104 protein-coding genes and 1 riboswitch (1 of these 105 only partly in view) are annotated in these 114,549 nt (G+C 62.0%); of the genes, 50 read left to right on the forward strand and 54 right to left on the reverse strand.

Going from position 1 to position 114,549, the window contains the following annotated elements:
* The 11 genes from QMO82_RS31230 to ligD all read left to right on the forward strand — a co-directional run bounded on the left by QMO82_RS31230 (window position 1) and on the right by ligD (window position 11,720).
* Window positions 1-1,185 (forward strand): hypothetical protein, encoded by a 1,185-nt coding sequence (locus tag QMO82_RS31230; RefSeq protein ID WP_183608973.1) that lies wholly within the window; start codon window positions 1-3, stop codon window positions 1,183-1,185.
* Between the two features lie 20 nt (window positions 1,186-1,205).
* Window positions 1,206-1,748 carry a hypothetical protein gene (locus QMO82_RS31235; protein ID WP_246718349.1) on the forward strand — a complete coding sequence of 181 codons (543 nt, stop codon included), beginning with the start codon at window positions 1,206-1,208 and terminating at the stop codon, window positions 1,746-1,748.
* Between the two features lie 244 nt (window positions 1,749-1,992).
* The gene (locus QMO82_RS31240) at window positions 1,993-2,700 is read left to right on the forward strand and encodes a 3-oxoacid CoA-transferase subunit A (RefSeq protein WP_183608974.1); all 708 of its coding nucleotides are present in this window, start codon (window positions 1,993-1,995) and stop codon (window positions 2,698-2,700) included.
* Window positions 2,697-3,386: a 3-oxoacid CoA-transferase subunit B gene (locus QMO82_RS31245; RefSeq protein ID WP_183608975.1), complete on the forward strand. Its 690-nt coding sequence runs from the start codon at window positions 2,697-2,699 to the stop codon at window positions 3,384-3,386. Before QMO82_RS31240 ends, QMO82_RS31245 begins: the two co-directional genes overlap by 4 nt.
* A 9-nt stretch (window positions 3,387-3,395) precedes the next feature.
* Window positions 3,396-4,601, forward strand: a complete 1,206-nt coding sequence (gene pcaF / locus QMO82_RS31250; RefSeq protein WP_183608976.1) for a 3-oxoadipyl-CoA thiolase — start codon at window positions 3,396-3,398, stop codon at window positions 4,599-4,601.
* An 87-nt stretch (window positions 4,602-4,688) separates the two neighbouring features.
* Window positions 4,689-5,171 carry a GNAT family N-acetyltransferase gene (locus QMO82_RS31255; RefSeq protein WP_183608977.1) on the forward strand — a complete coding sequence of 161 codons (483 nt, stop codon included), beginning with the start codon at window positions 4,689-4,691 and terminating at the stop codon, window positions 5,169-5,171.
* A gap of 132 nt (window positions 5,172-5,303) precedes the next feature.
* Window positions 5,304-6,518, forward strand: a complete 1,215-nt coding sequence (locus QMO82_RS31260) for an MFS transporter (RefSeq protein ID WP_183608978.1) — start codon at window positions 5,304-5,306, stop codon at window positions 6,516-6,518.
* Window positions 6,519-6,775: 257 nt separating this feature from the next.
* Window positions 6,776-7,570, forward strand: coding sequence for an SDR family NAD(P)-dependent oxidoreductase (locus tag QMO82_RS31265; protein ID WP_183608979.1), 795 nt, complete (start codon window positions 6,776-6,778; stop codon window positions 7,568-7,570).
* A gap of 95 nt (window positions 7,571-7,665) precedes the next feature.
* Entirely contained in the window at window positions 7,666-9,822 is a 2,157-nt protein-coding gene (glgX, locus tag QMO82_RS31270) for a glycogen debranching protein GlgX (protein WP_183608980.1), read from the forward strand.
* 15 nt (window positions 9,823-9,837) lie between these two features.
* Entirely contained in the window at window positions 9,838-10,845 is a 1,008-nt protein-coding gene (locus tag QMO82_RS31275) for a DNA topoisomerase IB (RefSeq protein WP_183608981.1), read from the forward strand.
* Window positions 10,842-11,720, forward strand: coding sequence for a non-homologous end-joining DNA ligase (gene ligD / locus QMO82_RS31280; protein ID WP_183608982.1), 879 nt, complete (start codon window positions 10,842-10,844; stop codon window positions 11,718-11,720). Before QMO82_RS31275 ends, ligD begins: the two co-directional genes overlap by 4 nt.
* Before the next feature lies 1 nt (window position 11,721).
* Here the strand turns inward: ligD and QMO82_RS31285 are convergent, their stop codons facing one another.
* The 6 genes from QMO82_RS31285 to QMO82_RS31310 form a co-directional block, all read right to left on the reverse strand.
* On the reverse strand, window positions 11,722-12,447 hold the full coding sequence (locus QMO82_RS31285; RefSeq protein WP_183608983.1) for a glutathione S-transferase: 726 nt from the start codon (window positions 12,445-12,447) through the stop codon (window positions 11,722-11,724).
* Between the two features lie 5 nt (window positions 12,448-12,452).
* Window positions 12,453-12,734 (reverse strand): DUF3175 domain-containing protein, encoded by a 282-nt coding sequence (locus QMO82_RS31290; protein ID WP_183608984.1) that lies wholly within the window; start codon window positions 12,732-12,734, stop codon window positions 12,453-12,455.
* Between the two features lie 297 nt (window positions 12,735-13,031).
* On the reverse strand, window positions 13,032-13,205 hold the full coding sequence (locus tag QMO82_RS31295) for a hypothetical protein (RefSeq protein WP_183608985.1): 174 nt from the start codon (window positions 13,203-13,205) through the stop codon (window positions 13,032-13,034).
* A 9-nt stretch (window positions 13,206-13,214) separates the two neighbouring features.
* Window positions 13,215-13,397: a hypothetical protein gene (locus tag QMO82_RS31300; RefSeq protein WP_183608986.1), complete on the reverse strand. Its 183-nt coding sequence runs from the start codon at window positions 13,395-13,397 to the stop codon at window positions 13,215-13,217.
* A gap of 137 nt (window positions 13,398-13,534) precedes the next feature.
* On the reverse strand, window positions 13,535-13,789 hold the full coding sequence (locus QMO82_RS31305) for a DUF2934 domain-containing protein (RefSeq protein WP_097616413.1): 255 nt from the start codon (window positions 13,787-13,789) through the stop codon (window positions 13,535-13,537).
* A 142-nt stretch (window positions 13,790-13,931) separates the two neighbouring features.
* Window positions 13,932-14,573, reverse strand: coding sequence for a UdgX family uracil-DNA binding protein (locus tag QMO82_RS31310; protein WP_183608987.1), 642 nt, complete (start codon window positions 14,571-14,573; stop codon window positions 13,932-13,934).
* 164 nt (window positions 14,574-14,737) lie between these two features.
* On the opposite strand from QMO82_RS31310, the gene QMO82_RS31315 reads away from it, so the two are divergent.
* Both QMO82_RS31315 and QMO82_RS31320 read left to right on the forward strand, forming a co-directional pair.
* A complete protein-coding gene (locus tag QMO82_RS31315) occupies window positions 14,738-16,201 on the forward strand; it encodes a phosphatidylserine/phosphatidylglycerophosphate/cardiolipin synthase family protein (RefSeq protein ID WP_183609076.1) in 1,464 nt (487 codons plus the stop codon).
* 94 nt (window positions 16,202-16,295) lie between these two features.
* Window positions 16,296-17,111 carry an endonuclease/exonuclease/phosphatase family protein gene (locus QMO82_RS31320; protein WP_183609077.1) on the forward strand — a complete coding sequence of 272 codons (816 nt, stop codon included), beginning with the start codon at window positions 16,296-16,298 and terminating at the stop codon, window positions 17,109-17,111.
* A 55-nt stretch (window positions 17,112-17,166) separates the two neighbouring features.
* Here the strand turns inward: QMO82_RS31320 and QMO82_RS31325 are convergent, their stop codons facing one another.
* Window positions 17,167-17,742, reverse strand: a complete 576-nt coding sequence (locus QMO82_RS31325) for a hypothetical protein (RefSeq protein ID WP_183608988.1) — start codon at window positions 17,740-17,742, stop codon at window positions 17,167-17,169.
* A gap of 53 nt (window positions 17,743-17,795) precedes the next feature.
* On the opposite strand from QMO82_RS31325, the gene QMO82_RS31330 reads away from it, so the two are divergent.
* Window positions 17,796-18,047, forward strand: coding sequence for a hypothetical protein (locus QMO82_RS31330; protein WP_183608989.1), 252 nt, complete (start codon window positions 17,796-17,798; stop codon window positions 18,045-18,047).
* A gap of 8 nt (window positions 18,048-18,055) precedes the next feature.
* Window positions 18,056-18,943 (forward strand): LysR substrate-binding domain-containing protein, encoded by an 888-nt coding sequence (locus QMO82_RS31335; RefSeq protein ID WP_183608990.1) that lies wholly within the window; start codon window positions 18,056-18,058, stop codon window positions 18,941-18,943.
* Window positions 18,944-19,248: 305 nt separating this feature from the next.
* Here QMO82_RS31335 and QMO82_RS31340 read toward each other — a convergent pair whose 3' ends face one another.
* Window positions 19,249-19,950, reverse strand: a complete 702-nt coding sequence (locus QMO82_RS31340) for a PDZ domain-containing protein (protein WP_183608991.1) — start codon at window positions 19,948-19,950, stop codon at window positions 19,249-19,251.
* 328 nt (window positions 19,951-20,278) lie between these two features.
* Between QMO82_RS31340 and QMO82_RS31345 the strand changes: the two genes are divergently transcribed.
* From QMO82_RS31345 to pepT, 7 genes are all read left to right on the forward strand, one after another.
* A complete protein-coding gene (locus QMO82_RS31345; protein WP_183608992.1) occupies window positions 20,279-21,001 on the forward strand; it encodes a FadR/GntR family transcriptional regulator in 723 nt (240 codons plus the stop codon).
* The gene (locus tag QMO82_RS31350; protein ID WP_183608993.1) at window positions 20,998-22,170 is read left to right on the forward strand and encodes a PLP-dependent transferase; all 1,173 of its coding nucleotides are present in this window, start codon (window positions 20,998-21,000) and stop codon (window positions 22,168-22,170) included. The genes QMO82_RS31345 and QMO82_RS31350 overlap by 4 nt, the downstream gene beginning before the upstream one ends.
* A gap of 35 nt (window positions 22,171-22,205) precedes the next feature.
* Window positions 22,206-23,465 carry a sugar ABC transporter substrate-binding protein gene (locus tag QMO82_RS31355; RefSeq protein ID WP_071091323.1) on the forward strand — a complete coding sequence of 420 codons (1,260 nt, stop codon included), beginning with the start codon at window positions 22,206-22,208 and terminating at the stop codon, window positions 23,463-23,465.
* A 202-nt stretch (window positions 23,466-23,667) separates the two neighbouring features.
* Window positions 23,668-24,603, forward strand: coding sequence for a carbohydrate ABC transporter permease (locus QMO82_RS31360; protein WP_183608994.1), 936 nt, complete (start codon window positions 23,668-23,670; stop codon window positions 24,601-24,603).
* A 4-nt stretch (window positions 24,604-24,607) separates the two neighbouring features.
* Window positions 24,608-25,438: a carbohydrate ABC transporter permease gene (locus tag QMO82_RS31365; protein ID WP_097616404.1), complete on the forward strand. Its 831-nt coding sequence runs from the start codon at window positions 24,608-24,610 to the stop codon at window positions 25,436-25,438.
* A 6-nt stretch (window positions 25,439-25,444) separates the two neighbouring features.
* Window positions 25,445-26,503, forward strand: coding sequence for an ABC transporter ATP-binding protein (locus tag QMO82_RS31370; RefSeq protein ID WP_183608995.1), 1,059 nt, complete (start codon window positions 25,445-25,447; stop codon window positions 26,501-26,503).
* A 94-nt stretch (window positions 26,504-26,597) separates the two neighbouring features.
* A complete protein-coding gene (gene pepT / locus QMO82_RS31375) occupies window positions 26,598-27,830 on the forward strand; it encodes a peptidase T (protein WP_183608996.1) in 1,233 nt (410 codons plus the stop codon).
* A gap of 33 nt (window positions 27,831-27,863) precedes the next feature.
* Here the strand turns inward: pepT and QMO82_RS31380 are convergent, their stop codons facing one another.
* The 5 genes from QMO82_RS31380 to QMO82_RS31400 all read right to left on the reverse strand — a co-directional run bounded on the left by QMO82_RS31380 (window position 27,864) and on the right by QMO82_RS31400 (window position 32,769).
* Entirely contained in the window at window positions 27,864-28,739 is an 876-nt protein-coding gene (locus QMO82_RS31380) for a cell wall hydrolase (RefSeq protein WP_183608997.1), read from the reverse strand.
* A 225-nt stretch (window positions 28,740-28,964) separates the two neighbouring features.
* Entirely contained in the window at window positions 28,965-30,005 is a 1,041-nt protein-coding gene (locus tag QMO82_RS31385) for a sulfate/molybdate ABC transporter ATP-binding protein (RefSeq protein WP_183608998.1), read from the reverse strand.
* A 10-nt stretch (window positions 30,006-30,015) separates the two neighbouring features.
* Entirely contained in the window at window positions 30,016-30,888 is an 873-nt protein-coding gene (cysW, locus tag QMO82_RS31390) for a sulfate ABC transporter permease subunit CysW (RefSeq protein ID WP_183608999.1), read from the reverse strand.
* Window positions 30,878-31,735: a sulfate ABC transporter permease subunit CysT gene (gene cysT / locus QMO82_RS31395; RefSeq protein WP_116409194.1), complete on the reverse strand. Its 858-nt coding sequence runs from the start codon at window positions 31,733-31,735 to the stop codon at window positions 30,878-30,880. The genes cysW and cysT overlap by 11 nt, the downstream gene beginning before the upstream one ends.
* Before the next feature lie 8 nt (window positions 31,736-31,743).
* Window positions 31,744-32,769 carry a sulfate ABC transporter substrate-binding protein gene (locus tag QMO82_RS31400; RefSeq protein WP_183609000.1) on the reverse strand — a complete coding sequence of 342 codons (1,026 nt, stop codon included), beginning with the start codon at window positions 32,767-32,769 and terminating at the stop codon, window positions 31,744-31,746.
* Window positions 32,770-33,132: 363 nt separating this feature from the next.
* Here QMO82_RS31400 and QMO82_RS31405 point away from each other — a divergent pair, with 363 nt between their 5' ends.
* Entirely contained in the window at window positions 33,133-34,149 is a 1,017-nt protein-coding gene (locus QMO82_RS31405) for a porin (protein WP_183609001.1), read from the forward strand.
* Between the two features lie 69 nt (window positions 34,150-34,218).
* Here QMO82_RS31405 and QMO82_RS31410 read toward each other — a convergent pair whose 3' ends face one another.
* The 8 genes from QMO82_RS31410 to QMO82_RS31445 form a co-directional block, all read right to left on the reverse strand.
* Complete coding sequence (locus QMO82_RS31410) at window positions 34,219-34,674, reverse strand: PTS sugar transporter subunit IIA (protein WP_183609002.1); 456 nt, start codon at window positions 34,672-34,674, stop codon at window positions 34,219-34,221.
* 56 nt (window positions 34,675-34,730) lie between these two features.
* The gene (locus tag QMO82_RS31415) at window positions 34,731-35,423 is read right to left on the reverse strand and encodes a response regulator transcription factor (RefSeq protein ID WP_183609003.1); all 693 of its coding nucleotides are present in this window, start codon (window positions 35,421-35,423) and stop codon (window positions 34,731-34,733) included.
* Window positions 35,420-38,128, reverse strand: coding sequence for a sensor histidine kinase KdpD (locus tag QMO82_RS31420; protein WP_183609004.1), 2,709 nt, complete (start codon window positions 38,126-38,128; stop codon window positions 35,420-35,422). Before QMO82_RS31420 ends, QMO82_RS31415 begins: the two co-directional genes overlap by 4 nt.
* A 294-nt stretch (window positions 38,129-38,422) precedes the next feature.
* Window positions 38,423-38,992 carry a potassium-transporting ATPase subunit KdpC gene (kdpC, locus tag QMO82_RS31425; RefSeq protein WP_183609005.1) on the reverse strand — a complete coding sequence of 190 codons (570 nt, stop codon included), beginning with the start codon at window positions 38,990-38,992 and terminating at the stop codon, window positions 38,423-38,425.
* A gap of 21 nt (window positions 38,993-39,013) precedes the next feature.
* Entirely contained in the window at window positions 39,014-41,074 is a 2,061-nt protein-coding gene (gene kdpB / locus QMO82_RS31430; RefSeq protein ID WP_183609006.1) for a potassium-transporting ATPase subunit KdpB, read from the reverse strand.
* Window positions 41,075-41,276: 202 nt separating this feature from the next.
* On the reverse strand, window positions 41,277-42,980 hold the full coding sequence (kdpA, locus tag QMO82_RS31435) for a potassium-transporting ATPase subunit KdpA (protein WP_183609007.1): 1,704 nt from the start codon (window positions 42,978-42,980) through the stop codon (window positions 41,277-41,279).
* A 65-nt stretch (window positions 42,981-43,045) separates the two neighbouring features.
* Window positions 43,046-43,135 (reverse strand): K(+)-transporting ATPase subunit F, encoded by a 90-nt coding sequence (locus QMO82_RS31440; protein WP_183609008.1) that lies wholly within the window; start codon window positions 43,133-43,135, stop codon window positions 43,046-43,048.
* A gap of 311 nt (window positions 43,136-43,446) precedes the next feature.
* On the reverse strand, window positions 43,447-43,824 hold the full coding sequence (locus QMO82_RS31445) for a copper resistance protein CopC (protein ID WP_183609078.1): 378 nt from the start codon (window positions 43,822-43,824) through the stop codon (window positions 43,447-43,449).
* A 498-nt stretch (window positions 43,825-44,322) separates the two neighbouring features.
* Here QMO82_RS31445 and QMO82_RS31450 point away from each other — a divergent pair, with 498 nt between their 5' ends.
* Window positions 44,323-45,366, forward strand: a complete 1,044-nt coding sequence (locus tag QMO82_RS31450; RefSeq protein ID WP_183609009.1) for an NAD(P)-dependent alcohol dehydrogenase — start codon at window positions 44,323-44,325, stop codon at window positions 45,364-45,366.
* Window positions 45,367-45,378: 12 nt separating this feature from the next.
* On the opposite strand, the gene QMO82_RS31455 is transcribed toward QMO82_RS31450, so the two are convergent.
* The 4 genes from QMO82_RS31455 to QMO82_RS31470 all read right to left on the reverse strand — a co-directional run bounded on the left by QMO82_RS31455 (window position 45,379) and on the right by QMO82_RS31470 (window position 49,078).
* Window positions 45,379-45,951: a DedA family protein gene (locus tag QMO82_RS31455; protein ID WP_183609010.1), complete on the reverse strand. Its 573-nt coding sequence runs from the start codon at window positions 45,949-45,951 to the stop codon at window positions 45,379-45,381.
* 28 nt (window positions 45,952-45,979) lie between these two features.
* Window positions 45,980-47,341, reverse strand: coding sequence for an FAD-containing oxidoreductase (locus QMO82_RS31460; RefSeq protein ID WP_183609011.1), 1,362 nt, complete (start codon window positions 47,339-47,341; stop codon window positions 45,980-45,982).
* Complete coding sequence (locus QMO82_RS31465; RefSeq protein WP_183609012.1) at window positions 47,338-47,799, reverse strand: DUF4126 domain-containing protein; 462 nt, start codon at window positions 47,797-47,799, stop codon at window positions 47,338-47,340. Before QMO82_RS31465 ends, QMO82_RS31460 begins: the two co-directional genes overlap by 4 nt.
* 91 nt (window positions 47,800-47,890) lie before the next feature.
* Window positions 47,891-49,078 carry an acyl-CoA dehydrogenase gene (locus tag QMO82_RS31470; RefSeq protein WP_183609013.1) on the reverse strand — a complete coding sequence of 396 codons (1,188 nt, stop codon included), beginning with the start codon at window positions 49,076-49,078 and terminating at the stop codon, window positions 47,891-47,893.
* 175 nt (window positions 49,079-49,253) lie between these two features.
* Between QMO82_RS31470 and QMO82_RS31475 the strand changes: the two genes are divergently transcribed.
* Window positions 49,254-49,592 (forward strand): cupin domain-containing protein, encoded by a 339-nt coding sequence (locus QMO82_RS31475; RefSeq protein WP_097616871.1) that lies wholly within the window; start codon window positions 49,254-49,256, stop codon window positions 49,590-49,592.
* Here the strand turns inward: QMO82_RS31475 and QMO82_RS31480 are convergent, their stop codons facing one another.
* A complete protein-coding gene (locus QMO82_RS31480) occupies window positions 49,593-50,546 on the reverse strand; it encodes a LysR family transcriptional regulator (protein ID WP_183609014.1) in 954 nt (317 codons plus the stop codon). It lies immediately after the preceding gene.
* Between the two features lie 175 nt (window positions 50,547-50,721).
* Between QMO82_RS31480 and QMO82_RS31485 the strand changes: the two genes are divergently transcribed.
* From QMO82_RS31485 to mmsB, 7 genes are all read left to right on the forward strand, one after another.
* Window positions 50,722-51,927, forward strand: coding sequence for an ABC transporter substrate-binding protein (locus tag QMO82_RS31485; RefSeq protein ID WP_183609015.1), 1,206 nt, complete (start codon window positions 50,722-50,724; stop codon window positions 51,925-51,927).
* Window positions 51,928-51,932: 5 nt separating this feature from the next.
* Complete coding sequence (locus tag QMO82_RS31490; RefSeq protein ID WP_183609016.1) at window positions 51,933-52,715, forward strand: ABC transporter ATP-binding protein; 783 nt, start codon at window positions 51,933-51,935, stop codon at window positions 52,713-52,715.
* Window positions 52,715-53,416 carry an ABC transporter ATP-binding protein gene (locus QMO82_RS31495; protein WP_183609017.1) on the forward strand — a complete coding sequence of 234 codons (702 nt, stop codon included), beginning with the start codon at window positions 52,715-52,717 and terminating at the stop codon, window positions 53,414-53,416. The genes QMO82_RS31490 and QMO82_RS31495 overlap by 1 nt, the downstream gene beginning before the upstream one ends.
* Before the next feature lie 4 nt (window positions 53,417-53,420).
* The gene (locus QMO82_RS31500; RefSeq protein WP_183609018.1) at window positions 53,421-54,308 is read left to right on the forward strand and encodes a branched-chain amino acid ABC transporter permease; all 888 of its coding nucleotides are present in this window, start codon (window positions 53,421-53,423) and stop codon (window positions 54,306-54,308) included.
* Between the two features lies 1 nt (window position 54,309).
* Window positions 54,310-55,299 (forward strand): branched-chain amino acid ABC transporter permease, encoded by a 990-nt coding sequence (locus tag QMO82_RS31505; protein WP_130810125.1) that lies wholly within the window; start codon window positions 54,310-54,312, stop codon window positions 55,297-55,299.
* Between the two features lie 126 nt (window positions 55,300-55,425).
* Complete coding sequence (locus tag QMO82_RS31510; protein ID WP_183609019.1) at window positions 55,426-57,021, forward strand: GMC family oxidoreductase; 1,596 nt, start codon at window positions 55,426-55,428, stop codon at window positions 57,019-57,021.
* 9 nt (window positions 57,022-57,030) lie between these two features.
* Window positions 57,031-57,912, forward strand: a complete 882-nt coding sequence (mmsB, locus tag QMO82_RS31515) for a 3-hydroxyisobutyrate dehydrogenase (RefSeq protein WP_183609020.1) — start codon at window positions 57,031-57,033, stop codon at window positions 57,910-57,912.
* Window positions 57,913-57,920: 8 nt separating this feature from the next.
* Here the strand turns inward: mmsB and QMO82_RS31520 are convergent, their stop codons facing one another.
* The 9 genes from QMO82_RS31520 to QMO82_RS31560 all read right to left on the reverse strand — a co-directional run bounded on the left by QMO82_RS31520 (window position 57,921) and on the right by QMO82_RS31560 (window position 66,939).
* Entirely contained in the window at window positions 57,921-58,700 is a 780-nt protein-coding gene (locus tag QMO82_RS31520; RefSeq protein ID WP_183609021.1) for an ABC transporter ATP-binding protein, read from the reverse strand.
* Between the two features lie 146 nt (window positions 58,701-58,846).
* A complete protein-coding gene (locus QMO82_RS31525) occupies window positions 58,847-59,605 on the reverse strand; it encodes a fumarylacetoacetate hydrolase family protein (RefSeq protein WP_183609022.1) in 759 nt (252 codons plus the stop codon).
* Between the two features lie 79 nt (window positions 59,606-59,684).
* Window positions 59,685-61,064, reverse strand: a complete 1,380-nt coding sequence (locus QMO82_RS31530; protein WP_183609023.1) for an FGGY-family carbohydrate kinase — start codon at window positions 61,062-61,064, stop codon at window positions 59,685-59,687.
* On the reverse strand, window positions 61,061-61,381 hold the full coding sequence (gene rhaM / locus QMO82_RS31535) for an L-rhamnose mutarotase (RefSeq protein ID WP_183609024.1): 321 nt from the start codon (window positions 61,379-61,381) through the stop codon (window positions 61,061-61,063). The genes QMO82_RS31530 and rhaM overlap by 4 nt, the downstream gene beginning before the upstream one ends.
* On the reverse strand, window positions 61,378-62,385 hold the full coding sequence (locus QMO82_RS31540) for an ABC transporter permease (protein WP_183609025.1): 1,008 nt from the start codon (window positions 62,383-62,385) through the stop codon (window positions 61,378-61,380). The genes rhaM and QMO82_RS31540 overlap by 4 nt, the downstream gene beginning before the upstream one ends.
* On the reverse strand, window positions 62,382-63,383 hold the full coding sequence (locus tag QMO82_RS31545; RefSeq protein ID WP_183609026.1) for an ABC transporter permease: 1,002 nt from the start codon (window positions 63,381-63,383) through the stop codon (window positions 62,382-62,384). The genes QMO82_RS31540 and QMO82_RS31545 overlap by 4 nt, the downstream gene beginning before the upstream one ends.
* Window positions 63,384-63,393: 10 nt before the next feature.
* Window positions 63,394-64,890 (reverse strand): sugar ABC transporter ATP-binding protein, encoded by a 1,497-nt coding sequence (locus tag QMO82_RS31550; protein ID WP_246718351.1) that lies wholly within the window; start codon window positions 64,888-64,890, stop codon window positions 63,394-63,396.
* A 196-nt stretch (window positions 64,891-65,086) separates the two neighbouring features.
* Entirely contained in the window at window positions 65,087-66,082 is a 996-nt protein-coding gene (rhaS, locus tag QMO82_RS31555; RefSeq protein ID WP_183609028.1) for a rhamnose ABC transporter substrate-binding protein, read from the reverse strand.
* A gap of 47 nt (window positions 66,083-66,129) precedes the next feature.
* The gene (locus tag QMO82_RS31560) at window positions 66,130-66,939 is read right to left on the reverse strand and encodes a DeoR/GlpR family DNA-binding transcription regulator (protein WP_283196661.1); all 810 of its coding nucleotides are present in this window, start codon (window positions 66,937-66,939) and stop codon (window positions 66,130-66,132) included.
* Window positions 66,940-67,136: 197 nt separating this feature from the next.
* Here QMO82_RS31560 and QMO82_RS31565 point away from each other — a divergent pair, with 197 nt between their 5' ends.
* Window positions 67,137-69,233: a bifunctional rhamnulose-1-phosphate aldolase/short-chain dehydrogenase gene (locus tag QMO82_RS31565; protein ID WP_183609030.1), complete on the forward strand. Its 2,097-nt coding sequence runs from the start codon at window positions 67,137-67,139 to the stop codon at window positions 69,231-69,233.
* A gap of 217 nt (window positions 69,234-69,450) precedes the next feature.
* Window positions 69,451-70,743, forward strand: a complete 1,293-nt coding sequence (rhaI, locus tag QMO82_RS31570; RefSeq protein ID WP_183609031.1) for an L-rhamnose catabolism isomerase — start codon at window positions 69,451-69,453, stop codon at window positions 70,741-70,743.
* A gap of 64 nt (window positions 70,744-70,807) precedes the next feature.
* Here the strand turns inward: rhaI and QMO82_RS31575 are convergent, their stop codons facing one another.
* The gene (locus tag QMO82_RS31575) at window positions 70,808-71,266 is read right to left on the reverse strand and encodes a carboxymuconolactone decarboxylase family protein (RefSeq protein WP_183609032.1); all 459 of its coding nucleotides are present in this window, start codon (window positions 71,264-71,266) and stop codon (window positions 70,808-70,810) included.
* 110 nt (window positions 71,267-71,376) lie between these two features.
* Here QMO82_RS31575 and QMO82_RS31580 point away from each other — a divergent pair, with 110 nt between their 5' ends.
* Complete coding sequence (locus QMO82_RS31580) at window positions 71,377-72,246, forward strand: sigma-70 family RNA polymerase sigma factor (protein WP_183609033.1); 870 nt, start codon at window positions 71,377-71,379, stop codon at window positions 72,244-72,246.
* Window positions 72,247-72,513: 267 nt separating this feature from the next.
* On the forward strand, window positions 72,514-73,722 hold the full coding sequence (locus tag QMO82_RS31585; protein WP_183609034.1) for an amidohydrolase/deacetylase family metallohydrolase: 1,209 nt from the start codon (window positions 72,514-72,516) through the stop codon (window positions 73,720-73,722).
* Window positions 73,723-73,744: 22 nt separating this feature from the next.
* On the opposite strand, the gene QMO82_RS31590 is transcribed toward QMO82_RS31585, so the two are convergent.
* A complete protein-coding gene (locus QMO82_RS31590; RefSeq protein WP_183609035.1) occupies window positions 73,745-74,578 on the reverse strand; it encodes an IclR family transcriptional regulator in 834 nt (277 codons plus the stop codon).
* Between the two features lie 210 nt (window positions 74,579-74,788).
* Between QMO82_RS31590 and QMO82_RS31595 the strand changes: the two genes are divergently transcribed.
* A complete protein-coding gene (locus QMO82_RS31595) occupies window positions 74,789-75,646 on the forward strand; it encodes an SDR family oxidoreductase (RefSeq protein ID WP_183609036.1) in 858 nt (285 codons plus the stop codon).
* A 79-nt stretch (window positions 75,647-75,725) separates the two neighbouring features.
* Here QMO82_RS31595 and QMO82_RS31600 read toward each other — a convergent pair whose 3' ends face one another.
* Complete coding sequence (locus QMO82_RS31600; protein ID WP_183609037.1) at window positions 75,726-75,941, reverse strand: hypothetical protein; 216 nt, start codon at window positions 75,939-75,941, stop codon at window positions 75,726-75,728.
* 126 nt (window positions 75,942-76,067) lie between these two features.
* On the opposite strand from QMO82_RS31600, the gene QMO82_RS31605 reads away from it, so the two are divergent.
* Window positions 76,068-76,691 carry a TetR/AcrR family transcriptional regulator gene (locus QMO82_RS31605; protein ID WP_183609038.1) on the forward strand — a complete coding sequence of 208 codons (624 nt, stop codon included), beginning with the start codon at window positions 76,068-76,070 and terminating at the stop codon, window positions 76,689-76,691.
* A 71-nt stretch (window positions 76,692-76,762) separates the two neighbouring features.
* Window positions 76,763-76,951 carry a hypothetical protein gene (locus tag QMO82_RS31610; RefSeq protein ID WP_097616358.1) on the forward strand — a complete coding sequence of 63 codons (189 nt, stop codon included), beginning with the start codon at window positions 76,763-76,765 and terminating at the stop codon, window positions 76,949-76,951.
* A gap of 95 nt (window positions 76,952-77,046) precedes the next feature.
* On the opposite strand, the gene QMO82_RS31615 is transcribed toward QMO82_RS31610, so the two are convergent.
* Together QMO82_RS31615 and QMO82_RS31620 are read right to left on the reverse strand one after the other, a co-directional pair.
* Window positions 77,047-77,481, reverse strand: a complete 435-nt coding sequence (locus tag QMO82_RS31615; RefSeq protein ID WP_183609039.1) for a DUF1810 domain-containing protein — start codon at window positions 77,479-77,481, stop codon at window positions 77,047-77,049.
* Window positions 77,482-77,559: 78 nt separating this feature from the next.
* Entirely contained in the window at window positions 77,560-77,838 is a 279-nt protein-coding gene (locus QMO82_RS31620) for a hypothetical protein (RefSeq protein ID WP_183609079.1), read from the reverse strand.
* A 275-nt stretch (window positions 77,839-78,113) separates the two neighbouring features.
* Between QMO82_RS31620 and QMO82_RS31625 the strand changes: the two genes are divergently transcribed.
* Window positions 78,114-79,484 (forward strand): amidase, encoded by a 1,371-nt coding sequence (locus QMO82_RS31625; protein WP_183609040.1) that lies wholly within the window; start codon window positions 78,114-78,116, stop codon window positions 79,482-79,484.
* Window positions 79,485-79,549: 65 nt separating this feature from the next.
* Window positions 79,550-80,410 (forward strand): sugar phosphate isomerase/epimerase, encoded by an 861-nt coding sequence (locus QMO82_RS31630; protein ID WP_183609041.1) that lies wholly within the window; start codon window positions 79,550-79,552, stop codon window positions 80,408-80,410.
* 16 nt (window positions 80,411-80,426) lie between these two features.
* On the opposite strand, the gene betC is transcribed toward QMO82_RS31630, so the two are convergent.
* Window positions 80,427-81,941, reverse strand: a complete 1,515-nt coding sequence (betC, locus tag QMO82_RS31635) for a choline-sulfatase (RefSeq protein WP_183609042.1) — start codon at window positions 81,939-81,941, stop codon at window positions 80,427-80,429.
* Between the two features lie 95 nt (window positions 81,942-82,036).
* On the opposite strand from betC, the gene QMO82_RS31640 reads away from it, so the two are divergent.
* On the forward strand, window positions 82,037-82,942 hold the full coding sequence (locus QMO82_RS31640) for a LysR family transcriptional regulator (protein WP_183609043.1): 906 nt from the start codon (window positions 82,037-82,039) through the stop codon (window positions 82,940-82,942).
* A 127-nt stretch (window positions 82,943-83,069) separates the two neighbouring features.
* On the opposite strand, the gene QMO82_RS31645 is transcribed toward QMO82_RS31640, so the two are convergent.
* Window positions 83,070-84,002, reverse strand: coding sequence for a hypothetical protein (locus tag QMO82_RS31645; RefSeq protein WP_183609044.1), 933 nt, complete (start codon window positions 84,000-84,002; stop codon window positions 83,070-83,072).
* A 584-nt stretch (window positions 84,003-84,586) separates the two neighbouring features.
* Here QMO82_RS31645 and QMO82_RS31650 point away from each other — a divergent pair.
* The gene (locus tag QMO82_RS31650) at window positions 84,587-84,790 is read left to right on the forward strand and encodes a hypothetical protein (RefSeq protein ID WP_246718352.1); all 204 of its coding nucleotides are present in this window, start codon (window positions 84,587-84,589) and stop codon (window positions 84,788-84,790) included.
* Between the two features lie 45 nt (window positions 84,791-84,835).
* Complete coding sequence (locus QMO82_RS31655; protein WP_183609045.1) at window positions 84,836-85,630, forward strand: HpcH/HpaI aldolase/citrate lyase family protein; 795 nt, start codon at window positions 84,836-84,838, stop codon at window positions 85,628-85,630.
* Window positions 85,631-85,635: 5 nt separating this feature from the next.
* Here the strand turns inward: QMO82_RS31655 and QMO82_RS31660 are convergent, their stop codons facing one another.
* The 11 genes from QMO82_RS31660 to thiM all read right to left on the reverse strand — a co-directional run bounded on the left by QMO82_RS31660 (window position 85,636) and on the right by thiM (window position 95,663).
* On the reverse strand, window positions 85,636-86,316 hold the full coding sequence (locus QMO82_RS31660; protein ID WP_183609046.1) for a spermidine synthase: 681 nt from the start codon (window positions 86,314-86,316) through the stop codon (window positions 85,636-85,638).
* Window positions 86,317-86,386: 70 nt separating this feature from the next.
* Window positions 86,387-87,286, reverse strand: coding sequence for an ABC transporter ATP-binding protein (locus tag QMO82_RS31665; protein WP_183609047.1), 900 nt, complete (start codon window positions 87,284-87,286; stop codon window positions 86,387-86,389).
* Window positions 87,283-88,086: an ABC transporter ATP-binding protein gene (locus tag QMO82_RS31670; protein ID WP_183609048.1), complete on the reverse strand. Its 804-nt coding sequence runs from the start codon at window positions 88,084-88,086 to the stop codon at window positions 87,283-87,285. Before QMO82_RS31670 ends, QMO82_RS31665 begins: the two co-directional genes overlap by 4 nt.
* Window positions 88,083-88,961: an ABC transporter permease gene (locus QMO82_RS31675; RefSeq protein ID WP_183609049.1), complete on the reverse strand. Its 879-nt coding sequence runs from the start codon at window positions 88,959-88,961 to the stop codon at window positions 88,083-88,085. Before QMO82_RS31675 ends, QMO82_RS31670 begins: the two co-directional genes overlap by 4 nt.
* A 1-nt stretch (window position 88,962) precedes the next feature.
* Window positions 88,963-89,940: an ABC transporter permease gene (locus QMO82_RS31680; protein WP_128403952.1), complete on the reverse strand. Its 978-nt coding sequence runs from the start codon at window positions 89,938-89,940 to the stop codon at window positions 88,963-88,965.
* A 55-nt stretch (window positions 89,941-89,995) separates the two neighbouring features.
* The gene (locus QMO82_RS31685; RefSeq protein WP_183609050.1) at window positions 89,996-91,642 is read right to left on the reverse strand and encodes an ABC transporter substrate-binding protein; all 1,647 of its coding nucleotides are present in this window, start codon (window positions 91,640-91,642) and stop codon (window positions 89,996-89,998) included.
* Between the two features lie 41 nt (window positions 91,643-91,683).
* Window positions 91,684-92,706: a glycoside hydrolase family 3 protein gene (locus tag QMO82_RS31690; protein ID WP_183609051.1), complete on the reverse strand. Its 1,023-nt coding sequence runs from the start codon at window positions 92,704-92,706 to the stop codon at window positions 91,684-91,686.
* Window positions 92,707-92,730: 24 nt separating this feature from the next.
* Window positions 92,731-93,210: a GNAT family N-acetyltransferase gene (locus tag QMO82_RS31695; RefSeq protein WP_183609052.1), complete on the reverse strand. Its 480-nt coding sequence runs from the start codon at window positions 93,208-93,210 to the stop codon at window positions 92,731-92,733.
* A 211-nt stretch (window positions 93,211-93,421) separates the two neighbouring features.
* Complete coding sequence (gene thiD / locus QMO82_RS31700) at window positions 93,422-94,231, reverse strand: bifunctional hydroxymethylpyrimidine kinase/phosphomethylpyrimidine kinase (protein WP_183609053.1); 810 nt, start codon at window positions 94,229-94,231, stop codon at window positions 93,422-93,424.
* Window positions 94,228-94,863, reverse strand: a complete 636-nt coding sequence (thiE, locus tag QMO82_RS31705; RefSeq protein WP_183609054.1) for a thiamine phosphate synthase — start codon at window positions 94,861-94,863, stop codon at window positions 94,228-94,230. Before thiE ends, thiD begins: the two co-directional genes overlap by 4 nt.
* Complete coding sequence (gene thiM / locus QMO82_RS31710; RefSeq protein WP_183609055.1) at window positions 94,860-95,663, reverse strand: hydroxyethylthiazole kinase; 804 nt, start codon at window positions 95,661-95,663, stop codon at window positions 94,860-94,862. Before thiM ends, thiE begins: the two co-directional genes overlap by 4 nt.
* Before the next feature lie 50 nt (window positions 95,664-95,713).
* Window positions 95,714-95,810: riboswitch (TPP riboswitch) on the reverse strand.
* A 519-nt stretch (window positions 95,811-96,329) separates the two neighbouring features.
* Here thiM and QMO82_RS31715 point away from each other — a divergent pair.
* The 3 genes from QMO82_RS31715 to QMO82_RS31725 all read left to right on the forward strand — a co-directional run bounded on the left by QMO82_RS31715 (window position 96,330) and on the right by QMO82_RS31725 (window position 110,178).
* Window positions 96,330-98,477, forward strand: coding sequence for a type I secretion system permease/ATPase (locus tag QMO82_RS31715; RefSeq protein WP_183609056.1), 2,148 nt, complete (start codon window positions 96,330-96,332; stop codon window positions 98,475-98,477).
* Window positions 98,474-99,931: an HlyD family type I secretion periplasmic adaptor subunit gene (locus QMO82_RS31720; RefSeq protein WP_183609080.1), complete on the forward strand. Its 1,458-nt coding sequence runs from the start codon at window positions 98,474-98,476 to the stop codon at window positions 99,929-99,931. The genes QMO82_RS31715 and QMO82_RS31720 overlap by 4 nt, the downstream gene beginning before the upstream one ends.
* A gap of 461 nt (window positions 99,932-100,392) precedes the next feature.
* A complete protein-coding gene (locus tag QMO82_RS31725) occupies window positions 100,393-110,178 on the forward strand; it encodes a M10 family metallopeptidase C-terminal domain-containing protein (RefSeq protein WP_283196662.1) in 9,786 nt (3,261 codons plus the stop codon).
* A 127-nt stretch (window positions 110,179-110,305) separates the two neighbouring features.
* Here QMO82_RS31725 and QMO82_RS31730 read toward each other — a convergent pair whose 3' ends face one another.
* Window positions 110,306-110,890, reverse strand: coding sequence for a DUF1349 domain-containing protein (locus tag QMO82_RS31730; protein ID WP_183610475.1), 585 nt, complete (start codon window positions 110,888-110,890; stop codon window positions 110,306-110,308).
* A gap of 227 nt (window positions 110,891-111,117) precedes the next feature.
* Here QMO82_RS31730 and QMO82_RS31735 point away from each other — a divergent pair, with 227 nt between their 5' ends.
* From QMO82_RS31735 to QMO82_RS31745, 3 genes are all read left to right on the forward strand, one after another.
* The gene (locus QMO82_RS31735; protein ID WP_183610474.1) at window positions 111,118-112,644 is read left to right on the forward strand and encodes an ABC transporter substrate-binding protein; all 1,527 of its coding nucleotides are present in this window, start codon (window positions 111,118-111,120) and stop codon (window positions 112,642-112,644) included.
* Between the two features lie 225 nt (window positions 112,645-112,869).
* On the forward strand, window positions 112,870-113,811 hold the full coding sequence (locus QMO82_RS31740; RefSeq protein WP_183610473.1) for an ABC transporter permease: 942 nt from the start codon (window positions 112,870-112,872) through the stop codon (window positions 113,809-113,811).
* Window positions 113,811-114,549 carry the 5' portion of an ABC transporter permease gene (locus QMO82_RS31745; protein WP_097616861.1) on the forward strand. 131 nt of this gene lie beyond the right edge of the window, so the window shows 739 of its 870 coding nt (coding positions 1-739); it begins with the start codon at window positions 113,811-113,813; its stop codon lies off the right edge, out of view. Before QMO82_RS31740 ends, QMO82_RS31745 begins: the two co-directional genes overlap by 1 nt.

Below are 114,549 nucleotides of genomic sequence, written 5' to 3' on the forward strand. Positions count from 1 at the left end.
ATGGAATTGTCTCCTGACATATCACTTAAGAAGTCCGAGCCGGGTCTTGGGACTCGATTCTGGATATTTCCTCAACCGCCATTTATCCTTGGATATGAGCAGCCGGATCGCGTCTTGCTGTCGATATTGCCTGACGAGATCAGTGATGGTCCTAGCGACATGTCGATGTATGTCGCGGATCCACTGTTCGACAAGGAGCCTTATCGTTTTGGTGGCTTGCCTCCGTACCGTGGTCCCCAACGACGGTCCGTCCAGTCGGGCCCGGATCGCCACTTTGATAGCCTCGACCCGAGATCACGCGATTATCTGGGCGCCCATGCCTATGCTTGCATTCATTTCGTTCTTGATGTCTGGCGCAATTATCTCGCACGACCAATGCATTGGTTCTTCTCTGATTTCTATCCGCGGCTCGAAATCGTTCCCCTTGTTCGGTGGAACAACGCGCAAGCGGGCTTTGGTTTCATCGAACTCGGTTACTCGGAAGTGGATGATGAGCAATCGCCCTATGCGCTAAACTTCGACACGATCGCGCATGAGATCGGCCATCTCATCACGCTCTCGCAGATGGGGCTTCCCGGCTCTCTTTCCCGTGACGCGGATTTTTTTCCTTTCTCCGAGGCCATCTCCGACAGCGTATCCCTGATCTCGTTCCTGCATTTCGATTCCGCCATCGAACGGCTGCTGCGCAGGACGAAGGGAAACCTCCTTCTCTACAACGAGCTCAACCGCTTTGCCGAGACAAGCCCGGAGACGCAGATCCGCCTTGCGACCAACTTCCGGCGCATGTCGGAAGTCACAAGCGAGGTTCATGACCGATCCTTGCCCTTTCTCGGTGCGATCTTCGATACGATCGTCGAACTCTACCACCGGGAGCTAGTCGCCAGCGGTTGCGCCGATCGCCGTCTTCTCTCCGTCAATCTTCGCGATCTGACGCAGGACGAGTTCGACTGGTTCCGGCAATCGACGGCGGCGGCGTTTCGGGACCGGCCGCTCTTCTTCAAGCTGGCTTTGACTAAGGCGAGGGATTCAGTGGGGGCGGCGATCGGCGCAGCACTTCACAGGCTGGATCCAGACACGATGCGCCTTGCGGACGCTGCGCTGGCAATCATCTCGGCGGCGGATTTATCGGCTGCCGCACAATTAGAGGAAAACTTTGCATGGCGTGAAATCCTCGGCTCGAGGTGAGCCAGAAAAGGAGAGGGGAAATGAGTTGCTGCTCTGAAAATCCGTTCATTGGAACAGGTAAAGTGCCATTCAATCCCAGTGAGGTCCGTCTCTATGGGCGAAATGAATTCTGTCCGCCCGGCAAAGAGGCTCATCCGCCTCAAGCGGCTCAAGCAAAACCACTTCGGGATGGCGAGTTTGAAGCGGGTTCGGACAAAATCAAGCTGAAAGTGGGCAATTGCTACATTCTGATCGATCCTGGCAAGGTCGAGATGGTCAGCATCGGCGTGATCTATGGCTATGCCTATGAGGGCCATTGCTACAAGCTGCCGAAGCCGCGGATCATGTATCTCCCGGTCAAGGCCACGCAGATACCCCACGACGACTGCGGGTGCGATTGCGGCTACTCGCCGGCGCTCGGCTATTCCGTCTGGTCATTGGACAAGCTCGAACGGGTGATCGCGCTGGACGTTCGCTCCGACGATATCAAGACGCTAATCCTTGATGAAAACCTGCCTGGCAACCGTTCGCCGCTGGCCTACGCGCAGACGCAATCGCTGGCGCCGCAGCGGCTTCGCGATTGAATCCATGGCAATGTCCGCGGATTGAGGCCGGAGGAGCCTCAATCCCCTGCGGACCTGGCTGGGTTAACACAGCATCACCTGCCACCTTGACCGGCTTCTTGAGGCGTGTATATTGTTGTGCGATATATGAACAAATATCAAATATCGCACAAATTTCTTGCCGTCGCGCCACCTGCGCCTTATGCCTGACGCTGGAGGGCGGGATCAGCAGTCTCCCGCCCATATGGCCAAGGAGAGATCCCGCATGGACAAGACAGTCGGGAGCACGGCGGCGGCCGTCTCTGAGATCGGTGACGGCGCGACCGTCATGATCGGTGGTTTCGGTGGCTCGGGTGCGCCGATCGAGCTCATTCATGCCTTGATCGACAAAGGCTCCAGGGGCCTGACGGTGATCAACAACAATGCCGGCAACGGCCGCATCGGCATCGCCGCAATGATCGACGCCGGCATGGTGCGGAAAATGATCTGCTCGTTCCCGCGGTCCTCGGATCCGCGCGCCTTCACCGATAAATATCTGGCCGGCGAAATCGAGCTCGAGCTGGTGCCGCAGGGAACGCTTGCCGAGCGCATCCGAGCCGGCGGAGCGGGCATTCCGGCCTTTTACACGCCGACCGGCTATGGCACGGAACTCGCCGAGGGCAAGGTCATCGCCGAATTCGACGGCCGCCATTATGTGCAGGAGCGCTGGCTGAAGGCGGATTTTGCGATCGTGAAGGCTGCAATCGGCGATATCCAGGGCAATCTCACCTACAACAAGGCCGGCCGCAACTTCAATCCGCTGATGTGCATGGCGGCGGCCAAGACCATCGTCCAGGTCTCGTCGATCGTGCCGACCGGGGGTATCGATCCCGAGCATGTGGTCACCCCCGGCATCTTTGTCGACCGCCTCGTCGAGATCGCCAATCCCCAGCAGGAAGAAGAGCTCATTCGAGCCGGAGTGGCCTACGTATGACCATCGACACTCGTGAAGACATCAAGCTTTCCAATGCGCAGATCGCCTGGCGCGCCGCGCAGGACATTGCCGACGGCGCCTATGTCAACCTCGGCATCGGCTTTCCCGAAATGGTCGCCCGCTATCAGCCGCCCGGCCGTCAGGCGATCTTCCACACGGAAAACGGCATCCTGAATTTCGGCGAGCCGCCGGCGGCCGGCGAGGAGGACTGGGATCTGATCAATGCCGGCAAGAAGGCGGTGACGCTGAAGCCAGGCGCGGCCTTCTTCCATCATGCCGATAGCTTCGCCATGGTGCGCGGCGGCCATCTCGACGTCGCGATCCTCGGTGCCTATCAGGTGGCTCAGAGCGGTGACCTCGCCAATTGGCGGGTGGGCAGCAAGGGCGTGCCGGCCGTCGGCGGCGCCATGGATCTCGTGCACGGCGCCAAGCAGGTCTGCGTCATTACCGAGCACGTCACCAAGACTGGCGAGCCGAAGCTCGTGGAGAAATGTGCCTTCCCGCTCACCGGCGTCGCCTGCATTACCCGCGTCTATACGAGCCATGCGGTCATCGACATCGTGAAGGGACGGTTCGTCCTGCGCGAGAAGCTTGCCGCGATGTCCGAGGAGGAATTGCAGGCGATGACAGGCGCGCCGCTACACGTCGAGGGGCCGGTTGCCGACCTCGTCGTCCCGAAACTCTGAGGAAAAGCCATGACCGAAGCCTTTATCTGCGACTACGTAAGAACGCCGATCGGTCGCTTTGCAGGGTCGCTGTCCCAGGTGCGTGCCGACGATCTCGGTGCAATCCCGCTGAAAGCGTTGATGCAACGCAACGGCGCCGTCGATTGGGAAGCGGTCGACGACGTGATCTTCGGCTGCGCCAATCAGGCTGGTGAGGACAACCGCAATGTGGCGCGCATGTCGACCCTGCTTGCCGGCCTGCCGGTCTCCGTGCCGGGCACGACGATCAACCGGCTCTGCGGCTCCGGCATGGATGCGGTGATCGCAGCCGCGCGTGCCATTCGCGCCGGCGAGGCCGAGCTGATGATCGCGGGCGGCGTCGAGAGTATGTCACGCGCGCCCTTCGTCATGCCAAAGGCTGAGACGGCCTTTTCTCGCGCTGCCGAAATCCACGACACGACGATTGGTTGGCGCTTCGTCAACCCGTTGATGAAGAAGCAGTACGGCGTCGATTCCATGCCGGAGACCGGCGAGAACGTCGCCGAGGATTACAAGGTCAGCCGCGAGGATCAGGATGCATTCGCGGTGCGGAGCCAGGCGAAGGCCGCTGCCGCGCAGGCGAGCGGGCGGCTGGCCAAGGAAATCACCCCGGTGATCATCCCGCAGCGCAAGGGCGATCCTGTCGTCGTGGAAAAAGACGAGCATCCGCGGGCGACGACGATCGAGACGCTGGCGAAACTCGCCACGCCTTTCAAGAAGGAGGGCGGCACGGTGACCGCAGGCAATGCCTCCGGCGTCAATGACGGGGCGGCGGCGCTGATTGTCGCGTCCGAAGCTGCGGCGCGCAAATATGGCCTGACGCCGATCGCCCGCATTCTCGGCGGTGCCGCCGCCGCCGTTCCGCCAAGGGTGATGGGGGTTGGGCCGATCCCGGCCTCGCGCAAGCTGATGGCAAGGCTCGGCATGACCGTGGAACAGTTCGACGTGATCGAACTCAACGAGGCCTTCGCCAGCCAGGGACTGGCGGTGTTGCGTGCGCTCGGCATTGCCGACGACGATGCGCGGGTAAACCGCAATGGCGGCGCGATCGCGCTCGGCCATCCGCTCGGCATGTCGGGCGCCCGCATCACCGGCACGGCGGCGTTGGAACTGCTGGAGATCGGCGGAAAATACTCGCTGTCGACCATGTGCATCGGCGTCGGGCAGGGGATCGCGGTCGCGCTCGAAAGGGTCTGAGGCTGCTTGAAAATTGCTATGCTTCTGGCGTACGCCGGGAGTTCTCGGCCGGTTGCGCGCCAGGCCCGGCTTCTGTAGAAATCGGCTATGCTGATCCGACCTGCAGACGAGAATGATCGAAGCGCCATCTGGAGGATCATCGGTCCGACGATCCGCGCCGGCGAAACCTATGCGCTCGATCGCGATCTCTCCGAAGCGGATGCGCTGGCCTACTGGATGGGGCCGGACCGCGAGACCTTCGTCGCCGAAGAGGATGGCGCGATCCTCGGCACATATTACATCAAGGCCAACCAGGCAGGCGGCGGCCGGCATGTCTGCAACTGCGGTTACATGACCGATGCTGCCGCCAGCGGCCGGGGCGTCGCTCGCTTGATGCACGAGCATTCCCTTGACCATGCCCGCTTGCGGGGCTTTCGCGCCATGCAGTTCAATTTCGTCGTCAGCAGCAATGAACGCGCGGTGGCGCTGTGGCAATCTCTCGGCTTCGATATCGTCGGCCGCCTTCCCGGCGTCTTCCTTCATCCGACGCAAGGTTATGTCGACGCGTTGGTGATGTTTCGCACTCTCTAAGTTTGACGAAAAAAGATGTGAATGCGCTGTCGAAATCGCGACGGCTCACACGTCTTGAGATCGCAGGCGCGAAATGCGGTAGGCTCGCCGCATGCGTCGCGATAACTCTGTCGGCATGGAGGTTATGAAGCCATGAGTGTTTCCTATCGTTGGGTCATCGTCGCTGCGGGCGCTTTGATGACATGCGTTGCGCTCGGCGCGATGTTCTCGCTGGCAATTTTCCAGGAGCCGATTGCAACGGCGACCGGCTGGTCGCATGTCGGTATCGCGAGCGCGATGACGCTGAACTTCATTGTCATGGGTTTCGGTGGCTTCTTCTGGGGCGCGGCAAGCGATCGCTTCGGCCCGCGCGTCGTCGTGCTGATAGGGTCCGTGCTGCTCGGCCTGGCACTGGTCCTGGCGAGCCGCGCCGAAACGCTGCTGCAGTTCCAGCTGACCTACGGCATCCTCGTGGGGCTCGCCGCCAGCACGTTTTTCGCGCCGATGATCGCGGCGACGACCGCCTGGTTTGACGAAAACCGCGGGCTTGCGGTGTCGCTCGTCTCTGCCGGCATGGGCGTTGCGCCGATGACCATCTCACCTTTCGCGCGCTGGCTGATCTCGGCCTATGAATGGCGGCCGGCCATGCTGATCATTGGCGTTGCGGCCTGGGTGTTGCTGGTGCCGGCCGCTCTACTGGTCAGGCGCCCGCCTGCCGAGACCGCCGATAGCGGAACCGAGTTCGCAGCCGACGGTGCCAGGCCGCAGCTGTCGAAAGTCTTCCGATCCCCGCAATTCATCGTGCTCGGCCTGACCTTCTTTGCCTGCTGCGCGGCGCATTCCGGGCCGATCTTTCACATGGTCAACTATGCGACGATCTGCGGCGTCGCACCGATGGCCGCCGTCAGCATCTACAGCGTCGAGGGCCTGGCTGGCCTCGGCGGCCGGCTGCTCTATGGCAGCCTTGCCGACAGGATCGGGGTGAAGCCGGTGCTGGTCGCCGGCCTGCTGGTGCAGGCGGCAGCGCTTGCGACCTATCTCTTCGTCAGCCGGCTCGGCGAATTCTATGCGCTCGCCATCGTCTTCGGCAGTGCCTATGGCGGTGTGATGCCGCTCTATGCCGTGCTGGCGCGGGAATATTTCGGGCCGCGCATCATCGGCACGGTGTTCGGTGCGGCGACGATGCTCTCCAGCCTCGGCATGGCCTTCGGCCCGCTCGTCGGCGGCTGGATATTCGACACTTTCGCCAATTATTCCTGGCTGTTCATCGGCTCCGCAATGGTCGGGCTGGGGGCTGCGGCGATCGCGCTCGCCTTTCCGCCTCTCACTCGCCAGAAGCCGCAGCCGGCCTTCGGCGTGGCGTCGTAGTGAGATCTGGCCGACGAGATCGGCGAGAACAGTCCCTCATCCGCCTGTCGCGACCGACCGGGGTCGAGACGAGTGGCTCGACCCTGGTAAGGTTAGGGTGAGGGGCCGCCATCCGCACGAACCAGACAGCTACGGCATCCCCCCGAAGACGCCAATCTCCCGCTTTCGTGCATTGCCCGTCATCGATTTCGGCTGATAGACTTCCCCAATCCGTTTTATCACCTATGTCCTTGGTTTTTCGGGAGGCAATCGTCGCCATGGTCGAACTCGCGCAATCGCTCGCATCCATCAAGCTGCCGGATCTCGCCGGCAAGGCGGTGCTGATCACCGGCGCCTCGACCGGCATCGGTGCGGCTCTCGCCCGCGCCTTCGCGGCTCAAAAAGCCAAGGTCGGCGTGCATTACAATGCTAGCCGCGAACCGGCGGAGAAGCTTGCAGACGAGATTCGGGCTGCCGGCGGCACCGTGCATCTGATCCAGGGCGACGTCTCGAGGGAAGGCGAGACCGAGCGTGTCGTCGAGGAGACGGCGAAAACCTTCGGCCATCTCGACGGGCTGATCAACAATGCCGGCGGCATGCTGGGGCGCAAGCCGACCTCGGAATATACCGACGCGCATTATGCCGCGGTCATGGACCTCAACGCCCGCTCGGTGCTGGCGGCAACGCGTGCGGCGCATCCCTGGCTGAAGAAGCAGGGCGGCTTCATCATCAACACCACCTCGATTGCCGCCCGCAATGGTGGCGGCAATGGTGCGATCCTCTATGCGGCGTCGAAGGGTTTCGTCTCGACGATCACGCGCGGCCATGCCAAGGAATTCGTCGCCGACAGGATTCGCGTCAATGCGGTGGCGCCGGGCGTTATCGCGACACCCTTCCACGAGCGTTATACCAATGACGAGCAAATGGAGTTGCAGCGCAAATCGATCCCGATGGGCTTCGTCGGCACATCAGAGGATTGCGTCGGCGCCTATCTCTTCCTCGCCTCGCCGACGCTGTCGGGTTACATCACCGGCCAGATTATCGAGGTCAACGGCGGACAGTTGATGCCTTAGTTTCCGCCTCCCGCGGAGATCTTCCCTTGCAAAGCAAGGGAACTTTCGTGCCGCCGTTACGTTTCCCGCATGGTCTTTTTATCGAGCGGGGCATTATGAGCTATTCATTTTCAGAACTCGACTTCCTCAAGCCTGAGCTCGGGGCGGAATATACGGGGTCGGGCACCCATTTCGCGGTATTCTCAGCGCATGCAGAACAGATTGAGCTCTGCCTCTTCTCGCCGGACGGCAAGAAGGAGGTCGCGCGGTTGCCGCTGCCGAAACGCGAGGGCGATATCTGGTCCGGCTATATCGCCGGCGTCACCCCGGGGACGGTCTACGGCTATCGCGCCCATGGTCCATACGATCCGAAAGCCGGTCATCGCTTCAATCCGAACAAGCTCTTGCTCGACCCCTATGCCAAGCAGGTGACGGGCGAGCTGAAATGGAACGACGCGCTGTTCGGCTACCAGATCGGCAAGGACGATCTTTCCTTCGACGAACGTGATAGCGCCCCCTTCATGGTCAAGGGCGTGGTGCAGGATCCGGATTTCGACTGGGCGGGTGAAGAAGCAATCCGCCGTCCCTGGCCCGACACGATCATCTACGAGGCGCATGTGCGCGGCCTGACGATGATGCACCCGAAGGTGCCCGACCGGCTGCGCGGCACCTTTCTCGGCATGTGCAGCGATCCGATCATCGATCACCTCGTCAAGCTCGGCATCTCGGCGATCGAGCTCTTGCCGATCCAGTATTTCCTCGACGATCGTTATCTCCTGGAAAACAACCTCAGCAATTACTGGGGTTACCAGACGCTCGGCTTCTTCGCGCCGCAATCGCGCTACATGTCCGGCGACAAGATCACCGAGATCAAGACCATGGTGAAGAAGTTCCATGCCGCCGGCATCGAAGTCATCATGGATGTCGTCTATAATCACACTGCCGAAGGCAGCGAGAAAGGCCCGACGCTCTCCTTCCGCGGGCTCGACAATGCCAGCTATTATACCCTCTCGCCCGACGATCCTCGCCACACCTTCGATACAACCGGCACCGGCAATACGCTGAATGCCGCCAATCCCATGGTGATGCGCATGGTGCTCGACAGCCTGCGCTATTGGGTCGGCGTCATGCATATCGACGGCTTCCGTTTCGACCTTGCCAGCACGCTCGGTCGCCAGGATATGGAATTCGACCGGCAGGGCCTGTTCTTCGGCGCCATCCGCCAGGATCCGATCCTTGCCGGTGTCAAGCTGATCGCCGAGCCCTGGGACGTGGGCGATGGCGGCTATCAGGTTGGCGGCTTTCCGCATCCCTTCCGTGAGTGGAACGACAAGTTTCGTGACGACGTCCGCCGCTTTTGGAAGGGCGACGACGGCATGGTGTCGGAGATCTCGCAGCGCATCACCGGCTCGGCGGTACAGTTCAACCACTCCGATCGCGGCGCGACATCATCGATCAATCTACTGTCGGCCCATGATGGCTTTACGCTGATGGACACGGTTTCCTTCAACGACAAGCACAATGACGCGAACGGCGAGGATAACAGGGACGGACATTCGGACAATCATTCGGACAATATGGGTGCCGAAGGAGTGACTGACAACGAGGACATCAACAGCCTTCGGGCACGCAGGCGCCGCAACATGATGGCGACGCTGATGCTCTCCCAGGGCGTTCCGATGATCCTTGCCGGCGATGAGGTAGGCAATAGTCAGGGCGGCAATAACAACGCCTATTGCCAGGACAACGAGATCGGCTGGACGGATTGGGCGGGGCTCGACGATCCCTTCCTTGATTTCTGCCGCCAGGCAGTCGCCTTCCGCAAGGCTCATCCGGTCCTCAGGCAGGAGCGGTTCCTGACAGGCGAGACCGCCGAGGACGGCCGCATCGAGATCGCCTGGTACAAGCCTGACGGCAATTTCATGGACGATGGGGCCTGGAACGACGACGGATTGCAGGTGCTTGGGGTCTATGTCTCGAGGAGCGTGAACGCACCGGACACCGAGACGATGGACGACCTCTTCCTCATCTTCAATGCCGGCGGCGACTGCGAGGTTCACCTGCCTGTGGTGAATGGGCTGAAACAGTGGTCGAGGGTTCTCGACACGGGGACGGAGACGGATGCCTTCGAGGTGCACGAGCCGGAGAATCCGGTCATCGTCTATGCTCAGAGCGTGGCGGTCTTCGCACCGAAGGGACAGACCGAGCCGCCGAAGGACGCGACCAAGGCCGAGCGCCGGCGGTGGTTCCAGTTCGGCCGCCGCAATAAGTAGCAGGTCCTCAACAGCATGAATGCCGAAGCCATCACCGAACTTGGCCTTATCTATGTCAGCGATACCGAACCAGGCATCCGCAGGCGAAGGAAAGGCAAGGGTTTCAGCTATGTCATGCCGGATGGCCGGACGCTTGTCGATGAATTGCAGCGGGCCCGCATCGGCGCGCTCGGTCTGCCGCCGGCCTATGAGAATGTCTGGATCTGCCTCTACGACAACGGCCATCTGCAGGCGACAGGCTTCGATGCGCGCGGGCGCAAGCAGTACCGCTACCACAAGGAATGGCAATCCTTCCGTAGTGCCGGGAAATTCCATCAGCTGATCGAGTTCGGCCGGGCGCTGCCTAAGATACGCCGCACCGTGCTGCGCCACCTCGACACCGGTGCGGAGGATGTCAACGGCGTGCTGGCGGCGTTGACGACGCTGCTCGATGAGGCGCATTTGCGCGTCGGCAACCAGGCCTATGTCCGGGAGAACGGCACCTATGGCGCAACGACGCTGCTGAAGCGCCACCTGAAGATCGTCGACGGACAGATCGAGTTGAAATTCCGCGCCAAGGGCGGCAAGCGCGTCCAGCGCAGTCTCAAACATCCCAGGCTGCAGAAGATCCTGGAGGAAATAGCCGATCTGCCCGGCCGCCAGCTTTTCGTCTGGAAGGATGACAGCGGAGCGCTGAAGCCGATCGATTCCGGCCGGCTGAACGCCTATCTGGCCGAGATATCGGGGATTCCCATTTCGGCGAAGACCTTCCGCACCTGGGCCGGATCGCTGGCGGCCTTCGGGGCGGCGCGCGAGGCGATTGTCGGCGGCGGCCGGCCGACAGTCAAACAGATGTCGGAAGCCGCGGCCGAGGCGCTGCACAACACACCGGCAATCTCGCGCTCGAGCTATATCCATCCGGCAATCATCGCGCTCGCCGGCAACGATCATCCGCTGATCGAGAGCGGCAACGAGCCGCTGCGGGGCTTGCGGGCCGAGGAAAACAGGCTACTTGATTTCCTCACACGCGAGATCGAAGAATGAGCCCCAGACATCCGCCGGCATCTGACGTATCGCTGACCCATCCCGACCGGCTTTACTGGCCGGATGAGGGCGTGACCAAGCAGGCGCTCGCGGATTATTATGCCGCGGTCTGGCCGTTCATGGCGCCTTATGTCGTCAACCGGCCTTTGGCGCTGCTGCGCCTGCCGGACGGGATAAAAAGCCACCAGCGGTTTTTTCAGAAACACGCCTGGAAGGGCATGAATCTGCATATCGAGGAGATCGCCGACCCCGAGGATGCTGCCGGCGAAAAGCTGCTGCGCATTGTCGATTTCAACGGGCTCGTGGCGCTGGTGCAATCGGCCGCGCTTGAAATTCATCCCTGGGGCACGACGACGGATCATTGGGAAAGGCCCGATATGATCACCATGGACCTCGATCCCGGCGAGGACGTTGCCTGGAGCGCGGTGATCGCGGCCGCATTTGACGTGAAGGCGCGGCTGGAAGCCCGTGGCCTTGCTGCCTTCGTCAAGACCTCGGGCGGCAAGGGGCTGCATGTGGTGACGCCGCTTGCGCCGAAGGCCGGCTGGGCCGAGGTGAAGGATTTCGCCCACTCGCTTGCCGAAAGCATGGCGGCCGACGCGCCGGACAAATATCTGGCGACTGCGACGAAGGCCAAACGCGGGGGGCATATCTATATCGATTATCTCCGCAACGGCCGCGGCAATACGGCGGTCGCGGCCTATTCGACGCGGGCGCGACCAGGGGCACCGGTTTCGATGCCGCTCGATTGGTCAGATTTGAACGACCTGAGCGGCCCGGCCGCTTTCACGCTCGGCAATGTGCCGCAGCGGCTGCAGGCCCGGTCGAAGGACCCCTGGCGCGATTTCTTCGATGCGGCCGCGCCGCTGGAATGACCTATCCCGCGCTGTCGAGCTCCGGGTAATGCCGGAAAATCCCTTCCTCGTTGAAGGCGAGGCGGCGAGGGGAGGCGAGATAGCGGGCGATATTCGGACGCTTCGCCACCGTATCATGTAGGGCCAGCAGGCGGGGATAGTCCGCCTTGCGGTTGGCCATGGCTTTCGGGAAGGCATAGGCCAGACCCTCGACCACCTGGAAGATCGACAGGTCGACATAGGTGAGCGCCTCGCCGACCATGTGGCCCGGGCCTTTCGGGTTCTGCCGCAGCACACGCTCGAAATAGCCGAGGAATTTCGGAATGCGTTCGCGGATGAAGGCGGCTGAGCGGGCTTTTGCTTCCGGCTTCTGGTCCTCGTAATAGAGCGACGTGTCGATCGGGTGATGCGTATCGTGCACTTCGGCGACGAAATCGGTGATCGTGAGCTGCAGGCCGTTGACGACATGGCGAAGGCCTTCGTCCTCAGGGGCAAGGCCGAGCTTCGGGCCGAGATAAAACAGGATGTTGGCGACATGCGGGATGATGAGGTCGCCATCCTTCAGGAAGGGCGGTGCGAAGGGAATATGCGCTTCGCTCTCGCTCTCCATGATCTCGAACATCGCCCCGGTACCGCGCCCGGGTTCACGGGTGATGTCGATATAGTCGGCGCCGGCTTCCTCCAGCGCCAACCGCATGAATTCACCGCGGCCTTGAATGCCGTCCCAATAATAAAGCTCGTATGGCATGGCTCTCAATCCTTCGGTTGACGACCGAGGTCTTTTCGCAGTTCGCCCTTGGCTTTTTCAAGGGTGCCGCGCTGCTTTTTCGTCGGCTGGTCGCCGGCGCGGTTGATGTAGAAGGTCAGCATCGACATGGCCGCGCGGAAGGGGCTCGACTTGCGGCGATCGCTCTCTTCGGCGGCCGAGCGGGCAATCTTCTTCGGATCGTCCGATTTGAACGCACCTTTCTTCAGGTCCATCGCATCGCTGTGTTCGGTGACGTCCTGCGACCATTTCTTCTTCGATTTGGCCATGTCAAAAACCTTTGCTGGATGCGGCCGGCGGCACGCCACCGCCTGTCGATCCTTCGTTGAGGGTCGGTTTGCAAAAGCATTGAACCGGTGCGGAGCTCAAAAGTTCCAGCCACGGTCAATGGCCTGCGAGGCCTGGATGCCGAACAAAGCCAGTTTTCAGGTTTCCGACGCGAATGCCTGCACAAGGCTGGATCTGGGTCGTCTTGAGGGTGACCCTTTCAAACCGGCAGGGGCGGTCGAGACATCCATAACCGGTGGGCATTCAGCGGTTTAAGCCGCCTACGGCTGTTGGGGCTGCTATTTCCGATAGGATTTTTGCGATGCAGCGAAGGCTCGGCCGATGTCGAAGGAGGGCGGCTGCACCGGCGCGGCGGGATCGCGGAAAACCAGCCCGACGAGGTTATCGATGACAAGGATGAACCCGAGCGCGAGACCAAGATAGAGCAGTGCGGCGATGACGAGGAGCGACATCTCCATCCCTCACACAATCGCGGTCGACGTGCTGCCGCCGACTGCGACAAGCGGGACGGAGAGGATAGCGGTATGGCCGTCGTTCATGGCAACTTCCCCGGTTTCGCCATAAACAGCCAGCGAAAGTTCTTGTTCCCGGTTATCGGGCGAGGGCTCAATTTTCTTAAGAAGCCTCAAAGCTTGCTGCGTCATCCGGCCTCTGTTCACCCCCGTGGAAGCCCACCTCTCAAATTCCATAAAGCACAACTAATTCAGGCATATGACAAACAGCATCAAAGGGCGCCGCGACGACGCCCTTTGTTTGATCGGCCTGCTCGGTATTTCGGTATTCAGGGCGCCGTCTTGCGGCTCGCAGTCCGTTTCGGCGCCGCTTTGACGACGCCGTTCGTCTTGCTGCCGGCGACGCTGCGCTTCGCCTTGGGCTTGATTTCCTTGCCGTCGGACGAGGCCGCAGAACCTTCGAGCGTCTCGCGCTCGTGTCGTGCCTGTTCCCAATGAATGGATTCTCGCCCTGTCGGATAACCCTCTTCTTCCCAGAGGGCGTATGCACGTTTTTTGATCCACTCGTCCCGAGTTTCTGTCATCGCTGATCTCCAGTCACATGATGCCGTCGTTCGAACGCGATACTGTCGGGATGGTTCCAGAGGAGGGGAACTCTTTCAAGCGAAATCGCCCTGCAACCGCAAATATTTCGCGTTGCAGCATGCCAGGGTTGAGAATTGGCAATCATCGGGGCTGAAACTCCGCCGCCTTGTGCAGATCTGACACGAAATCAAGGCGTAGCCGATGCTGCTGGGCCTCGTCGCGAATGCGCAAGAGATAGGAGGGGTGTATAGTGACCAGGACGGGCGGACGGTTTGCCGGATAGAGGATATGGCCGCGCTCCGGCGTCAGCTTCACTTTCGGCCCGAGCAGCGCATAGAGCGCGCTGGCGCCGAGGGTAACGACGAGTTTCGGCTTGATGATATTGAGTTCCGCGCCGAGCCACCAGGCGCAACGCCTGATCTCGCCGGCATCGGGTTTGGCATGCAGCCGCCGTTTGCCGCGCGGCGTGAACTTGAAGTGCTTGACGGCATTGGTGACATAGCAGCGCCGGCGGTCGAGCCCGGCCTCATCAAGGCAGCGATCGAGCAGCCGGCCGGCCGGGCCGACGAAGGGTCTGCCGGTCAGATCTTCCTGGTCGCCCGGCTGCTCGCCGACGAGGACGATCTCGGCCTTCCCGAGGCCTTCGCCGAAGACGATCTGCGTGGCATCCCTGTAAAGGTCACAGCGGGTGCAGCCTTCGGCCTGATGCCGGAGCTCGGCGATGCTTGCGGCGTCCGCGACTTCAAGCGCGAGGGCGGGACCGACGCTTGCGGCGATGTTCATGATGCGATCCTTATCTCCTCGGGACCAAATCGATCGCATAGGGAATTGTTCCCGCGGCGGAGCGGCTGACGCGGGCGGCAAAATGATCACGACGAAAAATTTCGCGCCATGAGAGAGCGGCAGTGCAATTGAACGCCGCCGTTTCGCGGCTATATTTGCCAGCGATGTTCTATCTCCTGTCGACCTACTGGCCGCATATCCTCTTTGTCGTTTCGATCGCCATGGGGGCCGCGGCGGCGATCCATGCCGCCATGACCAAGGAGGAGGTGCGCGCCGCGATCGGCTGGGTCGGCGTCATCATCCTGTCTCCGATCATCGGTGCGGTGCTCTATGCGATTGCCGGCATCAACCGCATCCGCCGGAAATCGTTGAGCATTCGCCGGGACGCGCTGCTGGCTGCGGCCGAAATCGACGAGTTGGAGACATTCGATGCCGAGGCCGAGACGGTGATCAGCCAGTTCGGCCGGCGTTTTGCGGCGCTGCAGACGTTGGGTGATCGGGTGACCCGCAATCCGCTGACCTCAGGCAATTCGATCGACATGCTCGAAACCGGCGATGAGGCCTATGCGGCGATGAAATCAAGCATCGACGAGGCGGCGCGCAGCATCCTGCTCGAAACCTATATCTTCGACCGCGATGTCATCGGCCTTCGCATCGCCGATGCGCTGATTGCGGCGGTCCGGCGGGGTGTCGAGGTGCGGGTGCTGATCGACGCGGTCGGTGCGCGTTATTCGGTGCCGAGCATTCTCGGCCATCTCCGCGAGGGCGGCGTCACCGTCGCCGTCTTCAACGGCAACGTCATCATGGGTTTGCGGCTGCCCTATGCCAATCTGCGCACCCACCGCAAGATCCTGATCGTCGACGGGAAGATCGCGCTGACGGGCGGAATGAACATCAGGGCGGGCTTCAGTGAGGAGGCGACGGGCGAGAGCTTTGCGCACGACACGCATTTCAGCGTCACCGGCCCTATCGTCGCCGACCTTTTCGACCTCGCCGCCGAAGACTGGCGCTTCTCCACGCAGGAATTGTTGAACGGCGAGGCCTGGCGCATCGAACCGACGCAGCGCAGCCCCGGCGATCCCATCCTGATGCGCGTCGTTGCCTCCGGGCCGGACCGCAGCGTTGAGACCAACCACAAGATGCTGATGGGCGCCTTTTCCGTGGCGCGCCAATCGATCCGCATCATGTCGCCCTATTTCCTGCCGGACCGCGAATTGATCAGCGCCCTGGTGACGGCGGCGCGGCGCGGCGTCGAAGTCGACGTCGTCGTGCCTGCGGTCAACAACCTCGTGCTGGTCGACCGGGCGATGACGGCGCAATTCGACCAGATCCTCAAGAATTACTGCCGCATCTGGCGCTCGACCGGCAGCTTCAGCCATTCGAAGCTTTTGACGATCGACGGCACCTGGGCCTATGTCGGTTCATCCAATCTCGACCCGCGCTCGCTGCGGCTGAATTTCGAGGTCGATCTCGAAGTGCTGAACGAGGGCTTTGCCGGCGAAATCGACGAGCATATCGAGGAAACCCTGAAATCGGCAACGCCGGTGACGCTGGACGGCTTAAGGGCACGACCCTTCCCGGTGCGGCTGCTCGAGAAGGTGCTGTGGCTGGGCTCCCCCTATCTCTGAAGGGATTATTTGCGCTCGGACGTGGCAAGTTCGGCTTGGCCGCCTATACTGCCGAGAGAAGCCTTTTTGATCAATGGAACAAGTGCGCCTGCCGATGCACGCCAGAAAACACAATCTTCCCGCCAGCATTCTCGCCTCGATCAGGAGCAGGAAAAAGCGGCTCGACCCGGCCTATACGGAGGCAAGGCCGCGCAGTGCCGGAACGCTGATTGCCTCCTATAACGTGCACAAGTGCGTCGGCACCGACCGCCGCTTCGATCCGGAGCGCACCAGCCGGGTGATCCATGAAATCGGCGCCGACGTCATCGCGCTGCAGGAGGCCGATACGCGCTTTGGTGAGCGCACCGGCCTTCTCGATCTCGGCCGGCTGGAGCGGGAGACGGGGCTGATCCCCGTGCCGGTTGCCGGCATGGCCAAGGCGCATGGCTGGCACGGCAATGTCGTGCTCTTCAAGAAGGGGCTGGTGCACGACGTGCATCAGGTCAAGCTGCCGGGGCTGGAGCCGCGCGGCGCCCTCGTCGCCGAGATCGAGCTCGAAGAGGGCGGGGTGCTGCGCATCATCGCCGCGCATTTCGGCCTGCTGCGCCATAACAGAGCCCAGCAGGCCCGGACGCTGGTCGAGCTCATCAACGACCGGCACGAGATGCCGACCATCCTGCTCGGCGACCTCAACGAATGGCGGCTCGGCGACCGCTCCTCGCTCAACACCTTCCAATCCGCCTTCGGCGAGCTGCCGCCCGCCGTCCCGAGTTTTCCCGCCGGCCTGCCGCTTCTGGCCCTCGACCGCATCATCGCCAACCGCAAGGGGATCATTTCGCAGGTGGAAGCGCATGATACGCCACTGGCGCGCATCGCCTCCGACCACCTGCCGATCAAGGCGCTGGTCGATCTGGAGCCGGTGGGCGGTTAAAAACGACGTCGACAGGGACGTCATCGGAGCGGCTCGATCGGCCGCCGAGTGCCTCTCACTTCGAGCGGAACAGACGCGTGAGACGGCGAAACCGCTGAGCCCACCATTGCGGATCGATCTTTTCCGATGAGGAAGGTGCGGTCAGTCGCTCAAGGCGAGGCAAGAGAAACGCAGCCCAATCGTCAAGATCGCTTTTGCTGAAATAAGGCAGCCAGACGTCGGTGGCAGCCTCCCATTGTCGTGGATTTGCTCGAACCAGATCGCCCAGCCTGACCAATACAGGTTGACCGTTGTCTCCGACGACTTCGATCTCCGGGTCGGGATCGGGCCTGGGCAGGTGCGCAATGATGTGCTCTTCCAAAGCCTTGCCGATTGCCCGATCCGCCTTGTCGAGGCGATAAAGTATTCTTGTGTCGCCGGCGGGGCCGGAGCTCTCGGTCATGTTGATCGTGAATTTGGCGCCCAAAACGCTGTTCGAATATTGGGATACCTGCAGCCAACAAACCCGTCCGCCCCGGGCAAAGCTGCACTTGCCGCCGAGTTGCGATTCCCAGCCGAGTTCCTGAAATCCCGAGGCCAGCAGCGAACGCATATGTCGATGAAAGTCTTTACTTTTCAGATAGTCGCGCATGTTTCGCTGCGTGTCCCTCAGGGGCGCTATTTCTCCTTGGAACATCTCATGGCATGCCCGAAGGCACAATGGACGCCTGCGTGGTTGCAAACGTCTATCAGCGCGAGCATCTGCAAATTTTAGAACCGAAAGGGATGGCGTCTGCGATCCTCGATCCGCCGCCGCGGTTGAAAGGTCGTGAGCCTGATGACGTCGAGCAAGATCTCGAATATTCGCTTGCACATCGCTCGCTCTCCTTTGCAATCATCTGGCCCCTCTTGCCCCCGACGTTCAAACGAGCTTATCGTCCTCTTCGAATGACTTGAGGTTATGGATGAAGCGCGGACGCTTGCCATTGACGGCTTTGCGGAGTTTCGAGGTCGCCGGCCGTCTCGAAAATTTCACGCTGGCGGCGCAGGAACTGTTCATCTCGCAGGCCGCAGTCAGCCGGCAGATCCGCGAGCTGGAAGCGCTGCTCGGCGAAGCGCTGTTCGAGCGCCGCCATCGCAGCGTCCATCTCACCGCCTCCGGGGCCAGGCTGCTCGCCATCCTGACATTATCCTTCGACCGCATCGACGAATGCCTGGAGGAGATCCGTGGCCGGCCGGCGACGGCTGCGGTGACGATCAGCGCGGAGCCTTCCTTCGCGGCCTGCTGGCTCGTTCCTCGCCTGCCGGAATTTCGCGAGAGGCATCCCGAGATCGACGTGACGATCGACTCCGATCCGCGCCTCGTCGAGTTCCGCAGCGGCCAGGCCGAGATCGCCATCCGCCACAGCGCCGTCGCCACTGCCTGGCCGAGGACGGAGAGCGAACACCTCGCCGATGTCAGGATGGTGCCGGTCGCAGCGCCTCCGCTGCTCAAGGCAGGGCCTGCGATCGACTGCCCAGAAGACATGCTCCGTCATACGCTGTTGCATGAGGAGACCCGCGACGTGTGGTTCCGCTGGTTCCAGACGGCAGGCACCGCCATGCCGGAAACCGCGCGGGGGCCGGTCTATGCCGATAGCGGGCTGGTCATGCAGGCCGTCCTGCGCGGGCAGGGCATAGCGCTGATGGACGATATCTTCGCCGAGGAAGAGATCAGGGCGGGCCGATTGCTTCGCCTCTTCGATCTCGCCATTCCCCTCGGCGCTTACTGGCTCGTCGCGCGCAGCTTCGAGCGGCTCACGCCGGCGGCCTTGCTCTTCGTCCGCTGGATCAGGTCTCGGATCGAAGGATAGTGAAGACATTCGATGGGCTGAACGAATATTCCATGCCGTTCTACTTGAACGCCGCCAATCCGGACAACGGGTAAATTATACGCCCGAGTCGCAGCCGTCAGGGAGGGCTTAACTTTCAGCCTCCCGCCACCAACGAAGATCCTTCTGGCTACTTTTCCGTGAAGGCTCGGAGTAAGGACGGGAGTGAGACCGCGGTCCACCGGTAGCCGAACGATTTCGCGTTCGATCATCGCATCGGCCACAACATGGTGGCCGACGCGTTGCGGCAGACGGGTCACGCGCCGCAGATCTCCGGTAGGCGATCGTTATTCTTCGGAATCGCCGCCCGAGTCATCGCCGCCGTCATCGCCATCGTCACCGGCATCGTCGTCGCCTTCATCCTCGGAACTGTCGTCGCTCGTCTCCTCGTCGCTGGAAGATTCTTCCTGCGTCATTGCTTCCTCGACGGTTGTCTCTTCGCTTTCGTAGGAGGACTCGATTGTCTGTGTTTCCTCGGACACATATTCGGAATAGGAGAAAGACGTCTCCGATGTGTCGCTCTCCCAGCTCGAAACTTCCGTGACCGAGATGGCCTCGTTGTACTCCTCAAGTGTGATGACGGCGGCGACAGCCACCGGCGCACCATCCCGAAGCACGGCAAAGGCGATATCGGATTTGCCCGCTTTCAGGTCACGGCTGACGGCAATGTCGACGTCGACAGGTTTGTGAACCTTGTGTCCGTGAACCTCAGACAGCACATCGCCCGGCTTGATTCCCTGCTTGTCGGCAATGCCGCCCTTCTTGACCGAGAGCACCAGTACGCCGTGTTCGCCCTTGGCAAGCTTGAACTTCTTTATGACCGCCTTGTTGACGGGCAACAGCAGTGCATCGAGCGCCTTGGAAAGCTGAGGCGAAGGAAGCCCATGCGTCGGCGGCGCCGCGGCATAGGCGGCGGAATATCCGGTCAATGGTGATGTAATGTTGGCAATGATAAGCAATGCGCGTAGTGCGTTATATGGGGTCTTCAACGCTTTTTTCTCCACCGGTGCGTGCTGGCTTTGCATAGAGTGCGAGAAATAGCAGTCTATTTTTAATATATCTCTAATTCGTTGGACGAGCGTAAGATGATCCTCCCGCGCATGCGTGTTCGATAAACTGCACCGGCGATTTATGATCATAGAAGCACCCGAAGACGCGATTCAGTTATTGATCACCAGTCCCTGAGTCCGGCCAGGGCGACGCCGATTGGCATCATCTCACGTCGCAAAACACCCCTTGACGCTCTCCCATCTTTGAGAAATGCTAAGATGTCAGACCAATTTCAGGGTCGGTTGCCTGAGAAGAAAATGGGGAACCATGAAGGCAAATCGTAGCGACAGGCCGGTGATCCGGCCGCTTCCGGTCATGGACCGCGCGCGTCAGGTGACCGATGCGCTGGCGGATTATGTCGAGGAGGCACGGTTGCAGGCGGGTGACCGTCTGCCGGCCGAGCGCGAGCTGATGGCGGCGCTGGCCGTCGGCCGCTCGACCATTCGCGAGGCGATCCGCCATTTTCAGGCGCTCGGCGTCATCGAGACGCGCAAGGGCAGCGGCACCTATCTGTTGAAGCCGGTGTCCAGGGCGACCATCCATATGCCGCTGTCGTTCGACGCGGTGCATCTGCGCGACGCGTTGCTGCAGACGCTGGAGGTTCGCCGCGGCATCGAATGCGAGGCGGGCATGGTCGCCGCCCGGCGGCGCACCGCTGGGGATCTCGTCGTCATCGAGGAGAAGCTCAACGAGATGGAGCGGGTGCACTTGGAGAAGGGCACATCCGGGCCGGAGGATCTGGCCTTCCATCTCGCCGTTTACGACGCCACCCACAATCCGCTGTTTCGCCAGCTTCTCGAGCAGATGCGCGAGACCTTCGAGCGCTTCTGGGAACACCCCTTCGACCGGCAGGATTTTGCCCGCCGGTCCTTTCCCTTTCACCGCACGCTTTTCGACGCGATCGCTGCCGGGGATGCCGAGGCGGCGCGGGCGGAAACATTGAAAATTCTCGATATCGTCGAGGAAGACATCAAGGAAATGTCCAAATGAGCAACGGCGCAGACCCGTTCGATCTTGCTTCCATCATCACCGCCCACGACGAGGGCAACTTCGCCGACGCCGTCGTGCCGCCGATTTTCCAGACCTCGCTTTTCACCTTTTCCGATTATGACGAGATGATCGCCGCCTATCGCGGTGAGAAGGTGCGCCCGACCTATACGCGCGGGCTGAATCCGACGGTGCGCGCTTTCGAGGAAATGCTGGCCAAGCTCGAAGGTGCTGAGGATGCGCTGGGCTTTGCGAGCGGCATGGCGGCGATCTCGTCGGCGGTCCTGAGCTTCGTCGAACCGGGCGACCGCATCGTCGCCGTCCGACACGTCTATCCCGATGCCTTCCGCCTGTTCGGCACCATCCTGAAGCGGATGAAGATCGGGGTGACCTATGTCGACGGCCGCGACGAGGAAGCGGTCGCCAGGGCGCTGCCCGGCGCCAAGCTCCTGTACCTGGAAAGCCCGACGAGCTGGGTGATGGAGGCGCATGATGTCGGTGCGCTCGCAGCACTCGCCAAGCGGCACGGCGTCGTCTCGATGATCGACAACAGCTGGGCAAGCCCGTTCTTCCAGCGGCCGTTGACGCTCGGCGTCGATCTCGTCATCCATTCCGCCTCGAAATATCTGGGCGGCCACAGCGATGTGGTGGCAGGGATCGTCGCCGGCTCGCAGGCGATGATTGCGCGTGTCAAGGCCGAGGCCTATCCTTATCTCGGCGGCAAGCTTTCGCCGTTCGACGCCTGGCTGCTGATCCGCGGCCTGCGAACGCTGCCGCTGCGCATGCGGGCCCACGAGGCATCGGCGCTTGAAATCGCCAGGCGCCTGCAGAGGCTCGACGTGGTGGAGACGGTCTGCCACCCGGGACTTGCCAACCGTCCGCCCGCCGGCCTCAACGGCACCTCGGGCCTGTTTTCGTTCATCTTCCGCGAAGGCGTCGATATCCGCACCTTCGCCGATCACCTCAAGCTTTTCAAACTGGGAGTGAGCTGGGGTGGGCATGAAAGCCTGATCGTACCGGGCGAGGTGGTGCTCCAGCAGAAGGCACAACCGAATTCCGCGCATGCCTTCGGCATCCATGCCCGATCCGTACGCCTCCATGTCGGCCTCGAAGGAACCGAGGCGCTGTGGAGAGACATCGAGGAGGCGCTCGCCGCCGCCTCATTATCCTGAAACCCGAGAGAAACCTAACAAGGGGGAACTGAGCCATGAAAAAACTAATAATCTCAACGCTCTTTGCTTCGATGATGGCGGGCACGGCCTTTGCCGATACGACGCTCAAGCTCGTCGAAGTCATCACCAGCCCGGAGCGCACCGAAACGCTGAAATCGATCGTCGGCAAGTTCGAAGCCGCCAATCCCGGCACCAAGGTCGACATCATCTCGCTGCCCTGGAACGAAGCCTTCCAGAAGTTCGCCACCATGGTGTCGGCCGGCGACGTGCCCGATGTGATGGAGATGCCCGATACCTGGCTGTCGCTCTATGCCAATAACGGCATGCTCGAGAGCCTCGAGCCCTACCTCGAAAAGTGGGAGCACACCAAAGAGCTGACGCCGCGTGCGCTCGAACTCGGCCGCGACGTCAAGAACACCGCCTATATGCTGCCCTACGGCTTCTATCTCAGGGCGATGTTCTACAACAAGAAACTGCTTTCGGAAGCCGGTGTGGCCGCGCCGCCGAAGACGCTGGAGGAATTCACCGCCGCGTCCGAAAAAGTCTCCAAACTCTCCGGCAAATACGGTTACTGCATGCGCGGCGGAGCGGGCGGCCTCAACGGCTGGATGATCTTTGCCGCCTCGATGGCCGGGTCGAACAAGTATTTCAACGAGGACGGCACCTCGACGATGAACAGCCCCGGCTGGGCCAAGGGCATCGAATGGATGGTCGATCTCTACAAGAAAGGCTACGCGCCGAAGGACAGCGTCAACTGGGGCTTCAACGAAGTCGTCGCCGGCTTCTATTCCGGCACCTGCGCCTTCCTCGACCAGGATCCGGATGCGCTGATCGCCATTGCCGAGCGCATGAAAAAAGAAGATTTCGGCGTCATGCCGTTGCCCAAGGGTCCCGACGGCAAGTCCTTCCCGACGATCGGCTATGGCGGCTGGTCAATGTTTTCGACCAGCGGCAACAAGGATCTCTCCTGGAAGCTGATCGCCACCCTCGAAGGGCCGGAAGGCAACATCGAGTGGAACAAGCGCATCGGCGCCCTGCCGGCCTATACGGCGGCCGAGAAGGATCCCTTCTATGCCGGTGACCAGTTCAAGGGCTGGTTCGAGGAACTGGCGGATCCGAACACGGTACCGACGGTCATGCCGACCTATCTGGAAGAGTTCGCCTTCTTCAAGGATTCGCTGGCGATCAAGACTTCGCAGCAGGCGCTACTCGGCGATATCTCGGCAAAGGATCTGGCCGATCAGTGGGCGGATTATCTGACCAAGGCGCAGCAGAAGTTCTTGTCGAAAAAATAATGGTTAGAGAGCTTTGAGATAGAGGCCCCTCATCCGCGTGCTGCCACCTTCTCCCCGCTGGGGAGAAGGGAATATGCCGCAACGTTTCTTTTCCCCTTCTCCCCAGCGGGGAGAAGGTGGCCCGAAGGGTCGGATGGGGCTCCGATCCATTCAAAAGCGCCACAAATTCTCAATCGCGTAAGACAATGGAAACTGCAATCCGATGACCATTTCCGCCGATACGCTCGACATGCGTCGCGACCGCAGGCCATGGCTGCGTCGTTTTGCCGATGCCTCGGAGCCCTATCTCTACAGCGCGCCGTCGCTGATCCTGATCGTCGCGGTCATGCTGGTGCCGCTGACGGTCGGGATTTCCTATGCCTTCCGCGATATCCAGCTGCTCAATCCGTTTTCCGGCGGCTTCGTCGGGCTCGATCATTTCCGCGAGCTTGCCGGGGATGCGGCCTTCTATGGGGCGCTGCGGAATACGCTCTGGTGGACCGGGGCCTCCGTCGTGCTGCAGTTCGCCTTCGGGCTGATCCTGGCGCTGCTGCTCGACAAGCCGTTCCCGGGCCGGGCGATCGCGCAGGCATTGGTCTTCCTGCCCTGGGCCGTGCCGTCCTTTCTCGCCGGCCTGAACTGGGCCTGGCTGTTCAATCCCGTCATCGGGCCGATCCCGCACTGGCTCTTCGGGCTCGGTCTGATGCATGAGCCGGGCAATATTCTTTCCGATCCCGATTATGCGATGTGGGGGCCGATCGCCGCCAATGTCTGGTGGGGCATCCCCTTCTTCGCCATCACGCTGCTTGCGGCCCTGCAGGCGATCCCGCGCGATCTCTATGAGGCGGCCTCGATCGACGGCGCCGGCTGGTTCCAGCGCTTCCGCTCGATCACCCTGCCGTTCCTGGCGCCGACCATCGCCATCACCGTGCTCCTGCGCACCGTCTGGATTTCCAATTTCGCCGATCTCATCGTCGTCATGACCAATGGCGGGCCGGCCGACCGGACGCAGATCGTCGCCAGCTATATCTTCACCACGGCGTTCAAGCGGCTTGATTTCGGCTATGCCTCGGCGATTGCGCTGGTACTGCTGGTGCTGCTGCTTGCCTATTCGATGCTGATCATCCTGCTGCGGCAGACGCTGCTGAACAAGGATTGAGATCATGAGACGATCCGTCATTCCCACCATCGCGCACCGTCTGGCGATCCTCTGCTACATCGCCTTCGCGCTCTTCCCGCTGTTCTGGCTGCTCAAGGTGTCGGTGACGCCGAACGACCTGCTCTATAGCGAAGGGGTGCGCATGTGGCCGTCGCGCACGAGCTGGGATCACTATGCCTTCGTGCTGCAGCACAGCGCCTTTCCAACCTTCTTCAAGAACAGCCTGATCGTCTCGGCCTCGACGGCGGTGACGGTGACGATCTGCGCCTCGCTCTCCGGCTACGCGCTGTCACGTTTCAATTTTCGGGCCAAATACTGGATCATCGCGCTGATGCTGCTGACCCAGATGTTCCCGCTCGTCATGCTGGTGGCGCCGATCTTCAAAATTCTGTCGCCCTTGCATCTGACCAACAGCCTGACCGGGCTGGTCATCGTCTACACCGCCTTCAACGTGCCCTTCGCCACCTTCCTGATGCAGTCCTTTTTCGACGGCATCCCGAGAGATCTCGAAGAAGCGGCAATGATCGACGGCGCGACGCAGTTCACCGCCTTCCGGCAGATCATCCTGCCGCTGACGCTGCCGGGCATCGCCGCGACGCTCGGCTTCGTCTTCACCGCCGCCTGGAGCGAGCTGCTTTTCGCACTGATGCTGATCAACGGCAATGACGCCGCGACCTTCCCGGTCGGGCTTCTCACCTTCGTTTCGAAATTCTCGGTGGATTTCGGGCAGATGATGGCGGCGGGCGTCATGGCGCTCATTCCGGCCGGCCTCTTCTTCCTGCTCATCCAGCGTTATCTCGTCCAGGGCCTGACGGCCGGCGCGGTCAAGGGTTAAACAAAAATGGCATCGATCGATATCCAGAATATCCGCAAGGCCTATGGCCACGTGCAGGTGCTGCACGGCGTCGACCTCGAAATCCGCGACGGCGAATTCGTCGTGCTCGTCGGTCCGTCCGGCTGCGGCAAGTCCACGCTCCTGCGCATGATCGCCGGGCTGGAGGATGTCACATCAGGCGAGATCCGCATTGCAGGCGCCAGAGTGAACGAACTGCATCCCAAGGACCGCGACATCGCCATGGTGTTCCAGTCCTATGCGCTCTACCCGCACATGAACGTCGCCGGCAATATGAGCTACAGCCTGAAACTCAGGAGGACGGCAAAGGAGAAGATTGCAAGTGCTGTGGCCGCCGCGGCCGGCAAGCTCGGCCTCGATCCGCTGCTCGAACGGCGGCCGAAGGCGCTTTCCGGCGGCCAGCGCCAGCGCGTCGCCATGGGCCGCGCCATCGTGCGCCAGCCGAAGGCCTTCCTGTTCGACGAACCGCTGTCCAACCTCGACGCCCGCCTGCGCGAACAGATGCGCGCCGAAATCAAGAAACTGCACGGCGACCTGAAGGCGACCTCGATCTATGTGACCCATGACCAGATCGAGGCGATGACGCTGGCGGACCGGATCGTCGCCATGCATGGCGGCGTGGTCCAGCAGGTCGGCAGTCCGCTCGAACTCTACGACCGCCCCGCCAATCTCTTCGTTGCCGGCTTCATCGGCTCGCCGGGGATGAATTTCCTCGAGGCGAGCTATGAGGCGGGCGGCGTGAGGCTGAAGGACGGCACGATCGTGCCGCTGGCCAAACCGCTGCTGCTTGCCGACGGCGCAAAGGTGACGCTCGGCATCCGGCCGGAACATGTTGTGATGAGCGACAACGGCGCGGGACTGGCCGCGGACGTGGAGCTTGTCGAGCCGACGGGCTTCGGCATCATCCTGCACCTTGCCCTGCATGGCCTGCCGTTCAAGATCTTCACGCTGAACCGCGAAGCGCTGAAGGCGGGTCCGAAGGTCAATGTGACCTTCCCCGCCCAATATCTGCATGTGTTCGATGGCGAGGGACAGCGCTTGGATTGAATGGGAACCCCTCAGGCGCTGCGAGCGGAAAAATCTTTTGCCGCATCACCCGCAAGGGTTATATCCCTGGCGTGATCTTGCTGGAGTGGATGCCATGACCGACACTGTTCTCGACCGCTTTCTCCGCTATGTCGTTATCGATACCCAATCCGATCCCTCTTCGTCGACGCAGCCGACCACCGGCAAGCAGAAGGATCTCGGCCGGGTTCTGGTCGAGGAACTGCTGACGATCGGGCTTGCGGATGCGCATCTCGACGAACACGGTTATGTCTATGCGACCATTCCGGCCAATAGCGACAAGACGGTGCCGGTCATCTGTTTCTGCTCGCATATGGATACGGCGCCCGATTTCAGCGGCACTGGCGTCAAGCCGCAGATCGTTACGAATTATGCCGGCGGGGATATCAAGCTTATCGGCGATCCGAGCCGGGTGATCCGCGTCGCCGAGCATCCCGAGCTGAACAACCAGATCGGCAACGACATCGTCACGACCGATGGAACCACCTTGCTCGGTGCCGACGACAAGGCCGGACTGGCGGAAATCATGACCGCGGCCAAGATCCTCGTCGACAATCCCGAGATCCGGCACGGGACGATCAAGCTCCTGTTCACACCCGACGAGGAAGTCGGGCGCGGCGTCAACAAGGTCGACCTGAAGAAACTCGGCGCTGACTTCGCTTATACGATGGACGGCGAGACGGCTGGCCATATCGAGGACGAGACCTTCTCGGCCGATGGCGTCGAGATCGGTATCTCAGGCGTGGCGATCCATCCGGGCTTTGCAAAGGACCGTATGGAAAACGCCATCAAGATCGCCGGCGCCATCATCGACCGGCTGCCGAAGGAGATTGCGCCGGAAACCACCGAGGGAAAGCAGGGCTTCATCCATCCCACAGGCGTGACCGGCTCGATGGAGAAGGCGTCGCTGAGTTTCATCATCCGCGACTTCACCGACGAGGGGCTCGTGGAAAAAGAGACCATGCTCGAAGCCATCGTTGAGGAGGTGATATCGGCCTATCCCGGCTCGACCTATCATTTCCAGGTCAAGGAGCAGTATCGCAACATGAAGGTGGTGCTCGATCGTCACCCGGAGATCGTCGACAACGCCATCGAGGCGGTGCGCCGGGCCGGCATGACGCCGGTGCGCGGCAGCATCCGCGGCGGCACGGACGGCTCGCGCCTTTCCTTCATGGGCCTGCCGTGCCCGAACATCTTCGCCGGCGGCCATGCCTTCCACTCGCCGCTCGAATGGGTGAGCCGGCAGGACATGGAAAAGGCGGTCAAGACGATCGTGGAATTGGCGAGGGTCTGGGAAGAGCGCGCTTAAGGCGCGCTTTCTTCACTCAAAATCGAAACGACGTTAGCCGCCGTTCGCCGGAATAGCCCCGCGCAGCATCACGCTGTCATAGGCGGGGCGGGGCGTGGGGATCGCGATCGGCATGCCTGGCTCAGGCTCGATCGCGGTTGCCGGCGAAGTCACCGGCGCCGTGATCGGCATCGGCATGGGATTTGCGATGGGCGCCATGCGTGCCGCAGGGGCCATATTAACCGGGGACATCGTACTCGCCGTCGCCATCGGGTCCGGCGCCGGGAGCGGAACGGGAACCGCCGAGGGTATCAGAGCCTCGAACTGCGGCGGCAGCATGCTTTCGCCGGGCACATAATTCATTGCCACTTCATAGGAGGGCAGCGGCGGCGGTGTTTGAAGCATACCGTTGGAATCGCGCTTCTCGTAGAAGGCGTTGCCGCCGGCGACCGCCACATAATGCATGTTGTCGTAGGGGAATTTCAGCCCATCGGTGTGGAAGAACATCGCATCCTTCACCGCAGGATGGCGCGCACCCTTCAGGAGGATCGCATCGGCCGCAGTGGCTAGCTCCGGTTCGGCCTGCGGCTTGACTTCGCGTGTCATCACGCCGGGCGCAAACTGCTTCTCCTGGGCGACGACGCCGCAGATCGAGGGAGGATAAGCGCCTGAGGTGAGCCTGTTGATGACGACGGTGCCGACAGCCAGATAGCCGTCCTCGTCCGAATGCCGCGATTCGAAATACATTGCGCGCTGCAGGCAGTCGCGATCCTTGGCCGTATAATTGAAGGCGACTTTCGCCGTTTTAACCTGCTTCGTTTTGGTCGCCGACGTTGCCGCCGGTTTCGATGTCGTTGTGCAGCCCGTGGCCGCGAGCCCTACGAACAAAATCCCGATCAGGGATTTTCCAAAGGAAATCTCCGCCCTCAACGCCAGGTGCCTCCTATCGGGATTAGTCCAGCCCTTTATGATTAACGCGCAAATCTTTTACTCGTCATATGACTGAAATACAAACAACCTTAGATCACAAAAAGCCTGCGGGACTCTCGCCAAATGCGATTCCGGCGACGGCCCCTGAGGCCACCTGCTGCATAAGTCCCAAAAATTAAGGAATTATGCAGCAACTCAATGCGTTACAGCGCCGTTTGCGCTCCATCAGCTGCGAAACAGCTTCCAGCGAGTCGGTTTAAACGACACGCGGTTGCGGTCGAGCCTGTCGGCCTCGCTCGGCGGCAGCTCGATCTCGATATGCGGGCGCTCGTTGCCGATATCCAATTCGATGTGACGGGTGCCGGCCACGCGGCGGCTGGAGACCGGCTGACCGGCGATGCAGTTTTCCGCTGATTCGCAGAGCCTGACGTCATGCGGGCGGAAATAGAGCTGGGCAGCACCATCCGCTTCGCCCTCGGCATTGAGGCCGAGCGAGCGGCCGTCGAAGCGGATGTCGCCGTCTGATATCTCGACCTGCAGGCAGTTCGACTGGCCGATGAAGCCGAAGACGAAGGGAGAATTCGGATTGTCGTAGACCTCATCCGGCGTGCCGACCTGTTCGATCGCACCCTGGCTCATGACGACGACGCGGTCGGCAAGCTCCAGCGCCTCGTCCTGGTCGTGGGTGACAAAGACGGTGGTGTGACCGGTGCGGTCGTGGATCTCGCGCAGCCACTTGCGCAGATCCTTGCGCACCTGGGCATCGAGCGCGCCGAAGGGTTCGTCGAGCAGCAGCACGTTCGGCTCGACGGCCATGGCGCGGGCGAGCGCCACGCGCTGGCGCTGGCCGCCGGAAAGCTGCGCCGGATAGCGTTTCTCAAGGCCGGAAAGCTGCACGAGTTCGAGCAATTCCAGCGCCCGCCGGCGGATGTCGGCCTTGGGCGGCCGCCGCGCGCTGTTTCTGACCTTCAGCCCGAAGGAGACGTTGTCGAGCACCGTCATGTAGCGGAAGAGCGCATAATGCTGGAAGACGAAGCCGATATTGCGCTGTTGCACTGATTTCTTCGAGGCATCCTCGTCGCCGAAGAAGATCAGTCCCTCCGTCGGGCTTTCCAGGCCGGCGATCAGCCGTAGCAATGTCGTCTTGCCGGAGCCCGAAGGGCCGAGCAGTGCGATCAGCTCACCGGAGCGGATGTCGAGCGAGACATCGTGCAACGCCGGAAAACGATCGAATTCCTTGCGAATGTTTTGAACGCGTACTTCCATTCCAATTCCTTCAGTGCCGCCGGCTGGCGGCGATTTCTGCGCTATAGCGCATTTCCAGCAGCGTCTTCAAAACAAGAGTCACGAGCGCGAGCAAGGCCAAAAGCGTGGCAACGGCAAAAGCGCCGGTGAAATTATACTCGTTATAGAGAATCTCCACCTGCAACGGCATGGTATTCGTCTGGCCGCGGATGTGACCCGACACCACCGAGACGGCGCCGAATTCGCCCATGGCGCGGGCGTTGCAGAGCAGCACGCCGTAGAGCAGGCCCCATTTGATATTCGGCAGCGTCACGTACCAGAAGGTCTGCCAGCCGCTGGCGCCGAGCGACAGGGCTGCCTCTTCGTCGGCCGTTCCCTGTTCCTGCATCAGCGGGATCAGCTCGCGGGCGACGAAGGGGAAGGTGACGAACATCGTCGCCAGGATCAATCCCGGCACCGCAAACAGGATCTTGATGTCGTGCGCGCTGAACCACTGGCCGAGCCAGGTGCTGGAGCCGAACAGCAGAACGAAGACCAGACCCGATATCACGGGCGAGACCGAGAAGGGCAGGTCGATCAGCGTCGTCAGGAAGGCCTTGCCCTTGAACTCGAACTTGGCGATCGCCCAGGCGGCGGCAACCCCGAAGATGAGGTTCAGCGGCACGCTGACGCCGGCAACGATCAGCGTCAGGCGGATCGCCGAGAAGGTCTCGGTGTCGGCGAGCGCCTGGAAGAAGGGGCTAGGCCCTTTGCGGAAGGCCTCGACGAAGACGGCTGCAAGCGGCAGCAGCAGGATCAGCAGCAGGAAGACCAGCGAAAGGGCGATCAGGCTGAAGCGCGCGATCCTGTTTTCGGTGGTCACCGAACGCAGCTTCGCGGGTTGAACGGTCGCATCAAGCGCCATAGCCGTACCTCCGCCTGCTCCAGCTCTGGATGAGATTGATGACGAGCAGCATGGCGAATGAGATCACCAGCATGATCGCCGCAATGCCGGTCGCTGCCGCGTAATTATACTCTTCGAGTTTGATGATGATCAGCAGCGGCGCGATCTCCGATTTGAACGGCAGGTTGCCGGCGATGAAGATGACCGAGCCGTATTCGCCGACGCCGCGGGCAAAGGCGAGCGCAAAGCCGGTGAGCACGGCGGGCGCCAGCCCCGGCAGCAGCACGCGGAAAATCGTCTGGAAGCGATTGGCGCCGAGCGTTGCTGCGGCCTCCTCCACTTCCTTGTCGATTTCCTCCATGACCGGCTGCACGGTGCGGACCACGAAGGGCAGGCCGACGAAGATCAGCGCCACGACGATGCCGGCTGGCGTAAAGGCGATCTTGATGCCGAGCGGCGTCAGGAGTTGGCCGACCCAACCGTTCGGCGCGTAGAGCGCCGCCAATGCGATACCGGCGACGGCGGTCGGCAGCGCGAAAGGCAGGTCGACCATGGCGTCGATGACGCGCTTGCCGGGGAAACGGTAGCGCACCAGCACCCAGGCCAGGATGATGCCGAAGACGGCGTTGACGATTGCGGCGATGAAGGCGCTGCCGAAGCTGATGCGCAGCGCATTCAATATGCGCTGATCGAACGCGATCGACCAGAATTTCTCCCAGCCGAGGGCGCTCGAGCGGACGGCAAGGCCCGAGAGCGGGATGAGGATCAGAAGGGTGAGCCAGGTCAAGGTAAGGCCGAGCGCCATTCCGAAACCCGGAATGACACTCGGCCTTTTGAACCGCCACCGCGTGGGGCTATGTGCTTTCATGAAGTCTATTATTGGGCCGGCTTGTAGATTTGGTCAAATACCCCGCCATCGCCGAAGAATTTCGGCTGTGCTTCTTTCCAGCCGCCGAAGTCGTCGATGGTTGCCAGCGTCAGCTTCGGGAAGCGGGCGACGTCGGCCGGATCGGCGGCTTCCGGCTTGATCGGCCGGTAGAAGTGCTTGGCGGCGATCTTCTGGCCTTCGTCGGAATAGAGGTAGTTGAGATAGGCTTCGGCGACCTTGCGTGTGCCCTTCTTGTCGACATTGCCGTCGACGACGGCGACCGGCGGGTCGGCGCGGATGGAGAAGGCCGGCGTCACGATCTCGAACTGGTCGGGACCGAGCTCTTCAAGCGAAAGATAGGCTTCGTTTTCCCAGGCGAGCAGCACGTCGCCGAGGCCGCGCTGGACGAAGGTGGTGGTCGCGCCGCGGGCGCCGGTGTCGAGAACCGGAACGTGCTGCAGCAGTTTCGTTACATAGTCCTGCGCCTTGGCGTCGTCGCCGCCATTCGCCTGCTTGGCCCATGCCCAGGCGGCCAGGAAGTTCCAGCGGGCGCCGCCCGAGGTCTTCGGGTTCGGGGTGATGACCTGCACGCCGTCCTTGATCAGGTCGCCCCAATCCTTGATGCCCTTCGGGTTGCCCTTGCGGACGAGGAAGACGATCGTCGACGTATAGGGCGTCGAATTGTTGGGCAACTTGGTCTTCCAGTCGGCCGGGATCTTGCCGGTCTTCTTGGCGATGGCGTCGATATCGCCTTCGAGGGCCAGCGTGACCACGTCTGCGTCGAGGCCGTCGATGACGGAGCGAGCCTGGGCGCCGGAGCCACCATGCGATGCCTGGATCGTTACGGTTTCACCGGTGTCCTTCTGCCACTTGGCGGCAAAAGCGACGTTGAAATCCTTATACAATTCGCGGGTTGGATCGTAGGAAACGTTAAGAAGCGTCTGATCCGCGAATGCAGGAGCGATGCTCCCGATTGCGAAGCTGCCTGCCATGACCGCGGCTGCGATGAGCCGGGTGAGCCGTTGTGTCTGCATTGGGGAACCCTCCGTGTGTGTGTCTAAACACTATCAAGTCAGTCGTATAATGAAACAAAGGTTCTTCCGGTTCCGGCACTGCCGTTAGAATGTCATTCCATTTAAGGGGTGATTTTGAAATAGACGTGCCGAAGTTGGCCGCGGCCAATTGGCCGCGGCCTGTCGTCCCCGCCGCAGCGCCGTGTTTTTTTCGCCACAGTTCCTCCACGAAAGGGCCATGCTCGGTCGATTTCTGCCAGGTTTTTGCCGCGATGACACTTGCGGATTCCTATATGGCCTCCGTGCGGTCGTATTCACCGGCCGCTACGCGGGGGCATCCCTTGAAATGCGCCTCGCATTCCAAACCTGTTAGGGCCATTCAAAATGAATATCAGAACGATCCTTTTTGCCTCCGTTGCCGCCCTTGCCGCGGCCTCCGGAGCCCACGCAGCCGACGCCATCGTGGCGGCGGAACCCGAGCCCGTGGAATATGTTCGCGTTTGCGACGCCTACGGCACCGGCTATTTTTATATTCCGGGAACGGAAACATGCCTTTCGATCGGCGGCTACATCCGTACCGAAGTGCGCTTCGGTGATCAGATATCCGGCGATTCCGACGTCAACTTCTGGACTCGCGGTCAGGTCACCTTCCAGGCCAAGAACGACACCGAGTACGGTACGCTCACCGGCGTCATCACGCTGCGTTACAATGCCGACAATGCCTCCGATCAGGACGCTCTGCTTGACGAAGGCTATATCGACATTGCCGGCTTCCGCGTCGGTAAACTGTACAGCTGGTGGGATGACGACATGAGCGGCGAGACCGATACGCTCGCCAGCAACGAGACGACCCACAACTCGATTCGTTATCAGTACGAGGCCGGCGCTTTCACGGCTGGTATTTCGGTCGACGAGCTGGAAGAAGACTACGCCACCAAGCCAGGCGAAGGCCCGAACAACTTTGGTGTCGCAGGCCAGGTCTCCTACAAGGCCGGCGCCATCAGCGCCTACCTGCTTGCCGGCTATGATACAGACACCAGCGAAGTCGCTGTCCGCGGTATCGTCTATGCCGATATCGGCCCGGGCACGCTCGGCATTGCCGGCGTATGGGCAAGCGGCGCCAACTACTACTACGAAGAATCCGAATGGACGATCGCAGCAGAGTATGCCTTGAAGATCAACGACAAGTGGAAGATCACTCCCGGCTTCCAGTACTTCGAAAACATCGCTCTCGAGGCTGACGGCAACGGCTTCACCGGCGGCAGTGCCTACACGACCGGTGTCACAATCGACTACCAGATCGTCGAAGACCTGCGTACGAAGCTCAGCGTGCAATATCACGATGAGGACGAAGGCGACGACGAAGTCTTCGGCTTCCTGCGCTTCCAGCGCGATTTCTAAGATCGTCTGATTGCAGGCGAGTGAGGCGCGACCTTCGGGCCGCGCCTTTTTTAATTTAGAACAATGCCGTCACACCCGTGAATCGGCGATGAAGTCGGAATAGAATTCGTCGACCGTTCTTGCCTTGCGCATGGCGGCAAGCGCGCCGTCCGATTGCAGTCGCCTGGCGATGGCGGCAAGCACGTTCAGATATTCGCCGCGATTGTTTTCCCCGAAGAGCAGCACGACGGCGATGTCGGTCGGGATATCGTCGATCGCCTCGAAATCCAACGGTTGGGCGAAGCGGACGAGAAGGCCGCGCGGGCTGGTCATGCCGTCGATCGCCGCATGCGGGATGGCAATGCCGTTGCCGATGCCGGTGGAACCGAGCTTCTCGCGCGTTTCGAGCGCCTTCAGGATGGTCTGGCCATCGACGGAGAAAGCCTTGGCGGCCTTGTCGGCTATGGTCTGCAGCGCGCGCCATTTTGTCGGCGCCGACACGCCGATGAAGGTGTGTTCCGGCCGGATGATGTTGGGAAGGTTCATGTCATTCTCGACGCTGTTGGGCTCGATACTGGACGGGCAGCGGAAGGGACGGACGGTCAGTCCGGTTCCCTGAGCCGGTAGCCGACGCCGGTCTCGGTGGTGATATAGTGCGGCTGGTCGGGAATCTGCTCGACCTTTTGCCGCAGCTGCCTGATGTAGACGCGCAGATATTGCACATCGGCTGCCGGCCCCCATACCTGCTTCAAAAGAAACTGATGTGTCAGCACCTTGCCGGCGTGCTGGGCAAGCACGCGCAGGATGTCGTATTCCTTCGGCGACAATTTTATCTCCTGGCCGTCGACCTTGACGATGCGCTTGACGAGATCGATCGACAGGCCGTCGGTTTGGAAGATCGCCTTTTCGCCTTGCTGCTGCAGGCGATGGCGCAGCGCCACGCGGATGCGGGCGCCGAGTTCGTTGACGCCGAAGGGTTTGGTGACGTAGTCGTCGGCGCCGCTTTCCAGCGCCTTGACGATGCCGGCCTCGTCGGTGCGGCTGGAGAGGATGATGACGGGCATGGAAAGTCCTTCGTCGCGCCACTCCTGCAAGAGGTCATGGCCTGATTTGTCGGGCAGGCCGAGGTCGAGCACGATGAGATCGGGTATATCGTCGGCGACCGAGTGACGGGCGGCGCTCGCGTTCGGCGCCTCCTGCACCTCGTAGCCCTGCGCGGTCAGGCCGACGCGGAGCAGCTTGCGGATCGGCGGTTCGTCGTCGACGACGAGGATTTTGACGGCTGAACCGGTCATTGGAGTTCGTCCAGTTTCGGAATGTCGTTGGGTTTCGGCAGGCGGATGGTGAAGACGGCGCCCGGGCGGCCCGTCCGGTTGCCGGCGGTGATCGTGCCGCCCATCGCCTCGATGAAGCCGCGGCAGATGGAGAGGCCGAGGCCGGTGCCGGCGCGGACCTGATCGCCCTTGCGCACACGGTAGAAGGTGTCGAAGACGCGGCTGAGATCGGCCGGCGGGATGCCCGGGCCTTCGTCCGAGACCTGCATGATGACGTTGTCGGCGTCCGCCCAGCCGTCGATATGGATCACCGATCCCTCGGGCGCGTATTTCGCGGCATTGTCGAGCAGGTTGAAGATCACCTGCTCGAACAGCACCGGATCGACGCGAACCATCGGCAGATTGGCGGGAATGCTCATCTCGGTCTTGTGGTGCTCGAGGATCTTTGCGGCGCGGCGCAGCGCGCTGCCGACGATATCGCCGGCATAATGCAGCGCATGATTCGGCTCCATCGCGCCGGATTCGATCTTGGTCATGTCGAGCAGGTTGGCGATGAAACGGTTGAGGCGCTCGGACTCGTCGACGACGGTTGCGAGCAGGTCGCTGCGGTCCTCCTCCGGCATGGCGGCGAAATAGTCGCGCAGCGTGCCGGCGGCGCCCAGGATGGCGGCAAGCGGCGTCTTCAGGTCATGCGAGATCGAGGTGAGCAGGGCCGAGCGCAACCGGTCGGCTTCGGCTGCGAGCCTTGCCCGGTCGACGTCGGCGACGAGCTGCACGCGTTCGATGGCAAGGGCAGCCTGGTCGGCCAGCGCATCGAGCAGCCGCTGTTGTTCCGGCGTCAGGAGCGGCCCGTCGCGACGGTCGCTGTCGAGGCCGATGACGCCGACGGCGGCGCGCCCGGTTCTGAGCGGCACATAGAGGCGCTTGGCGCCGGGCAGGGTGTCGGCGCCGCGGCCGGCGGCATGATTGTGTTCCCAGGCCCAGCGGGCGGCGGCGATATCGGCGTCATCAAGCGTATCATCGGGGGGATAACCGGCCTTGACCGCGATGCCGTCCTCCTCCGGCAGCAGCAGTACGACGCGGACCTTCAGCATCGAGGCGAGCTGGAAGGCGGTCGCCCAGAGCACGTCGTCGAGCGTGCCGGTGCCGGCGAGCTTCTTGGAGAAGAGATAGAGGTCTTCGGTCGTGCGCGCCCGCTGGCGGGCGGCGGCGGCCTGGCGCTGCACCGTCGCGGTCAGGTTGCTGGCGATGATGGCGACGCCCAGAAAGAAGAACAGGGCGAGCACGCTTTCCGGATCGCTGATCGTCAGCGTGTAGCGCGGCGGCAGGAAGAAGAAGTTGAAGGACAGAGCGCCGAGGATGCAGCTGTAAAGCGCCGGCCGCAGGCCGTGGAGGACGGCGGAGGTCAGCACCGCCATCAGGAAGACGAGGGCGAGGTTGCGCACGTCGAGCACCTGGTCGAGCACGATGCTGACGCCGAGCGCGATGGCGACGTAGGCGGTTGCCAGCAGATAGGCCCAGAGATCCAGCGGCGGCGCCGTGGCGGCGGCTTTGACGCCGCGCGCCGTGGTGCCGTCCTTCTCATTGCCTGAAATCACATGGACGCTGATCTCGCCGGTCTTGCGGATCAGCTCGTCGGTGATCGAGCGGTGCCACCAGTCGCGCCATGTCGGCTTCTTGGGGGCGCCGATGACGATATGGGTGACGTTGTTGGCGGTGGCGTGGCGAACCAGTTCTTCGGCCACTTCGCGGCCGGGAATGGTGATCGCTTCGCCGCCGAGCTGCTCGGCCAGGCGCAGCGTCGCGGCGACCGTGTCGCGCTCCGCCTCGCTCAGATTGATCGAGCGGTTGGTCTCGATATAGACGGCAGCCCACGGCGCGCGCAGCCGGGAGGCCATGCGGGCGGCATAACGCACCAGCGAGGCGGAGCGCGGATGATGGTCGACCGAGACAAGGACGCGTTCGCCCGCCGCCCAGGGACCCGATATGGCATGGGCCTGCATATGGGTGAGCAGCTGGTCGTCGACGCGCTGGGCGGTCTTGCGCAGCGCCAGTTCCCTGAGCGCCGTCAAATTGCCGGGCGTGAAATAATTGGTCAGCGCCCGCTCGGCGGTGCGCGCCATATAGACCTTGCCGTCATGCAGGCGCTTGATCAGATCGTCCGGCGTCAGGTCGATGATCTCGACATCGTCTGCAAGGTCGATGATCGAGTCCGGCACGGTCTCGCGCACGCGGATGCGGGTGATCTGCGAGACGACGTCGTTCAGGCTTTCGACATGCTGGATGTTCAGCGTCGTATAGACGTCGATGCCGCGATCGAGCAACTCCCTCACGTCGAGATAGCGTTTCGGATGGCGGCTGCCCTCGGCATTGGTGTGGGCCAGTTCGTCGACCAGCACGAGATCGGGCCTGCGGGCGAGGATGCCGTCGAGGTCCATTTCCTCCAGCAGCCGGCCCTTATAATCGATTTCGACGCGGGGAATGATCTCGAAGCCGGCGACGAGCGCCTCGGTTTCCTTGCGGCCGTGGGTCTCGACAACGCCGATGACGACATCGAGGCCGTCGGCAATCTTGGCACGGCCGGAGATCAGCATTTCATAGGTCTTGCCGACGCCGGGCGCGGCCCCCAGAAAGATCTTCAGACGGCCGCGCGTTTCGGCCCGGGCTTTCTCGAGAAGCGCATCGGGCGAGGGCCTGCCGGCCTGGTCGCGATTGTCGTCTGGCATGTAGTTTGGTCTTTCTGCGAATGGCTGCAATCGAGGTTCAGCTGGCGGATGGCATTCCCGATGTTTCCGCGGCGAGACCAGCCCCTCATCCGGCTGCCGCCACCTTCTCCCCGTAAACGGGGCGAAGGGGACATGCCGCGACCTCTCCGTCCCTCGCCCAGCTGTCGCGTGGCACGTCCCCTCTCCCCGTCAGAACGGGGAGAGGGTTAGGGTGAGGGGCAGCCGTCAGCGCCAACCGGACATCAGTGAGTCAAGCCCTGGGATGACGGAGATTGGGTTGCTTTCTCGCCAAACTCACTCAGTCATAGAAGCATCAAGGCTCTGGTTCAACGCCAGAACATTGACGGTGGGCTCGCCCAAGATGCCGAGTTCGCGGTCTTGAACGGCGCCATCGACCAGCGCCTTGACCTTAGCCTCATCCAGGCTTCGCGCCTTGGCGACGCGCGCTACCTGGAAGTAGGCGGCTTCGGGCGAAATATCGGGATCGAGGCCGCTGCCGGAAGCGGTGACGAGGTCGGCGGGCACTTCCGCGCTCGGGTTCGTCGCCTTGGCGGCCTCGTAGTCGCCCTTGACGCGGTCGATCAGCTTCTGGCTGGTCGGGCCGAGGTTCGAGCCGCTGGAGGCGGCCGCATTGTAGCCGTCGCCGGCGGCCGAGGGACGGCCGTGGAAATACTTGTCGCTGGTGAAGGCCTGGCCGATCAGCGTCGAGCCGATCGCCTGGCCGTTCTTCTCGACCAGGCTGCCGTTGGCCTGGGCGGGGAAGAGGGCCTGGGCCGCACCGGTCATGGCGAGAGGATAAAGAAGACCTGTTATGGCGGTGGTGGCGACGATCATGACGACCGCCGGGCGAAATTCTCTAAACATTGTTCTTACTCCTTGGAGTGCTCAGGCGAGACCGAGGGCTGCGACGGCCATGTCGATCGCCTTGATGCCGATGAAGGGGACGATGATGCCGCCGAGGCCGTAGATCAGCAGGTTGCGCGACAGCAGCGCGCCGGCGCCGATCGGCCGGTAGCGCACACCCTTCAGCGACAGCGGGATCAGCGCGATGATAATGAGCGCGTTGAAAATGATCGCCGACAGTATGGCGCTTTGCGGCGTCGAAAGCCCCATGACGTTGAGGATGCCGAGTTGCGGGTAGAAGGTCAGGAACATCGCCGGGATGATGGCGAAGTACTTGGCGATGTCGTTGGCGATCGAGAAGGTCGTCAGCGCGCCGCGCGTCATCAGCAGCTGCTTGCCGATCTCGACGATCTCGATCAGCTTCGTCGGGTCGCTATCGAGATCGACCATGTTGCCGGCCTCGCGGGCAGCGACAGTGCCGGTGTTCATGGCAACGCCGACATCGGCTTGGGCGAGTGCGGGCGCGTCATTGGTGCCGTCGCCGCACATGGCGACGAGCTTGCCTTTGGACTGTTCCTCGCGCATCAGCGCCAGCTTCATCTCAGGCGTTGCCTGGGCAAGGAAATCGTCGACGCCGGCTTCGGCGGCGATGGCGGCTGCCGTCAGCGGGTTGTCGCCTGTGATCATCACGGTGCGGATGCCCATGCGGCGCAGTTCCGTGAAGCGCTCGCGGATGCCGCCCTTGACGATGTCCTTCAGCTGGATGATGCCGAGCAGCTTGCCGTCGCGGGCGACCGCCAGCGGTGTGCCGCCCGATTTGGCGACCTCGTCTGATATCGACTGCAACTCGCGCACGACCTCGCTGCCGTTCTTCGAGGATGCGTCGCCGTTGACGTGAGCCAGCACGGCGTCGACCGCGCCCTTGCGGATCGAAGAGCCTTCGAGATCGACGCCGCTCATGCGGGTCTGGGCGGTGAAGGGCACGAAAGTCGCCTTCAGGCTTGCCATGTCACGGCCGCGGATCGCATATTTTTCCTTGGCGAGCACGACGATGGAGCGGCCTTCCGGGGTTTCGTCGGCCAGCGAAGCGAGCTGGGCGGCATCGGCGAGATCCTGTTCGGAAACGCCGCGCACCGGGCGGAAGGTCGTCGCCTGGCGATTGCCGAGGGTGATCGTGCCGGTCTTGTCGAGCAGCAGCGTGTCGACGTCGCCGGCTGCTTCCACGGCGCGGCCGGACATGGCGAGCACGTTGAAGCGGACGAGGCGGTCCATGCCGGCGATGCCGATTGCCGACAGCAGCGCGCCGATCGTCGTCGGGATCAGCGTGACGAAGAGGGCGACGAGCACGATGATCGGGATCGAGCCGCCGGCATAGATGGCAAAGCTCGGGATCGTCGCGGTGGCAAGCACGAAAATCAGCGTCATGCCGGCGAGCAGGATGTTGAGCGCGATCTCGTTCGGGGTCTTCTGGCGCTCCGCACCTTCGACGAGCGCGATCATCCGGTCGAGGAAGGTCGAGCCGGCAGCGGCGGTGATGCGGACGCGGATCCAGTCGGACAGCACCTGCGTGCCGCCGGTGACCGCCGAGCGGTCGCCGCCGGATTCGCGGATGACCGGGGCAGATTCGCCTGTTATCGCCGCCTCATTGACGGAGGCCACACCTTCAATGACTTCGCCGTCCGACGGGATGATGTCGCCGGCCTCGACGAGCACGAGGTCGCCGACCTTGAGGCTGGTGCCCGGCACCATGCGGTAGCCGCTGCCACTATTGGCGGTCAGCAGTTTGGCCTGGGTTTCGGTGCGCGCCTTGCGCAGCGAATCTGCCTGTGCCTTGCCGCGACCTTCGGCGACGGCCTCGGCGAAATTGGCAAACAGCACGGTGAACCAGAGCCAGAGATTGATCTGGAACGAGAAGCCGAGATTGCCGTTGCCTGCCACGAGATCGCGCAGGAAGAGGACGGTGGTCAGCACCGAGACCGTGGCCACGACTGACATGACCGGGTTTCTGGCGAGCGCGCGGGGGTTGAGCTTCTTGAAAGCGGCGCCCACGGCCGGAATGAGGATGCGACTATCCAGGATACTCGCGGAATTTGCCTGGCTCATAAGAGACTCCAGCTTTGAAACGAGGATGGCGAACCGGAAGCCGGTCAGCCCTGTAGGATTTTGAAGATGGCGGCGATGACGAGGAGGCCTGCCATCATCACCAGGATGGTGTCGGAGGCGCGTGCCGTCTGGCCATTCCCGGTGCACCGGGACAAGGGTGGAAGGCGTTGCGAAGCCTGTGACGGAGGATCATGGTATCACCTCAAAAAGTCTGGCCGGCGATCATGACCAGGTGCTCGACGACAGGGCCAAGCGCTAAGGCCGGGAAGAAGGTCAGGCCGCCGACGATCAGGATCGTGCCGACGAGCAGGCCGACGAAGAGCGGACTATCCGTCGGGAAGGTGCCTGCCGAGGCCGGAACCGACTTCTTGGCGATCAGCGAACCGGCGATGGCAAGCGCCGGGATGATGACCAGGAAGCGGCCCATCAGCATGCCGATGCCGAGCGTCACGTTGTACCAGGGCGTGTTACCTGTGAGTCCGCCGAAAGCCGAGCCGTTGTTGGCCGCAGCCGACGTATAGGCATAGAGGATTTCGGAGAAGCCGTGCGGACCTGAAGTGCCGACCGATGCAATCGCACTCGGAAGGACGCTTGCGATTGCGGTGAAAACAAGCATGGCGAGCGGCAGGCAGAGGATGGCGAGAACGGCCATCTTCATTTCCTTCGCTTCGATCTTCTTGCCGAGATATTCCGGCGTGCGGCCGACCATCAGGCCGGCGACGAAGACGGCGACGATGATGAACAGCAGGATGCCGTAGAAACCGGCGCCAACACCGCCGACGATGACTTCGCCGAGTTGCATGTTGATCAGCGGAATGAGGCCGCCAAGCGCGGTGAAGCTGCCATGCATGGCGTTAACAGCACCGCAAGAGGCTGCCGTGGTGATGACCGCAAAGAGCGAGGACAGGGCGACGCCGAAGCGGACTTCCTTGCCTTCCATGTTGCCGCCGCCAAGACCGAAGGCGTGCATCAGCGGATTGCCGGCGGCTTCCGCCCAATAGGTGATGCCGACACCGGCGATGAAGAGTATGCCCATCGTGGCGAGGATCGCCCAGCCCTGGCGCTGGTTACCGACCATGCGGCCGAACACGTTGGTCAGGGCCGCACCGATCGCGAAGATCGACACCATCTGGATGAGGTTGGAGATCGCATCGGGGTTTTCGAACGGATGGGCCGAATTGGCGTTGAAGAAGCCGCCGCCATTGGTGCCGAGCATCTTGATGGCAAGCTGCGAGGCGACGGGGCCGACGGCGATCGTCTGCTGCGCGCCTTCGAGCGTCGTCGCGTTGACGTAAGGCCCAAGCGTCTGCGGCACGCCGAGATAGACGAAAACAAGCGTCAGCACGATGCAGATCGGCAGCAGCACGTAGAAGGTCGCCCTTGTCATATCGACCCAGAAATTGCCGATCGCCTTGCCCGAAGCGCGCGAGAAGGCGCGGATGAAGGCGAGCGCGATGGCAATGCCGGTCGCCGCGGAGACGAAGTTCTGGACGGTGAAGCCGGCCATCTGCGTCAGATAGGACATCGTGCTTTCGCCGCCGTAGTTCTGCCAGTTGGTGTTGCTGACGAAGCTGACGGCGGTGTTGAAGGAAAGCTCCGGCGGGACGGCTGCCATGCCGGCCGGATTATAAGGAAGACCGGCCTGCAGGCGCTGCAGCGCGTAAAGCACGATGACGCCGAGCAGGTTGAACATCAGCATGGCGAAGGCATAGGAGGTCCAATGCTGCTCCTCGCCTTCGCTGGTGCCGGCGATGCGGTAAAGCCCCCGTTCGATCGGAACGAGGACCGGTGACAGGAGCGTGCGCTCGCCGCTGAAGACACGCGTCATGTAGCCGCCGAGCGGTTTGACGAGCACGAGGACGATCCCGCAGTAAAGCAGGATCTGAAGCCATCCGTTGAGGGTCATTTGGGGTAACTTTCAATACCCGGCTGCTTCTCGGTCGCGCGCGACCTCTGAAGCGCCAGTTCTTTTTAGAAGCGTTCCGGGCGAAGGAGAGCGTAGGTGAGATAAACGGTGAGAAACACGGTTACGGCACCGCCCAGGACATAATCGAGGGTCATCGTCGGGTCTCCTGTCAAAGCCTGTCGCAGGCTCTGGTGTAGGCAAAGCACAGCGCAAAGAATATGATCGCGGTGGCGAGTAGAATGATGTCCATCATGATCGTGACTCCTGTTGTTGTTCTTGGAGTCAGACAAGACAAAGGGCGCCATCCAGAAGAAGGCCGCCTTTCATGCTTTCTGGCGTGGAGATGATCTTTTCGATCTCTCGGACATCAATATGGAGCCGAACGGCATAAAGGTTCGAGACGGCCGAACCGGCATCAATATAAAAATCTTATAAATGCTTTTTTGGCGCGAACCGCCAAGTGAGGCTAAGGATCGACCCGGAACTGGTACCGACCTTCGGCGCTGCGGCCATCCATCGAGAGCACGCGCCAGTCGAGGGTATAGAGGCCCGGCGCTATAGCGGGATCGAGGGGGATCTTGAACACGGATCCTTCGGGACCGGAGAGAAATGGCTTGCCTGTGGGAAGTGCGGTTCCCTGGGCATCCAGCAGGATGGCCGTTGAGCGGGCAAGATCGACTGGGCCGGGGAAGGTGAGTTCGAGATTGGCCGGCACCAGCTTTTCTTCCTGCTGCTGCTGCTGCTGCTGCGGCGGCGGTAGGGATGCTTGTTCCAGGGCCGCAGACGCCTCGTTTGCCGCGAAGAGAAGGGATGCGAACAGACAGAACGACACGATCGACTTCATGATGGCCTTCCCTATCTTGCCGATCCGCATGGTGCCCGGTGCCGTCATGCTTCCGTAGCGCCATGCCGGCGCATGCTAATAACGCGGCCGGGGATGATTTCGATCCCTTGTCTCTATAGTTATGCGTACCGGCCTCGGCTGTCCGGTTTTCGGGAGCGTGGCGATCGGCTTCACAAGCCGGTGCCAGAACTCCCGCAATGACCTTGCGATCATCGGACCGTAAGACCGATTTCTGTCGACATCATCATGGTCGTTCGTCATCTCTTTGCCTATCCTCATTATTAGGGAACTCGCATGAAGAATGTACTCCCCGACGCCCTCGGCGGAAATCATACAGAGGTCTTGGAACGGCAATCTTTCGGATTATAGAAGATGGGCATTTCATCATATGTTGAGCAAAAGCTTGATTGATGCGATTGAATTGCCACCCCTTACCGTCTTATAGTCGTCTCCAGCGGCGCTCGATGAAGCGCGGGAGCCATAGGGAGGAAACCGATCATGACCAAAGTCCGTGCGCTGGTGCTGGAACGCCAGCATGAGCTTGCGCTTCGCGATATCGATCTGCCGCTCGAAACCGGCCCCGGCGAGGTGAAGATCAAGATTCATACCGTCGGCGTCTGCGGTTCGGACGTGCATTATTACACGCACGGCAAGATCGGCCCCTTCATCGTCAACGCGCCGATGGTGCTCGGCCATGAGGCGGCGGGCACGGTGGTCGAGGTCGGCGCCGGCGTCACGCATCTGAAAGTCGGCGACCGCGTCTGCATGGAACCCGGCATTCCCGATCCGAATTCCAAGGCGAGCCGGCTCGGCCTGTACAATATCGACCCGGCCGTGACCTTCTGGGCGACCCCGCCGATCCACGGCGTGCTGACGCCGGAGGTCGTGCATCCCGCCAACTACACATTCAAGCTGCCCGACAATGTCAGCTTCGCCGAAGGCGCCATGGTCGAACCCTTCGCCGTCGGCATGCAGGCAGCGAGCAAGGCAAAGATAGTGCCGGGTGATACTGCCGTCGTACTCGGCGCCGGGCCGATCGGCACGATGGTGGCGATCGCGGCGCTTGCCGGCGGCTGCGCCCGGGCGATCGTTGCCGATCTCGCCCAGCCGAAGCTCGATATATCAGCGCAGTACCAGGGCGTCATTCCGGTCAATATTCGCGAGAAGAGCCTGAGCGAAGAAGTGGGCAGGCTGACCGACGGCTGGGGCGCCGATGTCGTCTTCGAATGCTCCGGCTCGCCGAAAGCCTGGGAAACGATCATGGCGCTGCCGCGCCCGGGCGGCGTCATCGTCGCGGTCGGCCTGCCGGTCAACCCGATTGGTTTCGACGTTTCGACGGCATCCACCAAAGAGATCCGCATCGAGACGGTGTTCCGCTACGCGCATCAGTATGAGCGCTCGATCGCGCTGCTCGGCTCCGGTCGCGTCGACCTAAAGCCGCTGATATCAGAGACCTTCAAGTTCGAGGATTCGATCAAGGCGTTCGATCGCGCCGTCGAGGCGCGGCCGAGCGACGTGAAGCTGCAGATCGTGATGGAATAGGGCGAGGCAGCCTTACGATGAGTGCCCGGCGCTCAATTTCATCTTGCGAAAGACAAGGGCGGCGGCCGCGACGATAGCGGCGGCTCCGACGGCGATCAGCAGATGGCGATGGAGGGGAAGCTGGCCCAACATCTGCTGGATGCCGTGCCCGAAGAGGTAACCGAGCGCCGTGAAAAGCTGCCCCCACACCAGTGCGGCGGCGGCATTCAAGATGACGAATTTTCCGGTCGGTATTCGCGTCGTCCCGATGACAACAGGGCTGATCGTCCGCAACCCCACCAGAAAACGAAACGCGAATATGAAGCCGGTGGGATATCTTTCCAGCAGCCGGGTTGCGCGCGCCATCGCCGGTCTCTGCATCAGGCGGCGCACGAGGCCCCATCTGGCGGCATAACGGCCGGCGAAGAACCACAATTGATCGCCGGCGAAGGATCCCGCCGTGGCCGCAAGCGACGCCGACCAGTAGCTCAGCAGTCCGCGATGGGCAATCACACCGCCGAGAAACGCCGCCGTTTCGCCTTCGAAGGCAGCGCCCAGAAATATTGCCAGCAGACCGTAATGCTCGATCAGCGCTTCGATAGACACGCGGGTCCGCCTCCAGCCGTTCCTAGAGCTAAACCGGCTTTAAATCCCCAAGCAGCGTCGGGATCAGCTCCGACACCGTCGGATGGATCGGCACCGACCATTGCAATGCGGGATAGGTGGTGCCGGCATTCATCGCGTCGATGAGACCGTGGATCACTTCATCACCTTCGATGCCGAGGATCGCGGCGCCGAGGATTTTCCGGGTCTCGGCATCGGCAATCACCTTCATGAAGCCCTTGGTCTCGCCGCGCTCGTTGGCCCGGCCGACGCGGCTCATCGGACGGGTCGAGACCATGATCTTGCGCCCTGAGGCGCGCGCCTGCTTCTCCGTCATGCCGACGCGGCCGAGCGGCGGGTCGATATAGAGCGCATAGGCGGGGATGCGGCTCGACAGCTTGCGGTCGTCGCCGTCGATGAGATTGGCGGCGGCGATCTCGAAATCATTGTAGGAGGTGTGGGTGAAGGCGCCGTGGCCGTTGCAGTCGCCGAGCGCCCAGATGCCCTCGACATTGGTGGCGAGCCTGTCGTCGACGGTGATGAAGCCGCGTTGATCGGTGGCGACGCCGGCGGTATCCAGGCCGAGATCGTCGGTGTTCGGCTTGCGGCCGGTGGCGATCAGCACATGGCTCGCATCGATCTTCGCCGAGCCGGCGGAGACACGGATCCCGCTGCCGTTCCGGGCAAAGGCGATGTTGCCGGCGTCGGTGTGGACGCCAATGCCTTCCGCGCGCAGGATATCGGCGATCGCATCCGATATATCCTCGTCCTCGCGCGATGCGAGCTTCGGGCCGTGCTCGATGACGCTGACTTCGGCGCCGAAGCGGCGATACATCTGCGCGAATTCCAACCCGATATAGCTGCCGCCGATCACCGCCAGATGCCGCGGCAGCGTGTCGAGCTGGATGATCGAGGTGCTGGTGAGGTAGTCGATATCGTCGATGCCGGGCAGCTCGGGAATGACGGGCCGTGCGCCGACATTGAGGAAGATGCGCGGCGCGGTCAGCGTTTCGCCGTTGACGCTGACGGTCTTCGGTCCCTCGAAACGGGCATGGCCGTAGATCACGCTCATGCCGTCCATGCCGCCGAGCCAGCCGATCAGGCCGTTGCGGGCATTCATCGTCACCGTTTCGGCCCGCGCCCTGACCACCTTCATGTCGACGGCGATCTCGCCGGGGATATTGACGCCGTAAACCGCGCCGTTTCTCGCGACATGGGCGGCGCGGGCGCTGGCGACCAGCGTCTTCGTCGGCATGCAGCCGGCATTGACGCAGGTGCCGCCAAGGAACTTGCGCTCGATCAGCGCCACTTTCATGCCCTTTTCAACCATGCGGGCGGCAAGCGACGGGCCGGCCTGGCCGGCGCCGATGACGATGGCGTCGAAGCTCTTCATGACACCGCCCCCACGATGAGCACCGCGCCGATGACGGCGACGGCATCTTCGATGAGAGCTGCCGGCAAATCCTTGCCGAAGGCAGCGGCAAGCCGGCCGCGGACGGCAGCGCCGCCATAAGTGCCGATGACGGCGCCGATCACCCCGGCGATCAGCCCGCCGAAGAGCAGGCTGCTGGCGGCACCGATCGTCGCGCCTGACAGCGCGCCCGAGACGATGCGGGCGCCGAACTGCATCGGCACCTTGCGTGACGGCGTCGACGGCAGCTGGTCGGCGATCAGTTCGACGACGGCGAGAACCGTGAAGATCCATGGCGTCCACCGATACCCCATGAAGGCAAGCGGCGTCTGCGACACGTCGAACCAGCCGAGCGCCGCGCCCCAGGCGACGGCGGCCGGTGCGGTCATGGTGCGAAGGCCTGAGATGACACCGATCAGCAATGCAAGAAGCAGAAACATGCGATCCCCCTCTTTGCCGGCTTTCGCGCCGCAATCAGGGAAGGTTGCACATTGTCAGGCGCGTGGCAATTCGTCGTGTTGCGCCGGGGATTTAGTTCGCAAAGGCGGCGATGCCGGTGATCGCCCGGCCGATGATCAGCGCGTGGATGTCGTGCGTGCCCTCATAGGTGTTGACCACTTCGAGGTTGACGAGATGGCGGGCGATGCCGAATTCGTCGGAGATGCCGTTGCCGCCGAGCATGTCGCGGGCCGCGCGCGCGATGTCAAGCGCCTTGCCGCAGCTGTTGCGCTTGAGGATCGAGGTCAGCTCCACCGGCGGATGGCCTTCCTCCTTCATGCGGCCGAGCCGCAGGCAGCCCTGAAGGCCGAGCGAGATCTCCGCCGCCATGTCGGCGAGCTTCTTCTGGATCAGCTGGTTGGCGGCGAGCGGCCGGCCGAACTGCTTGCGCTCCAGCGTATATTGCCGGGCTCTGGCATAACAATCCTCGGCAGCACCGAGCGCGCCCCAGGCGATGCCGAAACGGGCCGAGTTGAGGCAGGTGAACGGTCCCTTGAGGCCGGTCACACCAGGCAGAAGATTTTCCTCCGGCACGAACACCCCGTCCATCACCACTTCGCCTGTGATCGAGGCGCGCAGGCCCACCTTGCCGTGGATGGCGGGGGCCGAAAGTCCCTTCCAGCCCTTTTCGAGGATGAAGCCGCGGATGAGGCCGTCCTCGGTCTTGGCCCAGACGACGAAGACATCGGCGATCGGCGCGTTGGAGATCCAGGTCTTCGAGCCGGTCAGGCTGTAGCCGCCGTCGACCTTCTTGGCGCGTGTCGCCATCGAGCCGGGATCGGAGCCGTGATCGGGTTCGGTGAGGCCGAAGCAGCCGATCCATTCGCCGGTGGCGAGTTTCGGCAGGTATTTCAGCTTCTGCGCCTCAGACCCGAAGGTTTCGATCGGCACCATCACCAGCGAGGACTGGACGCTCATCATCGAGCGGTAACCGCTGTCGACCCGCTCGACCTCACGGGCGATCAGGCCGTAGGCGACGTAACCGAGGCCGGCGCCGCCGTAGTCGGGAGAGATCGTCGGGCCGAGCAGGCCGAGTTCGCCCATTTCCCGGAAGATTTCGGGATCGGTCTTTTCATGGCGGAAGGCGGCAAGAACCCTCGGAGCAAGCTTCTCCTGCGCATAGGCATGGGCCGTATCCTGCACCATGCGCTCCTCGTCAGTCAGCTGCTCCGCCAGCCGGAACGGGTCGGTCCAGTCGAAAACCTCGCGCGTATGCTGCATCTCGGCGTCTCCTCACCCTTGAATTCAGGCTTGCCTCATCAAAGGTCGCATAGACCCGCCAGTCGAGCGCGTCAACAGAAGGCGGCCCTAGCGAAAAGACAGGGCGCGCCGTCTTTTCAAATGCGCCGGCATGATCCACTTTGCCCGCGATCGATTCTGGAACGAGGAGACGGAAATGTCGTCAAGCGATCTGTTCGTATCGGCCGAAGGCGCCGAATGGGTCAATCCCGAGCCCGGCGTCGTCAGGCGTATCATGACCTATCTGCCCGAGATGATGATGGTGGAAGTGGCATTCGAAAGCGGCGCCGTGGGCGCTGCCCATTCGCATCCGCACATCCAGGCCAGTTATGTCGCCGAGGGCAGCTTCGAAGTGACGATCGATGGCCGGACCGAGGTGCTCAAGCAGGGCGGCAGCTTCATCGTGCCCCCCAATCTCGTCCACGGCGTCAAGGCGCTGGAAAAGGGCCGGCTGATCGACAGCTTCACGCCGCACCGGGCCGAGTTTCTCAAATAGTCAGGTTTCGGCTTCCGACCGGCGCGCCGGGCCGGCGGCGGTGACATAGGGCGGCACGAAACGAGCATCCTCGCCGCGCACCGCCTCGCGCAGGAAGTCGATGACGGCGCGTACACGCGGCGCCTGTTTCAGGTCGCGATGGCAGGTGATCCAGTAGTGGCGCTTGAGGTCGATCTCCTCGGGCAGCACGCGCACCAGCTCGGGATAACGGCTGGCGAAGAAATAGGGCAGGATGCAGAGGCCGAGACCGTTTCGGGTGGCGGTGAGCTGCGCGAAGATGCTGGAACTCTGGAACTGCGGTTTGATGCGCGGGTGCACATCGCTGAGGTAATCCAGGCCCGGCGCGAAAATCATCTCCTCGATATAGCTGACGAAGGGATGGTTGAGCAGGTCCTCGCGGCAGGTGATGCCAGGCGCCTTTGCCAGATAGTCGCGCGAGCCGTAGATCTGCAGATGGTAGTCGGTCAGCTTCTCGGCGAAATAAGGCCCGCCCTTCGGCTCGTCGAGCACGACGGAAAGATCGGCCTCCTTGCGTGACAGCGACATGATCTGCTGGATCGTCACCAATTCGAGCGAGAGATGCGGATGCTGCGCGGCAAACCGCGGCAGCACCGTCGCGAAGAAGAAATTGGCAAAACCTTCCGGCGCGCTGAGCCGCACGAGGCCGCGCTGCGCCATCGAGCCATCGGCAAGGTCGGCGCGCAGCCGCTCGGTCTCCTGTTCCATCCGCTCGGCCGTCTCGACGAAGCGCGTTCCCATGGCGGTCAGCACATAGCCGCGCGGATTGCGCTCGAACAGTTTGACCTTGAGGGTGAATTCCAGCCGGTCGATGCGGCGCGAGACAGTGGCATGGCTGGAACGCAGCTGGCGGGCCGCCGTGGACAGCTGTCCGGTGCGGGCGACGGCTAGAAAAAACTGAAGATCGTCCCAAGTAAACTGCGGTGGATTGGTCATCGCCGTCCCCATCTGTTCAAAAACGAACAGATACTGTTTGGAATTAGTTGTAAACCACCCGTTGCTTCAACGCGGAATTTCCGTGATCGTAAGGCGAGGGTCGGCCGTTCTGAGGAGTGCGGCTGGCCAAATCTGAACAGATCCGCAATTTGGCTCATCTCTGGGAGGAGAGAATATGCGTAAGAATCTCATTGCATCAGTTGCATTTCTGCTTGCGAGCAGCACGGCGGTGCTCGCGCAAAGCGCGACCGACGGCAAGGTCAAGATCGGCATCCTGAACGACCAGTCGGGTGTCTATGCCGATTTCGGCGGCAAGTCCTCCGTCGAGGCCGCCAAGATGGCGGTCGAGGATTTCGGCGGCAAGGTGTTGGGTGTTCCGGTCGAGATCGTCGATGCCGACCACCAGAACAAGCCCGATATCGCCTCCAACATCGCCCGCCAGTGGTATGACACCGAGCAGGTGGATGCGATCATGGAATTGACCACCTCGTCGGTGGCGCTCGCGGTGCAGGCGATCGCCAAGGAAAAGAAGAAGATCGACATCGTCACCGGTGCTGCGACGACGGATCTGACCGGCAAGGCCTGCTCGCCCTACGGCTTCCACTGGGCCTACGATACCCATGCGCTCGCCGTCGGCACCGGCGGCGCGCTCGTCAAGCAGGGCGGCGACAGCTGGTTCTTCCTGACCGCCGACTATGCCTTCGGCTATTCGCTGGAACAGCAGACCACCGACTACGTCAAGGCGAGCGGCGGCAAGGTTGTCGGCGCTGTGCGCCATCCGCTGTCGACCCAGGATTTCTCCTCCTTCCTGCTGCAGGCGCAATCATCCGGCGCCAAGGTGATCGGCCTTGCCAATGCCGGCCTCGACACCTCGAACGCCATCAAGCAGGCGGCCGAATTCGGCATCACCCAGGGCGGCCAGCATCTGGCGGCACTGCTCTTCACGCTCGCCGAAGTCCATGGCCTCGGCCTCGAAGCGGCTCAAGGACTGACGCTGACGGAAGGCTTTTACTGGAACCGCGACGACGAAAGCCGCGCCTTCGCCAAGAAGTTCTTCGCCCGCACCGGCAAGATGCCGAACATGATCCACACCGGCACCTATTCGGCAGTGACGCAATATCTGAAGGCGGTGGAGAAGGCCGGCACCGACGAGACGGAAGCCGTTGCCAAGCAGCTGCATGAAATGCCGGTCGATGACGTCTTCGGCCGCGGCGGCACGGTCGGCGCCAATGGCCGCATGATCCACGACATGTATCTGCTGCAGGTCAAGAAGCCGGCCGACAGCAAGGAGCCATGGGATTACTTCAACGTTCTCGCCACCATCCCCGGCAAGGAAGCCTATATCGATCCCGCCAAGAGCGGCTGCGATCTGGTGAAGTAAGCACGATGGCGGTTTCCGCAATTGAAACTCAGGCAAAGCCGCGGGTGGTGTTATCAGCCCGCGGCCTGCGCCGCGATTTCGGCGGCTTCACGGCCGTCAAGAATGTCGATCTCGATGTGCATGACGCCAGCGTGCATGCGCTGATTGGCCCGAACGGCGCCGGCAAGACCACGGTCTTCAACCTGCTGACCAAGTTCCTACAGCCGACAGCGGGCACGATCACCCTGATGGGCACCGACATCACCGGAACGCCGCCCGACAGGGTGGCGCGCATGGGGCTGGTGCGCTCTTTCCAGATCTCGGCGGTCTTCCCGCATCTGAGCGTGCTCGACAATGTGCGGGTGGCGCTGCAGCGGCCGAACAATCTTTCCACCCAGTTCTGGCGGCCGCTTTCGGCACTCGACCGGCTGAACGAGCGCGCCGAGCAGTTGCTCGCCAGCGTCGGGCTTTCCAAGGAGCGCGATCATATCGCCGCCGATCTTTCCTATGGCCGCAAGCGGGTGCTGGAGATCGCCACCACGCTGGCGCTCGATCCGAAGGTGCTGCTGCTCGACGAGCCGATGGCCGGCATGGGGCTGGAGGATGTCGGCGTCGTTTCATCCATCATCCGCGAGGTCGCCCGCGAGCGGGCGGTGCTGATGGTCGAACACAATCTCTCCGTCGTCGCCAATATCTGCCAGCATGTGACGGTGCTGCAGCGCGGCGAGATCCTCGCCGAGGGCGACTATGCCACAGTCAGCCAGGACGAGCGCGTCCGCGTCGCTTACATGGGCACGGAGGAGCATTGATGGCCGCTCTGCTCGAAATTCACCAGCTCAATGCCTGGTACGGCGAAAGCCACGTCCTGCATGGCGTCGACATGCGGGTGGCCGAAGGCGAGACGATCACCATTCTCGGCCGCAACGGCGTCGGCAAGACGACGACACTGCGCACCATCACCGGCATCGTGCGCACCCGCAAGGGCAGCATCAGCTTTGCCGGCAGCGACATGATGCAGGTGCCGCTGCACAAGACGGCGCATCGCGGCATCGGCTTCGTGCCGGAGGAGCGCGGTATCTTCTCGACGCTCACCGTTTCGGAAAACCTGCTGCTGCCGCCCGTCGTGGCGAAGGGCGGGATGACGCTCGACGAAATTTATGAGCTCTTCCCCAATCTCTATGAGCGCCGCGGCAGTCCAGGCACCAAACTATCAGGCGGCGAGCAACAGATGCTGGCGATCGCCCGAATCTTACGCACCGGCGTTCGGCTGCTCATCCTCGACGAACCGACCGAGGGGCTCGCGCCCGTCATCGTCCAGCGCATCGGCGAGGTGCTGAAGAAGCTCAAGGAGCGCGGCATGACGATCCTGCTCGTCGAGCAGAATTTCCGCTTCGCCAGCCGTATTGCCGATCGCTTCTATCTGATGGATCATGGGCAGATGGTGTCGGAATTCCCGGTCGGCGAACTGCCGCAGCGTATGGATACGCTGCACAAGGTTCTGGGAGTGTGACCAGATGACGATGATCTTCGGGATTCCCCTGCAGGCGCTGCTCGGCCAGCTGCTGATCGGCCTGATCAACGGTTCGTTCTACGCGCTGCTCAGCCTCGGCCTCGCCATTATCTTCGGCCTGCTGCGGGTGATCAACTTCGCCCACGGCGCGCAATATATGCTCGGCGCCTTCGTCGCTTACCTCTTGCTGACCTATGCCGGCATCGGCTACTGGCCGTCGCTGATCCTGGCGCCCGTCATCGTCGGCCTTGCCGGCGCAGTCATCGAGCGGCTGTTCCTACGCCGGCTCTACGATCTCGACCCGCTCTACGGCCTGCTCTTCACCTTCGGGCTGGCGCTCGCCGTCGAGGGCACCTTCCGCTATCTCTACGGCTCTTCCGGCCAGCCCTATGCGACGCCATCAGCTCTTGCCGGGGGCGCCAACCTCGGCTTCATGTTCCTGCCGATCTATCGCGGCTGGGTGGTCGTCGTCTCGCTCGTTGTCTGCCTCGGCACCTGGCTGCTGATCGAGAAGACCAAGCTCGGCGCCTATCTCCGGGCCGCCACTGAAAACGCCGTGCTGGTGCAGGTCTTTGGCGTCAACGTGCCGGTGCTCTTGACGCTCACCTACGCGCTCGGCGCGGGTCTCGCTGCCTTTGCCGGCGTACTGGCGGCGCCGATCTACCAGGTGTCGCCGCTGATGGGTTCGAACATGATCATCGTCGTCTTCGCCGTGGTCGTGGTCGGCGGCATGGGATCGATCATGGGCGCGATCATCACCGGTTATGTCCTTGGGATCGCCGAGGGCCTGACCAAGGTCTTCTATCCCGAGGCTTCCAACATCGTGATCTTCGTCATCATGGCGATCGTGCTTCTCATCAGGCCCGCGGGCCTCTTCGGACGGGATGCTTGAGATGGCTGACATCACCGAAACCATCCGAACGGAAAAAAACCGAACCGCCCTTTCGGTGCAGGCGGGTTTCCTGCTGGCGGGGCTGCTGCTCCTGCTCTTGGCGCCGTTCTTCTTCTATCCGATCTTCCTGATGAAGCTGCTCTGTTTCGCGCTCTTTGCCTGCGCCTTCAACCTGCTGCTCGGCTATACCGGCCTGCTTTCCTTCGGCCATGCCACCTTCTTCGGGGGGGCGGCCTATTTCACCGCCTATACGGTGAAGGCATGGGGCCTGCCGCCGGAACTCGGCATCCTGATCGGGGTGGTGGGTGCTGCGTTTCTCGGCCTCGTCATGGGTTTCTTCGCCATCCGCCGCCAGGGCATCTATTTCGCGATGATCACGCTGGCGCTGTCGCAGATGTTCTTCTTCTTCTGCCTGCAGGCGGAGTTCACCGAAGGCGAGGACGGCATCCAGTCGGTGCCGCGCGGCCATCTGTTCGGCTTCATCGATCTGAACAGCTCGACCAATATGTATTATTTCGTGCTGGCCGTGTTCATCATCGGCGTGCTGATCATCTGGCGCTTCATCAATTCGCCCTTCGGCATGATCCTGAAATCGATCCGCGAAAACGAGCAACGGGCAATCTCGCTCGGTTATTCCGTGGCGCGCTACAAGCTCGGCGCCTTCGTCATGTCGGCAGCGCTTGCGGGGCTCGCGGGCGCGGTGAAATCGATCGTCTTCCAGTTCGCGACCTTGACCGATGTCGCCTGGCAGATGTCGGGCGAAGTGATCCTGATGACGCTGCTTGGCGGCATAGGCACGCTGATCGGCCCGCTCTTCGGCGCCGGGCTGGTGGTGGCGTTGGAAAACTACCTCGCGACCTCGGAATTCCCGGTGACGATCATCACCGGCATCGTCTTCATGGTCTGCGTCCTGATCTTCCGCCGCGGCATCATCGGCGAATTCTACGCGTCACGGCTGGGGCGGAAACTGGGCTTCGTCTATCGCCGCTAACGGGCGGACCTCTCACTTTCCGGGAAAGAAGTTCTCTTCCCCGAAAGAGGGGCGGGCGCTGCGACTCTCCTTTCCCCGCGCTGCGGGGAAAGGGAATGGAAGCATCTGGAGTTTCGTGCAGGGCACATGGATCGTTACGACTATATCATCATCGGGGCAGGCAGCGCCGGCTGCGTGCTGGCCAACCGGCTGTCCGCCGATAACAGGAGCCGGGTGCTGCTGCTCGAAGCCGGCGGCAGCGACAATTATCACTGGATTCATATTCCCGTGGGCTATCTCTATTGCATCAACAATCCGCGCACGGACTGGTGCTTCACCACGGCGCCGGAAGCGGGATTGAACGGCCGGGCGCTGAGTTATCCCCGCGGCAAGGTGCTCGGCGGCTGTTCGTCGATCAACGGCATGATCTACATGCGCGGCCAGGCGCGCGATTACGACCTCTGGCGGCAGATGGGCTGCACCGGTTGGGGCTGGGACGACGTTCTGCCTTTCTTCCGCAAGTCCGAGGATTTTTATCGCGGCGAAGACGAGATGCATGGTGCCGGCGGCGAATGGCGCATCGAGAAGGCTCGGGTGCGCTGGGCCGTGCTCGATGCCTTCCAGCAGGCGGCGAGAGAAGCCGGCATTCCGGAGACGGAGGATTTCAACCGCGGCAGCAACGAAGGTTCCGGCTATTTCGACGTCAACCAGCGTTCCGGCATCCGCTGGAACACCTCGAAGGCCTTCCTGCGCCCGGCGATGAAGCGCTCCAACCTGACCGTCCTTACCAAGGCGCAGGTCCGGCGGCTGCTGGTGGAGGAGGGCGCCGTTGCCGGCGTCGAATTCCAACACCAAGGCGTGGCCAAACGCGCCTATGCGGCGAAGGAAACCGTCCTTTCGGCCGGCTCGATCGGTTCGCCGCATATCCTGGAACTGTCCGGTGTCGGCAGGGGGGAGGTTCTCCAGCCGGCCGGCATCGATGTCGTCACCGAGGTGAAGGGGATCGGCGAGAACCTGCAGGATCATCTGCAGCTGCGTCTCGCCTATAAGGTGACGGGCGTTCCGACGCTGAACGAGAAGGCGACGAAGCTGATCGGCAAGGCGGCGATCGGGCTCGAATATCTCGTCCGCCGCTCCGGGCCGATGGCGATGGCGCCAAGCCAGCTCGGCATCTTCACCCGCTCCGGTCCGGATCGGGAAACGCCGGATCTGCAATATCACGTGCAGCCGGTGTCGCTGGATAAGTTCGGCGATCCCGTCCATCCTTTCCCGGCAATCACCGCGAGCGTCTGCAATCTCCGGCCGGAAAGCCGGGGTTCGGTCCACCTGTCCAGCCCGGATTTTGCTGCCCAGCCGACGATCAGCCCGAGATACCTCTCGACGCAGCGTGATCGTGACATAGCTGTCCGTTCCATACGGTTGACGCGCAGGATCGTCGCGCAGCCCTCCTTTGCCCGTTTCAGGCCGGAGGAATTCAAGCCGGGGCCCTCCTATCAGACGGAGGCCGATTTGGAGCGGGCGGCGGGCGATATCGGCACGACGATCTTCCATCCGGTCGGGACCTGCCGCATGGGCGCCGACAGGGACAGCGTCGTCGATCCCAGGCTGAAGCTCAGGGCGCTCGGCAAGCTCAGGATCGCCGACGCCTCGGTGATGCCGTCGATCACCTCGGGCAACACCAATTCGCCAACGATCATGATCGCCGAAAAGGCGGCAGCGATGATCCTCGAAGACAATCGATAGGAGAAGACCATGGCAAGGATCGCATTCATCGGCCTCGGCAACATGGGTGGGCCGATGGCGGCCAATCTGGTCAAATCAGGCCACCAGGTTCTCGGCTTCGATCTCGCGGCGCCGGTGCTGAAGGCGGCCGAGCAGAGCGGCGTCAAGCCGGCAAGTCATGCCAGCCAGGCAGTCAAGGACGCGGAAATTATCATCACCATGCTGCCGCAGGGCAGGCATGTGCTGACGGCCTGGACCGATATCCTCCAGACCGCGGCGCAGGACACGCTGGTCATCGATTGTTCGACAATCGATGTCGAAAGCAGCCGCAAGGCGCATGAGATGGCAAAGGCGGCAAGCTGCCTGTCGCTCGACGCTCCCGTCTCCGGTGGCACCGGCGGGGCGAGCGCGGGCACGCTGACCTTCATGGCCGGCGGTTCGGACGAGGCCTTCGCCCGGGCGAAGCCGATTCTCGAGGCCATGGGCAAGAAGATCGTCCATTGCGGCGAGGCGGGTGCGGGCCAGGCAGCAAAGATCTGCAACAACATGATCCTCGGCATTTCGATGGTCGGCGTCTGCGAGGCGTTCGTGCTTGCGGAAAAGCTCGGCCTCTCGCATCAGGCGCTGTTCGACGTCGCCTCGACCTCATCAGGCCAGTGCTGGTCGATCAATACCTATTGCCCGGTGCCCGGACCGGTTCCGACCTCGCCGGCGAATAATGGTTACAAGCCGGGTTTTGCCGCAGCGCTAATGTTGAAGGACCTGAGGTTGTCGCAGGAGGCGGCGCTGGCAAGCGGCGCCTCGACGCCGATGGGCGCGGAAGCAGCACAGCTTTATGCGCTGTTCGACAAGCAGGGCAATGGTGGAAGGGACTTTTCCGCCATCATCGAGATGTTCCGCGAGAAAGTGTAGGCGATGGCCTACAGAAGATAGCTGACCGGCTCGTTTCGAACCGGATGCGGGAAGACGCCCATGCCGACGCCGAAAATCGAGCGCAGCGTGTCGGTCTGCATGATCTCTGCGGGCGTGCCTTCGGCGGCGATCCGGCCGCGGTTGAGCGCGACGATCGCGTCGCAGTAGCGCGCGGCAAGATTGATATCGTGCAGCACGATGACGACGGTCAGCCCGCGTTCGTGGCTGAGTTCCTGCACCAGGGAGAGAACGCTTGCCTGATGGGCAAGGTCGAGCGCCGATGTCGGTTCGTCGAGCAGCAGGCAGCGGGCGTCCTGGGCAAGCATCATGGCGATCCAGGCGCGCTGGCGCTCGCCGCCGGACATGTTGGCAACGAGACGGTCGGCGAAGTCCTCAAGCTTGGTGCGGGCGATGGCCTCCTCGACCTTGTTGCGGTCCGTCGTGGTGAAGCGGCCGAGCGTGCCGTGCCAGGGAAAACGGCCGAGTGCCACGAGTTCGCGCACGGTCATCCCGTCGGTCGCCGGCGTGAATTGCGGCATATAGGCGACGTGTCGGGCAAATTCCCGGGCACCCCAGTCCGCCGTCGGTTTGCCGGCAAAGGCGATGGCGCCGGATTGCGGCCCGACCTGACGGGCGATGATTTTCAAAAGCGTGCTCTTGCCGGAACCGTTCGGCCCCACCAGGCCGTAGATGCGGCCCTGTTCGAGGGTCAGATCGATACCACGCAGGATGGGCTTCGGCCCGATGGCATAGGTAATTCCCGACAGGGCAAGGAAAGGCGAAGGCATGGTCTGCTCCCGGTTCGGCGCTGCAGCTTCGGGAGGGCCTCAGACAAGTATGAGCCCTCCTTCCCGCATCCGGTTCCTGCAAAACTAAACCTGTATTGTCAACTTAACATTTTCTGCTGGCGGCCAAGCGGGCATGGCCAGAACAATCATGCCTTCGACACCGAAAAACTCAGCCTGGCATCGCCGAACAGGATGTCGATCATGCCGGGTTCGGCCAGCTCAATCGCACCGCTCAACGTGCCCGTCGTGATCAGCGCGCCTGCCTTCAGCGATGTGTCGGGACGCAAGCCGTCATTGGCGTAATCGACAAGCCAGGTGAGAACGTCGCGCTTCGGATGCTGGGCCGGACCGTCATGGATTGTGCGGCCGGCATGGGTGACCTTGAGCGGCGTGCCGCCGGCACTGTCGACAACGCTGTTGTCGAGCTTCGGACCGAGCACATAGCCGCTATTGCCGAGGCGATCGGCGAGAAACAGCAGAAAGGAAACGCTGCCGCTCTCTTTAACGGCGCTGACCAGCAGCTCGGCGCCGAGATAAACGGCGGAGATTGCCTCGACCACCTCGGCGCGGCTGTACGGCGCGCCCACGCGGATCGGCAGATCCTTGCCGAGGCGGACGGCGATTTCGGTCTCGAATTTCAGGCCGGGATACCAGGGGATATCAGCGCCGGAGACGGCTTCGGCATAGGGATGCAGCGGAGCGGTGACCGCCTGGCGCTGCGGCGAGACCGTCACCTTCCAGGCATTGCTGGAAATGCCGTCGACTGCGGTGAGGAAATTCTGCGCTTCCATCGCCTGATGCAGATCGGCCGGCGGCGTGAAAGTCGCCGTTTCCTCCTGTCGGCCGGCCTGGTGCAGGCTGTGAAGCCTGGCTGCAAGGGCGCGCGGATCGAATGCTTCTGTCATGCTGTCTCCTCGACCTGATTTTCGAGGCGCCACACTAACCGCAAGCCCGGCATGAACAAGGCCGTTCTTGGAAAAGCTCCTATTCCATCGCCGCGTACCAGCGGGCGCGATAGGCGGCCAGTCCCGGGATATCGGTCGGTGGAATATGCGTCTCGGTACCCGAGACCGGCCGGATGCCGGTCAGAAGGGCCGCGCCCTGGCTGGTGCCGGTCGAGCCGGGAACGGCCATGACCTCGCGGCCGACAAGCGCCGCAAGCAGCTTCAGATAGGTCCCGTTCAGGGCGAAGGGACCTTCGACGATCACGGGGCCTTTGGCGCCGATCAGTCCAAGGCAGGCATCGGTCATCAAAGCGAGATAGAGGCAGGCGGCAGCATAGCGCTCTTCGCGGCTTGCCTCTTCGGCGCCGATCCAGTGGCTTGCCTTTCCCGGAAAGGGGCCGGAACCCGGGGCGATGTTCGGCAGCAGCATCATGCCCTTGTCGATGACGGGGCCGATCGCCGCTTGCGCGGCTTTTTCGTCGACTTGGCCGATCTCGGCCGACAGGATCTCGAATTCCCGCCCGCCCATGAAACGCGAGGAGGGAACGGCGCGGCCATAGGCGTCGACATTGGCGAGCGCATCGCGGTTGGGATCGAGATGATCGAGATCAGCGCCGACGCCGAAATTGATCACCCATGTGCCTGTGGAGACGACGGCGAAGGGGGCGGCGCGATTGACAAGATGCGGCAGCAGCGAGGCGTTGGAATCGTGAATGCCGCAATACACCGGCACCGGTGCGACAAGGCCGAGCCCGGCGGCGATTTCGGGCAGAACAGGACCGAGCGCATCGAAGGCGGAGCGGGTCGGCGCCATCAGGTCGCCGATGCCAAGCCGGTCGACGAGCGAGGAATAGCGTGATGTTTTCGGGTTCCAGAGGTCGGTGTGGCAGCCGAGCGAGGTCAGCTCATTGGCGGCAACACCGGTCAGCCGCGCCGTCCAATATTGCGCATAGGTGAGAATGGTCGCAACCCCCGCGAATTCCTCGGGAAAGGCGGTTTTCTGGTAGTGCAGTTGCGCGCCGACATTGAGGCCCATCGCAAGGCGCGGCGAGAAGGTCTCATCGAAGGCGGGACGCAAAGCCGTATAGGCATCGCGGATCGCCTGAGGATATTCATGTTCGTAGTCGATGACAGGCATGGCGAGCGCGCCATCCCGGTCAAGCAGCGCGGCGGCGGCGCCATGGGTGGTGATCGAGATGGCGTCAAAACCCGGCTCACGCGCAAGGCTCTTCAGCGCGCCGAGCGCGAAGGACCAGAGGGCCTCTGTGTCGTAATGCGGGTAGGGACCGGTTTTGATCGCAACGTTCGGCCGCTTCAGCACGGCGATCTCGGCGCCGGTCTCGCTGTCGAGCACGACGACCTTGGCATTGGTCTTGCCGATGTCGAGAACGGCGATGCGGCGATAGGAGCTGGCGGTCATGGCATATGGAAGAGGGTGACGAGGTCGCTTTGAACAGGCGAATTATCCGGATTCGTGGCCATGATATCGGCCATATGAGCCCACCATTTTTTCATCACAGGATGGTCCGGCAGGCTTGCCATCGTGTGGTCGGCCGGCCGGGTCAGCACGCCGAACAGCGTGTTGGTATCCCGGTCGAGATGGATGGAATAGTCGCTGGCGCCTGACTTGTGCAGGAGATCGACCAGTTCCGGCCAGATCTCGTCATGCCGCCTGCGGTATTCGGCTTCCATGCCGGGATTAAGCTGCATCTTGAAGGCGTGTTTTTCTAGCGTCATCGGGAGCTCATGAGCTTGATGCGGCGGGCAATGATCGGGATAGCGATGGTGATGATCAGAAGCAGGCCGATGAAGATCGACATGACGATGCCGGGCACATTCAGCAAGCCGAGGCCGAAGGTGACGAGGCCCATCACGAAAGCGGCGATGACGACGCCGCCGATTGTGCCGGAGCCGCCGAGGATCGAGATGCCGCCGAGCACGACCATGGTAACGACCTCGAGTTCCCAGCCCTGGGCGATCGACGGCCGGGTCGAGCCGAGGCGTGACGTCAGGCAGACCGCGGCAATACCGCTCATGACACCGGTCAGCAGGAAGAGAATGAATTTGACACGTTCGACCGGAATGCCGGAGAAGCGGGCGGCGAAGTCGTTATTGCCGATCGCATAGACCTGCCGGCCGAAATTCGTCGCATGCAGCAGGATGGCGAAGGCGATCGCCAGCACGATGAACAGCACGAATTCGAACGAGAACACCCAGAACACGTAGCCCTGGCCGAAATAGGCAAAATCGGCGGGGTATTTGCCGTAAGCCTGGTCGCCGAGAACGATATAGGAAATGCCGCGGAACAGGCTCATCGTGCCGATGGTGACGACGATCGACGGCAGTTTCAGCACCGAGACCAGCACGCCGTTGAAGGTGCCGCAGGCAAGACCGGTGCCGATGCCGATCGCGACCAGTCCCGGCGTGCCGATGCCGAGCTGGGCCGCCGCCCCCATCGCCGTCGAGGCGAGCGCGATGATGGCGGCGACCGAGAGGTCGATCTCGCCCGAGATGACGAGCAGCGCCATGGCGAAGGCGATCATCGCCTTTTCGGTAAAGTTGAAGGTGGCGTCAGATAGGTTCCAGGCATCGAGAAAATAGGGCGAAGCCAGGGAATTGAAGACGAAGATGAGGACGGCGACGGCAAAGAGCAGCACTTCCCAACTGGCGACGATGCGGCGGAAGGGTGTGCCGAGGCGGTCGGGGATCATCCGCTTTTCGTGTGTGGACACGGTGCTCATGCTGCGGCCTCCGTTCTGATCTCGGCTGCGGCGCGGTCGCGCAGGATGATGCGGCCGCGGTTGCGCTCACGCCTGGCGTTGAAGGCGACGGCGAGAATGATGACGGTTCCGGAGATCGCCATTTGCGTGAAGGGTGAAATGCCGATGACCGGCAGGGCGTTCTTGATGACGCCGAGGAAGAGCGCGCCGAGCACCGTGCCGGCGACCGAGCCGACGCCGCCGGCAATGGAGATGCCGCCGATGACGCAGGCCGCAACGCTGTCGAGCTCGAAGCCGTTGGCGATATCGACATAGGCGACGGCGTAACGCGAGACCCAGAGATAGCTGGAAAGGCCGGCGAGCGCGCCGGAGAGCACGAAGGCCAGGAATTTCGTCCGGCCGGTATCGATGCCGGCATAGACGGCAGCCGTCGGATTGCCGCCGGTCGCATAGGCCGAGCGGCCAAACGGGCTGTAGCGCAGCAGCATGTACATCAGCGCGACGATGATGATCGCGACCCAGCCCAGCACCGGCAGGCCGAGGATCGGCGTGCGGGGGACGGAGAGGAAGGTCGGCGTCATCTGGTGGGCGTTCACCCAGGCGCCGCCCGAGAGCACGAAGGCCATGCCGCGATAGATGGTGAGGGTGCCGAGGGTGACGACGATCGACGGAATTTCGAGGCGCCAGACGAGGAAGCCGTTGATGGCGCCGAGCGCCGCACCGATGACGATCGCGGCAAGGATGAGCACGACCAGCGGCAGGCCGGGAAAGGCGGCGTTCATCATCGCAATTGCCATGCCGGTAAAGGCAAGGTTGGCGGCAACCGAGAGATCGATCGATTTCGTCAGGATGACCGTCATCTGGGCAAGCGCCAGAATGATGAGGATCGCCGTGTCGTTGAAGATGCCGGCGAGATTGTCCGGTGTGGCGAAATCGGCGGCGCGTGTCGAGAAGACGGCAATCATCACCACGATGATGGCAAAGAGCAGGGTTTCACGTTTTCTAATCAGTCTGGCCATGCCCATCACCTCATGCATTTCCGGTCGCCGCGCGCACCAGCGCTTCCGGCGAAAGCTGATTGCGCTCGAAGAGCCCGGCCGACAGGCCTTCCTTCATCACCAGCACACGATCCGACATGCCGATGATTTCGGGCAGTTCGGAAGAGATCATGATGATGGAGAGGCCCTCTGCGGCAAGCTCGCTGATGAAGCCGTGGACGGCGGCCTTCGAGCCGATATCGATGCCCTTCGTCGGTTCATCGAGGATGATGACCTTGGGCATGGTGGCGAGCCACTTGCCGATGACGACCTTCTGCTGGTTGCCGCCCGACAGCGTGCCGACCGGTACGGAGAGGGCGGCAGCGCGCAGATCCAGCCGCTCGGCATATTTGCGGGCGAGGGCGAATTCTTCCGCCGCCTGCAGGAAGCCCTTGCGCGAGGTGCGCGCTAAGGACGGCAGCGTCATGTTCTGGTAGATCGGCATCGGCAACGCCAGCCCGTGGCGGCCGCGCTCTTCCGGCACGTAGACGATGCCGGCTTTGATCGCATCATGCGGCGAATTGATCGAAATTTCCCGGCCTTCGAGCGACAGCCTGCCGGAGAGCGGCCTGGTGATGCCGAAGAGCGATTGCGCAAGTTCCGACCGTCCGGCGCCGATCAGGCCGTAGATGCCGAGAATCTCGCCTTTGCGCAGCGTCAGCGAAATATCGCGAAATTCGGTGCGGTGGCTGTATTTTTCGACTTCGAGCACCGGAGCGCCGATGTCCACATCGATCTTCGGAAAGGCGTTCTCGACGTCGCGGCCGACCATCATCCGGACGATCTCGTCCTGCGGCGTGTCCTTGAGCCGGCCCTGGCCGACGGCGCGGCCGTCGCGGAAGACGACGAAGTCGTCGGCGATCTCGTAGACTTCATCGAACTTGTGACTGATGAACAGGATCGCCTTGCCCTGTTCCTTCAGGCCCTTGATGATGCGGAAGAGATCGTCGATCTCCTTGCGGGAGAGGGCCGCCGTCGGCTCGTCCATGATGACGATGCGGGCCTCGATCGACAAAGCGCGGGCGATCGCCACCAGGTGGCGCTGCGCGATCGAGAGGTCCTTCAGCCGGATCGTCGGATCGATATTGCTTTCAAGCGCGGTCAGCAACGTCTTCGAACGGCTGTTCATCACCTGCCAGTCGATGGTGCGCAGCCGCGTGCGCGGCGCATGGCCGAGGAAGATGTTTTCGGCAACCGTCAGCTCGTCGAACAGTACGGTTTCCTGATGGATGGCGGTGACGCCGGCATCGATAGCAGCCTGGGCGCTGGCGAAGGTCACCGTCCGGCCGTCGACCAGGATCTCGCCTTCGTTCGGCCTGTAGATGCCGGTCAGGATCTTGACGAGCGTCGATTTGCCGGCGCCGTTTTCGCCGATCAGCGCGGTAACCGTGCCGGGGTGCAGCGCGATGCTGACATTGTCGAGCGCCTTCACGCCAGGAAAGATCTGGGAGATGCCGCGCATTTCCAGAATGGCCGGTGTATCGGGCATGGGGCTGACATCGTGCTTTTGCGTTGCGGCGTGCATTGTTCGTTTCACCTTGAAAACCCCTCCCCAACCTCTCCCCACAAGCGGGAGGGGCTTGACCCACCGCGATGCCGAGGCTCGCGATGGGCGGGGGCGTTGCTTCAGATTATCTCTCCCGTCGCGGGAGAGATGGCCGGCAGGCCAGAGGGGGTCTTAACGATCAGAAGACCTTGGAGAACTGGTCGATGTTCGAAGCATTGTAGACGAAGGGATCGGCCATGGCGGCTTCGCCGTTGTCGCCGACCTTGATCTTGCCCATGCGGCCGGCAGCAATCTCGCTGCCCGGCTTGCCGTCGGTCTCGCCCTTGACGAGGCGATAGGCGATCTGGGTGGCGGAGTAGCCGAGATCGATCGGGTTCCAGATGGCGAATTCCTTCGTGGCGCCGGACTTGATCGCTCCGGCCATTTCGGACGGCAGGCCGAGGCCGGTGACGTAGACCTTGCCGACGAGACCCTTGTCTTCGACGACCTTGGAAGCGGCGAGAACGCCGACCGTCGTCGGAGCGACGATGACCTTGACGTTCGGGTTGGACTTCAGGAGGCCTTCGGCTTCACGATAGGACTTGTCCGACAGGTCGTCGCCATAGACGGTGGTGACGAGATTGAGACCCGGGAAATCCTTGAGCTGCTTCTTCATCTGGTCGATCCAGATGTTCTGGTTGGTCGAGGTGGTCGTTGCCGACAGGATGGCGAAGTCACCCTTGCCGCCGTCGAGATGGTCCTTGACGAGCGTCAGGCACATCTTGCCGATCAGCTCGTTGGACGACGGGTTGAGCTGCAGGATACGGCCTTCGGGCGCGACGCCGGAATCCCAGGAGATCACCTTGATGCCGCGCTGGGCAGCCTTCTTCAGCGCCGGAACGAGCGCGTCGGGATCGTTGGCCGAGACGGCGATGGCGTCGACGCCCTGGGCGATCAGCGAGTTGATCACTTCGATCTGGCCTTCGGCCGTCGTCGACGTCGGGCCGGTGTAGATCACCTCGACGCCGCCGAGCTCCTTGGCGGCTTCCTGGGCGCCCTTGTTGGCGGCGTCGAAGAAGCCGTTGCCGAGCGACTTCACGACGAGGCCGATCTTGATGTCCTTGGCGCTGGCAGTGCCGGCCATCATGGCGACGGCGAGCGCTACGCCGAGCGCAAGTGTCTTTGTAAGTTTCATGTCACTTTCCTCCCACTAAGATTAGACTTCCACACCTCGGCGGCGCCTCATGCGACCGACGAGGAATCCTCCTTCGCCTGGGCCACCGGGCTCGCAACGACGAGCCGAATGCCGGCACTTTCGATCATGCGAGCTGCCTCTTCCGAGACCCCGTCATCGGTGATGACCACAGAAACGCGGTCGAGCGCACAGAGAATGAGGCTCGACCGGCGACTGAATTTGCTTGAATCGACCATGACCACGAGTTCGTCGGCCTGGTGCATCAGTTTCTGCTCGCTCTGGATGATGAGGGCATCCGCCTCCATGATGCCGAGCGGGCCGACGCCCTGTGCGCCGATGAACATGCGCCGCGCATAGAAGTTGCGGATGGCGTCATTGTCGAAGGGCGACAGGATCAGGCTCTGCTCGCGATAGATCGCGCCGCCCGGCACCGTCACCGAGTTTTTGGAGTGCTTCACCAGATGTTCGGCGATCGCAAAAGAATTGGTCATCACCTGCATGCGGTGGCCGGCCATGTAGTGCACCATCTGGAAGGTCGTCGTGCCACCATTGATGATGATGGCGTCACCCGCCTCGCAGAGTTCAACCGCCGCGCGCGCAATTGCGCGATTTTTGTCGATATTGACTGATTCTGAAACGCGGAAGGGCCGGCCGGCGAGATTGCCGAGTTGTGGCGGATGCACCGCCTCGGCGCCGCCGCGGACACGACGTATCCTGCCCTGCACATGAAGGGCCGCAATGTCGCGCCGAATGGTCGCTTCGGAAGCCTCCGTCAGCTCGGAAATGTCCTGGATCGTGACCACGGACTTTTCCTGAACGGCGCTTAGAATAATGCGATGGCGTTCGCGTTCGTGCATCGGGCTCCTCCTCTTGTTGCATTTATTTCGTATCCGTTAAGGACTGTCAATCACAAACGATCATAAAATTTCATATTGCGCTGCACAATAATCGAATTTGATCGTTTTCGATTGACAAGCGCTGTTTTGATGCGCGATACCGTGAGCGAAAGGGCGCGCTGATCGCGGCGCCTCACAAGCCTGTATGGGAGGATGACATGGCGGCGAACGTCCGGCTTCTGGAAAACCGGTGGGATGATGCTTACGCGGCAGGCCTCGATGAGCCTGGCAAGCTGCTCTATCGCTCCAACCTGCTCGGCGCCGACAAGCGCATCACCAATTATGGCGGCGGCAACACCTCGGCGAAGGTGCTGGAAACCGATCCGCTGACGGGCGGCAAGGTGAAGGTACTGTGGGTCAAGGGATCGGGCGGCGACGTCGGCACGATCAAGCTCGACGGTTTCGCGACGCTCTACCAGGACAAGCTGGAATCGCTGAAAGGCATCTACAAGGGCGTTGAGGACGAAGACCGCATGGTCGGCTTCCTGCCGCACTGCACCTTCAACCTGAACGCGCGTGCCGCCTCGATCGACACGCCGCTGCATGGTTTCGTGCCTTTCACCCATGTCGACCACATGCATCCTGACGCGATCATCGCGATCGCCGCGTCGAAGAATTCGAAGGAATTGACGCAGCAGATCTTCGGTGATGAGATCGGCTGGCTGCCCTGGCGCCGTCCGGGCTTTCAGCTCGGCCTCGACCTCGGCGCTTTCGTCGCCGCAAACCCGAATGCCAAGGGCGTCGTGCTCGAAAGCCACGGCCTCTTTACCTGGGCTGATGACGCCAAGGCCTGCTACGAGCTGACGCTCGATATCATCAACAAGGCGATCGTCTGGTTTGCCGAGAAGACCGAAGGCAAGACGATTTTCGGCGGCGCGCTCACCCAGAGCCTGACCGTTGCGGAACGCCGCACCATCGCCGCCCGGCTGATGCCGGAGATCCGCGGCCGCATCGGCAAGCAAGAGCGCAAGCTCGGTCATTTCGACGATCAGGACGCCGTGCTCGAATTCGTCAATTCCAGGGATCTGCGTCCGCTCGGCGCGCTCGGCACCAGCTGCCCCGACCATTTCCTGCGCACCAAGATCCGCCCGCTGATCGTCGATTTCGATCCGGCCAAGCCGGATGTCGACGCGATCGTCACCGGTCTCGACAATGCGCTGGAGGATTACCGCGCCGACTACGCGCGCTATTACAACGACTGCAAGCATGACAATTCGCCCGCCATGCGCGATGCCAATCCCGTCATCTTCCTCGTTCCCGGCGTCGGCATGCTGTCCTTCGCCCGCGACAAGGCGACGGCCCGCATTGCCAGCGAATTCTATGTCAACGCCATCAACGTCATGCGCGGCGCCTCGACGGTCTCGGAATATCAGGGCCTGCCGGAGCAGGAAGCCTTCGATATCGAATACTGGCTGCTCGAAGAGGCGAAGCTCCAGCGCATGCCGAAGCCGAAGAGCCTTGCCGGTCGTGTGGCCTTCGTCACCGGCGGCGCCGGCGGCATCGGCCGGGCGACCGCCGCGCGCCTCGTCGGCGAGGGCGCCTGCGTGGTGCTTGCCGATATCGATCAGGCGGCGCTCGAAGCCACCGAGGCCGATTTCGTCAAGAAATACGGCGCTGACGCCGTGCGCAGCATTCGGCTCGACGTCACTAGGGAAGATGCGGTGATCGCCTCCTTCGCGGAAGCCTCGGTTGAATTCGGCGGCATCGATATCCTCGTCTCGAATGCCGGCATTGCCTCTTCCGCGCCGATCGAATTGACCGAGCTTTCGACCTGGAACCGCAATATCGATATTCTGGCGACCGGCTATTTCCTCGTTTCGCGCGAAGCCTTCCGCCTGTTCCGCCGCCAGGCGCTCGGCGGCAACATCGTCTTCGTCGCCTCGAAAAACGGTCTTGCCGCCTCGCCGAACGCGTCTGCCTACTGCACGGCCAAGGCCGCCGAGATCCATCTCGCCCGCTGCCTGGCGCTGGAAGGCGCTGATGCCGGCATCCGTGTCAACACCGTCAACCCGGATGCCGTGCTGCGCGGCTCGAAGATCTGGAGCGGCGAATGGCGCGAGCAGCGCGCCGCCTCGTCGAAGATCGAGGTTGATGATCTCGAGGAACATTACCGCAAGCGTTCGATGCTGAAACTCAACGTTTTCCCGGAAGACATCGCCGAGGCGATCTATTTCCTCGCATCGGACCTTTCGGCAAAATCGACCGGCAACATCATCAACGTCGATGCCGGCAACGTGCAGAGCTTTACGCGCTGATTTTTGACTGGGGGCGGATGCGTCCGCCCCTCACCCTAACCCTCTCCCCGTCAGGACGGGGAGAGGGGACTTGCCCGACGGAAAGTCGGAGTGGGACAGAGATGGCGCGGCATACTCCCTTCTCCCCGTCTGAACGGGGAGAAGGTGCCGGCAGGCGGATGAGGGGCTGCCCCACGGCAAGATCCCAATGTTTAAATTGCAGAATCGGGAGGAAGACATGGCCGAATTCAGGATCGCGCAGGATCTGGTTGCAACGGATAACGACAAGCGGGCAACCGCGTTGAAAGCCGATTACGAGGCGCTGGGCGCCACACTTGCGCGTCGCGGCGTCGATATCGAGGCAATTACCCGCAGGGTCGCGGAATTCTTCGTCGCCGTTCCCTCCTGGGGTGTCGGCACCGGCGGCACACGTTTTGCCCGCTTCCCCGGCACCGGCGAGCCGCGCGGCATTTTCGACAAGCTCGACGATTGCGCCGTCATCAACCAGCTGACGCAGGCGACCCCGAATGTATCGCTGCATATTCCCTGGGATAAGGCGGATGCGCGGGAGTTGAGGGCCAAGGGCGACGCGCTCGGCCTCGGCTTCGATGCGATGAATTCCAACACCTTTTCCGATGCTCCGGGCCAGGCCCATTCCTATAAATACGGCTCGCTCAGCCACACCGGCGCGGCAACACGCGCCCAGGCGGTCGAACACAATCTCGAATGTATCGAAATCGGCAAGGCGATCGGCTCGAAGGCATTGACGGTCTGGATCGGCGACGGTTCGAACTTCCCCGGCCAGAGCCATTTCACCAAGGCTTTCGAGCGTTACCTCGCCTCGATGGCCGATATCTACAAGGCGCTCCCCGACGATTGGAAACTGTTCTCCGAACACAAGATGTACGAGCCGGCCTTTTATTCGACGATCGTGCAGGATTGGGGCACCAATTACCTGATCGCCCAGACGCTCGGCCCCAAGGCCTATTGTCTCGTCGATCTCGGCCACCATGCGCCGAACACCAATATCGAGATGATCGTTGCCCGGCTGATCCAGTTCGGCAAGCTCGGCGGTTTCCACTTCAACGATTCGAAATATGGCGACGACGATCTCGACGCCGGCGCGATCGATCCCTACCGGCTGTTCCTCGTTTTCAACGAGTTGGTCGATGCCGAGCAGCGTGGCGTCAACGACTTCAACCCGGCCCATATGATCGACCAGTCGCATAATGTCACCGACCCGATCGAAAGCCTGATCAACAGCGCCAACGAAATCCGCCGCGCCTATGCACAGGCGTTGATCGTCGACCGCAAGGCGCTCGATGGCTACCAGCAGGACAATGACGCATTGATGGCGTCGGAAACGCTGAAGCGCGCCTATCGCGCCGATGTCGAGCCTATCCTGGCCGAGGTCCGCCGCAGGGCCGGCGGCGCGATCGACCCGATCGCCGTCTACCGCGCCAGCGGTTACCGCAGACAAGTGGCGGCTGAGCGCCCGGCTTCCGTTGCCGGCGGCGGCGGCATCATCTGAGCGGCCAGACCGAATAAAGATGAATGCCGGCAGCGCGGGGTGAGTCCCTGCCGGCAATCGCCGTTTACGGCTTCCAGGCGCCGGCGATCTGGCGGGTGGCGATGTTCAGCCGGTTCCAGACATTGATGTTGGCGATGGCGATGACGAGGGCCGCAAGGCTCCTGCCGTCATAATGCCGGGTGGCTTCGTCCCAGATATCATCGGGCACCGGGTCGGCGCGGTCGCTGACGCGGGTCACCGCCTCGGTCAGCGCAAGGGCTGCCCGTTCGGCATCGCTGAAATAGGGCGTGTCGCGCCAGGCGCTGACGGCGAAAAGCCGTTCATCCGTCTCGCCGAGCTTCTTGGCGATGCGGGGATGACCGTCGATACAGACGCTGCAGCCGTTGATCTGGCTGGCGCGCAGATTGACCAGTTCGAGCAGCTTCGGCGAAAGGCCGGTCTCGGCCGGCACCTTGGCAAGAGCAGCCAGCGCCTGCATGGCCGCGGGAAGGACGAGGGCGGGATTTCCCATTCTCTCCTGCATGATATTGTCTCCTTGATGCGTTTAGCGGTGTGACGATCCGCCGGCGCTGTCACATCGGCCGGGTTTCATTCGTCATTGATTTGACGGGACACAGCGGAGGAATGTGACGGATGGACGAGAAAAAATGGCTGGCCGATGAATTCGAGGCGAACCGGGCGCATCTGCGGGCCGCCGCCTATCGCATGCTCGGCTCGCGCAGTGAAGCGGAGGATGCCGTTCAGGAGGCTTGGCTGCGGCTGAGCCGTGCGGATACGAGCGATGTCGGCAATCTTGGCGGCTGGTTGACGACTGTTGTGGCGCGCATCTGCCTCGACATGCTGCGTGCCCGCAAGACCCGGCGTGAGGAGCCGCTGGAGATACCTGTCCATGGCGCGATCGCCGATCCGGCAAACGATCCGGAGCGCGACGCAGCCTTTGCCGAATCGGTCGGCGTGGCGCTGCTCGTGGTGCTGCAGACGCTGGCGCCGGCCGAGCGTGTCGCCTTCGTGCTGCACGACATGTTCGATTTGCCCTTCGACGAGATCGCTTCGATCATCGGCAGGTCGTCCGCCGCTACAAGGCAGCTTGCAAGCCGCGCCCGTCGCCGGGTGCAGGGCGTGGACGAGGCGCCTGATGTCGATTTCGGCCGGAAGCAGACGATCGCGCAGGCTTTTCTGACGGCATCGCGCAATGGCGATATCGAGGCGCTGATTGCCGTGCTTGCCCCCGATGTCGCCTTCCGGCCGGATGCGACGGCGGCCCGATTTGGAGCGGTCGGGGAGGTTCGCGGCGCTCCGGCGGTCGCCGCGCTTTTCAAGGGCCGGGCGCAGGCGGCGGAAGCCGCCATCGTCGACGGTGAAGTCGGATTCGTCGTGCGCACCGAGGGCCAGATTCGCGTCGTCGTGGCACTGACCATCGCCGACGGCAAGATCATGGCGATCGACGCCTTTGCCGATCCGGATTATCTCGAACGGGTGGATTATTCAGTGCTTTCCGGCTGAAAACAAACGGCAATTCGGGTTTGTCTTGCTGGAAGACGTGTTTCGGAGAGGCGCGCGTGCCGTCTTTTCCCCGACCGTCAGAGCGATGTCATTTTCCTTGACAGCGACGCTGTCACTTATATTCTATTATAAAGATTTGCATAACATAATTATGGAATTATTGGAATACGACACGTATTCCATCCCCTCTTCCATGATGACCAGCCAGGCGGATCGCCGCCGGGCGCGGGTCGATTCATATCCGAGACTTCGAAAGGAATGCATATCATGTCCGGGGACCAGCCGAAGAAGCCGCTCCTGCTCGCCAATGTCAGACCGGTGGCTTTCGGCGCCGGCGCGCCGGCTGCGGCGGTCGACATTCTCGTCGACGGTGACGGCAGGATCGCTGAGATCGGTGCTTCGCTCGCCGTTTCCCAGGATGTGACGCGCATCGACGGCAAGGGCGCCTTCGTCTCGCCCGGCTGGATCGACCTGCATGTGCATATCTGGCACGGCGGCACCGATATTTCCATCCGCCCGTCCGAATGCGGCGTCCAGCGCGGCGTCACCACGCTGGTCGATGCCGGTTCAGCCGGCGAGGCGAATTTCCACGGTTTCCGCGAATATATCATCGAGCCCGCGCGCGAGCGCATCAAGGCCTTCCTGAACCTCGGCTCGATCGGCCTCGTCGCCTGCAACCGCGTCGCGGAACTCAGGGATATAAGAGATATCGATCTCGACCGCATCCTCGAAGTCTATGCCGAAAACAGCGAGCACATCGTCGGCATCAAGGTGCGCGCCAGCCATGTCATCACCGGCTCCTGGGGCGTTACCCCGGTAAAGCTCGGTAAGAAGGTCGCCAAGATCCTCAAGGTGCCGATGATGGTGCATGTCGGCGAACCGCCGGCGCTTTATGATGAAGTGCTGGAGATTCTCGGCCCCGGCGACGTCGTCACCCACTGCTTCAACGGCAAGGCCGGTTCGAGCATCATGGAGGACGAGGACCTTTTCTATCTTGCCGAGCGCTGCGCCTCCGAGGGTATCCGCCTCGACATCGGCCATGGCGGCGCCTCCTTCTCCTTCAAAGTCGCCGAAGCGGCGATCGCGCGCGGGCTGCTACCGTTCTCGATTTCGACTGATCTGCACGGCCATTCGATGAACTTCCCAGTCTGGGACCTGGCGACGACGATGTCGAAGCTGCTTTGCGTCGGCATGCCCTTCGACAAGGTGGTGGAAGCCGTCACCCATGCGCCGGCATCTGTCATCAAGCTGTCGATGGAGAACCGGCTTGCGATCGGCGCGCAGGCCGAATTCACGATTTTCGATCTGGTCGATTCCGCGCTCGAGGCGACGGATTCGAATGGCGACGTCTCTGTTCTCAGCAAGCTGTTCGAGCCGCGCTACGCGGTGATCGGCGCCGATGCTTTCGCCGCCAGCCGCTACGTGCCGCGGGCGCGCAAGCTGGTGCGCCACAGCCATGGTTATTCCTACCGGTAGGATCCACTGAAGAGGGCAAGGGTCAGCGGTTGCGCCAACCCATCAGCTTTTCGATCCGCTCCGCCGAACTGCGCACATGCGCCGCATAGTGGTTTTCGTCGGAAAAAGCCTTCTGCTCCGGTAGCACGATGGAAATGGTGGCGACGCACTGGCCGTCGCGATCGCAGATCGGCGAGGCGATGCAGGCAACCGCATAATCCGATTCCCCCGCCTGGATCGACAGGCGCGCCTCGAAGGCCTTGCCGGCCGATTCCGAGAGGGTGCCCGGATCGATCTCGGCGCGGCCGGTCGGTGACGAGCGGGCGCAGCGCTTGAACAGTTCGATGCGTTCCGCCTCGGCCAGGTGGCCGACGAGCAGGCGGCCCGACGCCGTCCAGTTCAGCGGCACCCGGGTTCCGACGCGCGATGCCACCTGGAAGTGGCTCGGGCCGTCGGCCATGGCAAGCACCAGCATAAAATCGCCGTCGCGGCCGCAGACCTGCACCGTCTCGCCGGCCTGGCGGCAGAGATCGTGCATTTCGTGGGTGGCGATGCTCATGAAATCCAGCGATCGGGCATAGGCGAGACCGTAATGGTAGAGCCGCGCGCCAAGCCAGATCGAGCCGTCCGCCTGGCGCGTCAGCATGTTTTTCTCGACCAGATCGTCGACGATGACATAAACGGTCGACAGCGGCGCCTTCACCGCCTTGGCGATCGCATAGACGCCGGCCGGCGATCCGGTCTCATAGAGATGATCGATCACCTGAAGCGCCCGGTCGATGCCGCTGACGCGCGCGCGGCGCGCACCCTTGCCACCGGCCTCGCCGCCAAGGCCCTCATCTTCGGAGTAAGCTGTGGGGGATGTCTTTCCGTCCAATTCGACGTTCCTCGTTAAAACCGCGATTGTGTTACATTACTATGGCATAGCGGTCGCTGTGGCAAATCGCAACATTTTGTGGGTTGATCGTGAGGGCGGATGCTGCAGCGGGATCGTGTCAGAGCGTGCGACTGGTCGGCAAGAACTCCACCATAAACTTGGAACAACAAGCCATAGCCCGAGTTTGCCCCCTGAACCCAGGAGGCAATGATGACGAATTATCCGAAACCGCCTTTCCCGTCCCAAAAGCAGCCGATGCCCGGCTTTACCGCGCGGATGGACCCCATTCCCGATCACGGTGAGGAGAGCTATCGCGGTTCCGAAAGGTTGAAAGGCAAGCGGGCAATCATCACCGGCGGCGATAGCGGCATCGGCCGGGCGGTGGCGATCGCCTATGCCCGGGAAGGCGCCGATCTGGTGATCTCCTATCTCGACGAGGATGAGGATGCCGATGTGACGAAGCGGCTGGTCGAGCAGGCCGGGCGCAGGGCTGTGCTCGTCAGCGGCGACATCCAGGATCCCGCCCATTGCAGGCAGATCGTCGAGACGGCGGTCAAGGAGTTCGGCGGCATCGACATTCTGGTCAACAATGCCGCGCATCAGGCGAGCTTCAAGAGCATCGACGAGATCAGCGACGAGGAATGGGAACTGACCTTCAAGGTCAATATCCATGCGATGTTCTACCTGACCAAGGCGGCCGTCGTCCATATGAAGCCCGGCAGCGCCATCATTAACACGGCCTCGATCAATGCGGACAGTCCGAACCCGACGCTGCTTGCCTATGCGACGACCAAGGGCGCAATCCAGAATTTCACCGCCGGCCTTGCCCAGCTTCTGGCCGAAAAAGGCATTCGCGCCAATGCTGTGGCGCCGGGCCCGATCTGGACGCCGCTCATTCCCTCGACGCTGCCTGAAGACAGCGTCAGCAATTTCGGCAAGCAGGTGCCGATGAAGAGGCCGGGCCAGCCGGCCGAGCTTGCAACGGCCTATGTGATGCTGGCCGATCCCTTGTCGAGCTATGTCTCCGGCACGACAATCGCGGTCACCGGCGGCAAGCCGATCCTCTAAAGCCGCAAGGGCCGCCGTCTGGTTGTGACGGCAGCCCTTGACGGGGGCAGGGAGATCCCCAAGCTGTTCAGGCGTTTGTTCAGCCGAAGCAGGGCATGGCCGGCAGATTGGCGCGGCTTGCGAGCGCTCCGATCATGTTGGCCACCGATGTCGGGCGCGGTTCTCGTTTGCCGGCGGCCGTCTCCAGGAGTTGCTTGAAGTCTTCAAGCTTCACGCCGTCGGCGCGCAACACCATGGCGATCAGGGGGTCGCGAAGCGCTTCGGATATCGTCAGGTCGTCTCTGGTCTTTCTCATGGTTGTCCTCCTTTCGTGGGCGGTCGCCCGTGTTCCACTTTTCGCCGCCATGCTTCAACATTGACTTTCGCGTTTCGTGGTGTTACCGGTAAGTAACAATGCATTTGTTACCGATCGGTCACATTGATGTCAAGGACTACGTCCGCAAAAAAATCAGAAACTTCGAATGAAATCTCCGTAGTCGTTTCCGAAGATCGCATCCCGCCCAGGGAGCGTATTGTTTCGACCGCATCGGAGCTTTTCCGCGAGCGCGGCATCCGCGGCATCGGCGTCGATGCCATCGCCGACGCGGCTCTGACCAACAAGATGACGCTCTACCGGCATTTTGGCTCGAAGGACGAGCTGGTCTGCGAGACGCTGCGCCGCGCTTCCGAAAGGGCCGGTGCCATCTGGCGCGATCTGGAGACGGCCTATCCCGGCAATCCGCGCGCCCAGCTTTACGCCTGGGTGGAGACGCGGGCGCAATGTCTGAACGGCGAGCCCGCCGGCTGCGATCTCGCCAATGCCGCCATCGAGCTGAAGGGTGAGGGCCATCCCGCCCACGAAATGATCGAGCGGCACAAGGCCGAACAGCGTGATCGCCTGGCCGCGCTCTGTTCGGCGGCCGGCGCGCGCGAACCCCAGCTTCTCGCCGATACGTTGACGCTGTTGCTCGAAGGTGCGCGCGTCACCCGCCAGGCCATGGGCGCTGCCAGCTGCTGCGGCCATTTCGCTAAGGCCTGCAACGCCGCGATCGCCTCTTTCGCCTGAATCGGCCTTTCGCGGAACCTTACCCTTTCCATATCGTTTTCCATCACCGGACGGCGATGTGGAGACCGGAGATGAATTACGTCTATCTCAAGCACCTGTATGCCAAACGCGCCGAGCTCGAAGCCAAGCTGGAGCTTCACGATGCGCGATATTGTTTCGGCGAGGAAGAGGTCGATGACGGCACCGACAGCGATTTGCGTCAGCGGCTGAGCGAAATCGCCGACGAAATTGCCGCACTGGAAAGCAGCCCGGGGCGCTAGGGCGGTTCAGCTTTTAACGGAAACGCAGAACCGCTCTACCCTTTTGTTTTACGCAATTCCGGACGGAAAACCGCTTCGCACTTCCTGGAATTGCTCTAATCCGCTCCAAGGATCTCCATCGTCCGCTCGTCGAATTTTCCCTGATAGAAATGTTCGATCACCCGGTGGAAGGGTGAGCCATGATCGCTGATCGCCGCAAACAAGGTCATGGACGAGCACAGCTTGAGGTCGTCGGGCGAGCCCAGGATCTCATGCGCGGAACGGCCGTGGACCGATAGGATCGCCTCGACGCAGCGCAGCAGCCGGCTAGAGAGAATGGGATCGGCGAGATAGGCAGCGGCTTCTTCGGCCGAGCGGATCGCATATTTTTCGGCCATCGGCGACGTGCCGAGACCGGCAATCTGCGGGAAGATGAACCAAATCCAGTGGGAGGTCTTGCGCCCGGCTTTCAGCTCGGAAAGCGCCTTTTCGTAGACGCCGTTCTGGGCATCGACAAAGCGGTCGAGATTGTAATCGATATCACCGGCCATGGTCCTTCCCTTTTCGCTGTCAATGCAGCCTGGCCAAGGTCTCCCATGCCCGGCGAGTTAGGTCGCCTGAGCCCGCCCTCAGCAAACCCTTTCGGCATAAGGGCTGCTCTCACGGCAATGGCCGTAAGGCTGATGGTGCGGTGTATTGTCGCCTGATGTGGCGGCAATGGCCGATGTCGTCACCGGATCCGTCTCGCTGGAAGAATATGCGGCAAAACCGACAAAGCTCAAGAGAGCCAGGGCGGCGACCACGACAACGCGCTCGAAGCCCGAAAGTTTCTGGGCGGTGACATGTTCGACATAGTCGCGCTCGCCCAAACCGGCGGTTTCATCCTCTTTCACATGAAGGGTCACCATATCCTGGCGACGGGTCAAAGTTTCACAATCTGTCATCTTAATTTACTCCTGCAACACATGCGATGCCGGTCTCTCAAGAATAACTCTCAACCCTCATGGCGAACCGACTCCCGCATGCGTGCAGCATGTGTGTCTTTAATCGCGGCAATTGAAGGGGCGATATGCAAACTCAGTGTTCAAAAAATCGTTCTAATAAATGCAAAATATCGTGAAGCTCTGGCTCGCCGGAATGATCCGGGATAATCGAGAGCATCATCTTTCGTCTGGATCGTCTCATGAGCAAATCCTTCGGCGCGATGTCGGTCGCCCAGCTTTCCGTCCTCATTCAAGGCGGCGCCGCCGATCCGGTCGGCGTGGCCGAGGCGGTCTTCGAATCCATCGCGAACCATGCCGACAAGGCCGTCTTCACCACACTGCTGGAAAGCCGGGCGATGGAGGAGGCGCGTGCCGCCTCGAAGCGTTTGCGGGAAGGGCGCTCGCTCGGATTGCTGGATGGTATTCCCATTGCCTGGAAGGATCTTTTCGATATCGAAGGTCTGGCGACGACGGCGGGTTCCGTCGTGTTGGCCAAGGACATGCTGGCCAAGCGCGATGCGGCCGTCGTCGGTCTCCTCCGGCAGGCGGGCATGGTCGCTGTTGGCCGCACCAATATGAGCGAATTCGCCTTTTCCGGTCTCGGCATCAATCCGCATTACGGCACGCCGGTCAATCCGCGCGGCACCGATCTCCCGCGTATTCCTGGGGGTTCGTCTTCCGGTGCCGGTGTTGCCGTTGCAGCCGGGCTGGTGCCGGTCGCGATGGGCACGGATACCGGCGGCTCGGTGCGCATTCCCGCCGCCTTCAACGGTATCGTCGGCTACAAGGCGACGCATGGCCGTTACGCGATGGCAGGCGTCTATCCGCTGGCAAAGAGCCTGGATTCGCTGGGGCCGCTCTGCCGCAACGTCAGGGACGCGGTCTGGATCGATGCGGCGATGCGCGGATTGACGGCGCCCGCGGTCATTGTACGCCCCTTGCAAGGGCTGGAACTCCTCGTGCCTGAAAACGTCGTCTTCGACGGCGCCGAACCCGGCGTCGTCGCCGCGTTCGAGGCAGCTTTGGACCGTCTTCACAAAGCCGGCGCCCAGGTTTCTCGTGCCGTCATTCCGGCCTTCGACGAGATTTTCGATCTGATGACGAGCTATGGTCCGCTGGTGACGGCGGAGGCTTTCGCGCTTCACCATGAACGCTTGGCTGGACCGGACGCGGACAGGATGGACCACCGGGTGGTCATGCGCACCCGCCTGGGCGCCAAGACGACGTTGGCCGACTATCTCAGAATCCTTGAGGCGCGCGGTCGGCTGATCGCCGATGTCGAGCGTCTCGTCGGCGACCGGCTGATCGCTTTTCCCACGGTCGCTCATGTCGCTCCGCCGATCGGGCCGCTGGAGCAGGACGACGAGCTGTTTTTCGCGACGAATAACAAGACGTTGCGCAATACCGCGCTCGGCAATTTCCTCGACTGGTGCGGTGTTTCCATTCCCTGCGGCACCGGCGTATCGGGCATGCCGGTCGGGCTCTTGCTTTCGGCGACCGCCCGTCGCGACGAGGCGCTGCTCGGGACGGCCCTGGCCGCCGAGCCGGTCATTCGCGGCGATTTCGCCTGATCGGCAATTGAACCGCCGGGCTTTTATTGCCATTGATGGCAGGAGGAGATGCTGGAGGACGGCACGTGCAGATCTTGCAAAACGGACGTTTCGCGGTTTCGACATGGTCGCTGCATCGGCTGCTCGGCGCCGTTTATGCCTATAGCCCCGATCCCGACAAAAGTGCTGCGCCGAAAGAGCCCTACGGCCCCGGTGCTGCGGCGCTGATCGACGTGCCGGCGGCGCTCGCAGCGCGCGGCATCCACCGGCTGGAGATCTGTTCGTTCCATCTGCCGAGCCTGGATGCGGCCTACCTCCATGAACTCAGCGATGCGATGGCGGCCTCGAACGTGCTGTTCCAGACGCTGCTCGTCGAGGACGGCGATCCGAGCCATGCCGGGACCGCCGAACGCGACGTCAGATGGATGGCGGAGTGGATCGATATCGCCGCTACCCTCGGGGCAGAGAGAATGCGTGTCATTGCCGGCAAGCAGAGCCCGACCGAGGAAAACCTTACCCGCGCCGCCGGTCACCTCGGCTGGCTGGGCGAACAAGCGGAAGGCAGTGGTGTGCGCGCCGTCGTCGAGAACTGGTTCGACCTCTTGCCGTCGCCCGTCGAGATGAACTGGCTGCTCGACCGGCTGGACGGCAAGGTCGGCCTCAACGGCGACCTCGGCAACTGGGCAGCGCCGGAAAAATACGAGGGTCTCGCCGACATCATGCGGCGGGCGGAAATCTGCCACGCCAAAGCCGATTACGGCGTCGCCGGCCTCGATGCCGATGATTACCGCCAGTGCCTGGAGATGTGCGAGAGGGCCGGTTATGGCGGCCCCTTCACGCTGATCTACGACTCACCCTTCTTCCCCGACGAGTGGGACGGCATCCTGCTGCAAAAGGCCTTCATCGAGGAATTCCTGGGCGAGGCGCCGGCCCGCAGGACCGCTTGATCGGCAATGCTTCCCTTTATTCCTGGCGCGGAAACCTCTGGCTTTCCTCCAGCACGTTCAGATCCATGTGGTTGCGCATATAGCGCTCCGAGGCTTTCTGCAGCGGCTGATAGTCCCAGGGATAATAGGCGCCGTTACGCAGCGCCGCGTAGACCACCCAGCGGCGCGCCTGGCTTTCGCGCACGGCTGCGTCGAAATCGGCAAGGTTCCAGCGCCGACGTGCCTGTTCGACAAGCCGTGCCAGGGTGTCGGCGTGTGCGGGGTTGACTGCGAGATTGTCGAGTTCCTTCGGATCGGCCTCGAGATCGAACAGCATCGGCGGATCCTTCTCGCAGAGCGAGAGCTTGTAGCGTCCGTCCCGGATGCAGACGAGCGGCGCTTCCGAACCCTCCGCGGCGTATTCCATCGGCACCGGGCCGCGGCTGCCGGTTCCCGCGGCAAGGGCCGCGAGATCCTCGCCCTCGGTCCATGGTTTCAGCGAGGCGATATCAATCCCGGCAAGAGCAGCCAGCGTCGGCGTCACGTCGAGCGTGGAGACGGGCTGATCGATACGTCCCGGCTTCCAGCCGGGGACCGACATCATCAGCGGAACGCGCGCCGATCCTTCGAAGAAATTCATCTTGAACCAGAGGCCGCGGTCGCCGAGCATGTCGCCATGGTCGGAAACGAAGAAGATGATCGTGTTATCGGCCATGCGGGTTCGTTCGAGGGCGTCGAGAATGTCGCCGATCTTGTCGTCGATATAGGAGATGTTGGCGAAGTAGCCCCGCCTTGCCCGCCGGATCTCTTCCGAGCTGATGTCGAAAGCGTCGTGGTCGCAGGCTTTCATCAGCCGCTGCGAATGCGGATCCTGCCGATCATAGGCAATCGGCGCAACCGCCGGGTCAAGCGCCGGGCAATCCTCATAAAGGTCCCAGAATTTGCGACGCGCCACATAGGGGTCGTGCGGATGGGTGAAGCTGACGGTCAGGCACCAGGGGCGTTCGTCATGGCCGCGTGACAGATCGAACAGCTTGCGGGTGGCGTGGTAGGCGACCTCGTCGTCATATTCCATCTGGTTGGTGATCTCGGCGACGCCGGCGCCGGTGACGGAGCCGAGATTGTGATACCACCAGTCGATGCGCTCGCCGGGCTTGGTATAGTCGGGCGTCCAGCCGAAATCGGCCGGATAGATGTCGGTCGTCAGACGCTCCTCGAAGCCATGCAACTGATCGGGGCCGACGAAATGCATCTTGCCGGAAAGTGCCGTCTGGTATCCGGCGGCGCGCAGATGATGCGCATAGGTTGGAATATCAGAGGCAAATTCCGCGGCATTGTCATAGACGCGCGTCCGGCTCGGCAATTGCCCGGACATGAAGGAAGCCCGCGCCGGTGCGCAGAGCGGGCTTGCCGTATAGGTATTGGCAAAACGCACGGAACGTTCCGCCAAGAATTTCAGATGCGGCGCATGAAGGAAATCGGCCGGCCCATCGGGAAAAAAGGTCCCGTTCAACTGATCCACCATCAGAATGAGAATATTCGGGCGCGCCATCCGGTTCCTCCTATGCTATTTGAAGATTTTATTGAAACGCCTATTATCGTGGCTGTAAAGACAGCTTTTTTCGATGGGTGCCTAAAGGAATTTTTATGCCAGACCACCCGATTGATCTTGGATGGATGCGCATCTTCGTCGAGGTCGCAAGACTCGGGAGTTTTTCGGCAGCCGCAACGCTTCTCGGGCTGACCCAACCCGCCGTCAGCTACCAGATCCGCCGGCTGGAGGAGCAGTTCGGAGTCGGCCTGCTGCGCCGCCAGCATCGCGGCGTAGCGCTGACGGCCGAAGGCGAGCGGCTTCTTGAGGTCGCCGCCAAGGCGGTCGCTGACATCGATGCGCTGGCTCGCAGGTTCAGTGCCGAAGCGCAAAGGCCGATCGTCCGGCTCAGAACCGACTATGCCTTTTCGTCGCTTTGGCTAATCCCGCGCATCGATGGCTTTCGTCTTCTCCATCCGGAAACGGATATACAGATCGTCGCGACGCAGAGGTTTGCCGCCGATTTTCGCGACGAGGCAGATGTCGCGGTCGTTTTCGGTACGCGGGCGGAATTCGGCGCCATCGGGACGCTGCTGCTGCGGGAAAAGGTCGTGCCCGTCTGCACGCGGGGATTTCTCGATCGCAACGGCCCGTTCGACGATCCGGGGCAGCTTGCCAAAGCGGTTCTGATCCATCTCGACACGCCGATGCCGTCGCCCTGGTTCGACTGGCGCAGCTATTTGACCGAATTCTCCGTCATCCGCGACATCAATGCCGGCCGCGATGATATCAGCTTCAATACATACTCGCTGGTCGTTCAGGCTGCGCTGAGCGCCCAGGGCGTGGCGATCGGCTGGATGGGGCTCGTCGATACGCTGCTTTCCGCGCGCATGCTTGTCGAAGCCGGCCCGCCGCTGGAAGCGAAAGACCGCGGTTACTGGCTGGTGCCGCCGCGATCGGCAAGCGCCCACAGCGAGAAGCTCAGCACCTGGCTGATGAACGAGGCGGGGAAGGTCGGCTAGCTCGAGCCGCGCCGCATGGCGGAAAGGCTCTGACGGCGGTTATCCCGGATAACCATGGCCACATCCGCATGCTCACCACACGCCTCGCAAGATATGGATATAGTTGAAGCCTTTTCGAGTCCGACTCTTAGCCGATTTTTCTCGTCACAAAGAAACTCATCGCAACTTTTTCGTCACCATTTGGCATTGACGTGAACGGCGTTCGAAATTCCTTCCGTCCTAGTCCGTCCGTACGGATGTACTGGAGTTCCGCAAGGATTTCGAAGCCGCTCTCCTGCATCAGATTGATGTGATGGCTGCGCCACTTCCGATTTATCAGGTAGGGTCGTCGTCCACGCATCATCGTCCACGTGGGCGCGCTCAAAACCCAGTGCCCATTCCAGTCGCTTGACAGACCGTGAGATTGGAAGTCGATCAGGTGCGTCGCAAACCCTCCTGGCTTCAGCCACCGAGCAATAGCGATATAGGTATCAACGAGGTTGTCCACGTGCTCCATGACTGAATGCGTCATCAGCCAGTCAGCCACACCCGCCTGCAGTACGTTGAAATCGGTCCATGGTGCGACGAACTTTAATCGTTCGCTGCCATTCACGAGGTCCGCCTTCAGCGCGTCGATTGCCTCCGCACTGAGGCGCTGTTGCACGATCCCATCTATCCGATCCCAGGCGAAGTTTGTCGGTGACGGCGGAAAAAAGATGTCGCCCGATACGGTATTATCCCAAAATGCGGCCCGCTCGCCGAAGAGTTCAATCAAACCGTTCAGGACTTCAAGATCGTGCTCGATGCTCCGGTGGTCTTGCAAGTCCAGCCCGATGTACGTGTCGATGCCCGCAAGCAGTGCGGCAAGCCCAACGCCAAGCGAACTTCCGGGGCCGACCTCGACCAATACTTCAGGTCTTTTGCCGTTCAGCCAAGGCGCTAGGTGACCGTAGTGGCGAAAGAAAAGGTCATAACAGTGGCGCGCAGAAGCAGTGCCCCCTTCTACGTGCGTATTTCGCAGTTGCGGCAGGACAAAGGAACCCAGTCCCTTGGCCAGGGAGCGAAGTGCAATATGGGTCATGGCGCCACCTTTTTCATCGAAACTCCAGCACGGCAATGTCCGGCGTGCTCTACCCAGCAGAATTCGCGTGCAACATCATCAGAGACAAAAGAAAAGCCAAGCAATATGGTTCGGCCCTGGAATCGTTAGTTGGGATTGTACGCGGCTCATAGTGATTGATATTTTCACGAATCTAAAGTCATTCATTGGGCGTACAGCAATAATCACTATGACCATGGCTGGGTTGCTGAAGCGCATGAGAGGCTGCCTCAAAAAGAATTGAGTGATTTCAGCGAGTTGCGATTCCCTCGGATTTGCGAGATTCGATGGAGTTCTTCCTCCCGTTACTGGATCGCGGCTTGCTAGCGATCTATGCAACATGAGTAATAGAGAGGGCATTCGGTAAGTGGGCGGGTGTATCTCGCTCTCCTGGTCTATATCGGGATTTCAAAAGCGCCACATGGATGCCCGCCGATCTGGGGGGCTAGCAGCAACCTTGCGGCTCACCAAGCCTCAACGCCGACGTTTGTGCCCAGGAGAAGCCTTGTCATGAACGACGCCGGTCGCCATTGTGGGATCGAATCGATAGGGAAGGCGGCTGAAGCATGTGGCGAACGATCGGATATGTTCTCGGAGTGCTTATGATCATCTTCGGACTGATCTGGATCGGCCAGGGAAGTGGCTATTTTCCCTATCCGTCGTCCAGCTTCATGATCAGGCAAACGATCTGGATCCTTTGGGGAGCCATCCTGGCGGGACTGGGAGTCATGGTCATGATCGTCCTTTCGCGGTTACACCGGAGAGGATGAGGCCGTGAACCCTTCTGATCGAGCCAATGAACTGGGGAGAATGGCATGAGCGCAGCTGAAATCGACGGTTTCGCGGCACGGATCAGGAACCACCAGGGCGGCATGATCTCCGCCTGGGTGGGTATTCCGGACGCCACGCTCGCCAACCACCTGGCGCAGGAGGCTTTCGACGCCGTCGTGCTGGATATGCAGCACGGTATGTGGGACATGCCGGCGGCAGCAAACGCCGTCGGCCAGGTGCGCCTCGCCGGCAAACCAGCCTTGGCGCGCATACCGGTCGGCGATTTCGCTTCCGCCTCGCGCCTGCTCGATGCCGGCGCCTCCGGCATCATCGCGCCGATGATCAATTCGGCCGAGGATGCACAAGCCTTCGTCAAGACCACGAAGTACCCGCCTCTCGGCGAGCGCAGCTGGGGACCGTCGCTGGCGCTGAATCATATGGGCCTGTCCGGTGATGATTATCTGAAGAACGCTAATGCTCTTACTGTCGCAATCGCCATGGTCGAGACCCGGGCGGCACTCGAGGCGATCGATGGCATTCTCGGCGTTGCCGGCATCGACGGCATTTTCGTCGGTCCTTCCGATCTTTCGATCGCGCTGTCGAACGGCGATCAGGTGGCGCCGAACGCCGCCGAGATCGACAGCGCCATGCAGCATGCGGTTTCGCGCTGCCGCGCCCACGGCAAATTCGCCTGCGCCTATGCCGCCGATGGCGAGCGGGCCGGCGAATTGCTGAAATTCGGCTTCGATCTGGTCATTGCCGGTGCGGAGACCACGCAGCTGCGCTCCGGCGCCCGCCGTGCCATCAATGCCGCCCGCAGGATCGCGTCAGGAAGCTAAGCGTTTCAGCGGGCCGGCTTGACGGCCAGCCAGATGACGTGGCGGGCGCCGCCGCGTTTGCCGTTGGCGCGGGTATTGACGGCATCGACGGAAAAGCCGCTGTCCTTCAGGCGGCGGGTGAAATCAGGGTCGGGACCGGACGACCAGACGGCGAGCACTCCGCCGGGGCGAAGCGCGTCGCGGGCGGCGCGAAGGCCGCCGAAGTCGTAGAGCCGGTCGTTGGATTTGCGGGTCAGGCCATCAGGGCCGTTGTCGACATCAAGCAGGATGGCGTCAAAGGCAGCCTTGCCGGCCCGGATCGCCTCGCCGACATCGCCCTGATGGATGTCGACGCGGGGATCGTCGAGGCAGCCCTTGAACACCTCCGCCATCGGCCCGCGCGCCCAGGCGACCACGGCCGGCACCAGTTCGGCGACGGTGACGCCGGCATCTTCGGGCAGGACGGCAAGAGCGGCGCGCAGCGTAAAGCCCATGCCGAGCCCGCCGATCAAGATCCTTGGCTTCGGGTGCGCCTTAATTCGTTCCCAGGAAAGCGTTGCCAGCGCTTCTTCCGAGCCGCTGAGACGGCTGTTCATCAGTTCGTTGGCGCCGAGCATGATCGAAAATTCGCTGCCGCGCTGCTTCAGCCTGAGTTCACCGTTTTCACCGGGAATGGTCGCGGAATCGAGCTGGATCCAGGGCAGCATGACGGTTTCGCCTCATATGACAGAGACCGTCCCCTAGCATAGGGCGCTAGATGAGGCCAGCAAGCCGGCCTCAGATCATCCGCATGAAATGATCCTGCTCGAATTCGACGATGTCGTCCTGCGGCACGGCCGAACGGCGGCGGATATCTTCCACCTCGTCGGGCCTCAGCCGGGCCTTCGGGTCGTCGAAGCGGACATCCGGATCGGGCACGGCTGAGAGCAGCAGCCGGGTATAGGGATGCAGCGGATTGTCGATCACCTTGGCGACGCTGCCCCATTCGACGATCTGGCCGGCATACATCACGGCGATGTCCTCGGCGACGTAACGGGCGGTGGCGATATCATGGGTGATGTAAAGCAGGCCGAGATTCAGCTCCCGCTTCATTTCGTTCAACAGGTTCAGCACGCCGAGGCGCACCGACACATCGAGCATCGAGGTCGGTTCGTCGGCGACGATCACCTCCGGCTTGACGGCCAAGGCCCGAGCGATGTTGACGCGCTGGCGCTGACCGCCGGAGAGTTCATGCGGATATTTCGGCGCGACGAGATCGGGATCGAGCCTGACGCGCTGCAGCAGTTCGCGGACCGCGACGTCGATCTCTGCCCCTTTGATCTCCGGGCGATGCAGCTTCAGCGGCCGGCTGAGATGATGGGCGATGGTGTGGGCGGGATTGAGCGAGGCGAAGGGGTCCTGGAAGATCATCTGCACCGAGCGGCGGTAGCGGGCGATCTCATCCGCCTTGGCCCCCTCCACAGGTCGGCCCTTGTAGAGAATCCGGCCGGATGTCGGCAGATATTCGCGCATCGCCATGCGGGCGCAGGTGGTCTTGCCACTGCCGGATTCGCCGACGAGCGCCAGCGCCCGGCCGGCATGCAGCGAAAACGAGATGGCGCGGGCCGCATGCACGGCCGCGGAACCATGGCCGAAGGTCTTCGTCACCAGGTCGAGCGCGAGAATGGCGTCCGTCATAGCAGCACTCCTCCATGCAGCGAGGGGAAGGAGGCCCAGAGTTTTTTCGTGTAGTCATGCTTGGGCGTCCTGTAGATCGCTTCGGCCGTGTTCTGCTCCACCAGCCGGCCGGCGAGCATGATGCCGATGCGGTCGCAGAACTGCACCATCAGCCCGAGATCATGGGTGATGAACAGCACGGAAAAGCCGAAGCTGCGGCGCAGTTCGTTGATGCGCTGCAGGATTTCGCGCTGGACGACGACGTCGAGCGCCGTCGTCGGCTCGTCCATGACGACGAGCTTCGGATCGAGCGCCATGCAGATGGCGATGACGATGCGCTGGCGCATGCCGCCGGAGAACTGGTGCGGATAGTCGCGCATGCGATCCGGCGCGATATCGACCAGCGTCAGCATCTCGGCGGTGCGCTCGCGGGCTGCAGCGCGGCTCATGTTCTTGTGAGTGCGCAGCATGTCGTAGAATTGCGTTTCGATGCGCAGCACCGGGTTCAGCGAGTTCATGGCGCTCTGGAAGACCATGGCGACCTCGCGCCAGCGGAAGGCGCTGAGCGCCTGCCGGTCGAGGCCGAGCACGTCGCGGCCGTCGAGCAGGATGCGGCTCTCCTTGCGGATCAGCGCCGGTGGCCTGTGCAGGCGGCTGATGGCAAAGGCGATTGTGCTCTTGCCGCAGCCGGATTCGCCGGCAAGGCCGAAGACCTCGCCGGGCGCGACATCGAAGCTGACATCGTCAACGGCGCGGAAATCCTTCTCCTCGCCGATATAATCGATGGTGAGGTTCCTGACCGAGAGCAGCGGCTGCGTCACAGGCGGCCCTCCCCGGAACGGACGAGCAGGGACCAGCGCTTCAGGTGATTGCCGGTGCGCAGTCGCGGATTGGCGATCTCGTCGACGGCGAAATTCAAGAGCGACATGCCGATGCCGAGAAAGGCGAGCGCGAAGCAGGGAGTGAGGATATCCCACCAGGCGCCGACCGAAAGAGCCGAGGCCTTCTGCGCGTTGTAGAGCATGGTGCCCCAGGAGATTGCTCGGGGATCGCCGAGGCCGAGGAACTCAAGTGTTGCCTCGGTGATAATCGCGAAGATGACGCTGCCGATGAAATTGATGCCGACGATCGATATCACGTTGGGGAAAATCTCGAAGGTCATAATGCGCCATTGCGACTCGCCCATCATCTCGGCAGATTTGACGAAATCCTTGTGCTTGACGGAAAGCGTCTCGGCGCGGGTGACGCGGGCGCCCCAGGCCCAGGAGGTGGCGCCGAGGATGAGAGCGATGACGACGGGGCTCGCCTGGCCGATGAAGGCGGCAAGCACCAGGAGCAGCGGCAGATTGGGAACGACCAGCACCATGTTGGTGAAGAAGCTGATGATCTCATCGGTCTTGCCGCCGCGATAACCGGAGATGATGCCGAGCGCGGTACCGACGAGGGTGATCAGCAGGCCGGCGCCGAAGCCGACAGCAAGCGAGGTTCGCGCGCCGTAGAGCAGCCGGGCAAAGACATCCTGGCCGAGGCGGGTGGTGCCGAGGATGTGGTCGAGCGACGGCGGCTGGTGCGGCCGTCCGGTGCGGGCGGCGGGATCATATTGCGTCAGCAGCGGTGCAGCGATCGCCACGATGACGATGACGACGATGATGATTAGACCGGTGAGCGCCTTGCGATTTCGAAGCAGGGTCTTCATCTCACGCTCCCTTCAGCCGGGGGTCGAGCAAGATATAGCTGACGTCGACGATAAAGTTGGCGATCAGCATGGTCGCGGTCATGATGAGCAACTGACCCTGGATGACGGGGTAATCGCGGGCGAGGATCGCCTGGTAGAGAATGTTGCCGAGGCCGGGATAGTTATAGACGACCTCCGTCACCAGCGAGCCGCCGAGGATGGTGCCGATGGCGATGGCAAGGCTGGAGACGGTTGGCAACAGGGCGTTGCGCGCTGCGTACCAGAGCATCACATGCCGGTCGGAAAGGCCCTTGGCGCGGGCCATGACGATATAATCCTCGCCGAGCAGGTTGATCATGTTGTTGCGCATAGTGACGGTGAAGCCGCCGATCAGCACGGTGCAGAGCGTCACCATCGGCAGGATGCCGTGATAGGCGAGGCTGCCGATATATTGCAGGCTGAAGGCCGGATCGAGCGATGGGTCGGCGGCATAACCGTTCGGAAACCAGCCGAGCGTGAAGCCGAAGATGAAGAGCACGATCAGAGAGGTAACGACGGCCGGTACCGAGGTGGCGAAGATCGCGCCGACGGAGACGATGACATCGAACTTGCTGCCGCGGCGCCAGGCGGCGACGATGCCGAGGAAGGTGCCGAGCGCGAAGCTCACGATCGTCGCCGTGCCCATCAGGCCGACGGTCCAGACGAGCGCATGGCCGAGCACCGAGGTGACCGGCAGCGGAAAATATTTGATCGAGCGGCCGAGATCGCCGGTGAAGATGCTGCCGAGATAAGTGAGGTACTGCTGCCAGAGCGGACCGTCGACGAAACCGAAGGTAAGTTTCAGCGCCTGCAGGCTTTCTGGCGGCAATTCGGTGCCGGCGCTCGAGAACATGATCTGCACCGGATCGCCCGGCATCAGCCGCGGCAGGAAGAAATTGATCGTCGCTGCCGCGATGAAGGCTGCCATGTAGAAGACGAGGCGGCGAAGCAGGAAAGCCATGGGGACTCCATCGTGACGGAGCGGCGCTTTACGCCGCTCCCGAGGATTGCAATGCTTACTTGATCGGCTCGAGAGCGAGCAGGTTCAGCAGGCGTGCCGGATTGGTCCGCGAGATCGACGGATTGACGAAGGGGTTTTCCTTGGTCGACCAGCCGGTGAAGCGCTTGGTGTTGTACTGATACCAGTTCGGATTGTTGAACACCGGAATCATCGGCAGGTTTTCGGCGACGATGCGCTGCGCCTTGTTCATCGCGTCCTTTTGCTTGGCAAGGTCGGCGGTATGGGTGAACTCGGTGACGAGTTTCTCGACCTCCGGGTTGAACCAGCGCTGCGCGGTGAAGCGGGTCTTGCCCTTATCCGAGGCGCTGAAGGCGCGCTTGTAGGGGTAATAGGGCGAGGCCGATGCCGGCAGGCTGTTGATCGCCGCATCGAAGGTGCCGTTGATGAGGTTGCCGGTCCAGACGGCTTCCTCCGGCGTTTCGATCTTGGCGTCGACGCCGACCGCCTGCATGCCCTCGACGGCGAGGTTGACGGTGTCGATCCAGTCGGTCCAGGCGCTGGGGACGATGATCGAGAAGGAGATCTTGGTGCCGTCGGGATTGTCGCGGAAGCCGTCGCCGTCCTTGTCCTTGTAGCCCGCCTCGTCCAGCAGGGCCTTGGCGGCATCGGCGTCATAGGTTGCGAACTTGCCGAAGTCGGCCTTGACGGATGGGTCCGCCCAGCTCTTGTAAAGCTCACCCATCAAGCCGGGGTCTTCGTTCAGCGTCGGATAGCCGTAGCCGGCGACGTCGATCATCGTCTTGCGGTCGAGCGCCATCGAGACGGCACGGCGGAACTTCAGGTCGTTGAAGGCCTTCTTGTTGTTCTCGTTCGCCGTTTCCAGGTTGAACAGGAAGGCGACCATGCTGCTTGGCGAATACCAGTAATGGAAATGCGCCGGATCCTTGGAAACATAGACATTGTCGATATCGGGAATGAAGGAGACGCCCCAGTCGAGCGTGCCGTCGGCCGTTGCGGTCAGCATCTGATTGTTGTCGGCAAGCTGCGGGAAGCGCATGCAATCGACCTTCAGGTGCTCGTTGTCCCAGTAGTTCGGGTTGCGGCACTGGTCGTAGGTCTGACCGGTGAAGCGCGGCACTTCCGTCAGCGGGCCGCTGCCAACAGGGGTTTCGTTGGCGAAGGTGACCGGATCGGCAACGTCCTTCCAGACATGTTCCGGAACGATCGGCAATTGCGAGATCTGCTCGGCGGCGAGCGAGCTCGGATTGGCGAGCGTGAAGCGCACCGTCTGGCCGTCGACCGCCTGGACATCGGTGATGAAGGTCCAGATGCTGACGAAGTCGAGCGCCGGAAATTTCTTCAGGTAATCATAGGTGAACTTGACGTCGGCTGCGGTCAGCGGCTTGCCGTCCGACCATTTCAGGTTCGGGCGCAGCTTGAAATCGATGCTTTTCAGGTCGTCGGAGAGTTTGAAGCTTTCGGCCAGGCGATAGACCGGCTTGTTGCTGTCGAAGCGGTTGAAAATAACCAGCGGCTCGTAGATGAAGTCGAGCGTCGACTGGCGCGACGAGGTCTGGTTGAACGGGTTGAAGTTGCGAACCCAGGTCGTCGCCGGTTCGATATTCACCGTCAGGACCGTCTGCGCCATGGCAGAACCCGAAAGCAGTGTCAGCGCGGCGGCGGCAAGAAGATATTTTTTCATGTTTATTCCCCTTTTTTATGCGGTGAGAGATGACGTGCCGGTCAGAAGACCAGCGCGCTTGCAAACATGTTTTCGACTTCAGCGTGGGCGGCGCGGACATCGATCTTGAGATTGCCGAGGCGGGCCTTGCCGGTAGCGATCCGCTGCAGGGCAGCTTCCGTCAGCGGGCGGGCGGCCTTGGCGGCGGCTTCGCTTTCCGGGATGTCGCCATGGCTGTGGAGCGCAATATCGAAGCCTGCGTCGAGCACCTGTTTAACGCGTTCCGGCAGGGTGCCGGAGAGCGACTCCATGAAGATGCAGTCTGATATCAGCACGCCGTCATAACCCATGTCGTTGCGGATCACGTCGTGCATGATCGGCGAGACCGATGCCGGCAGCTCCGCGTCATAGGCCGAATAGACGACATGGGCGACCATCGCCCAGGGCGTATCCTTCAGCGCCACGAACGGCTTGAAATCGGTGGCGGTGAGCGTCTCGCGGCTGGCATTGACGACCGGACGCTCCTTGTGGGAGTCGAGCGTCGCACGGCCATGGCCGGGAATGTGCTTGATGACGGGCATGTTGCCGGTCTCGAGCAGGCCATCGACCACCTCGCGGCCGAGGGCAGCGATGAAATCGGGATCAGGGCCGAAGGAGCGGGCGCCGATGACCGCGCTCGTCGTCTCGAAGACGAGATCGAGAACGGGCGAGCAGCCGCTGGAAAGGCCGAGTTCCGTCATCATCGCGCCCATGGCCTGGGAGGAAAGGCGCAGTGCTTTTTTGCCGAGATCAAAATCGCGGCGGGCAAGCTCGGCAAACTGGCCGAAACTGCGGAAGAGCGGCCAGGGGCCGGCATCGAGATGCTGGACGCGGCCGCCTTCCTGGTCGGTGAAGACAGGCGCATCATCGCGGCCGACAGCTTCGCGGAAGCGCTCGATCAGACGCCTCGTCTGCTCCGGTTCGCGCTGATTGCGCCGGCCGACGAAGAGGCCGAGCGGATTGGTCTCGCGATAGAGGGCGAATTCATCATCCGAAATCGTGGGGGTGGGAAGGCCGACGAAAAGGGCGAGCGGGGTCGAGGACAATTCTGGAACTCCGGGATCAGATGGTCATTTCGGCGCGCTTCGCAGCATGCCTTCATAGATGCCCTTGTCGGGGGCGGGGATGGTGATTGCGCCTGCCGCCTTGGCGTAAAAATCGACCGGCCCGGCATCGCCGATGAAGGCATAGGCGTGACCGAGTGTCTTCATCGTCTGAAGGCAGGCGGAAAACAGCGCGAGCCCGATGCCCTTGCCGCGCGCGTCGCGGTCGACACCGGTCGGGCCGAAGAAGCCGCGCGCCGTCGTCTCATAGCAGGCAAAGCCGAGCAGCCTGCCGCCGTCGACTGATATCAGGCAAGCAACGGGCTGGCGGGAGAAGGCGACGGCGACCTCGCTTGCCCAGTTCTCGCTGAACCGTTCGCGAACCCAGCCGAGAACGAGATGCAGTTCCGGGGGGAGGGCCGGGCGGATGGAGACGCCGACGCGGGCAGCTTTTTGCTGCAGGTCGGCGAGCTCGGTGGAATATAGGTTCACAAGCAGGTCTGGCACCTGTCATTCCTCCTCTTATTCCGTTATTACGGAATTTATCCCCTTTTAATGTTATAGACTTGGCCATCCGATCGAGCTTGTCAACAAGGTTTTTCGACGAGCCAAAGAGATGGCCTGCGACTGAGCCGCGGTTTCAACGCAAAGTAGGTGCCGAACGCAAAACGGCCCGGGGAGACCGGGCCGTTTTCGATGGCACGTGTTCGCTGTGCGTCTATTTGTCGTCCTTCCAGAGCCCATGAAAATGCTGCACCGGGCCGTGGCCGGAGCCGACGGTGAGGTCTCCGGCGGCGGCGACCGCGCCGGCGAGGTATTCCTTCGCGATGGCGACCGCCTCCCGCGCCGAGGCGCCCTTGGCGAGTTCGGCCGCCAGCGCGCTAGAGAGCGTGCAGCCGGTGCCATGCGTGTTCTTGGTCGGCACGCGTCGGGCTTCGAACCAATACAGGCCGTCGGCGGTGGCCAGCACGTCGGGGCTCTCGTCGCTGTCGAGATGGCCGCCCTTGACGAGCACGGCGGCCGGGCCAAGCGCCCGCAGCTGTTCGGCCTGCGCTGCCATCTCCGCGCGATTGGTCGCAACCGGCCGGTGCAGCAGGGCGGCGGCCTCGGGAAGGTTCGGGGTCAGAAGGGTTGCGACCGGCAGCAGCCGGCGGGTCAGCACGTCGATGGCTTCCGGCGCAAGCAGGGCGGCCCCACCCTTGGCAATCATCACCGGATCGATGACGATAGGGATGCTGCGCCGATCCGCCAATGCTTCGGCGACGGCCTCGGCAATGCCGGCATTGGCGATCATGCCGATCTTGACGGCATCGACGCGCACATCGGCAAAGACCACATTGATCTGGTCGGCGACGAATTGCGGCGGCACCAGATGCACGCCGCTGACACCTTGGGTATTCTGCGCCGTCAACGCGGTCAGCACCGCCATGCCGTAGACGCCGCGGGCGGAAAAAGCCTTGAGATCGGCCTGGATGCCGGCGCCGCCGGAGGGATCGGAGCCGGCGATCGAGAGAACGTTGCGGATCATGCACGGGCCTTTCGGATTTCGGCGGCGATGCGGCGTGTGGCCGCTTCAGGGTCGGGCGTGCCTGCGATCGCCGAGACGACGGCAAGACCCTTGGCGCCTGCGGCAAACACTTGCGCCACATGATCCGCCTTGAGGCCGCCGATCGCCACCGACGGCACCGGCGAGGCCTTCACCAGCCTGGCAAGACCGTCAAAGCCGATCGGCTGCTTGTGGTCGGCTTTGGTCGGTGTCGCAAACACCGGTCCGACGCCGGTATAATCGACCAGACTGGGATCGACGGCAGCGGCAAGCGCCTCGGTTTCGACCGACAGGCCGAGGATCATCTCGGGGCCGATCATCGCCCGCGCGGTGCGCGCATCCACGTCCTCCTGGCCGATATGCAGACCGTCGGCGCCGATGGCGATGGCCGCCTCGACATCGTCGTTGACGATGAGCAGGGCGCCGGTCCCAACAAGTGCCTGTTTCAGGACGCGGCCGGTCGCAATCATCGCGGTGGTGCCGGCCTGTTTGTCGCGCAATTGCACCATCGTCGCGCCGCCGGCAACGGCGAGGCGCGCCGTTTCGACCATGCCGATCCCGGCGCAGAGTTCGGGGTCGAGCACGAGATAGAGCGAAAGGTCGAAAACCTTCATGCGGCCGATACCCTTGCCCTGGCATCCAGCGTTTCGGCGTCGAGCGCGGCCAGCGCATCCAGGAAGCGCCAGGCGAAGGAGCCCGGGCCGGCCGCCCCGAGCGCGGCAGCCTCGCCGGCGACGGCGAAGGTTGAAAGTGCGCCGACCGTCGCCCCGAAGATATCATCCGGCGCTGTGGCGGCAAAGGCGCCGACGAGGCAGGTGAGCGAGCAGCCGAGCGCGGTGACCTGCGGCATCAGGGCCGATCCGCCTGTTATACGGACGGCCCTTTCACCATCGGTGACGAAATCCACAGCGCCGGTGACGGCGACGACCGCCTGCTGGCGCTCGGCGAGCCGGCGCGCCGATCCTTCGGCCTGCTCGACCGGGTCGCGGCTGTCGACGCCCTGGCCGCGGCTCTCTCCGCCGGCAAGCGCGATGATCTCCGAGGCGTTGCCGCGGATGATCGTGGGCTTGAGCGCCAGCAGAGCCGCGACCGCATCGCGGCGGAAAGCCGTGGCATAATGGGCGACCGGATCGAGCACCCACGGCTTGCCGGCCGATGTCGCCGCCTTCGCAGCCGCCTGCATGCCGTCGATCCATTGCGTCGACAGCGTGCCGATATTGACAGTCAGCGCATTCGCGATCCCGGCGAATTCGCCGGCTTCCTCAGCGGCATGCACCATGGCCGGCGAGGCGCCCGCGGCAAGCAGAACATTGGCGGCGATATTCATGGCGACGTAATTGGTGATGCACTGAACGAGCGGCGGCTTCTCGCGCATCGCTTTCAGCATTGCTCCTGGTGTGGTCCTGGTCTGCATGTGGCCCCTTTCAGGCGGGGGCGGGCACGGGGCGGTTCGTGCGGGCTCAGCCGCGACCCCGAGCGACTCCCTCCGCCGGCATTATCCGGTTCAGGTTCGAAGGGTGCTTCTCAGCCCGTCTGTCGACGAACGCCCCTGTCTCTCATCGCGTTTCTTTTCGCAGAGAACGGGGCGGATGTCACCTCGAAAATGACAGTACTGCGACGGCGCGGCGCGTGAAGCCGGTACCGGCAAACGGAACGCAATCTCCCAGAACGCGAAGTAAATACCTAACGCAAACTTTACCGTGCTGACACGTTAAGGTTGACCGGATTGCGGATTGCAGCGATACGATCTTGCCAGCAAATAAAATCTTCCTGAAGTTGTATTTTAAATGAGAAAATTTTTGAAAAGCGGTATGAAGCGAGGCCTTCGTGATACCGCCCCGGTTCTGATATCCACGGCTTGTGTTCACTTCGATTGCGGGGCGCCAACGAAATGAATACTTGCTACCGGCGGTGCAGTGTTGCTTCTTCGCCACAACCGAACCGAATTGCGGTGAGCCCCAGCATCCCCGTGGCGCCATATTTCCGGGTGAGCTACATGTCAGCAGAGAGCCGCGGCACGCGGTCCGGCGAGTGGTATCGAGAGCGGAGAATCCGCAGCTTTGAGGGATAAGTTCCGCACATGGATGGCGTCGTTTCGCAGCAGCTGGACTCCGGTCTTCGTGCGCTCTGCGGCATCGCCGCATTCTATCGGATCGCTGCGGATGCGGTTCAGCTAGAGCACGACTTGGCATTGAAGGGGCGCATGTCCCAGCCCATCGACATTCAGCGGGCAGCCAAAATCATCGGACTCAAGGCACGTGTGGTCGAGAAGGTCACGGCGCGACGCCTTCGAACCATGCCAGTCCCCGCTATCGTCCAAGTTCGCAGCGGATCCTTTCAGGTGCTCGGCGGGTTGAATCCCTCTGGAAAATACCGGCTTGTCGATCCCATAACGCGCGCTGATCGCGAGATTGCTCCGTCGGATATATTAGCCGAAATCGACGCGCGCGTTATTCTTGTGGGCCGGCGGATCAGAGGAGAAGGGTCGGACCCGCGAGAATTCGGCTTCAAGTGGTTTCTGCCGTCGATCTGGCGTTATCGAAAGCCGCTCGCGCATGTATTGCTCGCATCGCTGTTTGTGCAGATCTTTGCGCTCATCACGCCTTTGTTCTTTCAGGTCGTGGTCGACAAGGTGCTGACGCATAAGGGCTATTCAACGCTGTTTGTGCTTGTCGCCGGCATCGCGATCGTTGGCCTGTTCGATGTCATGCTCCAGTATCTGAGAGCCTATGCGCTGGCTCACACGACGAACCGGATCGACGTCGAGCTCGGCCAACGCTTGTTCCATCACCTGCTACGGCTGCCGTTGGAGTATTTCGAGACGCGGTCTGCCGGTCAGACCGTCGCCCGCGTCCGCGAACTGGAAACCATACGGGCATTCCTGACCGGGCAGGGACTGTTTTCGGCCCTCGATGTCGTTTTCATCTTTGTCTTCATCGCGGTTCTTTTCGCTTATTCCTGGAGCTTGACGCTGATCGTCATTGCCGCCATCCCGATCTACATCCTGATCGGAAGCGTGGTGCGACCGCCGCTGCGCGAATTCGTCAAGGAGAAGTTCAATCGCGGCGCGGCAAGCCAGCAGTTTCTGGTCGAAGCCGTCGTCGGCATCCACACGGTAAAGTCCGCCGCGGTGGAGCCGGTGATGCAGGCGCAGTGGGAGGAGAAGCTCGCAGCTTACGTGCGAACAGCCTTCGATACGACAATGCTGGGCGTCGGCGGGCAAAACGCCATTCAATATGTGAGCAAGCTTTCGACGGCTGCCCTTCTTCTTTTCGGTGCAAGGGCGGTCATCGAAGGCGAGCTTTCGGTCGGCTCACTTGTCGCCTTCAACATGATTGCCGGGCAGGTCACCCAGCCGATCCTGAGGCTGTCCCAACTCTGGCAGGATTTCCAGCAGGTGCAGATCTCGGTCGACAGGCTCGGCGATATCCTCAACACGCCGATAGAGCGTCAGCCAAACGCGCGGTTGTCGTTGCCTGCACCAAAGGGAAAAATCGATTTTCGAAACGTCACCTTCCGGTATCGGCCCGGCTCACCGGAGGTGCTGAAAAACATATCGCTTGAAGTAAAGCCGGGAGAGGTCATCGGCATCGTCGGCACCTCGGGCTCGGGAAAGTCGACGCTCGCGAAACTGGTGCAGCGTCTTTATATCCCCGAAGAGGGGCAGGTCCTTCTTGACGGCATGGATCTCTCCCAGCTCGATCCCGCCTGGCTTCGAAGCCACATCGGAGTCGTTCTCCAAGAGAACCTGCTGTTCAACCGGACGATCCACGACAATATCGCCTTCTCAAACCCGGCGATGCAACGCGCCCAGGTTATTGCTGTCGCCAAGCTCGCCGGGGCGGATGAATTCATTTTGCGATTGCCGCATGGTTACGACACGATGATCGAAGAGCGCGGCGCCAACCTGTCCGGCGGCCAGCGCCAGAGGATCGCCATTGCCCGTGCGCTTGCCACCACTCCCCCGATCCTGATTTTCGATGAAGCGACCAGCGCCCTCGACTATGAAAGCGAGCGCGTCGTGCAAACCAACATGCACCAGATCGCCGCCGGCCGCACCGTTATCATCATCGCGCATCGGCTCGCCGCCGTACGGCCTTGCAACCGCATCATCGGCATGGCGGACGGACGCATAGTGGAAATCGGCAGCCATGATGATCTGCTCAAGCGCCCGGGCGGGCTCTATGCGCGGCTTTGGGCCTTGCAGAACGACAGAGGCGTCGCATGAAAGGTAATGTCGCCAAAGCCGTTCGATATGCCGGCCTTCCCCCGCGCCCGTTGGCGCGATCCGACCACGAGTTTCTGGCGCCGGCGCTCGAAATTCTGGAGACGCCGGCCTCGCCGGTGCGTCTGGCGCTGATCCTGATCATTTGCGCCTTCGTCACGACGGCGTTGATCTGGTCTTATATCGGCCGCATCGACATCATCGCGGCCGCACAAGGCAAAATTCAGCCGACCGGCCGCGTCAAAGTTGTTCAGCCATTGTTGACAGGCAAGGTGAAGGCACTTCCGCCGCCGAATGGCGCGCCCGTCAAGAGCGGTGATATCCTGCTCGAACTCGACCCGACGGATGCCATTGCCGATGAGACGGACGCAACAAAAGGCCTGGCGTCCGTGAGATCAGAGGTCCGTCGTCGAAAAGCCGCGGTGGACTATGTTCGGTCTCAGGAGAGCGACCAGCCGCTGCCGACGATCTCCTGGGATGCAGATGTGCCCGAGGAATTGCGTCGTCGTGAAGAAGGCATCCTGCGGGGCGATCTCGAGCAATTCCAGGCCGCGGCTGCGTCGCTCGATGCTCAGAAGTACCAGAAGGAAGTGGAGCGCGATCGTCTGGTCGTGACGGTTGCGGCTCAGAACTCGCTGGTTGAGACCCTGAAAGAGCGCGTGGCGATGCGCAGTGCGCTGGCTTCGAAGGACGCCGGCACGATGGCGAGTGTGATCGATGCCACGGAAACATTGAAAGAGCAGGCGACACAGCTTGCCGTGCAGGAGAGCCACCTCGCAGATGCCGTGGCCGGCATCGAGGTCTTCGCGCGGGAGAAGGACAAGCTGACGCGAACCTTCCTGAGCGATCAACTCGGGCGGCTCGGCGATGCGGAGCGTCGGGTCGAAGAACTGGAGCAGAGGCTGGCGAAAGCCAGGAATGTTCGCGAGCAGATGACCTTGCGCAGTCCAATAGACGGCACGGTGCAGGCGTCTTCGATTACCAGTGTGGGTCAAGTGGTGACCGTCGGCCAGGATGTGATGCGTGTCGTGCCTGAGGGGAGCGCGTTGGAGCTCGAAGTCTACGCTTTGAACAAGGACATCGGCTTCATCAAAATCGGACAGGACGCTGTCGTCAAGCTCGAAGCCTTTCCCTTCACCCGCTACGGAACGATCGCAGCCCACGTCACCAAAATTGCGGCAGATGCGATCCCTGAACCCGACGCCGCACGCCGTGAGGGCGACCCTGCGGCAAGACAGGCGGAGACAACGTTCGGCGGCGCCGAAAGAATGCAGAACCTGGTTTTTCCGGTCACATTGAGCCTCGAGACCGACCAGATTTCAGCAGATGGCCGTAACGTCAAGTTAAGTGCGGGCATGGCAGCAATTGCGGAAGTGCGAACGGGCGAGCGCAGAATGCTGGAATATGTCTTTTCGCCTTTGGTTGAGGTCGCGGAGGAAGCACTTCATGAGCGATAGTTGCGAAGATCAAAAACTTTCTGAACATAATTGAAGCTTTTAGTTGAAGTTTCCCCTTTTGTGCAGCAGAGGGAAACGGCATTAGGCGCGGCCGAATGGAATAGGCAAACGGGGATTTTATGACGGACCTTATTACTCCGACGAAGATCGTCAACACGACTGGCGATAGGAAAGTTGACGGGCTTCTTGATGTCTTCGCCTGGGACGGAACGATAACCTATGCGTTTCCCACAACCTCGGGATCCTATGTCTATAGCGGCGAGAAAAATTCTCAATTTTCTTCAATTTCGTCGCAACAGCAGACTCTCGCCTTGTTTTTTATGGAGCAGTCCTATGGGAATGCGGCAAATGACGGCTTCTCCGTAGAGGGGTTCACGAACGCCAACTTTGAGGCCGGAAGCGCGGATACCGCAACCGTGCGGTTCGCTCAATCTTCCCTACCTCCAACGGCGTGGACCTATATGCCAGGTGGCACCCGCGGCGGCGATATCTGGTTCGGGACGAAATATGCTGGCACCGAGGATGACCTTCGCTTTCCCGAGTTCGGCAACTATGCGGGCCATACCGTGGCCCATGAACTGGGTCATGCTCTCGGGCTGAAACATGCTCACGAAGCGGGTGATTTCAACGGGACAGTCGTTCCGAGCGCCTACGACTCGCTCGAATATACGATCATGACCTACCACACATTTATCGGAGACGATGAGAGCGGGGCGAAGTATGAGCATGATGGCGCGCCACAAACCTTCATGATGCTCGACATCGCCGCCCTGCAGCAAATGTATGGTGCGGACTATACGACGAACGGTGGCGACACCGTCTATAAGTGGAATCCGAACGAAGGCGTCACCTATGTCAACGGCGTTGCGGCCATCACGCCCGCTGCCAACCGCATCTTCGCGACAATCTGGGACGGCGGCGGTATCGATACCTATGATTTGAGCGCTTATACCACCGCCCTCAAGATCGACTTGCGAGCAGGGGGGTACTCGGTCTTTTCCCAGGGCCAGTTGGCCGACCTGGGAGGTGGTCCGAACAATGGCTACGCCCGCGGCAATATTTTCAACGCGCTTCTTTATGACAGCAACGTTGCCTCCTTGATCGAGAATGTTCAGGCCGGCTCAGGGAACGACAACATTGTCGGCAACGAGGCGAACAATACGCTTTGGGGCAATGCCGGAGATGATTCGCTTTACGGCGGTATCGGTGACGACACATTGATCGGAGGCGTTGGTTCCGACTGGATGGTGGGCGGGGCCGGCAACGATCTCTATGTTGTCGACGACAACTTCGATTTTGTGATCGAGAGTGCGAACCAGGGGACGGACACAGTCCAGACGGCGCTTTCAAGCTATACGCTCCGCAACAATGTCGAGACCTTGACCTACACGGGGTCAGCCAACTTCACCGGCACGGGCAATGTGCTTGCTAATACGATCACCGGCGGCGACGGCAACGACACGCTGGATGGCGGGGCAGGTGCGGACATCTTGATCGGCGGTGCCGGCAGCGACACCTATATCGTCGACAGCGTTGCCGATAGCGTTACCGAGAACGCCGATGCGGGAACCGACATGGTTCGCGCGACATCAGCAAGCTATACGCTTGGCACCAATGTCGAGAACCTCACCTACATCGGCACGGGAACTTTTATCGGAACAGGCAATGCGTTGAACAACATCCTGGCCGGGGGGGCAGGCGCTGACACCCTGGACGGAAAGGCGGGAGCAGACACACTGATCGGCGGAGCGGGCAACGACACCTATATTGTCGATGTTCTGGCCGACGTGGTCACCGAAGGGCTGAATGCGGGCACCGATCAGATCAATACGACGCTTTCTTCCTATGCTTTGACGAATATTGCCAACGTCGAAAACCTGAAGTTCATCGGCAGCGGCGATTTTAGCGGGACTGGCAACAGCCTCGCCAACGCGATCACCGGCGGCGCCGGCAACGATCTTCTGGACGGCGGCGCCGGCAATGACACGCTGGTCGGCGGGGCTGGCAACGACATCTATGTGGTCGACAGTGCGAGCGACGTCGTCACCGAGGCGGCCAGCGCCGGCACCGACGAAATCCGCACGGCGCTTGCGAGCTATACGCTCGGCAACAATGTCGAGAACCTGACCTACACGGGATCCGCCAGCTTCACCGGCACCGGCAATGCGCTTGATAACACGATCACCGGCGGCGCCGGCAATGATGTGCTGAATGGCGGGGCAGGTGCCGATAGCTTGATCGGCGGCGCAGGCGACGACACCTACATCGTCGACAATGCCGCCGACAGCGTCACCGAGGACGTCGATGCGGGAACCGACACGGTGCAGACGAATCTGACCGCCTATACGCTGGGGGTCAATGTCGAAAACCTCACCTATGGCGGAACGGGAACGTTCGCCGGAACAGGCAATGAGCTTGCCAATACGATCAGCGGCGCGGCAGGTGCTGACACCCTGGACGGAAAGGCCGGAGCAGACATACTGATCGGCGGGGCGGGCAACGACACCTATATCGTCGAAGATCTTACCGACGTGGTCACCGAAGGGCTGAATGCAGGCACCGATCTGATCAATACGACGCTTTCTTCCTATGCCTTGACCAATATTGCCAATGTCGAGAAGTTGACCTTCACCGGCACCGGCGATTTTGTTGGGACTGGAAACAGCCTTGCCAACACGATCACCGGCGGCGACGGCAACGACACGCTTGATGGCGGCGCCGGCAATGACACGCTGAATGGCGGTGCCGGCAACGACATTTATGTGGTCGACAGTGCGAGCGACGTCGTCATCGAGGCGGTCAGCGGCGGCACCGACGAAATCCGCACGGGACTTGCAGCCTACTCGATCGCCGCATTGGTCAATGTCGAGAACCTGACCTACACGGGATCCGCCAATTTCACCGGCACCGGCAATGCGCTTGATAACACGATCACCGGCGGCGCCGGCAATGACACGCTGAATGGCGGGGCAGGCGCTGACACGCTGATCGGCGGTGCGGGCAGCGACATCTACATCGTCGATAATGCCGCCGACAGCGTCGCCGAGAACGCCGATGCGGGGACCGACACGGTTCGGACGAACCTGGCGAGCTATACGCTTGCCGCCGATGTCGAGAACCTGAGCTTTACCGGCACGGGGGCGTTTGCGGGCACGGGCAACAATCTCGACAACGTGATCACCGGGGGCGCTGCCATCGATACGTTGTCGGGCGGCGCCGGCAATGATGTGCTGAACGGCGGGGCAGGCGCTGACACGCTGATCGGCGGTGCGGGCGATGACACCTACATCGTCGACAATGCCGCCGACAGCGTCGCCGAAGCCGCCGATGCGGGAAGCGACACGGTTCGCACGACACTGGCAAGCTATACGCTTGGCAGCGATGTCGAGAACCTCACCTACCTCGGCACGGGAACGTTTGCCGGAACAGGCAATGCGCTTGCCAATACGATCAGCGGCGCGGCAGGTGCCGACATCCTGGACGGAAAGGCCGGTGCGGACAGCTTGATCGGCGGGGCGGGTAACGACACCTATATTGTCGATGATCTGGCCGACGTGGTCACCGAAGGGCTGAATGCAGGCACCGATCTGATCAGGACGGCGCTTTCAAGCTATACGCTCGGCAGCAATGTCGAGAACCTGATCTTCACCGGCACCGGCACCGGCGATTTTAGCGGGACTGGCAACAGCCTCGCCAACGTGATCACCGGCGGCGCCGGCAACGATCTTCTGGACGGTGGCGCCGGCAATGACATGCTGAATGGCGGTGCCGGCAACGACATTTATGTGGTCGACAGTGCGAGCGACGTCGTCATCGAGGCGGTCAGCGGCGGCACCGACGAAATCCGCACGGGACTTGCAGCCTACTCGATCGCCGCATTGGTCAATGTCGAGAACCTGACCTACACGGGATCCGCCAATTTCACCGGCACCGGCAATGCGCTTGATAACACGATCACCGGCGGCGCCGGCAATGACACGCTGAATGGCGGGGCAGGCGCTGACACGCTGATCGGCGGTGCGGGCAGCGACATCTACATCGTCGACAATGCCGGCGACAGCGTCGCCGAAGCCGCCGATGGGGGAAGCGACACGGTTCGCACGACACTGGCAAGCTATACGCTTGGCAGCGATGTCGAGAACCTCACCTACCTCGGCACGGGAACGTTTGCCGGAACAGGCAATGCGCTTGCCAATACGATCAGCGGCGCGGCAGGTGCCGACATCCTGGACGGAAAGGCCGGTGCGGACAGCTTGATCGGCGGGGCGGGTAACGACACCTATATTGTCGATGATCTGGCCGACGTGGTCACCGAAGGGCTGAATGCAGGCACCGATCTGATCAGGACGGCGCTTTCAAGCTATACGCTCGGCAGCAATGTCGAGAACCTGATCTTCACCGGCACCGGCGATTTTAGCGGGACTGGCAACAGCCTCGCCAACGTGATCACCGGCGGCGCCGGCAACGATCTTCTGGACGGCGGCGCCGGCAATGACATGCTGAATGGCGGTGCCGGCAACGACATTTATGTGGTCGACAGTGCGAGCGACGTCGTCATCGAGGCGGTCAGCGGCGGCACCGACGAAATCCGCACGGGACTTGCAGCCTACTCGATCGCCGCATTGGTCAATGTCGAGAACCTGACCTACACGGGATCCGCCAATTTCACCGGCACCGGCAATGCGCTTGATAACACGATCACCGGCGGCGCCGGCAATGACACGCTGAACGGCGGGGCAGGCGCTGACACGCTGATCGGCGGTGCGGGCAGCGACATCTACATCGTCGACAATGCCGGCGACAGCGTCGCCGAAGCCGCCGATGGGGGAAGCGACACGGTTCGCACGACACTGGCAAGCTATACGCTTGGCGCCAATATCGAGAACCTCACCAATATCGGCACGGCAGCCTTTACCGGAACAGGCAACGCGCTGAACAACATCCTGTCCGGAGGGGCGGGGGTCGACACGCTCAAGGGCGGCACGGGCGACGACACCTATGTCATCTCCACCGGTGACATCGTCATCGAGAATGCCGACGAGGGAACCGACACGGTGCAGACGGCCCTGGCCGCCTATACGCTGGCGGCCAATGTCGAGAACCTCACCTATGCCGGTACGGCCGCGTTTACCGGCGTCGGCAATGGGCTCGACAATGTCCTCAAGGGCGGTGTTGCTGCCGACAAGCTCATCGGGGCTGGCGGCAACGACACTTTGATCGGCGGGGCTGGTGCCGACACGATGTCGGGTGGGATTGGCGACGACATTTATGTCGTCGATATCGCGACCGACCTGGTGATCGAGAATGCGAACGAGGGGACGGACACGGTCCAGACGGTGCTTGTCAGCTATACGCTCGGCAACAATGTCGAGACCCTGACCTACACCGGGTCCGCCAGCTTCACCGGCACCGGCAATGCGCTTGATAACACGATCACCGGCGGCGCCGGCAATGACACGCTGAATGGCGGGGCAGGCGCCGACACGCTGATCGGCGGTGCGGGCAGCGACATCTACATCGTCGATAATGCCGCCGACAGCGTCGCCGAGAACGCCGATGCGGGGACCGACACGGTTCGGACGAACCTGGCGAGCTATACGCTTGCCGCCGATGTCGAGAACCTGAGCTTTACCGGCACGGGGGCGTTTGCGGGCACGGGCAACAATCTCGACAACGTGATCACCGGGGGCGCTGCCATCGATACGTTGTCGGGCGGCGCCGGCAATGATGTGCTGAACGGCGGGGCAGGCGCTGACACGCTGATCGGCGGTGCGGGCGATGACACCTACATCGTCGACAATGCCGCCGACAGCGTCGCCGAAGCCGCCGATGCGGGAAGCGACACGGTTCGCACGACACTGGCAAGCTATACGCTTGGCAGCGATGTCGAGAACCTCACCTACCTCGGCACGGGAACGTTTGCCGGAACAGGCAATGCGCTTGCCAATACGATCAGCGGCGCGGCAGGTGCCGACATCCTGGACGGAAAGGCCGGTGCGGACAGCTTGATCGGCGGGGCGGGTAACGACACCTATATTGTCGATGATCTGGCCGACGTGGTCACCGAAGGGCTGAATGCAGGCACCGATCTGATCAGGACGGCGCTTTCAAGCTATACGCTCGGCAGCAATGTCGAGAACCTGATCTTCACCGGCACCGGCACCGGCGATTTTAGCGGGACTGGCAACAGCCTCGCCAACGTGATCACCGGCGGCGCCGGCAACGATCTTCTGGACGGCGGCGCCGGCAATGACATGCTGAATGGCGGTGCCGGCAACGACATTTATGTGGTCGACAGTGCGAGCGACGTCGTCATCGAGGCGGTCAGCGGCGGCACCGACGAAATCCGCACGGGACTTGCAGCCTACTCGATCGCCGCATTGGTCAATGTCGAGAACCTGACCTACACGGGATCCGCCAATTTCACCGGCACCGGCAATGCGCTTGATAACACGATCACCGGCGGCGCCGGCAATGACACGCTGAATGGCGGGGCAGGCGCTGACACGCTGATCGGCGGTGCGGGCAGCGACATCTACATCGTCGACAATGCCGGCGACAGCGTCGCCGAAGCCGCCGATGGGGGAAGCGACACGGTTCGCACGACACTGGCAAGCTATACGCTTGGCGCCAATATCGAGAACCTCACCAATATCGGCACGGCAGCCTTTACCGGAACAGGCAACGCGCTGAACAACATCCTGTCCGGAGGGGCGGGGGTCGACACGCTCAAGGGCGGCACGGGCGACGACACCTATGTCATCTCCACCGGTGACATCGTCATCGAGAATGCCGACGAGGGAACCGACACGGTGCAGACGGCCCTGGCCGCCTATACGCTGGCGGCCAATGTCGAGAACCTCACCTATGCCGGTACGGCCGCGTTTACCGGCGTCGGCAATGGGCTCGACAATGTCCTCAAGGGCGGTGTTGCTGCCGACAAGCTCATCGGGGCTGGCGGCAACGACACTTTGATCGGCGGGGCTGGTGCCGACACGATGTCGGGTGGGATTGGCGACGACATTTATGTCGTCGATATCGCGACCGACCTGGTGATCGAGAATGCGAACGAGGGGACGGACACGGTCCAGACGGTGCTTGTCAGCTATACGCTCGGCAACAATGTCGAGACCCTGACCTACACCGGGTCCGCCAGCTTCACCGGCACCGGCAATGCGCTTGATAACACGATCACCGGCGGCGCCGGCAATGACACGCTGAATGGCGGGGCAGGCGCCGACACGCTGATCGGCGGTGCGGGCAGCGACATCTACATCGTCGATAATGCCGCCGACAGCGTCGCCGAGAACGCCGATGCGGGGACCGACACGGTTCGGACGAACCTGGCGAGCTATACGCTTGCCGCCGATGTCGAGAACCTGAGCTTTACCGGCACGGGGGCGTTTGCGGGCACGGGCAACAATCTCGACAACGTGATCACCGGGGGCGCTGCCATCGATACGTTGTCGGGCGGCGCCGGCAATGATGTGCTGAACGGCGGGGCAGGCGCTGACACGCTGATCGGCGGTGCGGGCGATGACACCTACATCGTCGACAATGCCGCCGACAGCGTCGCCGAAGCCGCCGATGCGGGAAGCGACACGGTTCGCACGACACTGGCAAGCTATACGCTTGGCAGCGATGTCGAGAACCTCACCTACCTCGGCACGGGAACGTTTGCCGGAACAGGCAATGCGCTTGCCAATACGATCAGCGGCGCGGCAGGTGCCGACATCCTGGACGGAAAGGCCGGTGCGGACAGCTTGATCGGCGGGGCGGGTAACGACACCTATATTGTCGATGATCTGGCCGACGTGGTCACCGAAGGGCTGAATGCAGGCACCGATCTGATCAGGACGGCGCTTTCAAGCTATACGCTCGGCAGCAATGTCGAGAACCTGATCTTCACCGGCACCGGCACCGGCGATTTTAGCGGGACTGGCAACAGCCTCGCCAACGTGATCACCGGCGGCGCCGGCAACGATCTTCTGGACGGTGGCGCCGGCAATGACATGCTGAATGGCGGTGCCGGCAACGACATTTATGTGGTCGACAGTGCGAGCGACGTCGTCATCGAGGCGGTCAGCGGCGGCACCGACGAAATCCGCACGGGACTTGCAGCCTACTCGATCGCCGCATTGGTCAATGTCGAGAACCTGACCTACACGGGATCCGCCAATTTCACCGGCACCGGCAATGCGCTTGATAACACGATCACCGGCGGCGCCGGCAATGACACGCTGAACGGCGGGGCAGGCGCTGACACGCTGATCGGCGGTGCGGGCAGCGACATCTACATCGTCGACAATGCCGGCGACAGCGTCGCCGAAGCCGCCGATGGGGGAAGCGACACGGTTCGCACGACACTGGCAAGCTATACGCTTGGCGCCAATATCGAGAACCTCACCAATATCGGCACGGCAGCCTTTACCGGAACAGGCAACGCGCTGAACAACATCCTGTCCGGAGGGGCGGGGGTCGACACGCTCAAGGGCGGCACGGGCGACGACACCTATGTCATCTCCACCGGTGACATCGTCATCGAGAATGCCGACGAGGGAACCGACACGGTGCAGACGGCCCTGGCCGCCTATACGCTGGCGGCCAATGTCGAGAACCTCACCTATGCCGGTACGGCCGCGTTTACCGGCGTCGGCAATGGGCTCGACAATGTCCTCAAGGGCGGTGTTGCTGCCGACAAGCTCATCGGGGCTGGCGGCAACGACACTTTGATCGGCGGGGCTGGTGCCGACACGATGTCGGGTGGGATTGGCGACGACATTTATGTCGTCGATATCGCGACCGACCTGGTGATCGAGAATGCGAACGAGGGGACGGACACGGTCCAGACGGCGCTTGTCAGCTATACGCTCGGCACCAATGTCGAGACCCTGACCTATACCGGGTCCGCCAGCTTCACCGGCACCGGCAACGCGCTTGCCAACACGATCACCGGCGGCGCCGGCAATGACACGCTGAATGGCGGGGCAGGCGCCGACACGCTGATCGGCGGTGCGGGCAGCGACACTTACATCGTCGACAATGCCGCCGACAGCGTCACCGAAGCCGTCGCCGCGGGGATCGACACGGTTCGCACGACCCTGGCAAGCTATACGCTTGGCAGCGATGTCGAGAACCTCACCTATGTGGGAACGGCAGCCTTTACCGGAACAGGCAATGCGCTGAACAACATCCTGACCGGGGGGGCAGGTGCCGACACCTTGGACGGAAAGGCAGGAGCAGACATACTGATCGGCGGAGCGGGCAACGATACCTATATTGTCGATGATCTGGCCGACGTGGTCACCGAAGGGGTGAATGCAGGCACCGATCTGGTCAGGACGACGCTTTCAAGCTATACGCTCGGCAACAATGTCGAGAACCTGACCTATACGGGATCCGCCAGCTTCACCGGCACCGGCAATGCGCTTACCAACATGATCACCGGCGGTGCCGGCAATGATCTTCTGGACGGCGGCGCCGGCAATGACATACTGATCGGCGGGGCTGGCAACGACATCTATGTGGTCGACAGTACGAGCGAAGTCGTCACCGAGGCGGTCAGCGCCGGCACCGACGAAATCCGCACGGCGCTTGCGGGCTATACGCTCGGCGACAATGTCGAGAATCTGACCTATACGGGATCCGCCAACTTCACCGGCACCGGCAATGCGCTCGCCAACACCATCACCGGCGGCGCCGGCAACGACATACTGGACGGTGGCGCTGGCGCCGATAGCTTGATCGGCGGTGCGGGTGACGACACCTACATCGTCGACAATGCCGCCGACAGCGTCACCGAGAACGCCGATGCAGGAAGCGACACGGTTCGCACGACGCTGGCGAGTTATACGCTTGGCAGCGATGTCGAGAACCTCACCTATGCCGGAACGTCTGACTTCAGCGGAACAGGAAATTCGCTGGATAACCTCATTCTCGGCGGTAGTGGGACCAACACGCTGACCGGTGGCGCCGGCAACGATATTCTCATTGGCGGGGAGGCAGCTGATTTCTTCGTTTATTCGCCGAACTGGGGTCACGATACGATCATAGACTTCATGGCAATCGGCACGGCGCATGACACGATCCGGATCGATCACAGCATTTTCGCCGATTGGGCGTCGCTTCTTGCTGCATCCAGTCAGTCTGGCAGCGATACAATCGTTACAGCCGATATCGACAACACCATAACGTTGAAGAACGTGGCCGTATCAAGCCTAGACTCGTTCGACTTCCTGTTCGCGTGAGCCCAATAAAACCTCCCCGATAGAAATCATGCCGGGGAGGATGGCCGATTTTCAAAGTATATCGCGAAACTGTGCGGCCTTCGCGCCGTTGATGTCAGCTGGATGTGGCGTAAGCATCGCCCATTCCCTAACTCAAATCATGCAGATCCGTCGTCATCGCCGGCCCAATCGAAAACTCCGAAAACCGCACCCTCAACCCACTGCGCTCCGGCGTGCAGGCTGTCGGGCCTACCTCATAATGCGCGGCTACGGGGAAGGGCGCTAACCGCAGCAGCGGCCAGAAACTGCCATCGCGCGAAGCCTGGATGCGCATCGCGCCGTTGGCGACGGTGACGCGGATACGGAAATCTTCCAATTCCTTGAAGGGCTGCGCCACCGACCAGTCGGATCTGCCGTCGGTGACGACGGTGCTGAGGAAGGGTTCGCCGTCGGTGAACTCGACGCCTGTTTTCACCCAGCATTTCTCGTCGATGCGCACCATCAGGCCGGCCTGGTCGTAGAGCGTGCGGAATTCGCCCTGGACGCGGATTTGCGCGGTGAAGCCGTCGGCGGTGGGAAAGGCGAGGAAATGGCCGCTGTCGCGGGTGAAGCCGTAATGGGTTTGCCGCCAGAAATCGGTTTTCTCGTCGGTCGTCAGGGTGAGGGCGGCTTCGTCCGCCTGCCAGTTTGCCGGCTCGTTCAGCCATTTGCCGCCGTTGAAATCGATGCTCATCCTGTTCTCCCGTTCCGTGAAGCCTGGCCGCAGGGCGGTCGCCCGACCTTGGCATATCACGCAGCCCCAGTGGAGGGGCGCAGGCGCATCTGAAGATGGTGTTTTTTCGATGTTGCGCTATCCGTGGCTGCATAATCCGTCGCTGCTGCTTGACAGGATCGATCCATCTCCTATTCTGTTACAAAAAGATGAATTACATAATTGTGGAACTAAACGGGAGCCCTCAGATGAAAACATTGGTCGCATTCCTTCTCGGCATTGCGTTCGTCACCCTGCCTTCGACGCTGCTTGCCCAGGAAAAGGGCGGTGTCATCAACGTCGCAACGATCGGCGAGCCGCCGACGCTCGATCCGATGTCGTCGACGGCCGATCTCGTCGGCATCGTCACCCAGCACATTTTCGAAACGCTCTACACCTTCGACAAGAGCTGGAACGTCACGCCGCTTCTGGCCGAAAGCCTGCCTGAGATCAGCGCCGACGGCAAAACCTATACGATCAAGCTCAGGACCGGCATCAAGTTCCACGACAATACCGACATGACCTCGGAAGATGTCGTCGCCTCGCTTGGCCGCTGGATGAAGATCGCTTCGCGCGGTAAGCAGGTGGCCGGTTTCATCGACAAGGTCACCGCCGTCGATCCGACGACCGTCACCATCACGCTGAAGCAGCCCTATGCGCCGCTGACCTCGCTGCTTGCCTTCAACAATTCGGCGGCGATCATCATCCCGTCCGAAAAGCAGGACGAGCCGATGAAGGAATTCATCGGCACCGGTCCCTACATGCTGAAGGAGCGCAAGGCCGACCAGTATATCCAGCTCGTCCGCTTCGACGGCTACAAGTCGCGCGAAGGCGACAGCAACGGTTATGGCGGCGCTCGCCACCAATATCTCGATGAGATCCGCTTCGTACCGGTGCCGGATCCGAACACCCGCGTCGAGGCCGCCGTTTCCGGCCAGTATGATTATGTCGACTCGATCCCGGTCGAATCCTACGACAAGCTGAAGGCCTCCACCGCCTCGCAGCCGATCATCCTCAAGCCCTTCGGTTATCCCGTCTTCGTCTTCAACACCGCCGATGGCATCAACAAGAATGTCGAAGTCCGCAAGGCGATTCGCCAGGCGCTCAGCATGGAGGACATGCTGGCCGCGGCTTTCGGCAGCAAGGATTTTTACACGCTCGACGGCGCCATCTATCCGAAGACCTTTGCCTGGTCGACGGATGCTGGCGTCGAGGGCGCCTATAACGTCGCCGATCCGGAAGGGGCGGCCGCTGCCGCCAAGAAGGCCGGTTACAACGGCGAACCGATCCGGATTCTAACCAGCCGCCAGTACGAGTTCCACTACAAGATGGCGCAGGTTGCCGCCGAATATCTGAAGCTTGCCGGCTTCACCGTCGATATGCAGGTTGTGGACTGGGCGACGCTGACGCAGCGCCGCACCGATCCGAAGCTTTGGGATATCTACATCACTCATAGCCCCTTCCTGCCGGAGCCGGCTCTTATCGGCTCGCTCTCGACCAGTTCGCCCGGCTGGTGGGATACGCCGGCCCGCAAGGCCGCCGTCGATGCCTTCACTTCGGAAGTCGATCCGAAGAAGCGCGTGGCACTCTGGGCCGATGTCCAGAAGGCCGTTTATACCGACGCGCCCTTCATGAAGATCGGCGACTTCAACGCCGTCTCGGCAAAGTCGGTCAAGCTCGACGGCGTCGATCCGGCGCCGTGGCCGTATTTCTGGAATGCTTCGATCAAGAAGTGATGGAGTGACTTTGGTGGCCATCGCTAGCTCCCTCATCCCTGTGCTTGTCACAGGGATCCAGCCACGGCGCCTCTGCGCCGTGATTGACCCTTATTCGGTCAAGGAGTCTTCCGCGCCCAACGACTTGGGCGCGCTGGATTCCTGTGACAAGCACAGGAATGAGGGGAGAGGAACGGCAGATTCCACTACGATACCACGGGGACCAAGCGCAGGAGCAAGGTTCGGATGATACGCTACACCCTCCAGCGCCTGTTCGGCATGATCGTCGTGATGTTTCTCGTCGTCACGATCGTCTTCGTCATCGTGCGCGTGACACCGGGAGATCCAGCCGCTGTCATGCTCGGGCCGGATGCGACGCCGCAGGATATTGCCGATCTCAGGTCCCGGCTCGGCCTCGATCAGTCGCTCGGCCTGCAATATCTCTATTATATCGGCCAGCTGCTGAAGGGCGATCTCGGCCAGTCGATCTTTCTCAACATGCCGGTCACCGCGGCGCTCATCGACCGCGCCGAGCCGACCTTCTTCCTGACGCTGTTCTCGCTGGTCATTGCCAGCATCATCGCCCTGCCGATCGGCATCTATGCCGCCTATCGCCGCGGCTCCTTGGTCGACCAGGCGGCAACGACGCTTGCAATGTTTGCCGCCAGTATTCCAAGCTTCTGGCTCGGCCTCATCCTGATGCAGTTCTTCGCCGTCCGGCTTAACCTCTTCCCGGTCTCGGGTTATGGCGGCCCCGGCTCGACCTTCTTCGAGCGCATGTATCATCTGACGCTGCCGGCCTTTGCGCTCGGCATCGTCTCCTCGGCGCTGATCCTGCGTTTCACCCGCGCCTCGATGCTCGATGTGCTCGGCGACGATTATATCCGCACGGCGCGCGCCAAGGGGCTGATCGAGCGCAAGGTGATCCTCAAACATGCGCTGAAGAATGCGCTGATCCCGATCCTGACGGTGCTCGGCCTGACGGCGGCGGTGCTGATTTCGGGCGCCGTCGTCACCGAAACCGTCTTCGGCCTGCCGGGAGTCGGCAATCTCGTCGTCTCGGCGGTGCTGCGCCGCGACTACCCCGTCATCCAGGGCGCGCTGCTGGTTATCGCCGCGCTCTACGTGCTGATCAATTTTGCGATCGACATGCTTTATCTGCTGGTCGATCCGAGGGTGCGCTACTGATGGCCGATATCGCGATCAAGCCAACCGAAAGCGAGGGCGGCAAATTCGTCCGCCGCCTGCTGAAGCGCAGGACGGTGGCCTTTGGCCTGTTGATCCTGACGATCTTCGTGCTGCTGGCGGTGTTTGCGCCTGTCGTCGCGCCCTATTCACCGTCGAAACTGTCCATCGTCAACCGGCTGAAGCCGCCGAGCGGCATGTTCTTCTTCGGCACGGACGAATTCGGCCGCGACGTCTTCTCGCGCACGATCTTCGCCGCGCGCCTGTCGCTGCTGGTCGGCGCTGCCGTCGTGACGCTTTCGGCGGTGATCGGCGTGACGCTCGGCCTGCTCGCCGGCTTTTTCCAGAAGCTCGACACGCCGATCGCCCGGCTGATCGATGCGATGATGGCATTCCCGGATATTCTGCTGGCGATCGCGCTGGTCGCCGCCCTCGGTCCCTCGCTGACGACTGTCATCATCGCGCTGTCGATCGTCTATGCGCCGCGCCTTGCCCGCATCGTCCGCGCATCGACGCTGGTTATTCGTGAGCTTCCCTATGTCGAGGCGGCGAGGGCGCTCGGGATTTCGACCTTCCATATCATGACGCGGCATGTGCTGCGCAATCTGCTGTCGCCGATCCTGGTGCAAGCGACGTTCCTCTTTGCCAGCGCCATGCTTGCCGAAGCCGGCCTGTCTTTTCTCGGCCTCGGCGTCAGCCCTGAGATCCCGACCTGGGGAACGATGATCGCCGCCGGCCGGC

This window comes from Rhizobium sp. BT04 (assembly GCF_030053135.1).
Taxonomy (GTDB): Bacteria; Pseudomonadota; Alphaproteobacteria; order Rhizobiales; family Rhizobiaceae; genus Rhizobium; species Rhizobium binxianense.

Excerpts from the sequence above, each read along its gene's own strand:
- QMO82_RS31230 (WP_183608973.1), top strand. The coding sequence starts at position 1 with ATGGAATTGTCTCCTGACATATCACTTAAGAAGTCCGAGCCGGGTCTT.
- QMO82_RS31235 (WP_246718349.1), top strand. The coding sequence starts at position 1,206 with ATGAGTTGCTGCTCTGAAAATCCGTTCATTGGAACAGGTAAAGTGCCA.
- QMO82_RS31240 (WP_183608974.1), top strand. The coding sequence starts at position 1,993 with ATGGACAAGACAGTCGGGAGCACGGCGGCGGCCGTCTCTGAGATCGGT.
- QMO82_RS31245 (WP_183608975.1), top strand. The coding sequence starts at position 2,697 with ATGACCATCGACACTCGTGAAGACATCAAGCTTTCCAATGCGCAGATC.
- pcaF (WP_183608976.1), top strand. The coding sequence starts at position 3,396 with ATGACCGAAGCCTTTATCTGCGACTACGTAAGAACGCCGATCGGTCGC.
- QMO82_RS31255 (WP_183608977.1), top strand. The coding sequence starts at position 4,689 with ATGCTGATCCGACCTGCAGACGAGAATGATCGAAGCGCCATCTGGAGG.
- QMO82_RS31260 (WP_183608978.1), top strand. The coding sequence starts at position 5,304 with ATGAGTGTTTCCTATCGTTGGGTCATCGTCGCTGCGGGCGCTTTGATG.
- QMO82_RS31265 (WP_183608979.1), top strand. The coding sequence starts at position 6,776 with ATGGTCGAACTCGCGCAATCGCTCGCATCCATCAAGCTGCCGGATCTC.
- glgX (WP_183608980.1), top strand. The coding sequence starts at position 7,666 with ATGAGCTATTCATTTTCAGAACTCGACTTCCTCAAGCCTGAGCTCGGG.
- QMO82_RS31275 (WP_183608981.1), top strand. The coding sequence starts at position 9,838 with ATGAATGCCGAAGCCATCACCGAACTTGGCCTTATCTATGTCAGCGAT.
- ligD (WP_183608982.1), top strand. The coding sequence starts at position 10,842 with ATGAGCCCCAGACATCCGCCGGCATCTGACGTATCGCTGACCCATCCC.
- QMO82_RS31285 (WP_183608983.1), bottom strand. The coding sequence starts at position 12,447 with ATGCCATACGAGCTTTATTATTGGGACGGCATTCAAGGCCGCGGTGAA.
- QMO82_RS31290 (WP_183608984.1), bottom strand. The coding sequence starts at position 12,734 with ATGGCCAAATCGAAGAAGAAATGGTCGCAGGACGTCACCGAACACAGC.
- QMO82_RS31295 (WP_183608985.1), bottom strand. The coding sequence starts at position 13,205 with ATGTCGCTCCTCGTCATCGCCGCACTGCTCTATCTTGGTCTCGCGCTC.
- QMO82_RS31300 (WP_183608986.1), bottom strand. The coding sequence starts at position 13,397 with ATGACGCAGCAAGCTTTGAGGCTTCTTAAGAAAATTGAGCCCTCGCCC.
- QMO82_RS31305 (WP_097616413.1), bottom strand. The coding sequence starts at position 13,789 with ATGACAGAAACTCGGGACGAGTGGATCAAAAAACGTGCATACGCCCTC.
- QMO82_RS31310 (WP_183608987.1), bottom strand. The coding sequence starts at position 14,573 with ATGAACATCGCCGCAAGCGTCGGTCCCGCCCTCGCGCTTGAAGTCGCG.
- QMO82_RS31315 (WP_183609076.1), top strand. The coding sequence starts at position 14,738 with ATGTTCTATCTCCTGTCGACCTACTGGCCGCATATCCTCTTTGTCGTT.
- QMO82_RS31320 (WP_183609077.1), top strand. The coding sequence starts at position 16,296 with ATGCACGCCAGAAAACACAATCTTCCCGCCAGCATTCTCGCCTCGATC.
- QMO82_RS31325 (WP_183608988.1), bottom strand. The coding sequence starts at position 17,742 with ATGCGCGACTATCTGAAAAGTAAAGACTTTCATCGACATATGCGTTCG.
- QMO82_RS31330 (WP_183608989.1), top strand. The coding sequence starts at position 17,796 with ATGCCCGAAGGCACAATGGACGCCTGCGTGGTTGCAAACGTCTATCAG.
- QMO82_RS31335 (WP_183608990.1), top strand. The coding sequence starts at position 18,056 with ATGAAGCGCGGACGCTTGCCATTGACGGCTTTGCGGAGTTTCGAGGTC.
- QMO82_RS31345 (WP_183608992.1), top strand. The coding sequence starts at position 20,279 with ATGAAGGCAAATCGTAGCGACAGGCCGGTGATCCGGCCGCTTCCGGTC.
- QMO82_RS31350 (WP_183608993.1), top strand. The coding sequence starts at position 20,998 with ATGAGCAACGGCGCAGACCCGTTCGATCTTGCTTCCATCATCACCGCC.
- QMO82_RS31355 (WP_071091323.1), top strand. The coding sequence starts at position 22,206 with ATGAAAAAACTAATAATCTCAACGCTCTTTGCTTCGATGATGGCGGGC.
- QMO82_RS31360 (WP_183608994.1), top strand. The coding sequence starts at position 23,668 with ATGACCATTTCCGCCGATACGCTCGACATGCGTCGCGACCGCAGGCCA.
- QMO82_RS31365 (WP_097616404.1), top strand. The coding sequence starts at position 24,608 with ATGAGACGATCCGTCATTCCCACCATCGCGCACCGTCTGGCGATCCTC.
- QMO82_RS31370 (WP_183608995.1), top strand. The coding sequence starts at position 25,445 with ATGGCATCGATCGATATCCAGAATATCCGCAAGGCCTATGGCCACGTG.
- pepT (WP_183608996.1), top strand. The coding sequence starts at position 26,598 with ATGACCGACACTGTTCTCGACCGCTTTCTCCGCTATGTCGTTATCGAT.
- QMO82_RS31385 (WP_183608998.1), bottom strand. The coding sequence starts at position 30,005 with ATGGAAGTACGCGTTCAAAACATTCGCAAGGAATTCGATCGTTTTCCG.
- cysW (WP_183608999.1), bottom strand. The coding sequence starts at position 30,888 with ATGGCGCTTGATGCGACCGTTCAACCCGCGAAGCTGCGTTCGGTGACC.
- cysT (WP_116409194.1), bottom strand. The coding sequence starts at position 31,735 with ATGAAAGCACATAGCCCCACGCGGTGGCGGTTCAAAAGGCCGAGTGTC.
- QMO82_RS31400 (WP_183609000.1), bottom strand. The coding sequence starts at position 32,769 with ATGCAGACACAACGGCTCACCCGGCTCATCGCAGCCGCGGTCATGGCA.
- QMO82_RS31405 (WP_183609001.1), top strand. The coding sequence starts at position 33,133 with ATGAATATCAGAACGATCCTTTTTGCCTCCGTTGCCGCCCTTGCCGCG.
- QMO82_RS31410 (WP_183609002.1), bottom strand. The coding sequence starts at position 34,674 with ATGAACCTTCCCAACATCATCCGGCCGGAACACACCTTCATCGGCGTG.
- QMO82_RS31415 (WP_183609003.1), bottom strand. The coding sequence starts at position 35,423 with ATGACCGGTTCAGCCGTCAAAATCCTCGTCGTCGACGACGAACCGCCG.
- QMO82_RS31420 (WP_183609004.1), bottom strand. The coding sequence starts at position 38,128 with ATGCCAGACGACAATCGCGACCAGGCCGGCAGGCCCTCGCCCGATGCG.
- kdpC (WP_183609005.1), bottom strand. The coding sequence starts at position 38,992 with ATGTTTAGAGAATTTCGCCCGGCGGTCGTCATGATCGTCGCCACCACC.
- kdpB (WP_183609006.1), bottom strand. The coding sequence starts at position 41,074 with ATGAGCCAGGCAAATTCCGCGAGTATCCTGGATAGTCGCATCCTCATT.
- kdpA (WP_183609007.1), bottom strand. The coding sequence starts at position 42,980 with ATGACCCTCAACGGATGGCTTCAGATCCTGCTTTACTGCGGGATCGTC.
- QMO82_RS31440 (WP_183609008.1), bottom strand. The coding sequence starts at position 43,135 with ATGACCCTCGATTATGTCCTGGGCGGTGCCGTAACCGTGTTTCTCACC.
- QMO82_RS31445 (WP_183609078.1), bottom strand. The coding sequence starts at position 43,824 with ATGAAGTCGATCGTGTCGTTCTGTCTGTTCGCATCCCTTCTCTTCGCG.
- QMO82_RS31450 (WP_183609009.1), top strand. The coding sequence starts at position 44,323 with ATGACCAAAGTCCGTGCGCTGGTGCTGGAACGCCAGCATGAGCTTGCG.
- QMO82_RS31460 (WP_183609011.1), bottom strand. The coding sequence starts at position 47,341 with ATGAAGAGCTTCGACGCCATCGTCATCGGCGCCGGCCAGGCCGGCCCG.
- QMO82_RS31465 (WP_183609012.1), bottom strand. The coding sequence starts at position 47,799 with ATGTTTCTGCTTCTTGCATTGCTGATCGGTGTCATCTCAGGCCTTCGC.
- QMO82_RS31470 (WP_183609013.1), bottom strand. The coding sequence starts at position 49,078 with ATGCAGCATACGCGCGAGGTTTTCGACTGGACCGACCCGTTCCGGCTG.
- QMO82_RS31475 (WP_097616871.1), top strand. The coding sequence starts at position 49,254 with ATGTCGTCAAGCGATCTGTTCGTATCGGCCGAAGGCGCCGAATGGGTC.
- QMO82_RS31480 (WP_183609014.1), bottom strand. The coding sequence starts at position 50,546 with ATGACCAATCCACCGCAGTTTACTTGGGACGATCTTCAGTTTTTTCTA.
- QMO82_RS31485 (WP_183609015.1), top strand. The coding sequence starts at position 50,722 with ATGCGTAAGAATCTCATTGCATCAGTTGCATTTCTGCTTGCGAGCAGC.
- QMO82_RS31490 (WP_183609016.1), top strand. The coding sequence starts at position 51,933 with ATGGCGGTTTCCGCAATTGAAACTCAGGCAAAGCCGCGGGTGGTGTTA.
- QMO82_RS31495 (WP_183609017.1), top strand. The coding sequence starts at position 52,715 with ATGGCCGCTCTGCTCGAAATTCACCAGCTCAATGCCTGGTACGGCGAA.
- QMO82_RS31500 (WP_183609018.1), top strand. The coding sequence starts at position 53,421 with ATGACGATGATCTTCGGGATTCCCCTGCAGGCGCTGCTCGGCCAGCTG.
- QMO82_RS31505 (WP_130810125.1), top strand. The coding sequence starts at position 54,310 with ATGGCTGACATCACCGAAACCATCCGAACGGAAAAAAACCGAACCGCC.
- QMO82_RS31510 (WP_183609019.1), top strand. The coding sequence starts at position 55,426 with ATGGATCGTTACGACTATATCATCATCGGGGCAGGCAGCGCCGGCTGC.
- mmsB (WP_183609020.1), top strand. The coding sequence starts at position 57,031 with ATGGCAAGGATCGCATTCATCGGCCTCGGCAACATGGGTGGGCCGATG.
- QMO82_RS31520 (WP_183609021.1), bottom strand. The coding sequence starts at position 58,700 with ATGCCTTCGCCTTTCCTTGCCCTGTCGGGAATTACCTATGCCATCGGG.
- QMO82_RS31525 (WP_183609022.1), bottom strand. The coding sequence starts at position 59,605 with ATGACAGAAGCATTCGATCCGCGCGCCCTTGCAGCCAGGCTTCACAGC.
- QMO82_RS31530 (WP_183609023.1), bottom strand. The coding sequence starts at position 61,064 with ATGACCGCCAGCTCCTATCGCCGCATCGCCGTTCTCGACATCGGCAAG.
- rhaM (WP_183609024.1), bottom strand. The coding sequence starts at position 61,381 with ATGACGCTAGAAAAACACGCCTTCAAGATGCAGCTTAATCCCGGCATG.
- QMO82_RS31540 (WP_183609025.1), bottom strand. The coding sequence starts at position 62,385 with ATGAGCACCGTGTCCACACACGAAAAGCGGATGATCCCCGACCGCCTC.
- QMO82_RS31545 (WP_183609026.1), bottom strand. The coding sequence starts at position 63,383 with ATGGCCAGACTGATTAGAAAACGTGAAACCCTGCTCTTTGCCATCATC.
- QMO82_RS31550 (WP_246718351.1), bottom strand. The coding sequence starts at position 64,890 with ATGCCCGATACACCGGCCATTCTGGAAATGCGCGGCATCTCCCAGATC.
- rhaS (WP_183609028.1), bottom strand. The coding sequence starts at position 66,082 with ATGAAACTTACAAAGACACTTGCGCTCGGCGTAGCGCTCGCCGTCGCC.
- QMO82_RS31560 (WP_283196661.1), bottom strand. The coding sequence starts at position 66,939 with ATGCACGAACGCGAACGCCATCGCATTATTCTAAGCGCCGTTCAGGAA.
- QMO82_RS31565 (WP_183609030.1), top strand. The coding sequence starts at position 67,137 with ATGGCGGCGAACGTCCGGCTTCTGGAAAACCGGTGGGATGATGCTTAC.
- rhaI (WP_183609031.1), top strand. The coding sequence starts at position 69,451 with ATGGCCGAATTCAGGATCGCGCAGGATCTGGTTGCAACGGATAACGAC.
- QMO82_RS31575 (WP_183609032.1), bottom strand. The coding sequence starts at position 71,266 with ATGCAGGAGAGAATGGGAAATCCCGCCCTCGTCCTTCCCGCGGCCATG.
- QMO82_RS31580 (WP_183609033.1), top strand. The coding sequence starts at position 71,377 with ATGGACGAGAAAAAATGGCTGGCCGATGAATTCGAGGCGAACCGGGCG.
- QMO82_RS31585 (WP_183609034.1), top strand. The coding sequence starts at position 72,514 with ATGTCCGGGGACCAGCCGAAGAAGCCGCTCCTGCTCGCCAATGTCAGA.
- QMO82_RS31595 (WP_183609036.1), top strand. The coding sequence starts at position 74,789 with ATGACGAATTATCCGAAACCGCCTTTCCCGTCCCAAAAGCAGCCGATG.
- QMO82_RS31600 (WP_183609037.1), bottom strand. The coding sequence starts at position 75,941 with ATGAGAAAGACCAGAGACGACCTGACGATATCCGAAGCGCTTCGCGAC.
- QMO82_RS31605 (WP_183609038.1), top strand. The coding sequence starts at position 76,068 with ATGTCAAGGACTACGTCCGCAAAAAAATCAGAAACTTCGAATGAAATC.
- QMO82_RS31610 (WP_097616358.1), top strand. The coding sequence starts at position 76,763 with ATGAATTACGTCTATCTCAAGCACCTGTATGCCAAACGCGCCGAGCTC.
- QMO82_RS31615 (WP_183609039.1), bottom strand. The coding sequence starts at position 77,481 with ATGGCCGGTGATATCGATTACAATCTCGACCGCTTTGTCGATGCCCAG.
- QMO82_RS31620 (WP_183609079.1), bottom strand. The coding sequence starts at position 77,838 with ATGGTGACCCTTCATGTGAAAGAGGATGAAACCGCCGGTTTGGGCGAG.
- QMO82_RS31625 (WP_183609040.1), top strand. The coding sequence starts at position 78,114 with ATGAGCAAATCCTTCGGCGCGATGTCGGTCGCCCAGCTTTCCGTCCTC.
- betC (WP_183609042.1), bottom strand. The coding sequence starts at position 81,941 with ATGGCGCGCCCGAATATTCTCATTCTGATGGTGGATCAGTTGAACGGG.
- QMO82_RS31640 (WP_183609043.1), top strand. The coding sequence starts at position 82,037 with ATGCCAGACCACCCGATTGATCTTGGATGGATGCGCATCTTCGTCGAG.
- QMO82_RS31645 (WP_183609044.1), bottom strand. The coding sequence starts at position 84,002 with ATGACCCATATTGCACTTCGCTCCCTGGCCAAGGGACTGGGTTCCTTT.
- QMO82_RS31650 (WP_246718352.1), top strand. The coding sequence starts at position 84,587 with ATGTGGCGAACGATCGGATATGTTCTCGGAGTGCTTATGATCATCTTC.
- QMO82_RS31655 (WP_183609045.1), top strand. The coding sequence starts at position 84,836 with ATGAGCGCAGCTGAAATCGACGGTTTCGCGGCACGGATCAGGAACCAC.
- QMO82_RS31660 (WP_183609046.1), bottom strand. The coding sequence starts at position 86,316 with ATGCTGCCCTGGATCCAGCTCGATTCCGCGACCATTCCCGGTGAAAAC.
- QMO82_RS31665 (WP_183609047.1), bottom strand. The coding sequence starts at position 87,286 with ATGACGGACGCCATTCTCGCGCTCGACCTGGTGACGAAGACCTTCGGC.
- QMO82_RS31675 (WP_183609049.1), bottom strand. The coding sequence starts at position 88,961 with ATGAAGACCCTGCTTCGAAATCGCAAGGCGCTCACCGGTCTAATCATC.
- QMO82_RS31680 (WP_128403952.1), bottom strand. The coding sequence starts at position 89,940 with ATGGCTTTCCTGCTTCGCCGCCTCGTCTTCTACATGGCAGCCTTCATC.
- QMO82_RS31685 (WP_183609050.1), bottom strand. The coding sequence starts at position 91,642 with ATGAAAAAATATCTTCTTGCCGCCGCCGCGCTGACACTGCTTTCGGGT.
- thiD (WP_183609053.1), bottom strand. The coding sequence starts at position 94,231 with ATGATCCGCAACGTTCTCTCGATCGCCGGCTCCGATCCCTCCGGCGGC.
- thiE (WP_183609054.1), bottom strand. The coding sequence starts at position 94,863 with ATGAAGGTTTTCGACCTTTCGCTCTATCTCGTGCTCGACCCCGAACTC.
- thiM (WP_183609055.1), bottom strand. The coding sequence starts at position 95,663 with ATGCAGACCAGGACCACACCAGGAGCAATGCTGAAAGCGATGCGCGAG.
- QMO82_RS31715 (WP_183609056.1), top strand. The coding sequence starts at position 96,330 with ATGGATGGCGTCGTTTCGCAGCAGCTGGACTCCGGTCTTCGTGCGCTC.
- QMO82_RS31720 (WP_183609080.1), top strand. The coding sequence starts at position 98,474 with ATGAAAGGTAATGTCGCCAAAGCCGTTCGATATGCCGGCCTTCCCCCG.
- QMO82_RS31725 (WP_283196662.1), top strand. The coding sequence starts at position 100,393 with ATGCCAGGTGGCACCCGCGGCGGCGATATCTGGTTCGGGACGAAATAT.
- QMO82_RS31730 (WP_183610475.1), bottom strand. The coding sequence starts at position 110,890 with ATGAGCATCGATTTCAACGGCGGCAAATGGCTGAACGAGCCGGCAAAC.
- QMO82_RS31735 (WP_183610474.1), top strand. The coding sequence starts at position 111,118 with ATGAAAACATTGGTCGCATTCCTTCTCGGCATTGCGTTCGTCACCCTG.
- QMO82_RS31740 (WP_183610473.1), top strand. The coding sequence starts at position 112,870 with ATGATACGCTACACCCTCCAGCGCCTGTTCGGCATGATCGTCGTGATG.